Here is a 115343-nt window from a genome sequence, read left to right on the forward strand (position 1 = left end):
CCGTCCGCCGAGTGGGGCCTGATGGTCGCCCAGGGGCAGTCCGCCCTGCTGAACGGGGCGCCCTGGCAGTCCCTGGCCGCGGGCCTGCTCATCGTTCTCGTGGTCGTGGGGGTCAACACCTTGGGGGAGAGGGCCACTTCGGCTTCGGCTTCGGCTTCGGCTTCGGGGAAGGGCGTTTGATGAACACCCTGGACGTCAACGGCCTGCACGTCACCCTGCCTGGCCCCGGGCAGCGCCGGCAGCGCACCGTTCTGCGCGACGTGTCGTTCTCCGTCGCCCCCGGCGAGGCCCTCGGCCTGGTCGGCGAGTCGGGCTCCGGCAAATCCATGACTCTCAAGGCCGTCCTGCGCATGCTGCCCACCGGATCCCGTACCGAAGGCGCTGTCCGCTTCGAAGACGACGACGTGTACGGGATGGACGCCCGCGCCCTGCGCACGTATCGCTCCCACCGCATCGCGATGATCCACCAGGACCCGCGCACCGCCGTGAACCCGGTCCGCAGGGTCGGCGACTTCCTCACCGAAGGACTCGTCCTGACCCATGGTTTGCGCCGCCGCGAGGCCGCCGCCCGCATGGTCAGGGCCCTCGCCGATGTGGGCATCGCGGACGGGGAACGGCGCATGGCCCAGTACCCGCACGAGCTCTCCGGCGGTCTGCTGCAGCGCGTGATGATCGCCGCCGCACTCGCCACCGGACCCCGCCTCCTGCTCGCCGACGAACCCACCACGGCGCTCGATGTCACCACCCAGCAGGAGGTGATGGGGATCCTCGACGCGCTGCGTCGCGAACGCGGCCTCGCCATGGTCTTCGTCACCCACGACCTCGACCTCGCGGCCGCCGTCACCGACCGCGTCGCCGTCATGTACGCGGGCACGATCGTGGAGACCGGCCCCTCCGCCGACCTGCACCACCACGCCGCTCACCCCTACACAGCAGGCCTGCTGCGCGCCCGCCCCGTCATCGGCTCCCGCACACGGCCAGCGCCGCTGCCCGGCCGCCCGGTCTCTGCGTTCGAGGCGGGGGACGGCTGCGGCTTCGCCGACCGCTGTACGTACGCGCAGGACGCATGCCGCGCCATCCGCCCCGCCCTCGCCCCGCTCGGCACCCACACCACCGCCTGCCACCGCGCACAGGAACTCGCCGACACACACGCCCTGGAGCCCGCCTCGTGACGACTACAGGCCCCGATACGACCACCGGCCCCCTGCCGCCGCCCGCCGTCGAGGCCCGCCACCTGCGCAAGGTCTTCCCGGGCCGGCACGGGACGATCGCCGTGGAGGACGTGTCCTTCACCCTGCGGCCCGGTGCCTCCCTGGGCGTGGTCGGCGAATCCGGCTCGGGCAAGACCACCGTGTCCCGCATGCTCACCGGCCTCGAACGCCCCACCTCCGGCGAGGTGTTCCTGTCCTGCGCCCCTGCCCCCGCCGACCGGATCCACCGCGCCCGCGCCATCCAGATGGTCTTCCAGGACCCCTACGCATCCCTCGACCCCCGCCAGACCGTCGGCGCCGGCCTGCTCGAACTGCTGCGCCTGCACGAACCCGACCGCACCCGCCACCACGGGCGCGCCGCCGAACTCCTCGACCAGGTCGGCCTCGACGACCGCATCGCCGCCTCACGCCCCGGACAGCTGTCGGGCGGCCAGCGCCAGCGCGTCGCCATCGCCCGCGCCCTCGTGCCGGGGCCCGCCGTCCTCGTCCTCGACGAGGCCGTGTCCGCGCTCGACGTCTCGGTACAGGCCCAGGTCCTCGGCCTCTTGGCCGACCTGCGCGAACAGCTCGCCGTCTCCTACGTGTTCGTCACCCACGACCTGGCCGTCGTCCAGCAGATCACCGACGAGGTCCTGGTCATGCACCGCGGCCGCGTCGTCGAGCACGGCCCGACCGACCGGGTGCTGTCCGCACCCGAACACCCGTACACGTGCGGGCTGCTGGACGCGGTACCGCGGGAGGGGTGGCGGCCGGGCATGGCCGGGCCGGTGACGGCTCCGTGAAAGGGACCAGGCGGGGCCCAGGCTGTCGGTCCGCGTTCGGCCAAGCCGCGCGGCGTGCCGCACGGTGGCTGCTGGGCAACACGACCGGCGGCAAACGTCTTCGAGCCGGCCTCCCGGGGGAATGGACCGTCGCCGAGAAGACCGGCACCGGTGACTACGGCACCACGAACGACGTGGGCGTCGCCTGGCCGCCCGGCGCGGCACCCGTCGTGGTGGCCGTGCTCTCCACGAAGGCCGACTCGGACGCGCCGGCAGATGAACCCCTGGTCGCCCGGGCCGCCGCAGTCGTGGCAGACGCCCTCACCTGACGAGGACAGCCTCGCCCGCGCCGCCGCATACACTCCCCCCGACGAACCGGGAGCAGGGTGGGAAGTTGAGGGGCGGGACCATGGGTGACTTCTTCGAGCGCATCGTCGACGTCGAGGCAACCGGCGAGGAGGCCGGGCCGCTCGCGGAGCGGATGGTCGACTGGATGGTCTCCGAGGGACTGATCACACGCGAGATGTCCGGCGAAGGTGTGTACAGCACGACCGTGGACGAGGGCTACGAGCCGGGTCCCGACTGGGCGCGTGCAGTGCAGGGTTCCGCCGAGACGGGGTGGCAGCCGGGGCCGGTCGCAGTCCTCGTCGGACGCGAGTACCACGTCGGGGGTCAGGGGCAGGACGAGGCCGACTCCGCGACGTGCCCGCGGTGCGATGCCAAGACGGTGATCATCGACTATCCGGAGGAGTTCGAGGCGGACGAGGAGGCCTGGCGGCCGTTCAGGCACGGCATAGCCGCCTGGAAGGAGACGGGCGAGGGAAGCGTGGTCTGCCCCGCCTGCGGAGCCTCCGTCCCCGTCACCGAGTGGCAGTTCGGCTGGGGCTTCGCCCTCGGCGCGCTCGCGTTCGACTTCTGGGGCTGGCCACCGCTCAGCGACGCTTTCTTCGCCGAGTTCAGGAGGCAGCTGGGACACCGTACGGAGGAACAGTCGGGCAAGTTCTGAGAGTCCTCGGCACCGGCAGAGTCCTCGGCACCGGCAGTGGGGACCCGCCCCGTCACAACGCAACGACGGCGACGGCCGTGATTCCCGCGAGGCGAGGACCCGGGCAGCTCCGCCCGGCCGCATGTCGCGGCCTGCGACGCACAAGCCACCCGGGCCCTCGGGTTCAGCGCCCCCCGGCGACCAGCAGCGGCGCCCCGCCCGGTGCCGGGCCCGGGCGGCCGTTCGCCGCCGGGACCGCGGACAGCGGCGCGGCCGGGATGCGCGGCAGCAGCCCGCGCGCAGCCAGGTCGGGGAGCACGCCCTCACCGAACCAGTACGCCTCCTCCAGGTGCGGATAGCCGGAGAGGACGAAGTGCTCGATGCCGAGCGCGTGGTACTCCTCGATCCGGTCGGCGACCTCGGCGTGGCTGCCGACGAGGGCGGTGCCGGCGCCGCCTCGTACGAGACCGACGCCCGCCCACAGGTTCGGCGAGATCTCCAGCTTGTCGCGGGAGCCGCCGTGCAGCGCGAGCATGCGCTGCTGGCCGACCGACTCGCTGCGGCCCAGGGCCTGTTGGGCGGCCGCGATGGTGTCCGGGTCGAGGTCGTCGAGCAGACGGTTCGCGGTCGCCCAGGCCTCCGCCGAGGAGTCGCGGGAGATCGTGTGCAGCCGGATGCCGAACCGGACGGTGCGGCCCTCCCGCTCCGCGAGGCCGCGGATCCAGTCGATCTTCTGCTTCACCTGCTCCGGCGGCTCGCCCCAGGTCAGGTACACATCGCTGTGGCGTGCGGCGACCGGTCCGGCCGCCGGGGACGAACCGCCGAAGAAGATCTCCGGCAGCGGATCGGGTGGCAGGGCCGTCAACCCGCCCTCGATCGTGTAGTGCTCGCCGTCGAAGTCGTACGGCTGGCCGCTCCACACCCCGCGTACGACCGACAGGAACTCGTCGGTGCGGGCGTACCGGCGGTCGTGGTCGAGGTGGTCGCCGAAGCGCCGCTGCTCGGTCGAGTCGCCGCCGGTGACGACGTTCAGCAGGAGGCGTCCGCGGGTGATGCGCTGGTACGTCGCCGCCATCTGGGCAGCAAGCACCGGGGAGATGACGCCCGGGCGGAACGCGACCAGGAACTTCAGCCGCTCGGTGTGCTGGGACAGCGCCGCCGTCGTCAGCCACGCGTCCTCACACCAGGTGCCGGTCGGGGTAAGCACCGCCTCGAAGCCCAACTGCTCGGCGGCCTTGGCGATCTGCGTCAGATAGTCGATGTCGGGCGGGCGCACTCCGCTCACCGGCCTGGGGAGGCCTGTGCTGTTGGAGGCGTAGGCGTGCCGGTCCACGAGGGTGCGGCCGTCACCGCCCGTCGGCAGGAACCAGTGGAGATGAACGGTCATCGGTCACGACTCCTTGTAGGTGCGCGGCGCGGTGGTGGACGGCGGCAGGTCGCCGTTGTAGCGGGTGTCGACGAAGTCCTCGAACGTGACCTTGCGCGGAATCAGCTTGAGCTTGGTGAAGGTGTCGGCGATCTGCTGCTCGGAGGCGATCGCCGCTTTGTCGACGGCGACGTAGACCCGCGTACCGTTGGTGCGCTTCACCGCGGCGAGCGCCACCTCGTACGGCAGGCCTGTGTCCTTCGCCCAGACCTTCGCCCATGCCTCGGGGTGCTTGTAGACCCAGTCCTGGGCGCGCCGCAGCCGCTCCAGGTAGTCGCCTATAGCCGCGGCCTTCTTCTTGTCCGCGAGTGCGGTGGGCGACGCCACCTGGAAGCCGAGGCCGTTGACGACGCCCTCACCGGTCGTGAGGATGCGGCCCTGCTTGGCCTGCAGCACCTGCGAGGTGTACGGGTCCCAGACCGCCCAGGCGTCCACCCTGCCGCCGGTGAACGCGGCCAGCGCGTCGGCCGGCTGCAGATACTTGACCTTGACGTCGCTCAGGCTCAGCCCGGCCTCCTCGAGGGAGGCGACGAGCTGGAAGTGCGCGGACGAACCCTGCGCCACGGCGATCGACTTGCCCTTGAGGTCCTGCGTCTTCTTCAGCGGAGAGTCGTTGGCCACGAGGATGGCCTCGCCCTTGGACGTGCCGTGCGTGGCCGCCACGATCTTGATCTTCGAGCCCGCTCCTGCCGCGAAGACCGGCGGCGTGTTGCCCACGCCCCCGATGTCGACGGCCTTGGCGTTCACGGCCTCGAGGAGCGGCGGGCCGGAGGTGAACGTCGACCACTTGATCTTGTAGTCGAGGTTGTCGAGTTCGCCCGCGGCACGCAGGACGGCCTCGGAACCACCCTTCTGATCACCGACGTTGAGCGTGAGAGACCCCTTGCCGTCGGTGCCCTCACCGGTGCCACCCGTGGAGGTGTCGGCGGACGACGAGCCGGAGCAGGCGGCGAGGAGCAGGGCGAGCGGCAGCAGCAGGGCGGGAGCGAGTCGGCGTCGCATGGGGTTTCCGTTCGGTTCGGTACGTGGGTCAGTACGGGGACGGGGTTGAGGTGCGGGGAAGGTCAGGCAGCGGACGTGTGCGCTTCGACGCCGAGGCGTTCGAGGAGCTGTCCGCGTATCTCGGCGAAGCGGGGATCGGTGATGTCGCGCGGCCGCGGCAGATCGATCCGCGTCTCGTGGGCGATGGCGCCGTCGTCCATCACGAGGACGCGGTCGGCGAGCAGCACCGCCTCCTCGACGTCGTGGGTGACCAGCAGCACGGCGCAGCCGCGGCGCTGCCACAGTTCGTCGACGAGCCGCTGGGCCTTGATACGGGTGAGGGCGTCCAGGGCGCCGAAGGGCTCGTCGAGCAGCAGCAGATCGGGCTCGCGTACCAGCGCGCGGGCCAGTGAGGCGCGCTGGGCCTCGCCTCCGGAGAGCGTCTTGGGCCAGGCGTCGGCGCGGTGCGAGAGACCGACCTCCTCCAACGCCCGCTCGGCGACGGCGCGTTCGGGCTTCCCGGGCAGCCCGAGGAGCACATTGCGCCAGACCTTCTTCCAGGGCATCAGGCGCGGCGCCTGGAAGGCAACGGCCTTACGCCGCGGCACGAGAACTGTCCCGGCGATGTCCCGGTCGAGCCCGGCGAGAATCTTCAGGAGGGTGGACTTGCCGCAGCCGCTGCGCCCGAGGAGCGCCACGAACTCGCCCGGCTGTATCTCCAGGTCCAGGAAGTCGAGGACGGCGCGCCCGCCGAAGGTGCGGGTCAGCTCCTCCACGCGTACGACAGCGCCGGAGACGTCGCGTACGGGCTGGTCGGCGGAGGTCGTCTTCGAAGGGGTCGGCCTGTCGGTGGCCGCCTTGGGCGGGGTCACCGGCCGGTGAACGTCGGTCGCCATTGCAGCAGCAGCCTTTCGAGAGTGCGGACGACGAAGTCGGCGAAGAGGCCGAGGAAGGCGTAGACGATCAGGCAGACCACGATGACGTCGGTCCGCAGGAAGTCGCGGGCCTGGACCATGAGGAAGCCGATTCCGGCGTCGGCGTTGATCTGCTCGGCGAAGACGAGGGCCAGCCAGGCGATGCCGAGCGAGTAGCGCAGTCCGGTCATCGCTCCGGGGAGCGCACCGGGCAGGATCACGTGGCGGACGAGGCCCCAGCGGGACAGTCCGAGCGACTCGCCGGCCTCGATCAGCTGGGAGTCGACGCCGCGGATGCCCGCGTACACGTTCAGATAGAGCGGGAAGGACACGCCCAGCGTGATGATGGCGACCTTGGGCGCCTCACCGATGCCGAACCAGATGATGAACAGCGGGATGAGTCCGACGAACGGCACGGTACGGAGCATCTGGACGCTCGCGTCCACCAGGTCCTCGCCGATGCGGAACAGCCCCGACACCAGCGCCAGGGCCGTGCCCACCACGGTGCCGAGCAGCAGTCCGACCGCGACCCGCTGCAGCGAGACGCCCATCGCGGACGGCAGCGAACCGTCGGCGATCAGATCCCACGCGACGCGGGCGATGGTCCCAGGCGAGGCGAGTATGCCGGAGGTCAACACTCCTGTGCTGCTGAGGAGTTGCCACAAGACCAGCAGGAGGACCGGGCCGGCCGGGCGGCGCAGCCAGCGCGGGACACGGACGCGGCGAGCGGAGGAGGGGACGATCGGCTCCAACTCGGGCGGCTCGAAGTCCGATACAGGGGATATATCCGCCAAAAGTTTCTTGGGCGGGGCATGACTGACACTCATGGGAGCTCCAGGGGAAGGCAGACGGGGATGCCCAGAGGGTGGTGCAAGGTGGCCGCTCAGGAGCCCTCAAGGCCCCCTTGACGCGTCATCGCCGCGCCGCCAATGCGTCATCGGATAGGCGTGAGGGGCACCGCGGGCGCGTTACGGCGACGGGGCGCGGGAGATGCGAGGGCGGAAAGAGCCGGAGAGTGAAAAGGCGTCAGCAGCCGCGACAACAGGCGGCGGAGGCCACCCGCAGCAGGTCGATGTGACCGCGCGTGGTGAGCATGACTGGACGCAACATGCGACCGAAAGTAGCCAGCCCGTCTGGGCACGGTCAATGACGTCTCGCGTACTGGACTCGCTGTATCGATCAACGAGACCAGGGAGCCCGCGCGGTCGGTACGGAATGCAGTCCGTGGGAACTGGTGATGGGCTGGTGACAGGGCTGACGGAGGAGGTGCGCCACATGACCGGCAACACCGGCCGCGACCTGCCCGAGGCGCGGTCCCTCGACGACCTGCCGACGGTGCGCTCCCTGGACGAACTCTGCGATCTGGTGAGCTCACGGCATGTGTACGTGCGGTGGTCCACCGGTCCCGCGCAGGACCTCCAACGGGAGAAAGCGTCGACGAGCTGACCGGGGTGCCCATGCCGGGCCTGTCCGCGAACTGCCTGATCGCAGAGGACTGGTGGGCAAGCCGGCCGCTGCGCCTGTGGGTGGCCAGGCGTCTGTACGACTACTCCCATCTGCGCTGGGACAAGGAGGGCGAGGTCCGGCCGTGGGTGCTGACCGGCGAGGAGGTGGCTCGCGGCCCCGACAACGAACCGCTCGTCTGCAACGCCCGGCCTGTGGGCTGGATCGGCCTGCAGGTGATCGACGAGGCGGAGGACGAGGTGGCGAAGGCGGCCGGGCACGACGGGCAGTGGGGGCCCATGCGGCGGTAGCCGCCCGGAGGGCCGCGTTCAACGGCTATTCCGGGCGGCTGAGGGCCTGGGCCGAAGCCGGCCGCTACGGCCGTACCGCCCGCCAGGACTACAGCGACAGCGCCACCACCATGCCGATCAGCCCGATGGCGATCAGCACGGCGACGGCGATGATCAGTACGAGGGGAACGGCTTCCCAGACCTTGCGCACCTCGACCGGTTCGGGGTAAGCGATGCCGTGGATCCCGTCCTCGGCCGGCGGGGTCTCCTCGGGCGGCACACCGCCGCCGCCTCGCTGTCCGGGCGTGAGCCGCGGCTCATGGTTCGACGTCGTCATCTCCGGTGCTCCTTTCACAGCGTGTTCCACACCGTGTGTGCGCCTCGCGGGGCGTCACAGTTCACGGAGCGCGGGCAGTAGTTCCTTCTGCGCCCAGTCCAGATACGGCATCTGGGACGCGCCGCCGATCTGCACCAGGGCGACATCGGTGAAGCCCGCCTCCGTGTAGGGCCGTACGGCCTCGACGAACGCGTCCACCTCGTCCCCGCACGGGATGGATTCCGCGACGTCCTCGGGCCGGACGTACGCCGTCGCGGAGTCGAAGGACTCGGGTCCCGGAAGTTCCGCGTTCACCTTCCAGCCGCCGCCGAACCAGCGGAACTGCTGGTGCTCCCCCAAGCTCTCGGCTTCGCTCGAGCAGGGGGGACCCCCAGTCGACGGCCGCGTCGCGGTCCTGGTCGTAGCAGACCGGCAGCTGGCCGATGCGCGGCTTGCCGGCGCCGCCGTAGCCGTCGAAGGCGGCCAGCAGCTCGGCCTTCGGTTCGACGGCGATCACCAGGTCGGCGAGGGCTCCGGCCAGCCGGCAGGACTGCTCGCCGGACACCGCGATGCCGATCTCGAGGGGCTCTTCGGGAAGATCCCAGAGCTTGGCGGACTCGACGTCGAAGTGCTCGCCGTGGTGGTTGACGTAGCCGCCCGAGAAGAGGTCCCGGATGATCCCGACGGCCTCTGCGAGCATCTCCTGCCGGACGTCGGCGGCGGGCCAGCCCCCGCCGACGATGTGCTCGTTGAGGTTCTCGCCGGAGCCGAGGCCCAGCCGGAAACGGCCGCCGGACAGCAGTTGCACCGTCGCGGCCTTCTGCGCGACCACGGCCGGGTGGTAGCGCATCGTGGGGCAGGTCACGTAGGTCATCAGCGGAATGCGCGAGGTCGCCTGAGCAGCCGCCCCGAGCACGCTCCAGGCGTACGGGGAGTGCCCCTGGGCGTCGAGCCACGGAAAGTAGTGGTCCGAGGTGACGGAGAAGTCGAAACCCGCCTCCTCGGCCCTCACCACGTGCTCGACGAGCTCACGGGGACCTGCCTGCTCGGTCATCATCGTGTATCCGAAATGCACCATGTCGGGCGGGTTCCCGGTAGGGGTCCCGGGAAACGGCCCGGGCGGCGCGCCTGCCTGGCCATGCCCCGCGGGCCTATGCCTCTGCGCGCCGCGCCCGGTCGGCCAGGAGTCTGCGTGCGTGGCTCAGGGCCTGCTTCGGGTCGCGGACGCCGGTGTACACGCAGACCGTGTACTGCAGGTCCTCCAGCCGGCGGTGCCCCTCCGGTGTCCCGGAGGCCAGCAACAGTCCGTGGGTGAGCCTGTCGTGTTCGGCGACGAGTTCACGCAGGACGTGGAAGTCGATGAGAGGCATGAGACGCCCCTTTCTCGCCGGTGCCGGTTGGGATCGGCACCCGCTCCCAAGATGGTGCAGCCTGTCACTGAAGTGCGCCAGCCGACTCCCGACTGGCGCTTCGAGGCATCGTTGACCTGGGCTTTTGACCTGGGCTTTTACTAACTCGCGGAATGCCGTGCCGCCCGGGGCAGCATGCCTCCGGGGGGTACCGGTGGATCCCGGCCTCGTCTTGGAAACAAGTGCCCACGGCGATCGAAGCGCAATCTCCTCGCGCGGGCCAGGCGCCACGGCACGGGCCGCCACGGCCTACGCGGCGGGCCGCTCCCTGACGACCTCGGCGGGCGACTTGTCGGTGCGCAGGCCGAGGAAGCGCGGGTGTCGCAGCATGCCGTCGCGGGTCCACTCCGTGAACGCGATCTGCGCGACCAGCCTCGGCTCGACCCAGTGCACGGCGCGCTCGCGCACCGGATCACTGAACGGCGAACGGGACGTGGCGAGTTCGTCGAGACGCGCGCGTATGTCGAGCAGGGTTCTGCGGTCGTAGCCGGTGCCGACCTTGCCCGCGTAGCGCAGACGCCGCTGCTCGTCGTAGTAGCCGATCAGCAGCGCGCCGAATCCGACGCGGCTGCCCGCCGGCTCGGTGAAGCCGCCGATGACGAACTCCTGGCCCTGGGAGCACTTGAGCTTGAGCCAGTCCGTGGACCGGCTCGGCACATAGCGGCGGTCCGCACGTTTGGCGATCAGGCCCTCCCAGCCGTGGCGGCAGGCGTCGGCCAGCAGCTCGGCGCCATCCACACCGTTCTGGTTGCGATGGGGGGTGAACCGCAGCGGGGGCCGGAAGGTCAGGGCCCGCCGGAGCAGCGACTTGCGGGTGCGCAGGGGCAGGCGCCGGGTGTCGGTTCCGTCGAGCCGCAGCAGGTCGAACACGAAGTAGGTCACGGAGACGCCGGTGGCCTCGATCTGGCGGCGGTTGGTGAGCTGCATCCGTTTCTGGAGGCGCGCGAAGTCCGTGCGGCCGTGGGAGAACGCCACGACCTCGCCGTCGACGGTGAAGTCCGCACACTCCTGCTCGGCGAGCGCCTCGGCGATCTCGGGGTAGGTGGCGTTGAGGCGCCTGCCGGTCCGGGAGAGCAGAGTGACACGGCCCTCCTCGCGTACGGCGAGGAGGCGCACGCCGTCCAGCTTCCGCTCGAAGATCCAGTCGCCGCCCGAGAAGTCCCTCCGGTCGCTGAGCGTGGCCAGCATGGGACTGGCGGCCAGTTCCGCACCGGGGCGCGCCTCGGCCAGCAGCCGGCGCTGGCCGGGGGGCACCGAGTCCAGGAGGCTGCTCGTGGTCGTCATGTGCGGCTCGTCATGTGCGGCGGCTTCGGCGGGGGTTGGCCAGGGTGGTGCGCGTGCCGGAGCGGGTGCGGGTACGTACGGTGCCGGGCTCGTCAGCCTCCCCCCGCACGTCGCCCACACGGGACCCGTCCGGCTCCTCCGACTCTGCGACCTGGCGCAGCGTACGGCCGCTGAGGACCGAACGGGCGCGGCGCGGCGCCGAGGGGCCGTGGTCTCCGTTGTGGGCCCGCGCGTCGTCGGTCTTCACCAGCAGCCACGCCTCGTCCTCCGGGTCACCCTCGCCGCCGCGGAAGCGGGTGAGCGCGTAGCCGCCGCGGAGTTTCTCGCCGTTCAGCCAGAAACGGACGTGGCCGCGCCGCAGAGCCTCGTCCATCTGCACGGGCCGCCCGCGGCGGTCGTGGTTGAGCGGCCGGTACGTGCCCCGGTCCCAGACGATGACCGTGCCGCCTCCGTACTCGCCCTTGGGGATCACACCCTCGAAGTCGAGGTACTCCAGCGGGTGGTCCTCGGTGGGGACGGCGAGCCGCTTGTCCTGCGGGTCGTTGGAGGGCCCCTTCGGCACGGACCACGACTTGAGCACACCGTCCACCTCGAGCCGGAAGTCGAAGTGCATGCGCCTGGCGTCGTGGATCTGGACCACGAAGCGGGGCTCGTCGCCGGGCGCCTCACCGGACGGGCGGTCCTGCCCGTGCGGCTCCCGGGTCCGTTCGCCGCCCGGCTGCTGAGCGCCGTCCCCGCTCGGCTCCTTCGTCCTGTCGAAGTGGCGCTTGGCGCGGTAGGTCTTCAGCGCCTCGTTGTCGCCCACGCCTGGCTCCTTTCCGGCGCCCGCGCTGTCCGTGCGGCACGCGGCACGTGCTGCCCGTCGCCGGACGCCGGTCCCGCCACGCGGTCATTGAGGCCGCGACGACTCGTCCGGGTTCGAGGGGTGGCCCTCGGCCGTGTTCCTGTTCGCCTGAGGGCTCGGGGTGATCGGATCGCCGGATCCGCCGCCCGGCGCGGCGGTGTCGGTGTCCTCCTCGTGACCGGTCTGCTCGACCTCGTCGAGGTACTCCTCCGTGGCGGTCGTGGCGGTTCGGGTCGCTGCCTTCTTGCGCCTCACCGGGCGCTGGAGAATCTCGCGCATGTCCGTCGGGTACCCCGGGTGGGGCCGGGCAGGCCTGAGTACCCCCGGGCCCGGTGCGCCTGGCCATGCGTGCCTGCGGTCCGTAGGGCATGCCTGTAGTCAGCGCGGCATGCCTGCGGTCAGTCGGGCGGTTCGGGCAACGGTTCCTCTTCCGGTCCCGTGTGCGGTCCCGGGCCCGGATCGGGCGAAGGGTGCTCCTCCGGGGGCTCGCGGCCGGGGAGTTCCGGGCCGGGCGGTTCCGGGTCGTGCGGGACCGGTTCCGGATTGGTGGGGACGGGGCCGGGACCCTCGCGGCGGGGACGTCCCATGGCTGGTGCTCCTTCCTGTCCCCCGTGTCGGAACGGCACGCCTGCCCCCGTGTCGCAACGGCTGCGGGCGTGCCGGGGCGTTTCGGCGGTCAGCCGCCGAACTCCTGGATGAACGTCGTGCAGAACGCCTTGAGATCGTCCGGCTTGCGGCTCGTGATCAGCTTGGCGGGCCCGGCGTCGCAGACCTTGACCTCTTCGTCGACCCAGGTGGCACCGGCGTTGCGGAGATCGGTCCGCAGACTGGGCCAGGACGTCACCGTCCTGCCGCGCACGACGTCGGCCTCGATCAGGGTCCAGGGCGCATGGCAGATGGCCGCGACGGGCTTGCCCGCCTCCACGAAGCCCTTCACGAACGCCACGGCCTTGGCGTCCATCCGCAGGAAGTCGGGGTTGGCGACGCCGCCCGGCAGTACGAGCCCGTCGAAGTCCTCCACCTCGCTGTCGGCGACCGTCTGGTCCACCGGGAACGTGTCGCCCTTGTCCAGGTGGTGGAAGGCCCTGATCTTTCCGGACCTGGTCGAGATCAGCTTCGGCGTGCCTCCGGCATCGATGACGGCCTGCCACGGCTCGGTCAGCTCGATCTGCTCGACCCCGTCGGGGGCCACGAGAAATGCGACCTTCACGGTCATCCCACCTTCGCGTACCTGTTGTGTGTCTGTTTGCGCACCTGTAGGGACCTGTACGTCTGCTACGTCTGCGTACCTGTGGGACCTGTACGTCCGGGTGTACGGACCGGCTTCCCCTGGGCGCGCAATTCACACAGGTCACCCGGGCGTTTGCGGGCGGGGCGCGGGGGCAGCCGCCCACTGACCGCACCACGTCGAAGGACCCCCCATGAACGGCCAGTCAGAATCCGCACGCGTCCGCGCAGAGCATCTGCGCGACAAGGCCGAGCAGCTGCTGCAGCGGGCGCAGCGCTCGACCGACCCCGCGGAGGCCGAGCGCCTGCGCCACGAGGCGAAGAAGCTGCAGGACCAGACCGAACCCGCCCTGCGCCGCGAGCCGGGGCCGGAAGTCGGTGACCTCCGCGAGGAGTATCCGGAGTAGCCGCACCGGGTCCCGGACCTGCGGGGTCACGCGTCCGGCGGCCGCGGCGGCCCCGGGCGGGGGCGGGGCTCGGGACCCGGATCGGGCCGTGGTTCGGGGCGAGGGCCCGGACCCGGCCTCGGTCCCGGCTCGTCGGGGCGCGGGCCCGGCCGCGGGACGGGCGAGATGTCAGGATCCGGCGAGACTGGGCCGGTCATGGCGTGACGCCTCCCTCCGCACCGGGCACGTCGGCAGTACGTACGCGGCTGCGCGCCCACGAACGCGTACGGGCGTGCCCGTTCCGGGTCGCAGGCGAGCGGCGGCACGTGTACCGGGCAACGTGTACCGGGCTGCTGCGCCCCTTTCGCCCTGCCGCTGCCCCGGCAGATGCCGCTCAATCATCGGGCACTGCCGTGCGAGCGGCCGAGCACTGGTGCGCGTAGCCATCGGGCCCTGCCCTGCAAAGCCTTCGGGCACTGCCGTGCGAGTCGGCCCCGAGTAGAATCCGAGGCGTCCGGCTGTAGCTACCGAGGTGCCCACGCCCTCCTGAAAAGCCGGAGACGTCATGATCCCTCCCGTTCGCGAGCAGGGGCCGTCCCGAGGGCCTGATGCGGGACGGGACGATCTGGCCGCGGCCGTCACCGCCCTCACCGCCGAGGTGGCCGCCCTCCGTGCCGAACTCGCCCGCCGTCATCTCCTCGACCTGGCGGCCGGGGTCCTCGTGGCCCAGCTGTCCCTGTCCCCGTCGGACGCCACCGACCACCTGGCCCGGCTCGCCGGATCCGCCGGTCTGAGCCTGGAGGATCTGGCGGCCGACGTCGTCAACGCGGCGGCAGGCGCGGTCGTCGCGGGGCAGCCGGGCGCCGCGGCAGCTTGGGCGGCAGACGACCACAGGGGCGAGCCGACGGGCGGCGGTACGGCGCGCGAACGCGCGGACGTACCGTCCGGTGGCGGGGCCGAAAGGGGCAGCGCGGCAGCGCCGGTGGTAGGCGGTGCGGGCATCACGAAGGCCGGTCGCGGACCGTCCACGACGGCCGATATCCGCGGACCGGGCACGCCGCCGGGCGTCGGCGGGGCGGGATCCGCAGAAGGTGTTCGCGAGGCCGTCACCGCGAGGGCCGGTGGCAGCCGGGGCGAAGCCGCCGCGCGTGGAGCGCGGCAGGCGGCTGCCGTGGCGGAGACGCAGGGCCGCATCGCCGCCGTGGCGACGTCCCTGCTGGACGGCGGGCTGCGGCCGCTCGGCGTGCAGGCCGTGTGGCTGTGGCGCCGTACCGTGAGCGACTGTCTGCAGCTCGTGGGGCATGCGGGGGTCAGCCCGCTGGAGGCCTCGCACTGGCGGTGGCTGACGCCGGAGGCGGCCGGTCCGCTGCACCGGGCGCTGATCGCGGCCGCGCCGGCCTGGTTTCCGGCAGGCCCGCCGGACGGCGAGCGCCTCCCGGGGCCCGAGCGGAACGCGGCCCGGGCCGTCGTACCGCTGCGCCGTGCGGGGCTGATCGCCGGGCTGGCGCTGGCGGTCTGGCCCGGGCCCGCCGAGCTGGACGAGACGGTGCGCCGGGCGCTGCCGGGTCTGCTGGAGCCGGCGGCACGGCTGCTCGATCTGGCCGGCCACGACCCCGACGAGCCGCCGGTGCTCGCCGGACTCCTCGATCTGCTGACCCATCCGGCGATGGTGCTGCGCACCGGGCCCGACACATCGGAACCGGTCGTCGAGCATCTCAACGAGGCGGCGCTGTGCAGCGGCGACATGGTGCCGGACCCGGCCGGGCGGCCGCTGGCCCAGGTCTTCCCGTCCGTCCACGCCGATCTGGTGCGGCTGGTCGCGGACGCCCGCGAGCAGGCGGCCCCGCAGCGCGCGGTCCAGCTGCCGCCCGGGCACCGGCCCGGCCGTCCGGCGCCCCTGCTCGACGTACGGGTCCTGCCGCTGTCCGCCGACCGCGCGCTCGTCCTCTGGCACGTCAGCACGGACCCGGGCCACGCGGTCGTACGGGTCGCGCGGCGGCTGGAGAACGTCGCGACGTTCGAGGACGACCTCACCACCGACGAGTCCCGGTGGAGCGACCAGGCGTACACGATCTTCGGCGTGCCACGGGGCGGTCCCCCGCTCCCGCTGCGGCATCTGGGCGGACGGCTGCACGCCGAGGACGTGGTGCGTCTCGAGGAGCTGCGGGGGGTGCTGAGGGAGCGCCTGGAGGGGGCGTACACGGTCGTACGGGTGATACGCGACGACGGCGCGCTCAGGCATGTGCGGATCGCCGCCGAGCCCCTACTGACGTGCGGCGTCCTCACCGGCATCACCGGCATCTACCAGGACGTGTCCGCCCAGCACCACACCGAGGTCGCGCTGAACGCCACCTTCGACCAGCTGACGACCGTGCAGGCGCAGGCCGCGATACGCCGCCGGCTGGTGCTGGAGCTGCAGCAGGCCATCGTCCCGGAGGTCCCGACCTTCGAGAAGCTGCCGGGGCTGCAGGTCGCCGCGCGGTACCGGCCGGCGGCGGAGGAGTACCAGGTGGGCGGTGACTGGTACGACGTGATGCCGCTGGAGAGCGGCGGGGTCCTGATGGCGGTCGGCGACATCGCCGGGCACGGCATCGACGCCGCGACCGGCATGGTCGCGCTGCGCAACGCACTGCGCGGGCTGGCCGTCACCGGGCACTCCCCCGGCCGGCTCATGGCCTGGCTGAACGAGGTCACGCTGCACGCCGACGGGCAGCCCACCGCCACGGCGGTGTGCGCGCTGTACGACCCGGACACGCGTGCGCTGCGGTGGGCGAGCGCGGGCCATCTGCCGCTGCTCCTGCTGCGCGAGGGGCATGCGGAGCTGCTGGATCCGCCGCGGAACATCCTGCTGGGCGCCGTGCCCGGCGCCGAGTACCAGGAGACGGTGACGGGGCTGCTCCCCGGGGACACGTTGGTCCTCTACACGGACGGGTTCATCGAGTCGCACCACATGGGGCTCGACCAGAGCCTCGCGCTGCTGCGCCACGAGGCCGAGCGGCTGGGCTCGGGCGAGATCGACGAGCAGGCCGACCGTCTGCTCGGCGCGGTGACCGGCGACACGGACGACGACACCAGCCTTGTGGTGGTACGGGTGCTGTGACCCCAGCCCACCCCCCATCGGCTCACCGGCTCAGCCGGTTCCTGATCCTCGTCAGCAGGTCCCCCGCGTCCACGGGCTTCGTCACATGGTCGTCGGCGCCCGCGGCCAGCGTCTTGGCCCGGTCGCCCGGCATGGCCTTGGCCGTGACCGCGATGACCGGCACGTCGGCGAGCCCCGGCATCTGCCGGATCGCGGCCGTCGCCGAGTAGCCGTCCATGCCGGGCATCATCACGTCCATGATGATCAGGTCGACGTCGTCGTGCTCGGTCAGCAGCTCGATGCCGCGCCGGCCGTCCTCGGCCCGCAGCACGCGCATGCCGGCGCCTTCGAGGATCTCGGTGAGCGCGAACACGTTGCGCGGATCGTCGTCCACGACGAGGACCAGGCGTCCGGCCAGCACGTCGTGGCCGGGGTGACGGCCATGTGCGAGCGCCAGTCCCTCGGCACCGCTCTCGGGTACGGCGACGGGGCCGCTGCCTACCGGCAGGAAGAGCGTGAAGCAGCTGCCCTCGCCGAGCGCGCTGCGCGCGGTGATCGCGCCGCCGAGGAGCTGGGCTACCTCGCGGCTGATGGACAGGCCGAGCCCGGTGCCGCCGTAGCGGCGGGCCGTCGGCCCCTCGCCCTGCTGGAAAGCACCGAAGATGATCTCCAGATGCTCGTCGGCGATGCCGATGCCGGTGTCCCTGACCCGGAACGCGATCGAGAGGCGGCCGCGCAGGGCATGCGGCAGCTCGTCGTCCGCAGCGTTGTCGACGCGTACCTCGACCCAGCCCTGCTCGGTGAACTTGAGCGCGTTGGAGATCAGATTGCGCAGCACCTGGCGCAACCGCGACTCGTCGGTGGTGAGCTCGTCGGGCAGGTCGCGGGCCGTGATCACCCGGAGTTCCAGGCCGCGTTCGCTCGCGACGGGCTGGAAGGCGGCGTCGACGTAGTCGAGCAGCTGGTGCAGCGGGAAGGTCGACGGGTGGACGGCCATCTTCCCGGCCTCGACCTTCGACAGATCGAGGATGTCGTTGATCAGCTGCAGCAGGTCGGAGCCCGCGGAGTGGATCACTTCGGCGTAGTCGACCTGCTTCTCCGTGAGGTTGCCCTCGGGGTTCTGGGCAAGCAACTGGGCGAGGATCAGCAGGCTGTTGAGCGGTGTGCGCAGCTCGTGGCTCATGTTGGCCAGGAACTCCGACTTGTACATCGAGGTGCGGGAGAGCTGCTGGGCGCGGGTCTCGAGTTCCTGGCGTGCGCGTTCTATCTCGAGGTTCTTGGCCTCGATGTCGCGGTTGCGTTCGGCGAGCAGCGCCGCCTTCTCCTCGAGTTCGGCGTTGGAGCGCTGCAGCTCCTCCTGCCGGACGCTCAGTTCGGCGGTGAGCCGCTGGGACCGCTCGAGGAGTTCGTCGGTACGGGCATGGGCGGTGAGCGAGCTGATGTTGACGCCGAGGGTCTCGATGAACTGGTCGAGGAAATCCCGGTGGATGGCGGTGAAGGGGTGCAGCGATGCCAGCTCCAGGGCGCCGATGGCCTGCTCCTCGACGACGACGGGCAACACGAGCAGCGCTGTCGGGTCGGCGTCGCCCACGCCGGAGGAGATGGAGGCGTACCCGGGCGGTACGTCCTCGATGGCGATCGTGCGGCGGCTCAGCGTGGCCTGGCCGACGAGGGACTGGCCGAGGCGGAAGCTGCGCGGTCCGGTGTCGGGCGCCCCGTACGAGGCGATCATGTCGAGCCGGGTGCCCTCCGCGTCCGTACGGGCGAGGAAGAAGGCGCCGTACTGGGCGGAGACCAGCGGCGGCACCTCGTCCATGATCAGCCGGGCGGCGGCGGTGACGTCGCGGGTGCCCTGGAGGAGTCCGGAGGTCCGGGCGAGGTTGGTCTTGAGCCAGTCCTGTTCCTCGTTGGCGCGGGTCGTGGCGCGCAGGGACCCGACCATGGAGTTGATGTTGTCCTTGAGGTCGCCGACCTCGCCGGGTGCCTCGACCGTGATGGAGCGCGTCAGATCGCCCTGGGCGACCGCGCTGGTGACCTCGGCGATGGCGCGCACCTGGCGCGTGAGGTTGCCGGCGAGTTCGTTGACGTTCTGGGTGAGCCGCCGCCAGGTGCCGGAGACGCCCTCCACCTCGGCCTGTCCGCCGAGCCGGCCTTCGCGGCCGACCTCGCGGGCGACCCGCGTGACCTCGGCGGCGAACGACGACAGCTGGTCGACCATCGTGTTGATGGTGGTCTTGAGCTCCAGGATCTCCCCGCGCGCGTCGACGTCGATCTTGCGGGTCAGATCGCCCCGGGCGACGGCGGTGGTCACCTGGGCGATGTTGCGGACCTGGTTGGTGAGGTTGTCCGCCATGGAGTTGACGTTGTCGGTGAGGTCCTGCCAGGTGCCCGACACGCCCCGTACGGTGGCCTGTCCGCCGAGGTTGCCCTCGGTGCCGACCTCGCGGGCGACGCGCGTGACCTCCTCCGCGAACGAGGACAGCTGGTCGACCATCGTGTTGATGGTCTCCTTCAGTTCCAGGATCTCGCCGCGGGCGTCCACGCGGATCTTCTGGGTGAGGTCGCCGCGGGCGACGGCGGTGGCGACCTTGGCGATCGAGCGCACCTGGGACGTCAGGTTGTCGGCCATCGTGTTGACGCCGGTGGTGAGCTCCTGCCAGACGCCGCCGGCTCTCGGCACGCGCGCGTGACCGCCGAGCAGCCCCTGTCCGCCGACCTCGTTGGCCACCCGGGTGACCTCCGATGTGACCTGGGCCAGCTGGTCGATCATGCCGTTGTAGACACCCGCGATCTCCCCGAGGAGCCCTTCGGCGTCGTCGGGGAGGCGCGTGGAGAAGTCGCCGTCCCGTACTGCGGTGAGCCCGGCGAGCAGTTTCCGGAGCCCCTCTTCGCTGAGCTGCACCGGCGGGCGCCCGGTGCCTTCGAGGGTGCGGACCGAAGGTGACTCTTTCATCGCTGACCTCGCGCTCTACTGGCGTCCGGGCCAGGGGGCCCTCTCGCCGGGCGGGCGAGGGGCGGCCATGTCCCCACTGTCGCACGTGACCGTCGCACGTGGCGTGGCGCCCGGGTGCCCTGCCGGAAGGCGCCACGGTACGCGCCTCCCGCTCAGGCCCGCCGGACGGCGCACGCGCCGTCCACGACGAGCGGTGGCGGCAGTGAGCCGTCAGACTTGAAATATCCCTAAATGGAACAAATGCACCAAACCGCACCAAGCGGTAAAGTGCCGTGCGGGGAACCCGACGGTCCGCCTCAGCGGGCAGCGCCCGCCATCCGTCGAAGGAGCGCCCATGTCCCCGCTCACTCGCCCCGTCCGCACTCGCCATACAGACCCCCCTGCCGAGGCCCCGCCCGCGGCGCCTTCGGCGGCCGCGCGCGCGGCCCTGTCCGGTCTGCCGGAGATACCGGACCTGAGGACCATCGGCGTGATGGACGCGAGGGCCCTTTCGTCCTCGCTCTTCAAGCGGCTCCGGACGTTGGAGGAGGGCACACCCGAGTACTCGTACGTGCGCAACACCCTCGTCGAACTGAACCTCAGCCTGGTGAAGTACGCGGCGACCCGGTTCCGCAACCGCCGGGAGTCCATGGAGGACATCGTCCAGGTCGGGACGATCGGCCTGATCAAGGCCATAGACCGCTTCGACGTACAGCGCGAGGTCGAGTTCCGGTCCTTCGCGCTGCCCACGATCGTCGGCGAGATCAAGCGTTTCTTCCGCGACACCAGCTGGGCGGTCCGGGTGCCGCGCCGCCTGCAGGAGCTCAGGATCGACATCGCCAAGGCGGTCGACACGCTGGAGCAGCAGCTGGGGCGCGCACCCACGGCGGCGGAGCTGGCCGAGGGCCTGGGCATCAGCGAGGACGAACTCGAGGAGGGCCGCCAGGCCGCGAACGTCTATGCGGCGCGCTCGCTCGACGCCCCGGTGGAGAACGACGAACCCCGCAGCAGGGCCACCCACCAACTGGGCGAGGAGGACCCGGCGCTCGACGTCGTCGAATGCCTCGAATCGCTGAAGCCGCTGATAGCCACACTCCCCGAGCGCGACCGCCTCATCCTGTCCCTGCGGTTCTGCGACGAGCTCACGCAGTCGGAGATCGGCGCCCGCCTGGGCATCTCCCAGATGCACGTCTCGCGGCTGCTGGCCCGCACCCTGGACGTACTGCGGACGGGCCTGCTGGAGGACCCGGAACCCGCCCCCGAGCCGAGTCCCGAACCGGCCGCCGAAGGCGATGAGCCCGGCTCCGGCGGAGACCACCGCGAGGCAGCGGCCGCTACCGCGCCCCCGGCACCCGCGACGGAGTCCGCGAAACGCTGAGCGGCGGCGCCACCTCGATCCACACGGCCTTGCCGGCTCCCCGCCGCGTGGACCCCCAGGTGCGCGCCAGCCGCTCCACCACCACGAGTCCGTTGCCGCCGGGCTGCCCCGCGGGCCCCCGGGGGCGCGGTCGCGGCGGGACGGGGCTGGCGTCGGTGACCTCGATGCGCAGCCGTTCCGGGGTGCAGTTCAGCATCAGCTCCTGGGGCCCTCCGGCGTGCAGGCAGGCGTTGGTGACCAGCTCGGACACGAGGAGCAGGACGTCGTCGACCACGGCCTGGCCGTCCTCGTCCCCGGCAGGGAGCCACCGCCAGTCCAGGAGGCACTCGCGGCAGAAGTCCCGGCACCGGCCGACCACGCCCCTGGTCCCGTACAGGGCGAGCCGCCGGGTCTGCCCCTGCGTGGGGAGTCCGTCGATCATGGCGCGCTCCGTCATAGCTGCGCTCCGTCACTCCTGCCTGCGCTCGTCACTCGCCGAGGTCCTTCGCTCGCCGGGCTCCGTCGCCCGCCAGGCCCCGTCACTCCTGCGGTCGGCCGATCAGTGCCTCGTCGACGCTGCCGTACAGCCGGAAGACAGTCTCGGCTCCGGTGATGTGGAACATGCGGGCCACCGGCGGCCGAAGGGCTGCGAGCTCCAGTCCGACACCGACGACCTGTGCATCGAGCCGCCCGTGCAGCAGGACGTTCAACCCTGTGGAGTCGCAGAACGTCAGGTCCTTGCAGTCCACCACGATGCGCGTGGCGGCCGTGCTCAGGCCCTCCGTCAGAGCGTCGCGCAGTGCGGCGGCCGAGTCGTGGTCGAGCTCACCACCCAGCACCAGGACCAGTACGCGTCGCCCTTGACCCTGACATCGACGGTGAAGCGTGCGCCGCCGGTCACTCCACCCTCCGGCTTCCCGTCAACTCCGGCATCATGCAGACTCTCCTCGTTTTGTCGGAGATCCAGTGAATGACCCTGCCCAGCGGCTTATGCCGCCCTCCGGTCAGGGCGGAAACCCGGACCAGAACGCCAGTATGGGCATCGCGGCCCGTCAAAGACCCGATCAAGAATGCAACGCCAGCAGTAAAGCGGGATTTTTCGGGCAACCGGACTGTCAGGAGGTGCTGACATGATCCCGCTGCTCTTGGTGCTCCTGGTGATCCTGATCCTCTTCGGAGCCGGCTTCGCCCTGGACGTCCTCTGGTGGATCGCACTGGTCCTGCTGATCGTGTGGATCATCGGATTCTTCACGACCCGTGCGGGCCCGGGAGGCGGACGGACGCGCTGGTACCGGTGGTAGGCGGGCACCCATGGCCACGACTGCTGCCCTCCCCGGCGTCTACGAGTCGTACTGGATGGCCTCGGCCGCCTTCCCCACCCGTCCTCCGCTCACCGAGGACACGGAGGCGGACGTGGCCGTGGTCGGGGCCGGCATCGCCGGACTCTGCACGGCCTGGGAACTCGCCCGCAAGGGGCGGAGCGTGGTGGTCCTGGAGGCGTCCCGCGTCGCCGCGGGGGTCACCGGCCATACGACGGCGAAACTGACGGCGCTGCACACCCTGATGTACGACCGCCTGCGCCATTCCCGCGGCCAGGACGCCGCGCGTCTGTACGCGCGTTCGCAGTCCGACGCGATCGAGCACGCCGTTGCGGTCGCCGACGAACTCGGCGCGGACTGCGACATCGAGCGGGTCCCCGCGTTCACGTACTGCCAGGACCCCGAGCGGCTGGACGGGATACGGGCCGAGGCGGACGCCGCCCGCAAGGCGGGCCTCGAGGCCTCCTTCGTCACCGAGACGGGCCTGCCGTACCCGGTCGCGGGCGCGGTCAGGGTCGAGGACCAGGCGCAGTTCCATCCCCGCAAGTACCTGCTCGCGCTGGAGAGGGATCTCGAGGCACACGGCGGGAGGATCTACGAAGGCACCCGCGTCCTGGGCCTCGACGAGGGCGCGCCGTGCGTGCTCGGGACCGAGTCGGGGGCCAAGGTCACCGCCTGGGACGTCGTCGTCGCCACGCACTACCCCGTCTTCGACCGGGCGTTGCTCTTCGGCCGCCTCTCGGTCCATCGGGACCTCGTCGTCGCCGGGCCGCTGGCGCCCGAGCGGGACCCCGGCGGCATGTACATCACGCAGGAGGAGAACACGCGTTCAGTACGCACCGCACCGCACGGGGACGGGCAGCGGCTGCTGATCGTCACGGGCGAGCTCGCCCGGCCCGGGACGGGCGACACGGACCTGCGGTTCCGGAGCCTGGCCGACTGGACGCAGGAGCGTTTCCCCGGTGTGGAGATCACCCACCGCTGGGCAGCGCAGGACACCGATCCCACGGACACCGTGGCGCTGGTCGGCCCCCTGCATCCCGGCGCCGCGCACGTGTACGTGGCGACGGGGTTCGGCGGGTGGGGCATGAGCGGCGGCATCATGGCCAGCCGGCTCCTTGCGGACCTCATCACCGGCGAACGGCCCCCGTGGGCGGGCCTGTACGACCCGCGCCGCATGCTGAGCCTGCTGCGCGAGGCGCCGGCCTTCGTCCGGCACCAGCTGGAGACCGGCCGCCACTTCATCGGCGACCGGCTGCAGGCGGTGTCCATCGAGTCCGTCGACGACATCGCCCCGGGCAGCGGCGCCGTGGTGCAGCACGGCGGGCGGCGCAGCGCGGTGTACCGCGACGAGGACGGCGCCCTGCACGCCGTGTCCGCGCGGTGCACGCACCTCGGTTGCCTCGTCGGCTTCAACTCCGCGGAACGGTCCTGGGACTGCCCCTGCCACGGTTCCCGTTTCGGTGTCGACGGCGAGGTGCTCCAGGGACCCGCGAACCGCCCGCTCGACAGACGCGACGTATGAGGAGGAGGGACATGCGCATACGCACAGCGGCATGGGGCGCAGCGGCTGCCGGAGCGGTCGTCGGCACCGCCGCCGTCCTACGCAACCTGGGCGACGGGACCGGCAACGAGGACCAGGAACACGGCCGGTGGCACGTCATCACGGTCGGCGTGCCCCGCCCCGAGCTGATGCCCGAGGGCGTTCTCCCGCCGCCCCTCGACCGCCTCGGCGACGGCGTGGAGGTCCGGACCGCCGACGCACCGGGCGGGCGCGGGACGGAGATCGCGGCCCGCGGCCTGGCCCTGCCGGGAGCGGGCCAGAGTCTGCGGCGCATCCTGGGCACCTCCACGGACCAGCGCATTCGCCGGGCCCTGCGGGAGTTCAAGCAGTTCACCGAGACGGGCGAGGTGCTGCGCGTGGCGGGCCAGCCGGAGGGACACCACAAGCCGGGCGGGCTGCTGGTGGCCGTGGGCGACCGGCGCGCCACGAAGGAGGGGTTGCTGTGAAGGCGCTCTGCTGGACCGGCGTCGGCGAACTGGCGGTGGAGACCGTGCCCGACCCGGCCCTCCTCAACGACCAGGACGCGATCGTGCGCGTCACCGCGAGCTCGGTGTGCGGGTCCGATCTGCACCTGCTCAATGGTTATGTGCCGGCGATGCGTGCCGGCGACATCATCGGGCACGAGTTCGTCGGCGAGATCGCCGAGGTCGGGGCCGCGGTGCGCAGGCACAAGCCCGGGGACCGGGTCGTCGTCTGCTCCATCCTCGGCTGCGGCCGCTGCTGGCAGTGCCGCCGCGACAACTGGTCGCTGTGCGAGAACTCCAACCCCAACCCGGCGTACACGGAGACGCTGTACGGCCAGCCGACCGCCGGGATCCTCGGCTACTCGCACGCCATGGGCGGCTTTGCGGGCAGCCACGCCGAGTACGTCCGCGTGCCGTTCGCCGACTACGGTGCCTTCCCGGTGCCGAACCGGCTCTCCGACGAGGAGGCGGTGTTCGCCTCGGACGCGGTGCCCACCGGCTGGATGGGCGCGGACCAGGGCGGCGTCAAGGAGGGCGACGTCGTGGCGGTGTGGGGCGCGGGCGGCGTGGGGCAGATGGCGGCGCGCTCCTCGTATCTCCTGGGTGCCGAACGCGTGGCGGTCATCGACCGGGTGCCCGAGCGGCTGAAGCTGGCGGCGAGCCACTGCGGCGCGGCGACGATCGACTACTCCGAGACCGACGTGGACGCCGCACTGCGCGAGTTCACGGGCGGCCGCGGTCCCGACGTCTGCATCGAGGCCGTGGGGATGGAGGCGCACGGCACCGGCCCGCACTACGCGTACGACCGTGCCAAGCAGGCGCTGCGGGCGCAGACGGACCGCTCGGTCGCCCTGCGCGAGGCCATCCATGCCTGCCGCAAGGGCGGAACCGTCTCGATCCTCGGCGTCTTCGGCGGCGTGCTCGACAAGTTCCCGCTCGGAGCCGCGATGAACAAGGGCCTGACCCTGCGCATGGGCCAGCAGCACGGCCAGCGCTACATCCCGATGCTCCTTGAACGCATGGCCGCCAACGAGATCGAGACCGGCTACCTGGCCACGCACCCGATGCCGCTCACGGAGGGGCCGCGCGGCTACCAGATGTTCGAGGAGAAGACGGACGGCTGCCTGCGGGCGGTGTTCCTTCCGCAGCGGTGAACTCGAGGTCGTTCCGGGCGGCTTGGCGGTCGTGTCCGCTCCCACCGTCGCGTCCGTCCCGGCCGTCGGCCCTCCCGCGCACCGGAAGCCAGACCAGCAGCCCCAGCGTGATCCACACATACGTGTTGCTGCCGAGGAAGCCGTCGACGCCGGACGCGTCGTCGTACCAGAGCCATACGACGCTGCTGCACAGCACCACGTACACCGTGCCCGCCGTGGCGAGGAGCCGTCGGCGGGCACGGGTGCCGGGCGCGTGCCGCAGTCCCGCGTCGGCGAGGACCGCGAGGGACGGAAGCAGCCAGACGAGGTGGTGCACCCAGGTGATCGGGCTGATCAGGCAGGCGGCGAGGCCGGTGAGAGCGAAGGCGGCCATGGTGTCGCCGCCCGCGACCGCGCGGTACGCGCGCCGGGCCCATACGCACAGGACCGCCACCGCGGCCAACGCCCAGACGACGCGGTCCGGTTCGGCGGGTGCGGCGAACCGGGCGAGGACGCCCTGCAGCGACTGGTTGGACACGTAGGCGAGCTGCCCGATGCGGTCGGTGTCGCGCACGGCCTCGGTCCAGTAGAAGCGGGAGGCGTCGGGCGCGACCCACGCGGCGAGCGCCGTCGCACCGGCGGCGACGGCCGTCGCGACGGCGGCGGCACGGGGCCGCCGCGCAACCACCAGCAGGCCGATGAACAGCGCGGGCGTGAGCTTGACGGCCGCCGCGAGACCGATGCCGACCCCCGCCCACCGCGCCCATCGCGCGCGCCCGCCGGACCCGCGCGACCCGCTGGTCAACAGCCAGGCGTCACCCAGCACGAGAGCCAGCAGCAGCAGATTGACCTGCCCGAAGCTGAACGTGTCCCGCACCGGCTCGAGCAGCGCCACCAGGCACGCCAGAACCGCGAACCCGAACCACCCGTAGCCCCCGTGCCGCCGCAGGACGGGCCCCGCCAGAACGTAGAGCACGGCCAGGGCCGCGGCGATGTTGAGCAGCAGCCCGACGGCGATGGCGGTACGCAGGCCGAGCAGCGCCATGGGCAGCATGGTGACGGCCGCAAACGGCGGATAGGTGAAGCCGTACGTGCTGCCGGGGAGCCGGTAGTCGTAGATATCTCCGCCGTGGTGGACCCACTCGCCGACCGTGCCGTAGTAGACGCGCAGATCGAACCAGTCGCGGTGCAGGGGCACAGTGGCGAGGAAGACGCCGGCGGCGGCGGCGAGCACGAGCACCAGCAGGCGGCGCCCGGCCGCCGTACGCGGCGCACGCAGGATGAGACCGCCCTGTCCGCGCACCCGCCCATGGGTGTCCTGTCCGCGCGTGCTCATACCGACGGTTCCGGTTCACGATGCCCGGGCAGTCCGGTCGGCTGCCGTGCGGACTGGTGGACCTGCCAGAGGACGACCACCGCGAGCGCGCCCCCGGACACGGCAAGCGCCAACTGCTGTGTGTCGATGGGTCCGCCGCTCGGCAGCGCCACCAGTGCCAGCACGCCGCTGACGGCGGCCACCCGGCGCCGTACCGAACTGCTCGGCGCGGCCGCGGCGATGAGGAACAGCCCCCACAGGACGTACCAGGGCCGGATCGCCGGTCCGAGGACGGCGATGGCGGCCAGACTGAGCCCGACGGCATAGACGGGGGCGATCCGCGGTCGGCGCAGCCATATGACGAGCAGGGCCACCAGCGTCGCAGCGATGCCGATCCCGTGCCAGGCCGGCGCGGCGAGGGGTGCGAGGTCGCTGCCGGCGTGGTGCAGGAGATCGCCGGTGAGGCGGCCGAGGACGCTGGTGAGGGCCCAGTTCTGCGGCGAGACGGGGGTTTTCAGCGCCCCGATCCAGCCGTATCCCGTACCGGCGACGGCCGTTGCGGCGACCGTGGTCGCGAGCGCGGCCGCCGCGGTCGTCAGCGCGGCCCGCAGCACCCGGTGCCGCCCGGTGCGGCCGCGCACGCGCAGGGCGACGACGGCGAGCAGGCCGAGCGCCGCGGGCGCCTTGACCAGGGCGGCGAGCGTCACGAGTACGGCGCCCAGGATGGGCCACCGCCCGCTCGCGGCGACGAGCCCGACGCCGAGCAGTCCCAGCATGACCGCGTCGTTGTGGGCCCCGGCCACCAGATGCAGCAGTACGAGAGGGTTGAGCGCGCCGAGCCACAGTGCGGCGGCCGGGTCGGTGCCGCAGTGCCGGGCCAGCCTGGGCAGCGCGGCCGCCATCAGCGCCACCCCCAGCAGAGCGACGAACCGCATGCCCATCACCCCGGCGGGCACCTCGGCGCGGGTGAGGGCGGCCGTGACCTTGGCCAGGCCGAGGAAGACCGGGCCGTAGGGCGCCCCGGTGTGCCGCCAGATGGGCGCCACCTCGGACACCAGCGGCCCGCCGAGCCGGGCGGGCCCGTACGCGTACACATCGATGTGCGCGTCCACCATCGCGCCCTGCGCGAGATAGCTGTACACGTCCCGGCTGAACAGGGGCGGCGCAAGCACGAGCGGAGCGGCCCACAGGGCGAGCACCAGCAGCAGCGAGCGGGGGCCCGGCGGCTCGGCGCCGCGTATCTCACGCCCCATCAGCGCCCATGCGGCGATCAGCAGGACGACGCCGAAGTACACGCCGACCAGCCCCAGCGCCGCGCCGGCCGCCGACAGCGACAGCTCATCACGGACCGGCAGCGCCCCGGCCGTCTTGCCGCCGGCCGCGAGGGCCGTGGAACCGATCAGTCCCAGCAACCGGCAACGGCGGAAGTCGACGGAGGAGGGCAGGAGCGGCACCCGGGCAGCCTGGCAACGGCGGGTGACCAAGAGGCGGCGGGCACCTCTCGGGTCGGAGGCCGCGAGGTGTCCGGCGCCTTAAGGAGACGGGAACCGTCCGCGGGGATCGCCGGACCACCCGCGAGGAGCATCACCAGACCAGGTGCAGGGCTTCCGGGGAGCGGTGGATCATCGTCGGCCGCATGGTGACCGGCCGCTCCTCGGCGAGCCTCAGGTCCGGGAAACGGCGGGTGAACTGCTCCAGCGTGATCCGCACCTGCTCCTGGGCGAGTTGGGATCCCGGGCAGGCGTGCGCGCCGAGACCGAACGCGAGATGGCGGCCGGGTGTGCGGGTGATGTCGAAGACATCGGGGCGTGCGTGCCGCAGCACGTCGCGGTTGGCGGAGCCGAAGGCGACGAACAGGGAGGTACCGGCGGGCAGTTTCGTCCCCGCGAGAGTGAGCGGCCGCGTCGTGACCCGGCGGAAGCCCTGCAGCGCGGTGTCGTACCTGGCGGCCTCCTCGACGGCGGCCGGTATGCGCTCGGGCTCCGCACACAGCAGCCGCCACTGGTCCGGGTGCCGCATCAGGTGCAGTAACGCGGTGCCGATGAGGGCGGTGGTGGTGAGATGCCCGGCGAGAAGGAAGTTCTGCAGATGGGCCACGAGCGCGTGGCGCTGGTCGAGGGAGAGCTCGCCGGGACGCGCGTCGGGTGCCACGGACACTACGAGCTCGGAGGCCACGTCCTGCCGCAGGTGGGCGTGGCGGTCACGCAGAAAGGCGTCCAGCTTGTGCTGCATGGCGACCACGTCGCGAGCGGCGGCGACCTGTTCGCCCTCCGGAAGTGGCCGGAAGAGCAGCTCCTCCGCGCGGTACCCGCCGTGCACCACCGCCGGTACGTCGTCGGGGTCCAGGCCGACGATCCGGCCGATCACATCCCCGGGCAGCCGCTGCGCGTACGCCGTCATCAGCTCGACGTGCCCGTCCTTGGCGAAGCCGTCGACGAGGGCGGCGGCGCGCTCGGCGGCGTACGGCAGCACGGCCTCGACCCGAGCGGGCGACAGGCCCCGCACGATGGGCGCCCGCAACTGCCGGTGCAGGTCCCCGTCCGCGGTGACGACGACGGGGCGGCCGCCGAAACCCCCGCCCAGCACGGCGAGCGCGGCGGGGGACGGCATGATGTCGGGGCGCAGCGCGTTGGCCGACGAGAAGTCGTCCGGCCGTCGCAGCACCTCGCGCACGTCCTCGTCCCGCGAGACGAGCCAGGAGTCGAGCTCGGCGACGTACGTGAGCCCCTCCGCCCGCCTCGCCCGCTCGTATCCCGGATAGGGATCGCGCTGCAACACGTCGAGGCTCTCGTGCAGTTGACGGTCCACGGCTGTCCCTCCGGGTGCGAATACCAGTACGGGTGCGACCGGACCGGGCCATCCTGCCGGGGTGGCGTCGCGGCCGGAAGGCGGTATCCGGCCGCCGACGGGCACGCCGGGCGGCGCCCCGAGCCGCCCGGCGCCCCCAGCGCCGCCGCCTACGATCACGCAATGGCCCTCATCCGCATCGAACGGGTTACGCCCCATTCCCCCGCCGAGGCATGGCACCGCCTCACCGACTGGAAACGCCATGCGGACGTGGTGCCGATGACCCGCGTCACCGTCACCACACCACCGCCCACCCGCGAGGGCACCCTCTTCGTGGCCCGCACCGGCATCGGACCGGCCGCGTTCGACGACCCGATGGAGGTGACGCTCTGGCAGCCTCCGGACCCCGCGGCCCCCGACCGGCCCGCCCGCTGCCGCCTGGAGAAGCGCGGCACGTTCGTCACCGGCTGGGCCGAGTTCGAGGTCCACCCGAGCGGGGCGGGTTCCCGGGTCGTATGGCTCGAGGAACTACGGGTGCGATGGCTGCCACCGTTCTTCGACCCGCCGCTGACCGCGTCCGCGCGCCTGCTGTTCGGCCGGGCGGCGGACGGCTTGCTGCGGCGCCCCTGATCACCGAGGGCGGACAAAGGGGCCGTAGGGCCGAAATCACTCCTCCGTCAGCAGCGGCGGATTAGCGAACCGCACCAGTTCCAGGGCCTGTTCGGGGAACCAGTCCCCCGCGTGCGGGTCGACCATCCCGCGCTCCGGGTCCTCCGGGCCCACCGTCCCGCGCAGGCACAGGCCGTCCGACTCGCCGGGGATCTTGATCCACAGCCGGGCGTCCTGGAGTGGGTCGCCGGTGCGCAGCGTCGGGCGGGCGCCGAGGCCCCGGTCGGGCGGGTTGCACCAGTCCTGCGGGTCGGTGTACTTGCCGGCGGGCGGGGTCCAGGGGCCCTGGCCGTTGCGGCTGGAGTCGGTGACGAAGTGCTTCATACGGGCGGCGGGCGTGTCCACGTTCTCGTCGAACCACGCCTCGGCGTCCGCGCGCGACCACCACTGGTTGGGGCACTCGGCGCTGTCGCCACCCTCCGCGACATGGGCGAGGCAGGACGAGATCAGCTTGCCGTACCAGGAGTTGACGTCGTCGGTGTTGTAGTTGGAGGCGTTGGTGAAGAACCCGGTGGCACGCGTGACCCCGCCCTTGACCAGGCGCGGCACGATGGAGTTCACCGAGTGCCAGCCCGGATGTCCCGTGTCCAGGTACACCCGGGTGCCGGACAGCGGCTCCAGCTTGTCGACCGCGTAGTTGACCTCCGCGTACCGGGCGGCGGTCAGGGTGCCCTCCGCGTCGTCCTGGCCGCAGTCGGCGGGCAGCAGGGCCAGCGAGTCCGGTTCGAGGACCACGATGGCGTCGCGGTGGCCGATGCCGCGTGCGACCGCGTCGATCCACGCCTTGTACTCGGCGGTGTTCGCGGCTCCGCCCGCCGAGTAGTTGGAGCAGTCACGTCCGGGGACGTTGTAGAGCGCGAACACGGGGGTGGCGTCGTCGCGGTCGGCGTCGCGCACGATGTCGCGGGCGAGCCCCTCCACCTCGGCCGGGCTCTGGTCTCCGTACCAGACCGCCTGCGGCGTGGTGGCCATCGCCACGATGCCCGCCGCCTCGCGGTCCCGGCCGGCCCGGACGAGGTCGAGGGCCTGGCTGTAGGCGTCGGGGTTGGCGTCCGGTACGTAGAGGCGGGGGCCGCGGGATTCGGTTGCGGACGCCGATTCCGCCACCGTGGAGGCCGGTTCGGCGGCTGCGGCCGGTGCGGCGGCGACCGGTCCGGTCAACAAGGAGGCCAGGACTACCGACAGGGCGGCAAGGCCGGCCGGGACGCATCTCGTACGTCTGATGGGTCTCATGGGCTTCACTCCTGGTTCGCAACGGGTCACGAGGGACTTATGGGAGCGCTCCCACTTGAGGGTCGATGAGGGTCATGCGCACGTCAATAGGCGTGCATCAACAGACGTGCGCCAGCACGGCGCGTGTGCACCGAAACACCTGTGGGAGAAGGGGGTTCGCCGCCCTCCGCGAGGGACCCTACCGACGGCTCAGGCGACCGAACCGATCCTCCCCCAGTGCCTTAAGGGCCTGGGCGGTACCCCCAGCCGCCACCTGTGGCCCGTCGTGGTGAATCGGCGTGTGCGCCCCGGTCAGCGAAACCCCGCTGCCGCCGCGCCTGTTGGCGACGATCTCCGAGGCGATGGACAGGGCGGTCTCCTCGGGCGTACGCGCGCCGAGATCCAGCCCGATGGGCGAGCGCAGACGGGCGAGCTCGATCTCGGTGACGCCGACCTCGCGCAGACGTTCGTTGCGGTCGAGGTGCGTACGCCGCGAGCCCATCGCCCCGACGTACGCGACCGGGAGGCGCAGGGCCAGTTGCAGCAGCGGGACGTCGAACTTCGCGTCATGGGTCAGTACGCACAGCACCGTACGGCCGTCGACCTGCGTCGAATCCAGGTACGTGTGGGGCCATTCGACGACGACCTCGTCGGCCTCTGGGAAACGGGCCGGAGTGGCGAAGACGGGCCGGGCGTCGCACACGGTCACCCGATAGCCCAGGAACTTGCCGATACGGACCAGCGCCGACGCGAAGTCGATGGCGCCGAACACGATCATCCGGGGCGGCGGCACGGATGACTCGACGAGCAGGGTGAGCGGTGCTCCGCAGCGAGAGCCCTGCTCTCCGATCTCCAGCGTGCCGGTACGGCCTGCGTCGAGGAAGGCGCGCGCCTCTTCGGCCGCGGTGCGGTTCAGCTCGGGGTGCCCGCCGAGCCCTCCCTCGTACGAGCCGTCTGCCCGTACGAGCAGGGCGCGGCCGAGGAGTTCGGCGGGTCCGGATGCGATCCGCGCGAGCGCCGCAGCCTCCCCTCCCGCAGCTGCGGACAGCGCGGCCGCGAACACCTCCCGGGCGGGAGAGTCCGCGCGTACCGGGGTGACGAGGATGTCGATGACGCCGCCGCAGGTCAGGCCTACGGCGAAGGCGTCGTCGTCGCTGTATCCGAAGCGCTCGAGGACGGTCTCGCCGTCCTCGAGCGCCTGTCGGCACAGCTCGTACACCGCGCCCTCCACACAGCCGCCGGAGACCGAGCCGATCGCCGTGCCGTCGGCGTCCACGGCGAGCGCGGCGCCCGGGTGGCGGGGGGCGCTGCCGCCGACGGCCACCACGGTGGCTACGGCGAAGTCGCGCCCCTGCGCGACCCAGCGGCTCAGCTCGTCGGCGATGTCCAGCAACTCGGCCTCCTTGGCAGCGGCGTTGCGTTGTGGGCAGGCTGCGTGACCCGCCGTCGGGGTGCCGCTGCGCCCACCCTCCCCCATTGCCTTAAGGGCATGGGAGGTACCCCCATCGCCCCAGCGGCACGATTGCCCGCAGCGGGAGCGGCGCGGCCGCCCACAGGCGTTGCACCGCCGCCCCGCGGCGGCGCGCCTACGCCATCCCCGTCAGATGCTCCGGCCGCACCGGCGTCCGGTCGAGCGCCAGCCCCGTCGCGGCGCGGATCGCCGCGAGAACCGCCGGCGTCGAGGACAGCGTCGGCGCCTCGCCAACGCCCCGCAGCCCGTAAGGCGCGTGGTCGTCGGCGAGTTCGAGCACGTCGACGGGGATGGTCGGCGTGTCGAGGATCGTGGGGATCAGGTAGTCCGTGAAGGAGGGGTTCCTGACCTTCGCGGTCCTCGGGTCGACCAGGATCTCCTCCATGACCGCCATGCCCAGGCCCTGGGTGGTGCCGCCCTGGATCTGGCCGACGACGGACAGCGGGTTGAGGGCCTTGCCCACGTCCTGGGCGCAGGCCAGCTCGATGACCTTGACCAGCCCCAGCTCCGTATCGACCTCGACAACGGCCCGGTGCGCGGCGAACGAGTACTGGACGTGCCCGTTGCCCTGCCCGGTACGCAGGTCGAACGGCTCGGTCGGCCGGTGTCGCCAGACCTCCTCGACCTCGACGGCCTCGTCCTCCAGCACGTCCGCCAGGTCGGCCAGCGCCTCGCCCCCGTCGGTGACGACCTTGCCGCCCTCCAGCAGGAGTTCGGCGGTGGCCCAGGCCGGGTGGTACGACCCGAACTTGCGGCGGCCGATCTCCAGGACCTTCTCACGGACGAGCTCGCAGGCGTTCTTGACGGCGCCTCCGGTGACGTACGTCTGACGGGACGCGGACGTCGAACCGGCGCTGCCCACCTGCGTGTCCGCCGGTTGGATCGTCACCTGGGTGACACCCAGCTCGGTGCGGGCGATCTGCGCGTGGACGGTGACACCGCCCTGCCCGACCTCGGCCATCGCCGTGTGGACGACCGCCACGGCCTCGCCGCCCACCACCTCCATGCGCACCCGAGCGGTGGAGTAGTCGTCGAAGCCCTCGGAGAAGCCGATGTTCTTGATGCCGACCGCGTAGCCGACGCCCCGTACGACGCCTTCGCCGTGTGTCGTGTTGGACAGGCCGCCGGGCAGCTGACGCACGTCGGCGCCCTCGGTGGTCTCCCACTGGCGCTCGGGCGGGAGAGGCATCGCCTTGACGCGGCGCAGGAGTTCGGCGACCGGGGCCGGCGAGTCGACGCGCTGCCCAGTCGGCATGACGGACCCCTGCTCCATGGCGTTCAGCTGCCGGAACTCCACCGGGTCCATGCCCAGCTTCGCGGCCAGCTTGTCCATCTGCGCCTCGTAGGCGAAGCACGCCTGGACCGCGCCGAAGCCGCGCATGGCGCCACAGGGCGGGTTGTTGGTGTAGAGGGCGATGGTCTCGATGTCGACGTTGTCGATGACGTACGGGCCGGCTCCCAGCGAGGCCGCGTTGCCGACGACGGCCGGGGACGAGGAGGCGTAGGCGCCGCCGTCCAGGACGATGCGCGCCTTGATGTGGGTCAGCTTGCCGTCGCGTGTGGCCCCGTGCTCGTAGTAGAGCCTGGCCGGGTGGCGGTGGACGTGCCCGAAGAAGGACTCGAACCGGTTGTAGACGATCTTCACCGGCTTGCCCGTGCGCAGCGCCAGCAGGCACGCGTGGATCTGCATCGACAGGTCCTCGCGGCCGCCGAACGCGCCGCCGACTCCGGCCAGCGTCATGCGGACCTTGTCCTCGGGCAGGCCGAGGACGGGTGCGATCTGGCGGAGGTCGGCGTGCAGCCACTGGGTGGCGATGTAGAGGTCGACGCCGCCGTCCTCGGCGGGGACGGCAAGGCCCGACTCGGGGCCGAGGAACGCCTGGTCCTGCATCCCGAAGACGTACTCGCCCTCCACGATCACATCGGCTCGCCCGCGGGCCGCCTCCACGTCGCCGCGCACGATCGGCTGGCGGTGGACGATGTTGGGGTGCGGGGCGTGGGGGGGGATGGGGGTCCCCCCTGCACCGGAGCTTGTCGGAGGTGCTTGGGGGAGGTCGTCGCGCTCCGGATGGAGCAACGGCGCGTCCGGGGCGGTCGCGGAGGCTTCGTCGGTGACGACGGGCAGCTCGCGATACTCGACCTTGATCTTGGCCGCGGCGCGACGTGCCGTCTCCGGATGGTCGGCGGCGACGATCGCGACCGGCTCGCCATGGTGGCGTACGCGGCCGTTGGCGAGTACAGGGGTGTCCTGGATCTCCAGGCCGTAGTTCCGCACGTCCGTGGGCAGGTCGTCGTACGTCATGACGGCGTACACGCCGGGCTGGGCGAGCGCCTCGCTCGTGTCGATCGACACGATCTCGGCGTGCGCGACGGTGGAGCGCAGGATGTGGCCCCACAACATGTCCTCGTGCCACATGTCGGACGAGTACGCGAACTCGCCGGTGACCTTGAGGGTGCCGTCCGGGCGGAGCGTGGACTCGCCGATGCCGCCGCTGGTCCGGGAGCCCTGCGTGATGTTGGTGGGCGTACCGGTGGTTCCCATGGTCAGGCCCCCTCGGACTGCCGGGCGGCCGCGAGGCGGACCGCGTCCAGGATCTTCTCGTAGCCGGTGCAGCGGCAGAGGTTGCCGGACAGCGCCTCGCGGATGTCCGCGTCGGACGGGTTCGGGTTGCGCTCCAGCATCTCGTCGGCCGCGACGAGCAGCCCGGGCGTGCAGAAGCCGCACTGCACGGCACCGGCGTCGATGAACGCCTGCTGGATGGGCGAGAGCGTCACACGCGGGGAGGTGGCCGTACCCTCGCCGGTCGCGGAGTCCGTCGGCCGGGCCTCCCATCGCCTGGCCGTGTCGAGCGAGGTACCGCAGGCGCCCGTCCCGCATCCCTCCGCGCGCTGCTCGGCGAAGTGCGCGAGACCTTCGACCGTGACGACATCCCGGCCCTCCACCTGCCCGGCCGCGACCAGGCATGCGCACACCGGCACCCCGTCCAGGCGGACCGTGCACGAACCGCACTCGCCCTGCTCGCAGGCGTTCTTGGAGCCGGGCAGGCCGAGGCGCTCACGCAGCACGTAGAGCAGGCTCTCGCCCTCCCACACGTCGTCGGCCTCCTGCCGCCGGCCGTTCACGCGAAACGTCACACGCATTACGCAGCTCCCTCGGTGGTGCGGGCGGTGCCGCGGTACGACTCCCAGGTCCAGGTCAGCGTGCGGCGGGCCATGACGCCGACCGCGTGGCGGCGGTAGCTCGCCGTGCCGCGGACGTCGTCGATCGGGTTGCAGGCGGCCGCGCACAGGTCGGCGAACTGCTTGGCGACCGATGGGGTGATGATCTTGCCGTTGACCCAGAAGCCGCCCTCGTCGAGCGCCGCGTTCAGGAACTCCTCGGCGGCCTTGGCGCGGATCGGGGTGGGCGCGGCGGAGCCGATGCCCGTGCGGACGGTCCGTGTCTCTGGGTGCAGCGCGAGGCCGAACGCGCACACGGCGATGACCATGGCGTTGCGCGTGCCGACCTTGGAGAACTGCTGCGGCCCGTCGGCCTTCCTGATGTGGATCGCCCGGATGAGCTCGTCGGGGGCGAGCGCGTTGCGCTTCACGCCGGTGTAGAACTCGTCGATCGGGATGCGCCGGGAGCCGCGTACCGACTCGACCTCGACCTCGGCGCCCGCGGCCAGCAGCGCCGGGTGCGCGTCCCCGGCGGGCGATGCGGTGCCGAGGTTGCCGCCGACGCCGCCGCGGTTGCGGATCTGCGGGGACGCCACCGTGTGCGAGGCCAGGGCCAGGCCCGGCAGCTCGGCCCGCAGATGCTCCATGATCCGCGTGTACGGGACGGAGGCACCGAGGCGGACGGTGTCCTCTCCGACCTCCCACTCGCCCAGCTCGCCGATGCGGTTCAGGTCCAGGAGGTACTCGGGCCGCCGGTGGTCGAAGTTGATCTCGACCATCACATCGGTGCCACCCGCGATCGGCACGGCCGTGGGGTGCTCCGCCTTCGCGGCGAGCGCCTCCTCCCAGCGTGCGGGGCGAAGGAAGTCCATGGTGGCTCTCTTCTTCGAATTCAGCTCGTTCATGGGATGTTCACGCGGATCAAGGTCAGTACACAGCTCTGTACTCCGCCGGGGTCAGTCACGGAAACCATGAAGGAGTTGGCTGACCAGAGCACCACTCTTGTAGATTCGTATGAAAGACGATCCCCGGTAACGCCGTCGTCTTCGTCAGGAAACGACGACCCACCGGAACCGAACCACACGCACCATCGAGAAAGAACGGCGGCGACGAGAGACATGCGCCTGCGCGCACTGCTGGACACCGACGCGCTGGGGCTGCGGCTGCTCGGCGGCGAGAGCGAGCTGGGCCGCACCGTACGCGGTGTGATGACGACGGACCTGCGGGACCCCAGCCGCTATCTGTCCGGCGGTGAGCTGGTGCTCACCGGCCTGGCCTGGCGGCGCGGCGCCGAGGACTCCGAGCCGTTCGTTCGGATCCTCACCACCGCCGGGGTGGCGGCGCTTGCGGCCGGTGAGGCCGAGCTCGGCGCCGTCCCCGACGACCTCGTCGAGGCCTGCGCACGCCACCGTCTGCCGCTGTTCTCGGTGAACGAGTCCGTGGCCTTCGCCACGATCACCGAGCACGTCGTACGCCAGGTCTCCGGCGAGCGCGCGGGCGACCTGGCGGCCGTGGTGGACCGGCACCGCCGTCTGATGACGCCGGGCCCCGGCGGCGGCGGCCCGGACGCGGTGCTCGACCTGCTCCGCTCCGACCTGGACCTGCGCGCCTGGGTGCTCTCCCCCACCGGGCGGGCCATCGCAGGCTCGAACAACGGCGGGCCCGCGTTCGCGCCGGACGTGCGTGCCAGGCTCGCCGCCGAGCATCTGGCGGCGGTCCGCACCGGGCGGCGCGGCCCGTACCGGGTGACGCTGGGCACCACGACGTACTCGCTGTTCCCCGTCCGCAGCTCGGGGCACCGTCCGACGATGGCCGCGGGCGCGGCGGGCTCGCGTGACGTGCGCGAGACCGTGCTGTCCGACTGGCTGCTCGTCGTCGAGGCCGACGCCGGGGACTGGCCCGATGAGCGCCTCGACCTGCTGCACGGCGTGACGCAGCTGATCGCGGTGGAGCGGGACCGGCGGGACGCGGCGCGCACGGTGCGGCGCCGGCTCGCCCAGGAGGTCCTCGAGCTGGTGCAGGCCGGGGCGGCCCCGGCCGAGATCGCGGCGCGGCTGCGGGTGGCCGCGCCCGTGCTGCTGCCCGGGCTCGGCGTGGCCCCGCACTGGCAGGTGGTCGTGGCGGGTGTCGAGTGGGAGGGCGGCGACGTCGAGGGCGGACCTGTCGCCCAGGCGCTGCTGGAGGAGGTCCTCGTCGATCCCCTGTCGGCCGGGCCCGAACCGTCCGACCGTATCGCCGTCGCGCACACGGGCACGGAGGCGATCGCGCTGGTGCCGCTGCCCTCGGTGGCCACCGAGCACGACGGGACGGAGTCGGGGCTGGCCGCGGAGACCTTGCTGGAGGCCGTGCGGGAGCCGCTGTCGGCGGGCCTCGGCGACGACGGGCGGCTCACGCTCGGCGTCAGCGCGGCCGTGCACTCGGCGGAGGGGCTGCGCGGCGCCCTCGAGGAGGCCCGGCACGCCCGCCGTGTCGCGGCCGCCCGGCCCGGACGGGTGTGCGCCGCCGGGCACCAGGAGCTGGCGTCCCACGTTCTGCTGCTGCCGTTCGTGCCGGACGACGTGCGCCGCGCGTTCACGGCCCGCCTGCTCGACCCGCTGCGCGACTACGACCGGCGCCACCGCGCGGAGCTCATCCCCACGCTGGAGGCGTTCCTCGACTGCGACGGCTCCTGGACCCGTTGCGCCACGCGCCTGCACCTGCACGTCAACACGCTGCGTTATCGGATAGGGCGAATCGAGCAGTTGACGGGCCGTGACCTGTCGCGCCTCGAGGACAAGTTGGACTTCTTCCTGGCGCTGCGCATGAGTTGAGGCGCCCGGGCCGTGGCCGAGAAGATGCCCGGCCGTCCACGGCCACCCCCCTACTTTGTGAAATCCTTCACCCACCCCCTTGGCCGGGCGCTCGGATTCATGCTGAGATTCCGCCACGACTCAACAGCTCAATGGTGTGCTCGGGGAGGGCAAGTGGCGTATACCGCCATGTCTGGTATCGGAACGGCTGCAGGGGACGATCCACTCCAGACCGCGGTATGGCGGCTGCGCTCGCGCGCCTGCTGGACCGATGCGGCCGCCCTGCTCGAACCGCGCGCCGGCGACGACGCCGATGTCGCTTTGCAGCGGGTCGCGCTCCTGGTGGAGCAGTGCCTCTACACCGAGCAGGGGTGGGCCGAGGCCGAGGACGCACTGCGTACGGCGGAGGCGCTGGCCCGCGACGACGACGAGCGGGGGGCGGCCGCCTGCGAGCGCGGGCATCTCGCGTACGCCGCGACGCTGCTCGGGGTGCGGGACCGGGCCGACGAGGCGCGGGCCGCGCTGGGGCGCGCCGCGGCGCTCATCGCCCCCGGCGCGCCGGCCCGGGCGCTGCTCGACTTCCGGCGCGGCCTGATCGCCGAGAACCTCGCGGCCTCTCCGCAGGCCGCCCGCGCCGCCTACCGCCGCGCCCACGCGGGGGCCACCGCGCACGGCGACACGCTGCTGCTCTCCTTCACCTGGCGCCATCTGGCCGGGCTGGCCCTGCGCGAAGGCGAACTGGCCGAGGCCCGCCACGGCTTCGCCGAGTCCCTCCGCATCCGCGAGGAGCTCGGCTACCTGGTCGGCACGGCTCCCGCGCTCGCGTCCCTGGCCGACGCCGAGACGGAACCGGAGGCCTCACGGCTGCGCGCGGAGGCGAAGCGCCTCTTCCGGCTGCTCGGCGGCGTCCCGACCTGGCTGGCCGGGCGCCTGACGCCGCCCGCTACGGCGGTTTGAGGTCGCCTCCCCGTGGCTGGGGAGTTCGAGGACGCCAGCCACGGGAGAGGCGCTCAGGGCGCGCCCGCGAAATGCTCCCGTACCAGCGACTGGACCACGGCCAGGTCCTGGGCGATCAGTGCGTCCAGCAGGGCCGTGTGCTCCGCCGCGTCGGCGACGAGTTCGGCGCGGCGGCGCGGCGACGGGCCGTCGGCCGACGGCCACTGGGCGCGGCGGTGCAGGTCGTCGGCGATCTGCACCAGTTGGCGGTTGCCGGACAGCGCGAGGACGGCACGGTGGAAGGCGCGGTCCGACTCCGCGTAGCCCGCGAAGTTGCCGCCGACCGCCGCCGCGACCGTCGCCTCGGCCAGCGGACGCAGCTCCGCCCAGCGGGCCGCGGGCACGGTCCGGGCGAGCCGCAACATCACCGGCACCTCGATCAGCGCCCGGATCTCCGCGAGTTCGGCCAGTTCCTCGGCGCTGCGCCGGGTGACGCGGAACCCCCGGTTCGGTACGACCTCGACGGCGCCCTCGAGGGCCAGCTGCTGCATCGCCTCGCGCACCGGCGTCGCGGAGACCCCAAGGCGCTCCCCGAGTACCGGCGCCGAGTAGACCTCGCCCGGGGCGAGCTCGCCCTCGACGAGGGCGGTGCGCAACGCATCGAGAACCTGTCCCCGCACGGACGACCGCTGCACCAGCCGCCGCCCGGGCGCACCCACCGCGGTTGACTCTTCCGGCGCCGTACGGGGCATGGGCAGCGGCGGTTCGCTGTGCGTGTGCTCACCGCGAGCCGCTTCACCGTGCCCGGACGGGCCGGACTGCGCCGGAACACGTGGTGTCGTCGCCTCATCGTTGCGGGGTCCGCGCCCTGGCCCCCGGGAGGACGGGACACCGTGACGGCCCGATGAAACGCCGGGACCGGACGGCGGCGTCTCAGAGCCGAACGACGCGACGGCTGGGCGGCCGGGCGACGACGCCTCAGAGCCGAACGACGGGGCGTCGGAGCGGCCGGGCGACGGGGCGCCCGACTGGACCGGCCGCGCGCCGGAACCGGGCGGCGGGACGCCGGGGCCGGTCGCCTGTACGGCCGACGGGACCGCGGGCGCGGCCGACCCGACGGCAGGCCCGGCCTGCGCAGCAGACGGCACGGCAGAGCCGGTCGCCGACAGGCTGCGCCCGGACACCGGCGCCGACGGTACGGCGTTGCCGGGCGGCACGACGCCGGGACCGGAAATGTGCGCCGCCGATGGGACCGCGGTCCAGGCCGGCCCGACGGCAGGCCCGGCCTGCGCAGCCGACGGCACGACGGACCCTGTCGCCGGCACGCCACGTCCGGGCGGTACGGCGGAGCCGGTCGCCGGCACCGGCGCACCCGACAGGCCCGGCCACCCGCCCGCCGTGACCGAGGACTCCGTCGGCGCGGCCGGCCGGGCCCTGGGCACGTCGACCGTCCCGGGCGCATGCTCGGCGGAGTCACCGGGCAGCCCGGGGGCGCCATGCCGGTCGCGCGCGCTGGCCTGCTCCACCACGAGGGTCCTCCTGTTCCTCTTCCTCCTGGCTCCGCTGATCCGGCCGGCCCTTGGCCGGTCGATCCGGTCCCGCCGGGCCCGCTGGTACTTCTCCTGACAGAGCGAACGGAACGGGGTAACACCCACGCACCTTAGGACGAGCGGGCTCTAGTTCAAACTGCGATCACATCGGGTAAGGTAAGGCTTACCTGCTAACGATCGCGATGTGGTGGTGCCCCGCATGTCCCTTGTCGCCCCGCCCGCACAGGCCGGAAGCACCTCTCACCACGGCTCCGTACGCCCGGCCCGTTCGGCCGTCACAGATGCGTATGCCCGGCTGACCGAGGTCTTCCCGGGACTGGAGATCAGGGAGCTGCGGCCGGACGAGCCGACCCCGCGGGACGGCGGCTGGGTGACCGCCGCCCGGCTCGCGGAGGGCGGCGCCGCCCTCGACGCCTTCGTCGCGTGGGACAACGCCCAGGTCCTGCGGGACTACGGACAGCAGGCCCGCCCGGACGTCGTCGCCAGCTTCGGCCTGCACCGTTACGCCTGGCCCGCCTGCCTGCTCGTCACCGTGCCGTGGTTCCTGCAGCGACGCGTGCCCCGCTACCCCGTCGAGCACGTCGCCTTCCAGCGCACCCTCGGCCGGATGGCCGTCCGGCCCGGCGCCTTCGCATGCCTGCCGGGCGACCCGGCGGCCGCGCTGCCCGGCGCCCGCGTCGTCCCGGACGAGGAGGCCCTGCGCGCCGAGGTGCGTGCGGCGGTCGCCGAGCACCTGGAACCGGTGCTTGCGAGCTTCGGGCCGCGCATGCGCCGCCGGGGCCGCGCGCTGTGGGGCATGGCCACGGACGAGGTCGTCGAAGGCCTCTGGTACATCGCGCATCTGCTCGGCGAGGAGCAGCGCGCGATGACGGAGCTGGAGCAGCTGCTGCCGGGTACCACCAAGCCGTACGTCGGGTCGGCCGCGTTCCGGGAGCTGACCGGGCCGAACGGCGAGGCGCTGCCGACCCGCGACCGCGCCAGCTGCTGCCTCTTCTACACGCTGCGCCCGGAGGACACCTGCGTCACGTGCCCGCGCACCTGCGACGCGGACCGCATCAGCAGGCTGAGCGCCACCGCGACCGCCTGACGCCACCCACACCGGCCACCGGCCGCACCACACCGGCCACCGCGCGCCCGTACCCGCACCGGCACCGGCACCGGCACCGGCACAAGTCCACCCCCTACCGCAACCCGTTCCCAGCGAACCACTCTTTCCGGTGCAGCTGATTCGAACGCAACTCCCTTGTCTCAAGCGGTAGTTCGAGGAGAACGTGGATCTTCGCGGCCCCTTGCCCACCAATGGCGTTCTCTTGCTCCGAAACCCTCTGAGGGCCATCGGGATTGAGCCACTATGGCGCCCGAAATGCCGTACCGCGATGCAAGGGACCCCAGATGAGACTGACCGACATATCGCTCGACTGGCTGCTTCCGGGCGCCGTACTGACCCTGGGCATGCTGGCGGCGGTGGCGGTGCTCGCGCGCAACAGGCGCGCCGGGGCGAACGCGTCCGCCGACGACTCGTGGGAACGCAGCGAGGAGCGCCGCAGGCGCAAGGAGGCCATCTACGGCACCGCCTCCTACGTGCTGCTGTTCTGCTGCGCCGCAGTCGCCGCCGCCCTCTCCTTCCACGGCCTGGTCGGCTTCGGCCGGCAGAACCTGAACCTCACCGGAGGCTGGGAGTACCTGGTCCCGTTCGGTCTCGACGGTGCGGCGATGTTCTGCTCCGTTCTCGCGGTGCGCGAGGCAAGCCACGGCGACGCCGCGCTCGGTTCGCGTCTGCTCGTGTGGACGTTCGCGGGCGCGGCCGCCTGGTTCAACTGGGTGCACGCCCCGCGCGGCCTGGACCACGCGGGCGCCCCGCACTTCTTCGCCGGAATGTCGCTGTCGGCGGCGGTCCTGTTCGACCGTGCCCTCAAGCAGACCCGCCGCGCGGCGCTGCGCGAGCAGGGCCTGGTGCCGCGTCCGCTGCCGCAGATCCGCGTCGTACGGTGGCTGCGGGCACCCCGTGAGACCTTCGCCGCATGGTCGTTGATGCTGCTGGAAGGCGTACGCACCCTGGACGAGGCCGTCGACGAGGTGCGCGATGACCGGCGGCAGAAGCAGCAGGAGCGGGCGCGACGGCGCGATCAGGAGAAGCTGGACCGGGCGAGGTTCAGGGCGCTCAGCCGAGGTCCCCTGGGCTGGAGCGCGCGTGCCGGCCGCCAGGTCGAGCTGCAAGCCGGGTCCGGGGGCGCGGCGCCGGCCCAGGTCGGCGCGGAACCTGCCATATCGCCGCCGGAGCAACGGCCTTTGCCCGCCCCCTCGCGTCCCTCCCTGCAGCCCGTCAGGAGCGGTACTGAACCGGTCACCGTCGACCTCACCGCCGAGGACGACACCATGACCCTCCCGCGGCTCGACTCCCTCGAGCAGAAACTCAAGGATCTCGAGCAGCAGTTCGGCTGAGGGGCCCTAGCGAGTGAGCCGAAGGAGCGCGTCGGTGTCGAGAGTCCATGGGGGTCCCCCCTGCTCGAGCGAAGCCGAGAGCTTGGGGGAGCGCGGAGGCCCCGACGAAGGAGGGGCTGAGCACGGTCGGACTCTCGACACCGACTTTGGCGCTCCGGAGGCGAACCGAGCTCAAGACAAGGGCGCGCCACCGCCGTCCAGCTCGAACCACACCGCCTTCCCCACGCCATGTCTGCGCACGCCCCACGCGTCCGCGAGGGACTGCACCAGTAAGAGCCCTCTACCGTGCGTACCGTCACCGGCCTCCGGCGCCCGCATCTGCGGTATGCGCCCCACGAAGTCCCTGACCTCCACCCGGAGCCGGCGGCCGACGGTGGCGGTGAGCACCGCCTCATGATCGGTGTGCACCAGGGCGTTGGTGACGAGTTCCGTGGTGAGCAGTTCCGCGGTCTCCGAACTCCCCGGTCTCCCCCAGTGCCGCAGCAGCTCCCGGAGTGCGTGCCGCGCCTCGGGTACCGCTCTCAGGTCGGACCGTCCGATTCTGCGTCGGAGGAGTGTCTGCTCGTGCGGTCGCGTCGGATCTCCCGTCTCCCCGTCGGTCGGCATCTCGGCTGTGCTCGTCGGGGAAGCCCCTGTCGTGCCGGGACCGCCCTCTCGTACCTGCCTCGTCATGACCCCCGCCCGTACGACAGCTGTCGGTTCCCTCCTGGTCGAACGCGTACACGGGAATGCATGCCCCACGGGACGGACGGCACGCATGCGCGTCAGGGCCGCGGCACGTTCCGCAGATTGGAGCGGGCCATCTGCACCATGCGGCCCACGCCTCCCTCCAGCACGATTTTTGAGGCGGAGAGCGCGAAGCCGGTGACCATCTCGGCGCTGATCTTGGGCGGGATGGAGAGCGCGTTGGGGTCGGTGACGATGTCGACGAGCGCGGGCCCCTTGTGGTTGAAGGCGTCCTTCAGCGCGCCCTCGAGTTGCTTGGGCTTCTCCACGCGCGTGCCGTGCACACCGCAGGCGCGTGCCACGGCCGCGAAGTCCGGGTTGCGGTTCACCGTCCCGTACGACGGCAGCCCGGCGACGAGCATCTCCAGCTCGACCATGCTCAGCGAGGAGTTGTTGAACAGGACGATCTTCACCGGCAGGTCGTGCTGGACGAGGGTCAGGATGTCGCCCATGAGCATGGAGAAGCCGCCGTCGCCCGACATGGAGACGACCTGGCGGCTGCGGTCGGTGAACTGGGCGCCGATCGCCTGCGGCAGCGCGTTCGCCATGGAGCCGTGCGAGAAGGAGCCGATGATGCGGCGCCTGCCGTTCGGCGTGAGGTAGCGGGCCGCCCAGACGTTGCACATGCCCGTGTCGACGGTGAACACGGCGTCGTCGGCGGCGAGTTCGTCCAGGACGGACGCCACGTACTCGGGGTGGATCGGGACGTGCTTCTCGACCTTTCGGGTGTAGGCCTTGACCACGCCTTCCAGGGCGTCGGCGTGCTTCTTCAGCATCTTGTCGAGGAATCGGCGGTCCGTCTTGAGCGCCACCCGCGGCGTCAGACACCGCAGCGTCTCCTTCACGTCGCCCCACACGGCCAGGTCCAGCTTGGAGCGGCGCCCGAGATGCTCGGGGCGGACGTCGATCTGCGCGATCTTGACGTCGTCGGGCAGGAAGGCGTTGTACGGGAAGTCGGTGCCGAGCAGGATCAGCAGGTCGCACCCGTTGGTGGCCTCGTAGGCGGCGCCGTAGCCGAGGAGGCCGCTCATGCCGACGTCGTACGGGTTGTCGAACTGGATCCATTCCTTGCCGCGCAGCGCGTGCCCGACCGGGGACTTGATCTTCTCGGCGAACTCCATGACCTCGGCGTGTGCGCCCCGCGTGCCGCTTCCGCAGAAGAGTGTGACCCGCTCGGACTCGTCGATCATCTCGGCGAGCTTGTCGATCTCGGCGTCGCCGGGGCGCACGGAGGGCCGGGACGTGACGATCGCGTGCTCGATCGGCTTGTCGGGGGCGGGGTCGTCGGCGATGTCGCCCGGGAGCGAGACGACGCTGACGCCGGAGCGGCCGATGGCGTTCTGGATGGCGGTCTGCAGCAGCCGGGGCATCTGCTTGGGGCTGGAGATCAGCTCGCTGTAGTGGCTGCACTCGCGGAACAGCTGGTCGGGGTGGGTCTCCTGGAAGTAGCCGAGTCCGATCTCGCTGGACGGGATGTGCGAGGCGAGGGCCAGCACCGGGGCCATGGAGCGGTGGGCGTCGTACAGGCCGTTGATGAGGTGGAGGTTGCCGGGGCCGCAGGAACCGGCGCACGCCGTGAGCTTGCCGGTGATCTGGGCTTCCGCACCGGCCGCGAAGGCGGCGGTCTCCTCGTGCCGGACGTGGATCCAGTCGATGGCGGAGTTGCGGCGGATCGCGTCGACGATCGGGTTGAGGCTGTCGCCGACTACGCCGTACAGGCGCTTGACGCCGGCGCGGACGAGGATGTCGACGAACTGTTCGGCGACGTTCTGCTTGGCCATGGTGCACGCACCTTGAGGAGTGGCTTCACGGACGGACTGGCGGACCCGTCGTCACCCCGGCGCGGGCTCCACACCGGGACCGGGCGCTTCCGGTCCCCTGCCTTCCATGAATCCACAGCGTGCGCGGTTACGCCTCCCACACGGCGGCGGCCGTACGGTCATCGGCGTAGCCCTTCACCCTGACCTGGGTGTCGGCGAGGAATGCGGCAAGGCCCGGCGGTTCGCCGTCCGCCCAGCGCGCCCTGAGGTGTTCGGCGAGGCGGGGCTCGCCGCGCAGGGGTTCGGCGAGGCCTCCGGTGCACAGCAGCAGCGTGTCACCCGGGCGGGCTACGGAGGCGCGGAACCGGAAGGGTTCGTGGGGCGGCTCGGGCGGGGTGTCGTAAGGGCTCGGCGGAGTCGTGATGCCGAGGTCCATGGTGAGCCGGTCGCCGTCCGGGGTCTCGTGCGGTGCGTCGGCGGGCGTCTGCGAGGGCGGCGAACCGTAGCCGACGACGGCGGCGCCCGTCGTCTCGGTCTCCCCTACGTGCGGCTCGATATCCTGCCACTCGCCGCCGCGCAGCCGGAACAGGCCACCGCCGCCGACGCCGAAGAAGACGCGGGTACGGCATTCGGGGTCGGCTGGGAGCAGCAGGCAGCGCAGTGTCGCCGCGTACTCGTCGGGCTGGAGGCCCAGTTCGACGGCGCTGGCGCGGAGCTTGCCGAGGCTGCGGTCGGTGAGCCTGTGCAGTCCCGACTTGAGGTCGCCGCGGCGGGCGGCGCGGATGTCCTCGGCAAGCCGGAGGTGGCTGCGTCCGACGGCCCGCCCGATCCAGTGGCAGGCCTCGGCGGCCGCCCGGTGCGCATCCGGCGTGGCGCGGGCGCCGGTGGCCATCGCGACCAGCACGAGTGCGTTGCCACCCGTGCCGAAGCGGGCGGTGAGCAGGCAGTCGCGGCGCGGCTCGCCCCGGAAGCGCGCGGAGTCGCCGCGCACGGAGGCGGCGCGCAGGGTGCAGGAGCCGTACCGGGCGCCGTCCAGGACGGTGTCGGCGACGAGGTCGTCGAGATCGTCCGGGTCGGCGGGCGGAAGGGCGGTGGGTTCGGCCTCGTAGGTGGGCGGGCCGTCGCCTACGTGGACGACGGTGGGGGGCGGCTCGGCGGGGGCGACGCCGGAGGGCTGGGCGGCCGCGGAGGTCGTTCCCGTATCCGGGGAGCCGGGCGGCACGGAGACTGTGGGAGGTGCCGCGGAGACTTCGCGAGGCGGAGACTGATGCGGCACCCGCGGGAGACGGACATCCATGGAGGGCGGCTGTACGCGTCCCGGCTCGGGGTCCTCGTCGGGCACCCTGGCGGCAGGAACGGCGGCCGGGCCACCCGTCGACGCCGGCTTCGGCTCCGCCGGGAACGTCCTGGGTCCCGGGCCGCCCTCAGGCGCCTCCCAGGGGGCCCGCCATCGCCGTCGACCAGCGACACGTCCCCCGGGACCGTCCTCCGGCCACCCGGCACCGTCCTCCGGTGGCCAGACCTCGTCGGCCGGTTCGCGTGGGTCGCGTAGGTCGGGCGTCTCGCCCGGCGCGGCGGAGGGCCGGGACGGGGCCGACCCCACCGTGCCCGCCGCGGAGGCGAAGCGGTCCTCGATGGTGTCGGCCGCGGCGGTCGGGCCCGTGTCCTCGGTGGAGTCGTCGTACAACTGCCCCCACCAGTCGTCCTCGTGACCGGTGTGCCTCTCCCCCTGATGGCTCATGCCCTTATTGTCCACAGCGCGGGCTGTACGAAAACGGGGCATCCGGAAAATCCCGTACGCCCCGGCGTAAGAAAGCCGCCGGGCGGCCCCACCCCCCACGGGAGAACCGCCCGGCGGCGCCGGTGTGACCTGGGGCTACCGCACGTCGTAGGCCCTGGTCACGGTCTGGGTGACGGAATTGCCGTTGGCGTCCGTCAGTTCGGCCTTCAGAGTGACCGGCTTCCCCGATGCGCCCGCGTGATGCACGGTCGCGGTCCAGGTGCCGTCCTCTTCGGCGGTCTTCGCCTCGGTCCAGGTCTGGCCGCCGTCGTAGGAGTACGACAGCTTCGCCGACTCGATGGCCGCCGGGGTGTAGCCCGCGTGGCCCGTGACGCCGAGGGTGATCTGCTGGCCGTCCTCGGCCGGCAGCGTCTTCATGCCGTCCTCCGGCAGCTCGTACCGGGGGAAGAGGATCGGCAGCCCCTGCGAGTAGGCGCTCTCGTCGATCTTCGAGTGGAACTCCCACGTCGTCTGCGTCATGGTGGAGCGCTTCCAGACGCGGGCCGGGATGCCGAACTTCATGGTGGTGAGGGTCAGTTCGTACGCGGCCTCCTCGGCGGGGACCTCCCAGACACCGAACGGGTAGGGGCTGTCTCCGGCCTCCTCGCCGTTGATCCGCAGCTTCATCGAGCCGATGTCGCCGAAGCTGCCCTGTATGCCGGTGTGCTCGCTGTCGCCCCAGAAGGCGGGCGCGATGCCGATCAGGTTGCCCTGGCGCTCGGCGGCGAGCTGCTGCTCACCCGCGTCGTCGAGCGGCGCGGTGGGCACGACGACCCCGCCGTACCAGCTCTCCGTGCGGTGCTCCCCCGCCTCGTAGGCGTGCTGCGCGCTCAGCATGGACTCGCCGTACGGGAAGCTGCTGCTCACCCACTGGGAGAACGAGGTGTCCCCGGCCGTGTAGTACTCGGTGCGCTTGCCGGGCGCGGCGACCAGGTCGAAGAGTCCGGCCAGGTAGACGTCGGCGTTCGGCCGGTAGGCGGTGACCGCGTCGAGGTAGTCCGCGGCGACGCCCATCGCGTGGTACGTCGTCTCGGTGCGGCCCAGCTTGCTGTCGCGCACCCGGTAGGTGCGGTCGGAGGCGAGCGGCGCATCCTCGGGGAACGCGAGGTTGTAGACGTACGGACTTGCCGCAGTGGCCTGCCACTTCACGGTGACCGGGCCGGAGGAGAGCCGCTCGAGGACCTCACCGGCCTCGTCCGCGGGGAGCGCGAGGACGGGCAGGGGGCCGTTGGTCCAGCCGACGGACGGGTACCAGCGGTCCGTGGACGCGTGGTGGGCGACGACGGCGACGGCTCCGGCGTTCTTGGCGAGCTGCGCGTGCTGGTACAGGTAGGTGTCGTCGTCCGCCACCTTGATCAGCGCGATCTTGCCCTTGACGTTCGCGGCCGCGAGCTCCGCCGCCGTGCCGCTGCCCGCGTCGACGACCTCGGCCGAGCCGCTGCCGTCGAGGTTGTCCGATCCGGTGCTCGCGGTCACCGGGTGCAGCTGCGGGCCGCCCTCGATGGCGAAGGACTCGATCTGCGGGGCGTAGCGGCGCCAGTAGCTGCCGAACTCGAAGTCGCCGTCGTGGGCGCGGCCTTCGACGGCGGCGTAGTAGCCCTTGACCTGCCGGTTGCCGCTCATCGAGCCGGCGTGCAGCCAGCTGTCGTCCCAGGAGCGGGCGAAGGCGAGGGTGGCGTTGCGGTCCTCCGTCGGCCGGTCGGTCTCCACGGTCAGCCGGTGCGCCTCGCGGGCGTCGAGGACGACGGTGGTGTCCTTGGTGAGCTCGAACTCCGGACGGGCGAGGTACGCAAGGGAGTTCACGAGGTCGCCGCCGTTGTCCGGGGTCGCGACGAAAGCGGAGAGGAAGTAGCGGCCGGGCCGCAGTTCGTACGTCTGGTCGGCGGCGCCCTCGTTGTAGCGGCGCTCGCCGGTGGCGTCGTCCGTGCCGATCACGTCGAGGGACGAGACGCCGGATGCGGGTTCGCCGAGCCGGTCGACGAGCTTGACGCGGAGGGTGACGGTCTCCGGCTGGACGTAGAGCGAGAAGGGCGTGGAGACCGTGACGCCGTCGGCCTCGGCGATCACACGGCCGGTGACGTCCCCGTACTGGCTGCGCGCCAGGTGCGCGGACGGGTCCAGCGTCAGCGGGACCTTGACGGTCTCGCCGGCCGGGACGGTGACGGAGCGCTGGCCGAGCTTGGCGACGGACGAGCCGGCCTTCGTCCCGTCGTTGCCGGTCACGCCCGACACGGAGAGGTCCAGCGTGACGGGCTTGTCCGAGGTGTTGGTGTAGGGGAGGTCGACGATGGTGCTGTCGCTGCTGGTCTGCGGCCAGTCGAACGTGCCGCCCTGGACGGCCGGCGCGCCGAGGACCGTCTGGTCGATGGCGGCCTTGACGTCGAGGCGTCCGCCGCCGGTCTCGCGTACGTCGCCGGGGATGCCGCTGTCGGCGGAGGAGACCAGCGCGGCCTTGAGCTGCTGCGGGCTCCAGTCGGGGTGGCGCTGCTTGAGGATCGCTGCGGCGCCTGCGACGTGCGGGGTCGCCATCGACGTACCGGACATCGACTGGTACGCGTAGACACCGCGTCCGCCGGCGGCCGCCGCGGAGATGGCGACGCCCGGAGCGGCGATCTCGGGCTTGAGGGTGTGCGTGTACGGCGCCGGGCCGGGGCTGGAGAAGGACGCCGTGGAGTCGTCGCGGTCGACGGCGCCGACGGTCAGCACGCTCGGGGTGCAGCCGGGCGACGAGACCATGTTGAGGGCGGGACCGGAGTTACCGGCGGCCACCACGAACAACGTGTCCGAGCTGCTGGCGAGTTCCTCGGCCGCGATGCTCATCGGGTCCGTGCAGTCGGTGGGCTCGGTGCTGCCGAGGCTCATCGAGACGACGTCGGCCTTCTGGTCGACGGCCCACTGCATGCCGGCGATGATCCAGGAGGTCGCGCCGCTGCCGTAGTCGTTGAGGACCTTCCCGGCGAGCAGCCGGGTGCCGGGCGCGACGCCCTTCTTCTTGCCGTCGCTCGCCGCGCCGGAGCCGCCCACCGTGGAGATGGTGTGGGTGCCGTGGCCCTGTAGGTCGTCGGCGGTGTCGGAGTCGGTGAAGTTCTTCGACTCGGCGATACGGTTCTTCAGATCCGGGTGATCCGCGTCGACTCCGGTGTCGAGGACGGCGACCGTCGTGCCGGTGCCGTCGTAGCCTGCGGCCCACGCCTCGGGGGCGTTGACCTGCTTCGTCGAGCGGTCGAGGGTCGCCTCCACCTTGGCGTCCAGCCACAGCTTCTTCAGATCGCCGGCCGCGCGGGAGCGGGAGTTCGTGACATCGGCCCAGAAGTCGGCGGTCTTCTTCTTGTCGGTCTTCAGGGCGACACCGTCGACGGCGTCCAGGACCCGCTTGCGCTCGGAGCCGCGCGGGGCGGCGGGTGCGGTCCGGGCGACGTCGACGGACGTGTCGTACGTCGCGATGAGCGGCAACTCGTCGGTGTGCGCGTCGTCGTAGCCCTGGCGCACCAGCCCTGTGACGTTGAAGAGCTGCTCGTCGGCCTTGCCGGAGGCGATCGCGGGGATGGCGGACTCGGGGTAGACGTACAGGTCGTCGCCCGACTGACGGGTCTGTACGAGGGGTTGGGTGCCGTCCTCGCGCGGCAGCACCGTGGCGGTGCTGCGGCCTTCCTTGTCGGTGCTGACGACCACCCGGTCGCCGGTGACCAGGGTGACGGTGGCCTGTCGGGTCCCGTCGGACTGTCCGGCCGCGGCTGGGCTTCCGACCAGGGGCTTCTTCTCGTCGGCGGCGCCGTCCCGGGGTTGTGCTGCCCCTGACGGTGCGATCGCCGTGGCGGCCAGCACGGCGGTGATCGCCGCCGTCACGGCCGTACGCGGTGTCGAGCGCATCGCTCTCCCAAATCTTCCGAATCCGCCCAGGTCAGGCAGGCCAAGCGCGCAATGTGCGGCGGCCGTTGGTACTGCGGTGGCGCCACCTTGGCAGAGAGACGGGTGGTGCGGCGATGATGTTCGCGGGCGGGTTTGCGCCGTGGCTGTTTCCCGCCACGGCGCCCGCCGGAGTCGATACCTGGGGAGGGCATCGCCGCATGCTGGCTGCGATAGGTCTGGACGAGATGCACGAATCGGCGTACCGAGCGCTCGTGTCGGTGGGGGCCGCCGAAGTTCCCGATCTCGCACGGCGGTTGACGCTGGGCGAGTACGACACGGAGCGCGCGCTGCGCCGCCTGGAGCGCCACGGTCTGGCCGCACAGTCGTCGGCCCGGCCGGGACGCTGGGTGGCGGCGCCGCCCGGAGTCGCGCTCGGTGCGCTCCTCGCCCAGCAGCGGCACGAACTGGAGAAGGCGGAGCTGGCGGCGGCGCTGCTCGCCGAGGAGTACCGCGCCCAGGCCGCCGAGCCGGCGGTGCACGACCTGGTGGAGGTGGTCACCGGCGCGGCCGCCGTCTCGCAGCGCTTCCTGCAGCTGCAGCTCGGCGCGAGCGACGAGGTCTGCGCGCTCGTGACCGGCAAGCCGATCGCGGTCTCCGGCATGGACAACGACGCGGAGGAGCAGGCCGCTAACCGGGGTGTCGCGTTCCGGGTGGTGATCGAGCGGGAGGTGCTGTCGCTGCCCAGCGGGCTCACCGAACTGTCGGCCGCGCTCGGCCGCGACGAGCAGGTACGGGTCGTGGACCAGGTGCCGACGAAGCTGGTCATCGCCGACCGGTCGACCGCGATGGTGCCGCTCACGTCGCGCACCGCCGAACCCGCCGCGGTCGTGGTCCACGCGAGCGGGCTGCTGGAGTCGCTGACCGGACTGTTCGAGGCGGTGTGGCGCGAGGCGCTGCCGCTGCGCCTGGGCGAGGGCGGCCAGGTCACCGAGGAGGAGCCGGACGCGCCCGACGGCACCGACCTGGAGATCCTCTCGCTGCTGCTGGCCGGACTGACCGATGCCAGCGTCGCCAAACAGCTCGACCTTGGCCTGCGTACGGTGCAGCGCCGGGTGAAGCGGCTGATGGAGCTGGCGGGCGTGACCACCCGGCTGCAGCTGGGCTGGCACGCGTACGAACGGGGATGGGTGGCGCGGCATGCGCGGGTGACGCAGGACTGACCGGCACTGGACTCAGGTGTGACCGGCGCTGACCGAAACTGACCGACTTGGCGTGGCTGCGGGGGCACGTGGGCGCGACACGACGAGCTTGACCTGCAGGTCCGTCCGGTCTCCGGCACGCTGGGCAGATGGGAGTCTGGGAACTCCTGCTGGTCGGCGTGGTGATGCTGTTCGGCCTGTGGGGAGTGCTGGTGCCCGGGGTGCCGGGTTCCTGGCTGGTGTGGGCAGCGGTGCTTTGGTGGGCGCTGCTGGATCCCACGGGCCTCGCCTGGGCCGTGCTCGCGGGCGCGACCCTGGTGCTGCTGGTGTCCCAGGCCGTCCGCTGGCAGCTGCCGCCCCGCCGGCTGATCCGCGGGGGCGGCACACTCCGCATCGCGGTGTGGGCGGGGGCGGGAGCACTCGTCGGGTTCGTCGTGGTGCCGGTGATCGGTGCGATCCCCGGCTTCGTCTCCGGGATCTATCTGTCGGAGCGGCTGCGGCTGGGCCGGCACGGCGACGCCCTGTCCGCCACGCGCACGGCGATGCGGTCGGGCGGCTGGAGCGTGCTGACGGAACTCTTCGCGTGCCTGCTGATCGTGGGCGCCTGGATCGGGGCGGTCATCTGGGGCTAAGGCTCACGGCGTAGGTCCATGAGCCGATGCGGGCCGCGTACGCGCGTGTTTGGCTGACGCCATGACCGAATTCAGCCAGGCCGAGCGGGCGTATCTGCGGTCCCAGCGGCTCGGCCGTATGGCCACGGTCGACCCCGAGGGGCAGCCGCAGGCGAACCCGGTCGGGTTCTTCCCGCAGGACGACGGGACGATCCTGATCGGCGGATACGCCATGGGTACGACCAAGAAATGGCGGAACCTGCAGGCGAACCCCAAGGTGGCCCTGGTCGTCGACGACATCGCGAGCCTCAAACCGTGGCGGGTGCGGGGCGTGGAGATCCGGGGCGAGGCGGAGCTGCTGACGGGTCCGCACGACCTGGGACCGCATTTCAGCGAGGAGGTCATCCGCATCCACCCGAAGCGCGTCCACAGCTGGGGGCTGGACGAGCCGGCGGGCTGAGAGACCTGACCGGAGGGCCGCTGCCCAAAGGTCAGCTCCTGCCTCCCCCCAAGTCCCTTTCGGTCCAGAGGTGTTGACAGGCGTACGTGCGCCACGGCCGCCATGCGTCCGGTACCGGCTCATCGGCCAGGGCCACGTCCGGGTCGCCGAGGGCACGCATGCGGATGAAGGCGACGGTGCGGGCGTCCATACCGGGCAGCGCGAGCAGCGCCTGAGCGGCGTCGTCCCGGTCGGCGCCCGCGTCGAGACGGACGGTGCCGTCGGCGAGGGCGGAGGCCAGCGCACCGAGGGTGCCGCCCTCCGCCTCGGCGAGTACGCCCGGTTCCGGGAACACATGGCCGAGCGTGCCCGAGGGTGTGTCGAGCGCCTTGCCGTACTCCTGCACGAGCCGCTCGGACTCCTCCCGCCCGACCAGCGCACGCACGGCGAACTCCGCAGGGTCTGCCGCACCGGGCGAGCGCAGCCCCGGCCGCTCGGCGACCAGGGGGCCGAGCCGGGCGTCGGCGCCGAGCCGCTCGTCGACGGCGTACGGGTCGGCGTCCAGGTCGAAGAGGCGCCGCAGCCGCTGCACGGCGGTGGTCAGATCCCGTAGGTCGGTCAGATGCAGTCGCGCCGGGAGCCAGCGGCCGCGGGCGGCGACGGCCCTCGGGCCGGGGATCCTCTCGTCGACCGCCACTACGCCCGTGCCGTACGGCAGCCGCAGGGTGCGCCGGTAGACCCGCGCGCCGCGGTCCCCGGTGACCTCCTCCATGCCGGGGACGGCCTCGCGTGCGAGCGTGTCGAACACGGCTCCCGCCTGGTACGGGCCGCGGTAGGCGAGCCGCAGCGGGACACCGGCCGAGGGTGTGGCCGCCCGCCGTACGGCTGTGCCGCGTCGGCCGCCCTGGGCACGCAGCTCGGTCGGCGTGGCGGCGTACACAGCGCGGATCGTGTCGTTGAACTGCCGGACGCTGGCGAAGCCCGCCGCGAAGGCGATCTCGGTGACCTGCAGACCGGTGGTCTGCAGCAGGACCCGCGCGGTGTGCGCCCGCTGCGCGCGGGCGAGCGCGACGGGGCCCGCACCGACCTCGGCGGTGAGCTGCCGCTGCACCTGGCGGGCGCTGTACCCGAGCCGCTCGGCGAGCCCGCCGACGCCCTCGCGGTCGACCACGCCGTCGGCGATCAGCCGCATGGCGCGGCCGACCACGTCGGCGCGCACGTTCCACTCGGCGGAGCCGGGCACCGTGTCGGGGCGGCAGCGCCGGCAGGCCCGGAATCCGGCGCTCTGGGCGGCGGCCGCGGTGGCGTAGAAGCGGACGTTCTGCCGCTTCGGGGTCACCGCGGGGCAGCTCGGGCGGCAGTAGATTCCGGTCGTCTCGACGGCGAAGAAGAACTCCCCGTCGAAGCGGGCGTCGCGGCTGCGGACCGCCTCGTACCTGGTCTCTTCGTCGGTCACGTCTTCCAGTGTGCGGGCCGCTTGCCGCGGGGGCTGGCGGGAATCGGACGTCGGGGTCCGACGCCTCGCCGCGGGGCCGCCCTTCGCGTGAAGGGGGCGGGAGCAGCGTCCCGCCCCCCGCTGCGCTCAGTGCCAGCGCCCCCGCTTCGCCTCCATCGCCGCGCGACCCTCCGCGCCCTTCCGTTTCCAGTCGCGGCGGATTTCGGCGCGCAGCCGTGCATCCGTCCTGGCGGCGATGCGCTGGTTCTCGCGGAGCAGCTTGCGGTAGCTGTCGAGGCGGCGCTCGGACAGGGTGCCGTCCTCGAGGGCCGCGAGCACCGCGCAGCCAGGTTCGGCGGTGTGCGCGCAGTCCTGGAATCGGCAGTTCCCGGCGAGTTCCTCGATCTCCGTGAACACCTGTCCGACTCCGGTCGCGGCGTCCCAGAGGCCCACGCCGCGCAGCCCCGGCGTATCGATGAGGACGCCGCCGCCCGGCAGTACGAGCAGATTGCGGGTGGTCGTGGTGTGCCGGCCCTTGCCGTCCATGTCGCGGATGGCCTGCACCTCCATCACGTCGTCGCCGAGCAGCGCGTTGGCGAGCGTCGACTTGCCCGCACCGGACTGCCCGAGCAGCACACTCGTGCCGCCCGCGACCAGTGCGGCGAGCACGTCGACGCCCTCGCCATTGGTGGAGCTCACCGGCAGCACCTGCACACCCGGCGCGGTGGTCTCCACGTCCTGGACGAGATACGCGAGCGTCACCGGGTCCGGCACGAGGTCGGCCTTGCTGAGGACGACGAGGGGCTGGGCTCCCGACTCCCAGGCCAGAGCCAGGAACCGTTCGACGCGGCCCAGGTCGAGCTCGGACGCGAGCGACACCGCGATGACCGCGTGGTCGACGTTGGCCGCGAGGATCTGCCCTTCGGAGCGCTCGGACGCGGTCGACCGCACGAAGGCGGTGCGGCGCGGCAGATACGCCTGTACGAAGCGGGGGTCTCCGGCCGCGTCCACGGCCGCCCAGTCCCCCGTGCAGAGGACCCGCATCGGGTCGCGCGGCGTGACGAACGCCGTGTCGGCCCGGACGACTCCCTCGGCCGTGGCGACGTCGCACTGCCCGCGGTCCACGCGCACTACGCGGCCGGGCAGGAGGCCCTGCGCGGCGTACGGGGCGAACTCGGCCGCCCAGTCGTCGTCCCAGCCGTAGGGAGCGAGAGCTGAAGAGATGGTGTTGTTCAAGGGGGAACCCTTCGAAGGGTGGCCCCGGCACACGCGCACAGGCGTGGGAGAGGAAAGAGGTCAGCCGGAGACCACGGGGGTGGAATGGATGAACTTCCGGATGCGGGCAGCGCCCATCTCAACGACAGCCATCGGTCACACCTCCCGTTCTTCGCTCAGCCGACAGCGGCAGCCGTCGGCCACCGCAGGAACCGGACTCACCATAGGGGCGGGCGCACTCGCGCGCCACCGAATAACCCTGGGCGTGTCGGCGACGCCCCTAGCCGTCCAACGTCACCGTGAAGCTCCGCCCGTACGCCTGTCGGGTGTCGAACTCCAGCCGGGTGCCACCGGGGACCGGGCTGACGCGTACCCCGTCGTCCGATGCGACCTCCCGCAGCGACCGGCCGCGGAGAAGGACAGTCACCGCGTCGCGATCCATGGTCGGGTCGGACACGGCGACGGTGGTGAGACCGCGGCGTTCGCGCTGCACGATGACCGAGGCAGGCCCGTCGATGCGTATCCCAGCGGCCTCGTGGCGGCCGGTCGTGAAGCTGTTGACGGCCGTCAGGCCGAGGCCGGTGTGGGTGACGGCCTGCAGGCGCGGGGTGTTCGACACGACCTTCAGCGGCCCGTTCGCGTAGGACCTCAGTCGGGCCTCGCCCGCGTTCGGCACCAACGCGTAGGCGAGATGGGCGGGTTCGGCTCCGGCGGGCTGGTCCACCGCCACGCCGAAGACGCTGCGGGTCACAGCGGTGTCCGGGTTCGAGGTGCGGACCACCCGGCGGCTGCGGGTGACCTTGTCGAGGGCGATCCTCACCTGCGGGGCGTCGAGGAAGACGTAGCCGACGGCGGTGCCCTGGGTGGCGTTGGCATAGCGCAGCCAGTGCAGGTCACCGGTGCCAGTGCCGGAGCCTGGGCCGGTCCAGGGGCGGCCGTCGCGGAGCATCCCCGTGACGGAGGTCCGGTCGTCCGGTGCGGCCGTACGGGCGTCGACCGTCGTGGTCACGGCCCTCCCGGCCGGATCTCCGACGTCCGCCGCGAGCACCACGATCTCCTCGTCGAGCAGGAACCACGACTTCGTCGCCGTCGCGTTGCGGTACACCACGAAGTCGTCCGGCAGCAGGCCCGCCCCCTTGTCGCGGTAGGGCACATCGTCGGACTGCACCCACCCGGCCGTGCCGTACACCCCGAGGACGGCGCCGCCGGAGTGCCGGTTGGTGCCGCGCGGGAAGTAGACGTACGTGTTCTGCGACTCGGACGACGAGGTGAAGTTCAGTGGGTGGCCCGGGTTGTCGTAGTACGGCTTCCCGTACAGCTCGGGGATCGTGCGCCGTTGCTCGACCGGCGCGGTGACACCGGCGAGGCCGTACGGCGAGACGGTGGTGAAGTAGTCGACGCCGTACGCCTGGGTCTGGTCCTGTCCGGAGAGGTAGAGGTAGTACGCGCCGTCGCCCTGGAACCACGGCATGAGGTTCTCGCCGCTCATGTACTCGTATTTGCTGATGCGGTCGGAGCTGCGTGCGAGCGCGAAGGCGTAGCCCGGTCTGCGGTGGACCGTTCTGTCCATGGCGTTGAAGGCGACGCTGCGCGAGGCGGGGTTGAGGTCCGCGGGCTCGACGGTGACGTCGCCGATGATGTCGGCGTAGCGCACGATGCTGAGCGGCGATACGAAGCCGGCCGGATCGAGGGCGGCGCGCGAGGTCGTCCGGATGTGCTTGACGTAGCTCTTCAGAGCTGTGGCGTCGGCGCCGCTCGCTAGGGAGGAGAGGTCGACGACGGCCTCCACGACCGCCGCGACGTCGGTGTAGCCGGTGTCCGTCCGCGACACCGCCCTCCCCTTGACGATCTCCATCATCCAGCCCTCGAAGATCAACGGCGCGAAGCCGTTCTTCACCCAGCCCTGCACGGTGGGCACCAGTTCCTCGCCGTGCGCGAAGCCCGTACCGTCGAGGATCTTGAGGGTCTGCACGACACGGGTCAGCAGTCCCTTGCCGTAGGAGCCGGTGTAGGCGACGGAGGAGTGCTGGATGAAGGAGCCGTCGGCGTAATAACCGTCCGTGACACCGTGGTTGAGTTGGTACGGATCGATAGTGGCGAACACCGTGAGCTGGTCGGTGAGGGCCTTGCGGATGCGCGCGTCGTCGCCGAGGAGCGCGCCCTGCAGGATCCGGTTGGTGGTGATGTCGGCGAGGTTGGCGCCGGTGTGGAAGCGCGAGTCGAGGTTCACGTCCCCGTCGGTGCCGTTGCGGAGGTAGGCGTCCATCGAGGCCGCGTAGGTGCGTACGAGGTCCGGGCGGTACGCCTGCACCTGGTCGGCGAGGAGCGCCAGGGTCTTGCTGATGTACTGGGAGAGACCGATCTCCCAGTAGAACCAGTTGCCGTAGTAGCCCTTGGACTGGTCGCCGTAGTAGCGCTCGTGCAGCCAGACGAGACCGTCGATCACTCGGCGCTGCACGGCGGTGTTCTCGTACAGGTCCGATAGGGCGCCGCCCGGTGTGCGGGTCGCGAGGGCGATCTCGTACAGCCGCCGGAAAGCGGTGTTGAGGTTGGCCTCGTTGGTGCCGAGCACCAGACCTGCGAACAGTTCGCCCGGGCCGGCGGCATCCATGGACTGCAGGTTCGTCCGTGCGGTCCTGTCGACGGCGGCGAGTTTGGCGGCCGTCTCCGGACGGGCGTTGGACTCGGCGGTCCCGGCGAAGACCGCCACGGTGTTGGCCAGAAGACGTGCGCTGCCCGCCGCGGTGTCGGCGGCGCTCGCCGGCTGCGCGGGGATCACCGTCAGCAGGCCGGCGGCCGACAGGGCGGACAACAGGCTTCTGCGGGTGATCTCCATGGCGTCCTCCGTCGGCCTCCGGCGGCCCCGATCGGCCTCCGTCGGTGAAGTGGCGTTCTGGCGGGCGGAGTCAAGCAGATGCTCCGATCACCGACAAGGGTGCGCGGCACGTCGGGGCGATGCGGCGGCGGCCGATGCGCGGGCGGAGTCGGCGCGGCACGTCGGAGCGATGCGGCCGGGCGATGGACGGGCGGAGTGGCGCGGCACGCCCGAGCGCCGGAACGGCGAAGCTCCGCGGGCTGCCGACCTCCGGCGGTTAGCATCACGGCATGATCACGACCCGGCCGCCGTTCGGCGCACGACGCACCTGCCGCAGTGCGGGTGTGCTGCGCCTCTGCCGGCTGGGCGTGCTCCTCCTCGGCGTGCTCTATGCCCACGGCATCGGTGTGGAGGGCGGGTCGGGACACATCTCCCCCGGAACGGTGACCTCCTCGGTCGCCGCCGACCGGACCGTCGACCGGATCCCCGGCCCGATCCCCGTGCCGGGTGGCGCATCGGCCCACGGCGCCGATGCGGCCGGTGACCCCGACGGCACGGGTCACCATCACGGCGAGGACTCGCCGCATCCCGGAGGCGAGTGCCTCTCGGCGCAGCCGCAGGACGGTCCGTCCCTCGCCGCTCCCGACACCGCCTGCACCCTGGACCACGCCGCGGCACACATCGGGCAGTCCAGCGGCACAGCGTTGCCCGACTGTACCTGGCAGGGCTCCCACGGTCCGCCGCGTCCGGATCGGACGGCGGTCCTGCGGATCTAGATCCGACGGCTTCCCGGACCCGTACGGCCATCCGCGACCCGTACGGCCGTCGACGAACCCGTACGGCCATCGACATCCGTGCCTTCCCTCTTCCCGCGCCTCCCGCGGACCGGCGTCCTGCACGCCTCCCTTGCGTGCGAACCGGTCCACGAGCCGCAGTACGAGCCGGAGTCCGGCGAAGAGACGGCTTGGCTTGCCCTGCCCTCAGCCGCAATCTTCCCGCAGTGCCCCCGCGCCTGCCGACGAGAGCGAAACCATGCACTCTCTGATCACCACCGCAGTAGAACCGACAGCCGTAGACCCCGACGCCGCAGCCCCCGACTCCGTGGAACCCGCATCCGTAGCACCCCCCACCCACACCACCCTGTCCGCCCTCGTCGGCAACACTCCGGTCCTGCGCATCGCCCGGCCGTTCGTCCCGGACGGCCGCGGTTTCTGGGCGAAGCTCGAAGGCTTCAACCCGGGCGGAATGAAGGATCGTGCCGCGCTGCACATGGTGGAACGCGCCCGTGCCCGCGGCGACCTGCGGCCGGACTGCCGGATCATCGAGTCGACCAGCGGCACGCTGGGGCTCGGACTGGCCCTGGCCGGCATGGTCCACGGACATCCCGTCACCCTCGTCACCGATCCCGGCCTCGAACCGCCCATGACTCGGCTGCTCAACGCCTACGGTGCCGAGGTCGACGCGGTCGCCGAGCCCCACCCGCAGGGCGGCTGGCAGCGAGCCCGCCTCGACCGGGTGGCCGAACTCCTCGCCGAGCACCCCGGTTCCTGGTGCCCCAACCAGTACAACAACCCCGACAACACGACCGCGTACGCCTCGCTGGCCCTCGAACTCGCCGCCCAGCTCGGCCGTCTCGACGTCCTGGTGTGCAGCGTCGGCACCGGAGGCCACTCGGCCGGGCTCTCCCGGGTGCTGCGGCAGCTCCACCCCGGCCTGCGCGTCATCGGCGTCGACACCGTCGGCTCGACGATCTTCGGCCAGCCCGCGCGGCCACGCCTGATGCGCGGCCTGGGATCGAGCATCCATCCCCGCAACGTCGCCTACGGGATCTTCAGCGAGGTGCACTGGGTCGCGCCCGCCGAGGCGGTGTGGGCGTGCCGCCGACTGGCCGCCGCCCACTACGCCACCGGCGGCTGGAGCGTCGGCGCGGTCGCCCTCGTGGCCGGCTGGGCGGCCAGCACCCTGCCCGCCGACGCCCGGATCGCGGCCGTCTTCCCCGACGGGCCGGAGCGTTATCTCTCGACGGTGTACGACGACGAGTACTGCGCGGCGCACGGGCTGCTCGGCGCCCCGCCCGCCCGGGAACCGGACGAGATCCCCCGCGCCGACGGCCGCGAGGTCACCCGCTGGACCCGGTGCACGACGGTCGTCGACCCGCTGGCGGTCTCCGCCTCGGATGCCGAGGGGGCCAGGTGAAGGGGATGCTTCAGCAGTTCGGTACGTATGAGCGCAGTGTGCGGCTGCTGATGGTGAACCAGTTCACGATCAATCTGGGCTTCTACATGCTGATGCCCTATCTGGCCGCGCATCTGTCGGGCTCGCTCGGTCTCGCCGGATGGGCCGTCGGACTGGTCCTCGGCGTACGGAACTTCACGCAGCAGGGCATGTTCCTGGTGGGCGGGGCTCTCGCCGACCGGATCGGGTACAAGCCCATGATCGTCGCCGGGTGCGTGCTGCGTACGGCCGGGTTCGCGGCACTGGGACTCGTCGACTCGCTGCCCGCGTTGGTGGCCGCCTGTGCGGCCACCGGGCTGGCCGGGGCGCTGTTCAACCCTGCCGTCAGGGCGTATCTGGCGGCGGATGCCGGCGACCGGCGTGTTGAGGCCTTCGCGCTCTTCAACGTCTTCTACCAGGCCGGGATCCTCGTCGGCCCGCTGGTCGGCATGGCGCTGACGGCGGTGGACTTCCGCGCCACCTGCCTTGTGGCCTCGGGCGTCTTCGCGGTGCTGAGCATCGTTCAGATCAGGGAACTTCCGGCGCGCCGGGCGACGGGCGGGACGGAGAGCGGCAGGGCGGCAAGCGGGAGCGCGGAGGGCGACGCACCGTCAGTGGTCGGCATGGCGGCTCAGGTGCGGACCGTGGTCTCCAACCGGCCCTTCCTGCTCTTCTCCGCCGCCATGATCGGCTCGTATGTCCTCTCCTTCCAGGTGTATCTCGCGCTGCCCCTGGAGGCGCGCCGACTCGGTGGTGACGGCGGGGCCGGTACGGCGGCCACGGCGCTGCTGTTCGCGGTGTCGGGCCTCGGCACGGTCCTGTTCCAGACCCGGGTGACGGCGTGGTGCAAGGCGCGGACGGATCCGGGGCGGGCCCTCGCTTGGGGGGTCGCGACGATGGGCGCGGCGTTCCTGCCTCTGCTGGCGGTGGCGCCGCTGCCCGTGCCGGACTCCGATCCGGGGCGGTGGTTGATGGCGAGCGTGCCGCCGTCACTGTCGGCCCTGCTGCTGGCGGTCGGCACGATGATCGCGTACCCCTTCGAGATGGACACCATCGTCCGTCTCTCCGGCGACAGACTCGTCGCCACCCACTACGGGCTCTACAACACCATCTGCGGAATCGGCATCACGCTCGGCAACCTGCTGACCGGCGCCGCACTGGACGCGTCCCGCGCGGCGGGGCTTCCGGCACTGCCCTGGCTCGTGCTTCTCGCGCTCGGCGTCGCGTGTGCCGGGTGTCTGCGCGGCCTGCACCGCAGCGGCCGGCTCCCCACGCACGCCCGTCCGGAAGCCGTCGCCGTGTAGGCCGGTGCACGCCCGCTGCCGGTGCACGCCCTCCTGCCGGTGCACGCCTCCCGGCCTTCCGGTGAAGGCCCCTGCCCGCTGCTAGGCCGAGATGCTGTCCATGAAGGAGCTCACCGAGAACACCGCGCGCCCCGGCCCGGCAGGACCGTAGCCGGGCGGGGACGTCAGGCCGTACTCCTCCAGCGTGTTGCGGTACGCCTCCAGCAGGCGGATGTGGTACTCGAGCGGGGCGCCCTGCGGGTTGGCCTTGCCCAGCGGGGTCGTCGGCTCGGGGCACCACGTGGTGAAGCGGGGCGTGATGCCGTGCGACATGAAGAAGCGCAGGCCCTCGGTGGTGGAGGCGATGGCCTCGTCGACCGTGGTGAAGCCGAACGGCTCGGCCATCTCCACGCCCGCGACGAAGTTGGGGATGACGTTGCGGGGGCCGAAGACCTCGGCGGAGTCGAGGATGCGGCGGTGCCACTCGTCGCGGCCGACGTAGCGCTCCTTGCCCGGGCAGTACAACTCGAACAGGCGGCGGTCCCACACCTCGAAGTTGGGGTGGTAGATCTGCACGCCGTAGTCCTTGAAGCGCTGGACGTCTGCCTTCGGCAGGGCCTGGGCGACGACCTTGCCGATCCAGCGGCCGGGGAAGCGCTCCTCGATGGCCTTGGCGTATTGCCCGTAGAAGTCGGCCTCGTCACGCCCGCCGATGTGGGAGGTGATGGCGCCTCCGGTGAGGGTGTAGGCGGTGGAGGCCTTGGCCGTGTCGTACTTGTCGATGATGGCCAGGGCCTCCAGGACCTCCTCCACCGGCTTCACACCGGTGTAGGGGCGGCCGGCCGCCTTGTGCTGGCGCCAGTTGTGGTTGATGTCGCAGTACTGGCACTCCTCCTTGGCGCCGAAGTACTGGCAGACGCGGAAGACCGTCAGATAGACGAGGTAGCCCCACTGGATGGTGGGTGCCACCTCCATGACGGACTTACCGTTCTCCAGGGTGTGCCGGTAGTAGTCCGGCATCGGCGGCAGGCCGACGTCGGCGATCCGGACGCCGTCCAGGTACAGCCCGAGCACCCCGCCGTCGTCCGCCGCGACGCGGTACGGCGACGCCGGGTTCACGCGTACGGACACGACGGTGCGGCGCAGCTCGTACGGCCCGCCGGTGAGCACGATCTCCTCGGGCGGGCGGCGCAGGGCGGCGGCGCCCAGCTCGGGCAGGGTGCCGTGGTCGAACGAGAAGATGAAGTACGACTTCGGCTTGACGTCGCCGGACGCCTCGTTGGCCGTGTCGCTGAGCGCGGACTCGTCGAAGGCGACGCCGCCGCGGAGCAGGTCCTCCTTGAACACGGCCTCCCGCGGCACGTGCGGGAACCGGTCCAGCAGATCCTCGACCAGCGCGGTGCGGCTGTCGGCGGTACGGCTGCCCATGGCTCTCCTTCTCCTCGTGAGTCCCCGTCTGCTCGGCTCCTCACGTTACGCGGGTGGACCCGGCGCACGGCGTCAGGGGTTGTCGCCCGACGACTGGAGGGGAGCAGGCCCAGGCGGCGCGACGAAGATCACGGCTTTTATCACACGCACGGCAGGAAAAGCGGAACCGGCCGAAAATCAGGCGTGTCACCGAACAAAAGAAGAAAAAGACTGACCCCCTGCCACTGTCGCCCTCCATCCGGGCCGCATTCTCAAAATATGCCGGAGCCTGCCGACAGGGTGACGGGGCATCGGACACTCGCCCGGCCAGCCCAAACCGCCGCCGGATAACCCTTATTTTACTTACCTTTTGACGGAACGTCAGAAAATCTGGACCCGCTTGAGACGAACTCAGCGTGCGGCCGGTCGGCCCTCGGTGATCACACCTTCGATATTCCCGAGATGACAGCCTGAAAAGCCGTCAGTACGTTCATTCTCGGGTCGGCTGCCAAGCCGACATCTCTGACAGCAAGGAGAAAGTGAAATGAAGACGCGTACTGTCGCCGTGACCACCGCCGCCGTCGGCGTGGCGGCCCTGACTCTCACCGGGATCACCTACGCCTCCGACAGCGACTACGCCGAGTCCGGCCGGCAGGCCGTCCCCGCGTCCGCTCCCTTCGGCGGCGACAACGGCGAGAAGAAGGACGACAAGGAGAACAAGGAGGACAAGGGCTACGACAAGGAGGACAAGGGTTACGACTACGAGAAGAAGGGGAACAAGGGCCACGGCAAGAAGGACAAGGGCCACGACAAGGGCAAGATCATCGTCAACGGGCAGAAGTACCCGGCTCACAAGTACCAGTGCTTCCCCGTCACCAGCGTCCAGGTCCACGGCCACAAGCACGACGGCGCCGTCGCCGATGACACCTTCAACGTCGAGAACCTCAGCAACAAGATCGTCGAGTTCTTCGACACCGTCAACTGCAGCGACACTCCGGAGGCCATTCTCTCGCCCAAGTCCTCCCAGTTCGTGGTCGATGGAAACGTTGAAGGCGATGTGATCGTGGGCAGCTTCAAGGTGATCGACGGCCACGGCAACAAGGGCTACGACGACGACTACGACGACGACGACTACGACTACTGAAACCAGCCGAAAAGGCAGACCACGAAGAAGCAGTGACACAGAAGAGCAACACGGCCGCCCACGCGGCACTGGAAACCCCGGCCCGCCGGAATCGGGCCGGGGTTTCCGGCATGGGTCATCCCGTCGAGGGCGCCCAGTTCGGATGGGCTCCATCACTGTGCGGCCGATAACCCATACGCCTCACCACTTCACTATGCGCTCAGCCACACATGATCGCAAAGACACGCCGGGGGAAATCCACGCCACCCGGACGCCACAGCATGCCCTGTATCAGTTCCGAAGCCGTAAAACTCGCGACTGCCGCATCAGCTGACACAACCTCGGTTGTGCCATGCGGGTTAATTATCCGGTAATAGAAGCGCCAATATCGGGAAGCCCGCCGCCCAGCAGTCACTGTTTCAGGAACCGTCCTCCTTTCGTGAGAGTGCCATGAGGCTTCTGTCCAAGATTTTTCGAAGGTCGAAGAACTCGCCTGACGCGGTACTGTCACGGCGACTCGAACAATGCATCGGAGGAGCTGGCTACTGGGCGACGAGAATGCCCAGGGAAGCTGTTCGCCTGCTGCAACTGGTCCAGCTGCACAATGTTGTGGCGGCGGCGATCATTTTCACCACAGGACTCCTCGCGTGGCCCCTCATCTCCCATGCCTCGCCACTCACCGCGCAGGTGATCCTCTCCGTACTCGCAGGGATCTCCGCCCTCGCGATCGCTGTCCCATACGTCACCGGGCTGAGTGACCGGACCGAAGAGAAAATCAAACTGTGCGGCTCCTACGCGACAATCTACGGCGAACTGTTGCGAGCACAACAAGGCCTCGACAATGGGTCCGCAGCACACAGAACACACACGGCTGAGCTCATCCGCCAGTACGAAAACGTCATGGCACGCAACGACGCCCTCCCTCTTTCCGGCCGCAGAGGTGCGGTACGGCTCCGGGTGACCGAAGGTCAGGGGTCCCGCGGCATCGCACCTCGCCGCCCCGCGCCCGGCCGGCTTGAGCCGCCCCGGTTCGATGGGGGCTGACTCCCCCAGCAAGATCCGTACGCCAGGCACGGGAGATAACCTGCACAGCGACGGCTCATCGTGAACAGGGGAGGGACTACAGCCCGTGACCGACACAGCGGCATACGGCGCCGGCACCGTGACCAACTGGGCAGGCAACATCACCTTCACGCCGAGCGAGGTGCACCGCCCCGGCTCGCTGGACCAACTGCGGGCGCTGGTGGCCGACAGCCGCAAGGTGCGAGTGCTGGGCAGCGGCCACTCGTTCAACCGGATAGCGGACAGCGAGGACGTGCTGCTGTCCCTCGCCGCGCTGCCGCCGTCAGTCGAGGTCGACACGGCGGCGCGCACGGTGCGTGTGGCGGGCGGTGTGCGGTACGCGGAGCTGGCCCGGCGCGTCCACGAGCACGGGCTGGCCCTGCACAACATGGCCTCGCTGCCGCATATCTCCGTCGCGGGGTCCGTCGCGACGGGCACCCACGGCTCCGGGAACGCGAACGGCAGCCTGGCGTCGGCGGTGCGCGAGGTGGAGCTGGTCACGGCGGACGGTTCGACGGTGACGGTCCGCCGGGGCGAGGACCGGTTCGGCGGAGCCGTGGTGTCCCTCGGTGCGCTGGGCGTGGTGACGGCGCTGACGCTGGACCTCGAACCAGGCTTCGAGGTGAGCCAGCAGGTGTTCACGGACCTGCCGCTCGACGGGCTCGACTACGAGGCGGTGTCGTCCACCGCGTACAGCGTGAGTCTGTTCACGGACTGGCGGGGCCCGCGCTTCACGCAGGTGTGGCTGAAGCAGCGCGCCGACGCGCCGGCCGTCGACTTCCCGTGGGCTGCGCCCGCCACCGAACCCATGCATCCCGTGCCAGGCATGCCCGCCGCCAACTGCACGCAGCAGCTCGGCGTTCCCGGCCCGTGGCACGAGCGGCTGCCCCACTTCCGCGCCGATTTCATGCCGAGCAGCGGCGCCGAGCTCCAGTCCGAGTACCTCCTCGATCGCTCCGACGCGCTCGCCGCCCTGCACGCACTGGACGCCGTCCGGGAGAAGATCGCGCCGGTCCTGCAGATCTGCGAGGTGCGCTCGGTGGCCGCGGACGACCAGTGGCTCAGTCCGGCGTACGGGCGCGACACGGTCGCCCTGCACTTCACCTGGGTGAAGGACACCGCATCCGTGCTGCCCGTGGTGTCGCTGGTCGAGGACCGGCTGGCGCCGTCCGCGCCGCGGCCGCACTGGGGCAAGGTGTTCACGACCTCACCCGCCGTACTGCGGCAGCGCTATCCGCGTATGTCAGAATTCGTCGCGCTCGCCGAGACGCTGGACCCGGCGGGCAAGTTCCGCAATCCCTTCGTGCGCCAGGTGCTGGCGGGCCGTGTGGAGCGGCCGGAGCAGATCTGAGAGGCACCCGGCCACACCTGGAGAATCCCCGGTCGGCCCGGCCGCCGCGCCTCGCATCGCCCGCCGGGCCGACCGGACCGCGCTACTTTCTCCAGCCCCTTTCCTAACCCCTTGTCGAAAGTCGGCGCAGGCCATAGCCTTGCGCCTCGCCAGGGATCAGAGGGACGGAGGGGGCAGGCCGGTGAAGCGCACGTCCCGGGACATACGTACGGCGAACCGCTATGAGGTGCTGCGCCAGATCATCGCCGAGTCGCCCACGTCGCGGCAGGAGTTGGCCGCCGCGACGGGGCTGAGTCTGGCGACGGTGGCCACGCTCGTCGGGGAGCTGCTGGAGCTCGGGATGCTCACCGAGGTCGGGTTCGAGGACTCGGCGGGCGGGCGCCCGCGCGGGCTCGTCGCCGTCAACGCGTCGGGGGGCGCGTTGATCGGCGTCGACATCGCCGAGACGTACGTCCGCGTCGAGCTGTTCGATCTGGCACTGAACGTGCTGGGGCGCGCCGACGAGGACGTACGTCCCGGTGAGAACCGTCCCGAGCAGGTGGTCGCCCACGTCGCGGCGGCCGTCGGCTCGGTGGTCGCGCAGGCGGGCGTGGCGGGCGCGCGGGTCCTCGGCGTCGGGGTCAGCGTGCCCGGCCAGGTGGACCGCGAGGGCGGTGTCTCCGTCTACGCACCGAACTGGGACTGGCACGACGTGCCGCTCCTGGACCTGCTGGCCGCCCATATCGCGTATCCGCTGCATCTGGACAATCCGCTGCACGCGTGCACCGTGGCCGAGCTGTGGTTCGGTGCGGCACGCGGGCGTGGCGACGCCGTGGTGGTCAATCTCGGTACGGGTGTGGGCGCCGGGCTCGCGCTGGGCGGCGAGCTGCACCGGGGCACCACCAACAGCGCGGGCGAGTGGGGTCACACCACGCTGGTGCTGGACGGCCGGCTGTGCCACTGCGGCAACAGCGGCTGCGTGGAGACGTATGTCGGGGCGCCCGGCATCATGCTCAATCTGCGGGAGCTGAGCCCCGGCAGTGCGCTGCTGCATCCCGAGGACCAGACGGCGACGATCGACGCCCTGGCGCGCGGGGTCGCCGAGCAGGACCCGGTCGCGGTCAAGGCCGTGCAGAACACCGGCCGCTACCTCGGCGCCGGCATCTCCGACCTGGTGAACCTGCTCAACCCGGAAGTGATCGTCCTCAGCAGCTGGGTCGCGTCCGCGCTCGGCGAGCCGCTGCTCGCCGAGGTGCGCGAGGCCGTCGCCCGGCACGCGCTGAAGCGGCCGCTGGCCGCCACCGAGATCGTCCTCTCCCCGATTCCCACCGACCCGGTGTGCCTCGGCGCGGCGACCTTCGCGCTGGAAGGGGCGCTGTCCTCCGTGGGCCAGAAGCCCGGGAGCCAGTCCCAGAAGAAGACCACGGGCGGCAGGACCGCCCGTCGCACTACCCCTGCAAGGAGCCGTACAGCACCGCCTTCGTGACGACGGAAGGGATGCACATGTCGCGCACCACCCCCCGAACCGAGAGCCGCATACGCCCGGGCAGTAGACGCCCGGTCCTGGCGGCGGCCCTCGCCGCCACACTCACCGCCGCCGGGGCCCTGGCCGCGGCCCCGTCCGCGGGAGCCGCAGACACCGCCCCCGCTGAAGTCTCCCCCCACGCCGCGCAGACCATCGACGACATCGGCGCGTCAGGTGCCTGGTGGGTCAACGACCTTCAGCACTTCTCGCCCTCCGTGCAGGCCCGGGTCGGCAAGCTCCTGTTCTCCGAGGACGGCCTGGACCTGAGTTCCTACCGCTACAACATCGGCGGTGGCGGCACGGCGGTGACCACGCCGTCGCGGGCCCCCGAGGACTTTTTGAACGACGACGGCACGTACGACTGGAGCAAGGACAAGGGCGGCCGTACGTTCCTGACGTACGCGGCGAAGTACGGCGTCGAGGACCTGATCGCCTTCGTGAACTCCGCACCCGCCGAGTGGAAGACCAACGGCAAGAGCTGCGGCGGATACCTGAAGGCGGAGAACACCGAGGACTTCGCCAAGTACATCGCGGACGTCACCGACCACTTCGCCGCCCAGGGCGAGAAGTTCGACTACATCAGCCCCTTCAACGAGCCGACGAACAGCTTCGACTCCTGCGGCCAGGAGGGCATGCTCGTGCCGGTCGACCAGCGCGACGACATCGTGCGCGCGCTGGGCGCCGAGCAGCAGGCCCGCGGCCAGAAGACCGGCATCATCGCCGACGAGTCCACCAGCACGGTCAAGTTCAACGAAGAGGTCCCGCAGTGGATCTCGCAGCCGGGCACGGCCCAGTACGTCGACAAGCTGGCCCACCACACGTACGACAACCCCAGTGACGCCAACCGGGCGAAGGTCTACGAGACCTCCAAGGCGGCGGGCATCGAGTCCTGGTCCACCGAGATCTGCTGCTTCGGCAAGGGCGGCACCGGCTGGGCCCAGGAGTACGATCCGACCATCGACGGCGGTCTGAACCTCTCGCGGATCATGTACAAGGACTTCGCGACCGCACACGACTCGGCGTTCCAGTGGTGGGTCGCGCTCTCGGAGATGGTCGGCAGCGACCCGTACGCGCGCAACGACGACGGCTGGAACGACGGGCTGATCTACTACGACCCGAATTACGCCACCAACGGCAATCAGACGCTGTACTTCACCAAGCGCTACTACGCGCTCGGCCAGTACAGCAAGTTCGTGAAGCCGGGCGCCGTCGCGCACAACGTGACGGGCGCGCCGAGCGGCGTCGAGGTCAGCACGTACAGCCGGAAGGGCAAGTGGGTCGTGGTGGTCAACAACCACAACACGACCGATACGCCGCTGAACCTGCACTTCAACAGCGAGACCCCGCTGAAGGCCACCCAGGCCGTGCGGACCTCGGCCACCGAGAACTGGGCGTCCGTCGCACCGCCTTCGGTGTCCGGCGCGACGGCCTCCACCACGCTCGCCGCCCGGTCGATCACCACGTTCGTCCTCGACCAGCGCGGCGACGCGACCACCGCGGTCACGGGCGCCTTGCAGGGCAAGCAGTCCGGCAAGTGCCTCACGGCGAACGCCTCGGGTGCCGCCATCGCCACGTGCACGGGTGACGCGGCGCAGTCCTGGTCGTACGACTCCACCGGGGCGCTGAAGGGCGCGGGCGGCTGCCTGACGGCCGCGAGCTCGGGTCTTGCCGCCGCCGACTGCGCGGACAGCGCCCAGCAGCAGTGGCTGCTCAACAGCAACGGGCAGATCGTGAGCGAGGCTTCCGGCAAGTGCCTGGACGTCAGCGGTCAGGCGACCGCCGACGGCAGCAAAGTCGTCCTCTACACCTGCAACGGCGGGGCCAACCAGGCCTGGTCGAGGCAGAGCTGACCGACCGGGGCGGGCCTCCCCCACTCTCGGCTTCGCTCGAGCGGGGGGACCCCCAGGTGCGGCGGCCCGCCCCATCCCCGTTCGGTATCCCGAACCCCGCACAACGCTTCGAGCAGACTTCGTCCAACCCCTTGCCGAAGCCTTAGCCGAAGGTTAACGTCCCGCACCGCAACGCCATCTGAGCCGCCTTCGAGACAAGGACGTCAGCCATGTCGGCAATGAGCAGCAGCAACTGGGACCGCCGCTCGGTACTCCGGGCCGCCGCCGGCCTCGCCGCCCTCGGCCCCCTGGCCGCATGCGGGAGCAACAACGGCCGCGGAGGCGGCAGCGGTTCGGGCAAGAACCTCGTGCAGTACTTCCACGCGTACGGCGAGGCGGGCACCGAGCAGGCCATCAAGAAGTACGCGAAGGCGTACACCAAGGCCAACGTGGTCACGCAGTGGATCACCGGTTCCGACTTCGAGAGCAAGCTGTTCGCGACGCTGCTCACCGACAACGCCCCCGACCTGTTCGAGTTCCACCCGCAGATCCAGCTCGTCAAGAGCGGGCAGGTGGCGGACCTGACCGACATCATCGACCCGGTCAAGGACGACTTCAACCAGGCCGACATCCAGTCGCACACGGTCGACGGCAAGATATACGGCGTCCGGATGATCGACGACCCGCAGTTCTTCTTCTACCGCCCCTCGCTCCTCGAGAAGGCCGGCGTCGACGTGCCGACCACGCTCGACGAGCTGATCGAGGCCGCCGCCAAACTCACCACGGGCAAGGTCAAGGGCCTGTTCCTCGGCAACGACCTGCACGCGGTCATCAACCCGATGATCTGGTCCGCCGGTGCCGACACCCTCGACGACAAGAACCAGATCGCCTACCACACCGACGGGGTCGTCGAGGGCATCAAGAAGATGCGCAAGCTGTTCACCAGCGGCGACCTGCTCCTCGGCGCCCCGGCCGACTTCTGGGACCCGTCCGCGCTCAACCAGGGCCTGTGCGCCATCCAGTTCTGCGGTATGTGGGCCATGCCGCAGATGCAGAAGGTGCTCGGCGACGACCTCGGCGTCTTCCCCTTCCCGAAGGTCACCGATGCCGGCAAGCCCTCGGTCTACAACGGCGGCTGGTCGATGTTCGTCAACGCCAAGGGCAAGAACGTCGACGCGGCCAAGGAGTACGTGAAGTGGCTGTGGATCGACCAGAAGAAGTACCAGGAGGACTGGGCCACCTCGTACGGCTTCCACATCCCGCCGCGCACCTCGATCGCCGAGAGCGCCACCAAGCTCAAGTCGGGCCTGCCGGCTGAGGGCGTCAAGCTCTTCAACGAGTTCGGGCACTTCGACAACATCGGCTGGACCCAGGCCATGATCACCTCGCTGGAGAACGTCTTCGCCGACAGCGTCCGCAAGGGCGGGGACCCGGAGGCCGCCCTCGACAAGGCGGACAAGACGGTCGACCGCGAGCTCAAGAAGCTCTTCGGATAGGCCGCCGGACGGGTTACGACATGTCGACCACGACGCGCGACCTCGCGCGCCCCGCCCCGGCCAAGACCTCCCAGGTCAGGCCGCGGCGGGGGCTGCGGGGCAGCAGCACCTTCAACTTCTGGCTCTTCACCGGGCCGTTCCTCATCGGCCTGGTGATCTTCGTCTACGTCCCGATCGGCTGGAGCATCTGGCTCAGCTTCTTCGAGGCGCGCTTCACCGTCACGCCGAGCCACTTCATCGGGTTCGACAACTACCGGTTCATGCTGGAGAACAACAACTTCATAGGCGCCCTCGTCACCTTCACCGTCTTCGCCGCGTTCATCGTGCCCACCACCTGGGCGCTGTCGCTGGGCCTGGCGCTGCTGGTGAACCGTCTGCGTTTCATGCGGGCGTTCTTCCGGTCCGTCTTCTTCCTGCCGACCGCGTGCAGCTACGTCGCCGCCTCGCTGATCTGGAAGATGTCCATCTTCAACGGCGTCCGCTTCGGCCTGGCGAACACCGTCCTCGGCTGGTTCGGCGTCGAGAACATCGCCTGGCTGGCCGACCCCAATCCACCGTGGTACTGGATGGTCATCGTCAGCGCGCGCCTGTGGCTGCAGTCCGGCTTCTACATGATCCTCTTCCTGGCGGCGCTGCAGAACATCCCCGGCGAGCTGTACGAGGCCGCCGCCATCGACGGCGCGAAGCCGGGCTGGCAGACGTTCCGACACATCACCCTGCCCCAGCTGCGTGCGACGACGACCGCCGTGATCCTGCTGCTGCTCGTGGCCGCGTACCAGGCCTTCGACGAGTTCTACAACCTGCTGTCGAAGACCACGTGGGGCCGGCCGCCGCTCGTCGAGCTGTACTACACCGCCCTCGGCCAGAACCAGGACTACGGCGCGGGCAGCGCGGGCGCGGTGATCCTGACGCTGCTGATCTGCGTCGTGACCCTGCTCCAGGGCAAGATCCTGGGCTTCGGAAGGGGTGACGAATCCAAGTGACCACCACCGTCCCCGAGATCGGGAAGCCGCGCCGCGTCAGGCGTGGCGGCGTCATGAGCTCCACCGGCCTGTACATCGCCACCGGCATCGCCGCCCTGCTCTTCTTGATCCCGTTCTATCTGCTGGTCCGCAACGCCTTCTCCACCGATGCCGAGATCACCGGCGAGAACTGGCAGTTCTTCCCCACGGACCTCCAGTGGGGCAACATCAGCGAGCTGTTCAACGACACGACGGTCCCCTTCGCCCGTTCCCTGTGGAACTCGGCGGTCGTCGGCGTCCTGCACACCGTGGGCACCCTGCTGGTGTGCTCGCTCGCCGGCTACGGCCTGGCCCGTATCCCGTACAAGCACGCAAACAAGATCTTCTACGCGGTCCTGGTCACCCTGATGGTCCCGTCGGCCGTCACCTTCGTGCCGAGCTTCGTGCTGGTCTCGTCGCTCGGCTGGGTGGACAGCTACCGCGGCCTCATCATCCCGGGCCTCTTCAGCGGTTTCACCTGCTTCCTCTTCCGGCAGTACTTCCTGGGCTTCCCGAAGGAGCTGGAGGAGGCGGCGCGCGTGGACGGGCTCGGTTACTGGGGTGCGTACTGGCGCATCGTCGTGCCGAACTCGCTGAACTTCTTCGCGGCGATCGCAACCATCACCTTCATCAACGGCTGGAACTCCTTCCTCTGGCCGCTGGTCATCGGGCAGGACCCGAGCGCGTGGACCGTCCAGATCGCGCTGTCCTCGTACATGACCAACCAGACCGTCAACTACCACCTGATCTTCCTGGCCACTGCCATTTCCATCCTGCCCCTGGTGTTCGTCTTCCTCTTCCTGCAGCGCTGGCTGGTGCAGGGGATCGCGCAGACCGGCATCAAGGGCTGACCGAGCGACCTACTACGGAGAGCGATGTCCATCCGCACCACCGATTCCACCGCCTATGTAGAAGACGTGTCGCCGGGCCGCGGCGGGCTGCCGCCGCGCGCCTGGTACGCCGCGTCGGACGCCGCCCGCCTCTCGCTGAACGGCAGATGGCGTTTCCGGCTGTCCGCCACGGCCGGCACGGAGGACGAGTCGTTCGCCGAGCCCGGCTTCGACGCCTCGGGCTGGGACGAGGTCGCCGTGCCGGGCCACTGGGTGCTCCAGGGCCACGGCGCGCCGATCTACACCAACCACCTGTACCCGTTCCCTGTCGACCCGCCGTACGTGCCGACCGAGAACCCGACCGGTGACCATGTGCACACCTTCGACCTGCCCGCCGACTGGCCGGCGGACGGCGACGCCGTGCTGCGCTTCGACGGTGTGGAGTCGTGTGCGCGGGTGTGGCTGAACGGCGAGGACATCGGCGAGTTCAAGGGCAGCCGGCTGCCGCACGAGTTCTCGGTGGGCCGGCTGCTGCGGCCCACGGGGAACGTGCTGGCGGTCCGCGTCCACCAGTGGTCGTCCGGCTCGTACCTGGAGGACCAGGACCAGTGGTGGCTGCCCGGCATCTTCCGGGACGTGACCCTGCTGCACCGCCCCGAGGGCGCGGCCGTGGACTTCTTCGTCCACGCGTCGTACGACCACCGCAGCGGGGAGGGGACGCTGCGCGTGGACTCCCTCGTGGAGGGCAGGGTCACGGTCCCGGAGCTCGGCATCGACGTGGCGACCGGTGAGCCGCTGACCGTGCCCGTCGAGCCGTGGACGGCCGAGACGCCGCGGCTTTACGACGGTGTGCTGGCCACGGCCGGTGAGCGGATCCCGCTGCGCATCGGGTTCCGTACGGTCGTCGTCGAGGACGGCGTCATCAAGGTCAACGGCAAGCGGATCCTGTTCCGGGGCGTGAACCGGCACGAGTTCCACCCGGAGACCGGCCGGACCCTCGACCTGGACACCATGCGCCGGGACCTGGTCCTGATGAAGCAGCACAACATCAACGCCGTCCGCACCAGCCACTACCCGCCCCACCCGGCCTTCCTCGACCTCTGCGACGAGCTGGGCCTGTGGGTCATCGACGAGTGCGACCTCGAGACGCACGGCTTCGTCGAGCAGGCCTGGCGCGACAACCCGGTGGACGACGACCGCTGGACCCCGGCGCTCCTCGACCGCGCCGCGCGCATGGTCGAGCGCGACAAGAACCACCCGTCGGTCGTCATCTGGTCGCTGGGCAACGAGGCCGGCACGGGCCGCGGCCTGACCGCGATGGCCGAGTGGATCCACGACCGCGACGCGAGCCGCCTGGTCCACTACGAGGGCGACCAGACCTGCCGTGACACGGACATGTTGTCGCAGATGTACACGTCCCACGCCGATGTCGAGAAGATCGGCCGCCACCTGGACGGCGGCACCGAGAAGCGCCGCACCCTGCCCTTCATCCTCTGCGAGTACGCGCACGCGATGGGCAACGGCCCGGGCGGACTCAGCGACTACCAGCGGCTGTTCGAGAAGTACGAGCGCAACCAGGGCGGCTTCGTCTGGGAGTGGATCGACCACGGCATCAAGGACGACCGATTCGGCTACGCGTACGGCGGCGACTTCGGCGAGGAGCTGCACGACGGCAACTTCGTCTGCGACGGGCTGATCTTCCCGGACCGGACGCCGTCGCCGGGGCTCGTCGAGTACAAAAAGGTGATCGAGCCGGTCCGTATCGAGGGCGACGGCCCCGCGGGCACGGTGCGGATCACCAACGGGCACGACTTCGCGGACCTGTCGCATCTCTCGTTCGAGTGGTCGTACCAGGTGGACGGCGAGACGGTCGAGGCCGGGTCGCTGGCCGTGCCGGGCCTGGCCGCGGGCGAGTCGGCCGAGGTCAAGCTGCCGGAGCAGCCTGCCGACAGCCGGGGCGGCGAGACCCAGTGGACGGTACGGGCGCTGCTGGCCGACGACAACGCGTGGGGCACGAAGGGTCACGAGGTCGCCTGGGCGCAACTGCCCGTCACCGAGCGGGCGCCGGTGCCGGTCGCAACCGGTGGCCGTCCGACGTCGAGTGACCGGCTGATCCACCTCGGCCCTGCGTCCTTCGACGCCCGCACCGGCGAGCTGCGCACCATCGGCGCGGTCGACGTCACCGGTCTGCGCCTGGACGTGTGGCGGGCGACCACGGACAACGACAACGGCGCGAGCTGGCAGGACGACATCCGCTACGGGCTGCTGTGGAGGAAGCTGGGCCTGCACCGGATGCGGCACCGCCTGGACGCCGTGGAGACGGCCGACGACGCGCTGACCGTACGCACCCGGGTGGCGCCCGCCGCCTGGGAGCTGGGCCTGCGCACGGTGTACCGCTGGACCTCCGACGGCACCCGGCTGCGGCTGACCGTCTCGGTCACGCCCGAGGGCGAGTGGAAGGTCCCGCTGCCCCGGCTCGGCATCCGCTTCGGGCTGTCCTCCGCGGACAACGTGAAGTGGTTCGGCGGCGGGCCCGGCGAGGCGTACCCGGACACGCGCGCCGCGTCGAAGCTGGGCCGCTGGCAGTCGTCCGTCGACGACCTGCAGACCCCGTACGTCCGCCCGCAGGAGAACGGCGCTCGTGCCGACATCCGCTGGGCGGAGATCGGCGGCCTGCGGATCGAGGGCGACCCGGAGTTCTGGTTCATGGCCCGCCGCTGGACCACCGAGCAGCTCGACGCCGCAGATCACCGCACGGACCTGGTGCCGGGCGACAAGGTGTGGGTCAACCTCGACAACGGCCAGGGCGGCATCGGCTCCCAGTCGTGCGGTCCTGGCCCCCTGCCGCAGTACCTGCTGCGGGCCGAGCCCGCCGAGTTCTCGTTCACCTTCCTGGAGATCGATGACTAGCACTGTCACGCAGTCCGCGGCCGGACGGCTCTTCAGCCGTCCGGCCGCGGCCGCGTCCTGCGTCGGATTCGTCCTCATCGGCATGCTTCAGGCGCTCTACGGTCCGGCGGTGCCGGGCCTGCGCGAGGAGTACGCCCTGTCCCCCTCGGGAGCCGGACTCGGCCTCAGCCTGCACTTCACGGGCGGGGTCGCCGGCGTCCTGGCGTTCAACGCGATCCACTCCCGGATCAGCAACCGGTCGCTGCTTGCAGCCAGTTACACCCTGATGGCGGTGGGCGGCGCGGGCTTCGCGCTCGCCCCGAGCTGGCCGCTCGCACTCGCCGCGGCGTTCCTCGGCGGCCTCGGCTTCGGCGGCATCGACTATGGCCTCAACCAGCTGTTCGCGGTCGGCTTCGGCGACCGCTCGACGGCCATGCTCAACGTCCTCAACGCCCACTTCGGCATCGGCGCGGTGCTCGGCCCGGCGCTGATCGCGTGGACCGGCACGGACGGCTATGCGTACGCCTTCGGGGTGTGCGCCGCGCTGTCGGCGGTGCTGATCCTGTGCACCGGGGGTGTGCGCACCCAGCCCCAGACTCCTGACGTGTCGTCAGCCCAGCCGAAGAACTCGCTCGGCCTCTCCCGGATCCTCGTCGGCTTCCTCGCCCTCTACATCCTCAACGTCGCCGTCGAGGCGGGCGTCGGCGGCTGGGAGCCCACCCACCTGGAGACCGTCGGCTTCTCGTCCGCTGTCGCGGCCTCGGCCACTTCCGTGTACTGGCTGATGATGACCGTCGGCCGCTTCCTTGTCGTACCGATCACGCTGCGGTACTCGCCGGAGCGCATCCTCACCGTGTGCGCGGCCGGCATGACCGCGTGCCTGCTGCTGGCGCTGATACCGGGCGCCGCCCCGGTGGCGTACGCGGGTGTGGGGCTCTTCATCGCACCGGTGTTCCCGACCGGTCTGCCCTGGCTCAACCGGGCGCTGCCTGAGGCGAAAAGGGCAGGCGCCTGGGTGATAGCCGCCTCTATGATCGGCGGCGTTGCGGCTCCGCCGCTGCTGGGCGTCGGCATCGAGGCGTCCGGCATCCATGCTGTGCCATGGCTGCTTACGGTCCTGTCGGCCGCCTCGCTGCTTGCGACGGTCTGGCTGATCAGGCTCACGAGGAGGTCAGCCGCATGAGCGGCAGTATCGAGGTCCGCGGCCTGTCCCGGACCTTCCACACCACCGTGCGCCGCCCCGGATTCGGCGGCGCACTCAGATCCCTGATCAGCCCGGAGCGGGTCGCGAAGCAAGCTGTCGTGGACGTCAGCTTCGACGTGGCACCGGGCGAACTGCTGGCCCTGCTCGGCCCGAACGGCGCGGGCAAGTCCACCACCATCAAGATGCTCACCGGCATCCTCACCCCCACGTCGGGCGAGGCCCGCGTCGCGGGCGTGGTCCCGTACGAGGAGCGCGAGCGCAACGCCCGCAACATCGGGGCCGTGTTCGGGCAGCGCACCCAGCTGTGGTGGGACCTGCCCGTCCGCGAGTCCTTCGCGATCCTGCGGGACATCTACGAGGTGCCGAACGACGAACACCGTGCGCGACTGGCCGAGTTCGACGATCTGCTCGACCTGTCCTCCTTCTGGGACACGCGGGTCCGGCACCTCTCACTCGGCCAACGCGTGCGCTGCGACCTGGCCGCCGCGCTGCTGCACGACCCGCAGGTGGTCTTCCTCGACGAGCCCACCATCGGCATGGACGTGGTGGTCAAGGAGCAGGTGCGCGAGTTCCTCCGGCACCAGGTGGAGGAGCGCGGCCGGACGGTGCTGCTGACCACGCACGACATGACGGAGGTCGAGCGGCTCGCCGAGCGCGTCGTGCTGATCAACCACGGGCGGCTCGTGCTGGACGGCACCCTGGACGAGATCCGCCGGAAGTTCGGCTCGACCTGGCAGGTGCGGGTCACGCTCGCCGATCCGCACGCGCGCGTGGAGCCCCTGCCGGGGATCTCGCTGCTGCGGCGCGAGGGCCCGCAGGTGGTCTTCGGACCGGACGGGCCGGCGGCTCCGACCGTCCATCAGGCGCTGAAGCAGGTCATCGAGCGGTACGAGGTGACGGACATCGCGATCGACGAGGCCGACCTCGAGGACGTGATGCGGACGGCGTACGTCCAGGCGGAAGCCGCCTCCAGCGCCGAGGCCGAGGTCCCGTCGGGGGCCCGAGCGGGAGGGGACTGACCATGGCCTCCGTCCACGCCTGGCGGACCGCTCGCGTCACCCCGCTCGGCGAGCTGCACTCCCCGCCCCGTATCACCGCCGAACTGCTCCGGATGACCGTGCAGGTGGTGCTGGTGGCGTCCCTGTGGCGCGGCCTGTACGCGGCGAGCGGCACGACCGCCGGACTCGACCGCGAGCAGGCCGTCACGTACGCCGTGCTGGCCACACTGGCTCTGCGGGTACGAACCCTTGACCAGTACGCGGGCCGCGACACCGTCCTGCAGCACATGCACTTCGGGACGATCGTCTACTGGTACCTGCGCCCGCTGGCGCCCCAGCGGTACTACGCGCTCAGGGCCCTCGGCGAGCAGCTCTACGGACTCGCCTGGGCACTGGTGGGATACGTGATCTGCCTGGCCGCCGGAGTCGTCGAGCCGCCGAAGTCGGCCGCCGTGGCGGGCGTGTTCGCGCTCAGCGCGGTGCTCGGCCAGTGGGTCATGTACTACGTGATGCTGGTGATCGACCAGCTGTGCTTCTGGACGCTCCGCAACGGCGCGGCGATGCTGATCCTGATCTTCGCGCAGAACCTTCTGTCGGGCGTGTACGCGCCCCTGTGGTTCTTCCCGGACTGGTTCATCACGCTGAGCGGCTTCCTCCCGTTCCAGGCGACGCTGAGCGTGCCGCTGTCGCTGTACGTGGGCCGGATCCCGCTGTCGGACGCGGGCGGCCAACTCGCCGTACAGGCGGCCTGGGTGGTGGCGCTCGCCCTGTTCACCCGGCTGCTGTGGCGGCGGGCCGCCCGCCGTGTGATCTCGCAGGGAGGCTGAGCGTGTCGTCGAACGCCCTTCGCATCATGTGGCGCATCACGCGCCTCAACTTCCGCGCGCAGCTGGAGTACCGCTCCGAGTTCCTGATGATGATCGCGATCGGCGCGGTCTGGCAGGTGTCGGTGATCGTCTTCGCGACGGTGCTGCTCACCCGGTTCACCGGGATGGGCGGCTGGGACAGCTCGGACGTCCTGCTGATCCCGGCGACGCGGATGCTGGCGCACGGCTTTTTCGTGCTGTTCCTGGGGCGGGTGCACGGCCTGGGCCGGCACATCCAGGAAGGAGTGATCGACACCTACCTCGTCCGCCCGATGCCGGTCTACCGCCAGCTGCAGCTGTCCTTCTTCCCGACCAACGCGATCGGTGACCTGACCGTGGCGGCGGGCCTGATGGCGGGTGCGCTGGCCCGCAGCGACCTGGACTGGACGGCGGGCCGGATCACGTACCTCGTCGTGTGCGTACTCGGCGGCATGCTGCTCGAGGCAGCCCTGTTCACCGTGGTGGCCTGCGCGTCGCTGCGCTTCCCGGCCGCCGACTACTGGGGCCGCTGGCTGGAGGAGCTGCTCGGCACCTTCGGCAGCTATCCGCTGAACGTGCTGCCGAAGGCGGTCGGCGGCTTCCTGACGTTCGGTCTGCCGCTCGCCTTCGTCGCGTACTTCCCCGCGGCCGTGCTGACCGGCCACGGATCGGGCACCGGCGTGCCGTACTGGCTGGCGGCGGCATCCCCGCTGCTGGGAGCTGCCGCCTACCTGGCGTCCCGGCTGCTGTGGAAGTGGAGTCTGCGGCACTACACCGGGGTGAACGGATGAGGCAGGCTCACCCCTCGCGAGACAACTCCCTGTGCCATTTGACGATCTGGTGCTCCGGGTCGCCGGTGTACGACCAGGGGGTCCGTGTGGCGCGGGTGCCGAGGAGCCGCATGAGCGGGGCGGCGACGTCCGTCAGGCCCGCCTGACACGCGGCGTGCGTCAGGCAGTTGAGGGCGGGTATCTCGGCGGGCGGTACGGGGCCGTCCGCGCGGCCCGCGATCCAGCGCTGCCAGGTGCGGCGTACGTCGCCGACGGCGCCGTCGTGGTTCCAGTGCTGGCTGACGCCGACGAGGGTGCCGTGCTGTCCCTTCACCCCGTCCAGCATGTAGCGGTACTCCTCCACGCGGGCGAACTGCACCAGGACCGGCAGCGGCGAGCCGGGCGGCGCCACGCCGGCCGAGTCTCGAGCGAAGTCGTACATGAGGCCGTGCGTGCCGTGCCAGCGTGACGAGTAGTAGTGCAGGACCTGAAGGTGGCCCTCCAGGCTGTACGGATCGCGCTGGTGCAGCTCGTCCCACCACTGACCGAGTTCCTGGCGGCGCACCCCGGTGGGGTAGAGCCGGGCCACGGAGATCAGGGAGATCCAGGGCGTCGGGTCGTCGGGGTAGGCGTCGGCGGCCTGGTAGCAGGCCATCACCGCGGCGTCGATCCGGTTCTGGTCGATCGGGGCTCCGCGGCCCGCGGCGATGGCCAGGTTGAAGGCCCTGGCCGTCTCGGTCGCGGCCCGCAGCACCAGGGCGTCGGCGCCGCGGGGCTCGGCGGCCAGCCAGGACTCCACCGTCGAACTGCTCGCGCAGGCCTGCGCGAGCAGCCGAACCCGGTGGCCCCGCGGGACCCACGAGGCACCGGTGGCCCGGAGCAGGTCCCGTACGCCCTGCCAGCGGCCGATGACGATGTCCTGGCGGGCGGAGGTGAGCAGCGTGTCCCCGCAGTCGGGGTCGAAATCGGGCGTGAAGCGTCTTCGCGCGGCCATCGCGGGAGGGTCCCTCTCAGAAGTCGGTGGGCAGGCCCTCGTGCAGGCGGGACTGCTCGGCTGCCGACGCGGCATACCCGTCGGGGACGTAGTCGGTCTCGATGGTGCGGCTGGCGTCGAGTTTCGCGGGCCGGTAGTACTCGCTGCCCTGCCGCCAGTACCAGAGCATCGGGATCAGGCCGACGGCGAGACCGCCGATGCCGATCGCGATCGAGGCGGTGTCCAGCTCGCCGAGCGACTCGACGAGGATCCAGAACATGAACAGGGCGCCGAAGAGCGGCCACAGCCCGCCGAAGAAGAAGTTGCCGGGGGACTTCAGGAGCATCTTTCGGTAGGCGACGACCACCGCGAGTCCGGCCAGTCCGTAGTAGACGGCGATCTGCAGGCCGATCGCGGCGATGGCGTCGGCGAGGATGTCGCCCACCGTGCCGAGGGCGTTGGAGGCCACGAACATCAGCAGGGCCACGGCGCCGACCACGACGATGGCCACCCACGGGGTGTTCCACTTGCGGTGCACCTGGCCCAGCGCGGTCGGCATGGTGCGGTCGCGGCCCATGGCGAACAGCGAGCGGGTGACCTGGATGAGCGTGGTCTCCAGCGTGGCGATGGTGGACAGCATCACGGAGACGATGAGCAGCTTGCCGCCCCAGCCGGGCCAGATCTCCTCACCGAGCGCGGCCAGTACGTTGGCGTCGTTGGCCTGGATCTGCTTGTCGGTGAGGATGACGTTCACCGCGATGGTGAACACCTCGAAGAGCAGGAAGACGATGCCGATGCCGATCAGGCCCGCGAGTCCGGTGGTGCGGCGGCTGTCGCGGGTCTCCTCGCTGAGGTTGCTGGTGACGTCCCAGCCCCAGTAGTAGAAGGCGGCGATCAGCGCGCCGGAGGCGAATCCGCCGACGCCGTCGAAGTGGCTGAAGCCGAGCCAGGACCAGTCGAAGGGCCGGGCGTTGTCGGTGTGCAGCAGTGCGCCGATCGCGAAGACGGCCAGGATGGCGAGTTCCACGCCGGACATGACGAGCTGGGCGCGGACGGTGAGCCGGGCCCCACCGAGCACGACGAGCAGCATGATCACGAACCAGGCCGCGCCGACGGCGGTGGCCAGAGCGGTGTTGTCCGCGAGGGCTTCATCGAAGAGGGAGAGCGTCATCGAACCGGCGGGCAGCGAACCGGCCACCATGAAGATGGTCGCTGAGATCACCAGGGCCCAGCCGCTGATGAAGCCGAGGAAGGGGTGGAGCGTACGGCCGACCCAGGAGTAGCTGGCGCCCGCGTTGACGTCGATCCGGCCGAGGTAGCTGAACGCCAGCGCGATGCCCAGCATGGGTATCGCGCAGTACAGCAGCGCCGCGGGGCTGGCGAGGCCCACCGTGCCGACGAGGACCGCGGTGGTCGCGGCCAGGGAGTATGCGGGGGCGCTGCCCGCGACCGCCATCACGACCGTGTCGAACATCCCGAGGACGTTGGCCTGGAGCCCTCTGCCCCTGAAGTTGCTCATCGTTGTGCTGCTTTCCGTCGTACACACTGCGCCGGCGGTGCGGGTGCCGACAGCGTGGTGCGTTGAGGGTGGGGACGGGAACCAACCACGGGTCCGGAGGGTGGGGCACTTCGGGCACGAGGCAGGTGGCTTGGGGGACGCCGTTCAGCCACGTTGCCGGGCGGACGATCGCACCACAGGTGGCTGAGATCATAGCCCTGTTGTTTGAGCATTCAAGATGAATCGGAATGTGTGCTGCCGCCCCATCACGCATTCACAGGTTTCCCAACTGGCCTTGCTCGGCACGTAGTGCCCGCGGCGGCACGCGCGCGGGCACCACGGCCTCGCCACCCTGGGCCGATCCGGCGGCAACCGATGCGGGGCGGGCGGCAACCAACGGCTGAACTGCGGAATTCCGGAGACTCAGCCGAAGGGCCATTCCATGTCAACCTCACCACCCGCAGCAGACCGCCGCCTGCGTCGGCGCTTCGCACGTCCGCTTCCGATGGCGCTCGCGGGCGTACTCGTGGCGGCGACCGGGGCGCTCGTGCCGGTGCTGGCCAGTGGCGCCGAGCCCGCCTGCTCGGTGGACTACACCGTCACCGGCCAGTGGGACGGCGGCTTCCAGGGTGCCGTCGCGGTCACCAACCTGGTTGAGTCGGTGACGAGTTGGACGCTCACTTTCGAGCTGGGTGACGGCCAGAAGGTAACCCAGGGCTGGAACGCCGACTGGTCGCAGTCCGGCACCACCGTGACGGTGAAGGCGCCGGGCTGGAGCCAGTCGCTGGCCACCGGCGCCACGGCCACCGCCGGTTTCCTGGGTTCCCGCTCCTCCACCGAGGCCCCGGCGTCACCGACGTCCTTCCAACTCAACGGAAAGCCCTGCGTCTCCGGCGTCGACACGACGCCGAGCCCGAGTGCGACCGCCGAGCCCACCTTCAGCGAGTCGGCGAGCCCCACAGCCACCCCGACAACGACGGCGACAGCCACACCATCGCCGACGCCGACCTCGACCGACGCCGCCGACGAATGGAACCCGCCCGCCGACCTCGTCAAGCCCCTCGACGAGGTCTGGAACCACATGGCGTCGACGTACCCCGACATATACGGCTTCAAGAACTACGGCTTCGACCAGGTGATGGCCAACGGCGGCAGCATCAACTACTGCGTCCGCTGGGAGTCCGACAACCCCGTGTCCGCGAGTCTGCGCGACAGGATCGAGTCGCAGCTGCAGAAGCAGTTCGGTAAGTGGATGGCCGCTCTCACCGAGAACGGCAGGGGCTACAACGACTGGCCCTACGCCACCGTCCCGGTCAAGGTCGTCGGCTGGGCCGTCAAGGACCGCTCGCTGCTTCAGTGGAACGACGACTCCGTCGACATCTACGTGAACAACCTCGACGACGGAGGCGCACCGCAGTGCGCCCCGCCCTGCGGCCGCTTCTTCCACCAGGACGGCGACTACTCGCAGTGCCCCGGCGGAGCGGCCCGCCACTACGACCAGTCGCTGTGGCTCACCAAGGGCATGGGCTTCGGCGGCGCGGGCGGCGACTGGGGCCAGCGCGTCGACCAGGAGTACTTCACAGGCGCCCTGGACGCCGAGAACGTGCACATCTACCTGCACGAAGTCGGCCACACCTTCGGCCTCGACGACTTCTACGACTGGACGCCGACGGGCGTGGGCGGGTTCATCATGAACGCGGGCAGCGCGACCGAGATCACCACGTTCGACAAGTGGATGCTGCGCGACTTCTGGCGCCACATCAAGGACCGCTACGGCTACTGAGCTTCGGCATACGGCATCGGCCGCCTGCGACCTCATCGATCGCAGGCGGCCGATGCCGCGCGTACAGCTGAGCCGGCCTACCGCACCAGACAGGGACGCTTGTTGTCGAACTCCCAGCCGGGAACGAGGAAACGCATCCCGACCGCGTCGTCGCGCGCCCCCAGCGCCTTCTCCTGGTACAGCTCGTGCGCGGCGAGGAGCCGGTCCATGTCGAGCTGGATTCCCAGACCGGGGGCGCTGGAGATGGCGATCTCACCGTCCACGATGCGCGGCGGTGCGGCGGTGAGCCGCTCCAGGCCCTCCTGCCAGATCCAGTGCGTGTCCAGGGCGTTGTACTCGCCGGGAGCCGCGGCACCGCAGTGCGCCACCATGGCCAGGGAGATGTCGAAGTGGTTGTTCGAGTGGCATCCCCAGGTCAGGCCCATGGCATTGCAGAGCTGGGCGACACGCACGGAACCCTGCATGGTCCAGAAGTGCGGGTCGGCCAGCGGGATGGACACCGACTGCAGGGCCAGGGCGTGGGTCATCTGCCGCCAGTCGGTGGCGATCATGTTGGTCGCCGTGGGCAGTCCGGTCGCGCGCCGGAACTCGGCGAGGACCTCGCGGCCCGAGTAGCCGTCCTCGGCTCCGCACGGGTCCTCGGCGTAGGCGAGGGTGCCCACCAGCGGCGCGCACAGTTCGATCGCCTCGCGCAGCGACCACGCGCCGTTGGGGTCGAGGGTGATGCGCGCCTCGGGGAAGCGCTCCTTGAGCTTCCGTATCGCCTTGACCTCCTCGCTGCCGTCGAGCACCCCGCCCTTCAGCTTGAAGTCGCGGAAGCCGTAGAGGTCGTACGTGGCCTCGGCCTGGCGGACGATCGCCTCGGGGGTCAGCGCCTCCTCGTGCCGGATGCGGTACCACTCCACGTCCGAGTCGCCCTCGCGCACGTACTCCAGGTCGGTGCGGTCGGGGTCGCCCACGTAGAAGAGGTAGCCGAGGACGCGTACGGAGTCGCGCTGCTGTCCGTCACCGAGCAGGGCCGCCACGGGCACGTCGAGGTGCTGTCCCAGGAGGTCGAGGAGGGCCGACTCGACGGCGGTCACGGCGTGGACGGTGGTGCGCAGGTCGAAGGTCTGCAGGCCGCGGCCGCCGGAGTCGCGGTCGCCGAACCTCTCGCCGATCTCGCGCAGGACGCGCTTGTAGTCGCCCACCTTCGCGCCGACGACGAGGGACTCGGCGTCGCGCAGCGTCTGCGTGATCTTCTCCCCGCCCGGCACCTCACCGAGTCCCGTACGGCCCTCCGAGTCCTTCAGGACGACCACGTTGCGGGTGAAGTAGGGACCGTGCGCACCGGAGAGGTTCAGCTCCATCGAGTCCCGTCCGGCGACGGGGTAGACGGAGAATTCGGTGACGGTCGGCTGGCTTCCGCTTGTCATCAGGGTTCCTTGCGTTCGGAAGTGGGTCGACGGTGGTATCGGCGGTGGTCGGATGAGGCGCTGGTCAGATGCTGAGAGTGTCGAGAGCCCACTCGACGGCGAGGACACCGCCCAGTCCGAGTATCGCGAGCACGGTGGTGTACGTGGTCCGCGCCTTGATCGCGTCGAGGACCGACAGGTTGAAGTACTCCTTGAACATCCAGAAGCCGGGGTCGTTGACGTGGCTGAAGGCGATCGAGCCGCAGGAGACGGCGAGGACCATGAGTTCGGGGTGGACGCCGCTGCCGGCGACGAGCGGCGCCACGATACCGGCGGCCGTGACGACGGCGACGGTCGCGGATCCGAGGGCCACGCGGAGGATGGCGGCGATGAGCCACGCGAGGATGATCGGCGAGATGTTCCAGCCGTCCGTGAAGTCCTTGATGTAGTCGGCGATGCCGCCCTCGACGAGGACGCCCTTGTACGCACCGCCGGCGCCGATGACCATGAGGATCATGGCCATGGACTTGGCCGCCGAGACGCACGACGCGCTCACCTCGTCCAGTCCGCGGCCGATCCGCGGGCCGAACGCCCAGATGGCGAGGCACAGCGTCAGCAGGAGGGCGATCGGTGCCGAGCCGATGAAGTTGACGACGTGCAGGGCCGGGTTGTCGTCGGACATGGCCATGTCGGTCACGGCGGCGCCCGCGATCAGGACGACCGGGACGAGGGCGACGAAGAGGGACCAGGCCATGCTCGGCATCTCGTCGTCTTCGAAGACGCGCTCGGTGACGAGGCCCTGGGGGATGGAGGGGTTCATCTTCTTGATGAACGGGAGCCGCGGCCACACGAGGGCGATGAGCGCGCCGAACGGAACGGCGAAGAAGAGGCCGTAGAACAGCGTGTGGCCGACCGAGGCGTTGAAGGTGGCGGCGACCGCGGTGGGGCCGGGGTGGGGCGGCAGGAAGCTGTGCATCGTGGACAGGGCGATCGACATCGGGAGGCCGACCCACAGCAGGTTCTTGCGGGTGACCCGGACGATGGTGAACGCGACGGGCACGATGATGACGAAGGCGACCTCGTAGAACATGGTCACGCCGATGAGCATGGCCGTCACGACCATGGCGACCTGCACGTAGCGCTCACCGAAGGCGTCGATGAGTTTGTTCGCTATTCGCTGGGCGGCGCCCGAGTCTCCCATGACGCGGCCCAGCATGGCGCCGAGTCCGACGACGAGCATGGTGTCGCCGATCTGGCCGCCGACGCCCTCCCCGAGGACGTCCGCGATCTCCGCGGACGGAATCCCCTGGACCAGCGCGACCCCGACGGCCACCAGGAGGAGGGAGATGAAGCCGTTGAGTTTCAGCCTGGTCATGAGGAACAGCAGGATCAGCACGCTGATTCCGACGACGACAAGAGGCATGGATCAGTTCCCCTTTGAACTGTGCGCAGATGGTGGCCGCTGGTACGACGGGCGTCCGTCAGGCGTCGTACGGGCCAGGGCGGTGGGGTTTGGGGGGCGTGGCGGCCGGGCGTGGCGCCCGGCTGGGCCGGTGCGGGTCGGTGCTCCCGAGGCATGGGGGTGCGGGCGCACGGCGTGACCGAGGCCGGGTGCCGGGTGCGGCGGGCCGGTCTGTGTGGTGACGCGGGAGCGGCGGTGCGGGGGCCGCTGCCGCTCGGTCGGTGACGAGCTGGGGTACTGCTGGGTTACTGCTGGGGTCTTCCAGCCGGGGCGTGCCCCGCGGTGTGCCGGGGCGCGCCCGTTCCCGCGGGGCGTCGGTACGGGTTGTCACGCCGCGTACCGGCGGTGGGCCGTCAGGCCGCGTGCCGACGGTGGGTCAGGCGCGGCTCAGCGCGTGGCTCCCACCAGCGCCAGACCCGTGTCCAGCAGCTTCTCCAGTTCGGCCAGGTCCTCCGGACCGGGGTCGGTGAGCGGGGCGCGCACCGGGCCGACCGGCCTGCCGCGCAGCCGCGCCGCGGCCTTGACCAGGGAGACCGCGTAGCCCGGCACCCGGTCGCGCAGCTCGACCAGCGGGACGTAGAAGCTGCGCAGCAGTTCGTCGGTCGTGGCGTGGTCGCCGTTCTGGAAGGCGGTGAAGAAGGCGTTCGCGATCTCGGGTGCGAAGGCGTGGACCGCCGACGAGTACGCGGGCACGCCGACCGTCGCGTAGGCGCGGGCCTGGATCTCGGCGGTGGCGGCCCCGTTGAAGAAGAGCAGGTGGTCGGGGGCGGCAAGGGTGAGGCGCTGCAGGCGGTCCAGGTCGCTGTGGCCGTCCTTGAGGCCGATCACGGTGGGAATCTCCGCGATGCGGCGCAGGCTCTCGGCGGTGAAGGCCACCTGGTCGCGCTGGTAGACGATGAGGGGCAGCTCGGTACCCGCGGCGATCTGGCGTACCTGCTCGACGAGGCCGTCCTGCGGGGCCTTCAGCAGGTAGTGGGGAAGCACCAGCGCGGCGTCCGCTCCGGCCTCCTCCGCGATCCGCGCGAAGCGCAGGGCCTGCGCCCAGCCGTAGCCGATGCCGGCGACGACCGGCGTCCGCCCGTCGGCCACCTCGACCGCCGCGGTGATGACCTGGCGGTACTCGTCCTCGTCGAGCGCGGTGAACTCGCCCGTGCCGCAGGCGGGGAAGACGGCGCCGGGGGCGGTGGCCAGCTGGTCGGCCAGGTAGGCGCGGTAGGCGTCCAGGTCGAGGCTGCCGTCGTCCGCGAAGCTGGTGAGCGGGAAGGACAGCACGCCGCGCGCCATGCCGTCACGCAGGCGTCGCGCGACATCCTGGGCCGCCGTGTTCAGTGACATGAACTTGTCTCCATGTATATGGACTCGATTTACATATGGGAATGGAGGTTAGGGTGATGCACGCGGCTGGTCAATGGATGACCGGCCGCGGGCCGCCCGGTGCGGCACCTCAGGGCCGCACGCCCTCCTCGTGCACCGCCTGCGTCCAGGCGCGGGCCTGCTCGCTGAGGGTGATGCCGAGGCCGGGCCGCGACGACAGGTGCATCCGTCCGTCGCTGATGCGGAGCCGCTCGTTGAACAAGGGCTCCAGCCAGTCGAAGTGCTCCACCCACGGCTCGTGCGGATAGGCCGCGGCGAGGTGGAGGTGGATCTCCATGGCGAAGTGGGGCGCGAGCTGCACGTGCTGGTGCTCGGCGAGGGTGGCCAGCTTGAGGAACTGGGTGATGCCGCCGATGCGGGGCGCGTCCGGCTGGATGATGTCAGCCGCGTTGTGGCGCAGCAGTTCGTAGTGCTCGGCCACGCTCGCGAGCATCTCGCCCGTCGCCACGGGCGTGTCCAGCGAGGCGGCGAGGGCGGCGTGGCCCTGGGCGTCGTATGCGTCGAGGGGTTCCTCGATCCAGGTCAGGCCGAACTCCTCGAGGGCGCGGCCCATGCGCTGCGCGGTGGGCCGGTCCCACTGCTGGTTGGCGTCGACCATGAGCGGCACGTCGTCGCCGAGGTGCTCGCGCACGGCGGTCAGACGGCGCAGGTCCGCCTTGCCGTCGGGCTGACCCACCTTGATCTTGATGCCGCCGATGCCGCCGGCGAGGGAAGCCGTGGCGTTCTCCAGGACCTGCTCGGTCGGGGTGTGCAGGAAGCCGCCGGAGGTGTTGTAGCACCGGACGGAGTCGCGGTGCGCGCCCAGCAGCTTGGCGAGCGGCAGACCCGCCCGCTTGGCCTTGAGGTCCCACAGGGCGATGTCGAAGGCCGCGATGGCCTGGGTGGAAAGGCCGCTGCGGCCGACCGAGGCACCCGCCCACACCAGCTTCGTCCAGATTTTGGCGATATCGCTGGGGTCCTCGCCGATCAGGGCGGGCGCGATCTCCTTGGCGTGCGCGAACTGGCCCGGGCCGCCCGCGCGCTTGGAGTAGCTGAAGCCGATGCCCTCGTGCCCCTGCTCGGTACCGACCTCGACGAAGAGGAAGGCGACTTCGGTCATCGGCCGCTGGCGGCCCGTGAGGACCTTGGCGTCGCTGACGGGAGTGGACAGCGGGAGGGTGACCGAGGAGAGCTTGAGCCAGGAGATCCTGTCCAGCGTCGCCTCGCCCTGGTTCGCTACATGCGGCGTCATGTTCGTTGTACTCACCACTGGAGCTCCGGTGCCTTGGATGGGTGGGGAGCGACGGGCTCCGTCCCGGGGGGCCCGCCGCGGTGCCGGCCGGAGCGTCCCGCTCAGCCGTTGCCCTTGAAGCTAAGGCGCCGGAAGATTCACGTCTAACTCAAATTTTGCATGCGTTGATACCTGGAGAGCATCGTTGTTCACACTCGCGCAACTGACGAGTTTCGTGGCCGTCGCAGAAGAGCTGCACTTCACGCGGGCGGCGGAGCGGCTCCGGATGACGCAGCCCCCGCTGAGCCGGCAGATCCGGCAGCTGGAGAACGACCTCGGGGTCCAGCTCCTCAACCGGACGAACAAGTCGGTCCAGCTGACGCCCGCGGGCCGCGCCTTCCTGGTCGAGGCGCGCGGCATCCTGCGCCAGTCCGAGCACGCCGCCCTCGCCGTCCGGCAGGTCTCGACGGGCGAGGCGGGCAGCATCACCATCGGCTTCACCGCCGCCAGCGCCTACTCCACGCTCGGCACGCTGCTGCGCACGGCCCGCGAGGCCGTGCCCCGGGCGGAGATCGTCCTGCGCGAGATGGTCACCCGCGACCAGCTGGCGGCACTCGCGAACAACAGCCTGGACCTGGGCCTGATCCGGCCCTCGGTGACGGGCCCGGACCTGCTGTCCAGACCCGCCGTACGGGAACAGCTCCTCGCCGCGCTGCCGACAGGCCACGCACTCACGTCACGCGAGGGGCCGCTCCAGATCGCGGACTTCGAAGGCCAGGAGCTGCTGATGTACTCGCCCACGGAAGCCCGCTACTTCCACGAGCTGCTCATCAGCATCTTCCGGACCGCCCGCGTGACGCCCGTCTACTCCCAGTACCTGAGCCAGGTCCACAGCATCCTGGCCCTCGTCAACTGCGGCCTCGGAGCGGCCCTGGTCCCGGAGGCGGCCGCACAACTGAGGTACGCCGATATCGTCTTCAAACCGGTCGAACTACCCACGCCCGAGCCCGTGGAACTCGACCTGGTGTGGCGCAGGAACAACGACAACCCGGCACTGCACGCGCTGCTCCGGCAGCTGTGAGGACGGACGCCACGGTGCCGGAGCGGGTCGTCTCGGTCACTTCAGGCGTACGGACAGCCCGCTGCCGGAGTACGTGGGGACGGCCTCGTACGTACGTCCCTCGGCGCGGACCGTGATGGTGCCGAACCGCCCGCGCAGGCCGCCGCCGGCACGCAGGACCCGGACGATGGTGCCCTCCGCGGGAGACCCCTCGACCCGGAGCTCGAGGGCGCTGCCCCGCCCGAGGACGGCCGAGCCGGAGACGGTCAGGGCAGGAGCGCCGCAGTCGCCGACCGCCACGTCGAGCGTCGTGCCGGAGGCCTGGCCGTAGCTGCCGCGCACCCGGACGCCGTCGTCGGCCGTCAGCCGGAGGGAGCCGCCGCGGACCTGGACGTCACCGGTGCCGAGTGCGTCCGGGGATCCGGCGACGAGGGTGCCGGCCTCCACGGACGTACCGCCGGTGTAGCGGTTGGCGCCGGTCAGGGTCAGGGAGCCGGTGCCGAGCTTGGTGAGGGAGCCGGGTCCTTCGATGTCGTTGTGCCAGGCGTCGGCCGCGTGGAAGCCGCCCGCGGCGGCGTCCATGTCGACGCGCACGTCGCCGTCGAAGGAGCCGTAACCGTCAGCCGCAGCGAAGAGGTTGAGCCGCCCCCACTGCTCGGGCCCGTCCAGCAGGACGTACCCGGAGGGCAGGGCCGTGGTGCGCAGCACCTCGCGGCGCTGCTCGGCGGTGAGGTAGGGCAGCCGGGTCTCGATGAGCACCTCGGCACCCTTGGGCACGGTCATCGGGACGCGGCCGTTGCCGCGCTTGGGCAGGATGTACGTGAGCCGCGGGGTGACCGCTCGCTCGTTGGCGGCACGGTCGGCGTACGGGTCGGTGTCCGTGCCCGCCGAGTGCGCGTAGGCATACAGGGTGTCGGCCGTGGTGCCGGTCTGCGCCCGCAGGTACGAGGCGGCCTGCTGCCGTGCGGCGGCCTTGAGGTCGGCGTTGGCCGGGTCGTACAGCGCCGCGGCGGCGAGTGCGGTGGCCAGGATGCGGCCACCCATGACGTCGATGGCAGAGTGCATGCCGGAGAGGATGCGGGTGTGGCTGGCCGCGGAGGCGTGGGCCACCAGCTCCTGGAACCGCTCGGGTATCGCGTACGCGAGTGCCAGGGAGGCCAGGTAGAGGGCGTTGGTGTGCCCGCTGGGGTAACCGCCGTCCTCGGCAGGGGCGGTGCCGCGCTGGCGCAGCAGTTGCGGGGCGACGACGACCTCGGAATTGTAGACGGGGAAGCCGAAGGCGTCCGTGGCGCCGGTGTCGACGACCTCGTTGTCCTCCGTCATCCGCCAGGGCCGCGGGTACTGGTACGCGAACTTGCCCGGGTTACTCGAGGCGTACGGGCCGCGCAGGGTCTGGACGAGCTGGACCACCTTGCCCAGCTCCGAGTCGGCGGCGCCGGCGCCGATGGCGGAACCGGCGGGCGCACCGGCCGGCACGGCGTCGCTGATTTTCCCGGCCGGGGTGCCGTCGGGCGCGCTGGTGATGCTGGTGACCGCCTTGGCCCCGGTCCGGTACACCTCGGTGAGCGGGCCGAGGCCGGCGGTGGCCGCGTAACTCTGGTCCTGGCGGTCGTAGATGAAGGACTGCCGGGCCTGGTCGTCGGTACGGCGTGTGGTGAGCGCGATCGAGTAGCGCATGTTGGCCCGCAGCACGTCGGCGGCGAGCGGGGTGCCGTTGTTCCAGGCCGCTCCGGTCTCCCAGAGGCGCTGCATTCCGGAGAGGATGCGGACCGCGGCGTTGGTCTCGGGGGTGAGGCGGTCGGCGGTGTTGGTGAGGTAGTCGTCGACGAAGGCACGTACTGCCGTCGCTTCCTCGGCTGCGTACGCCTGCTGGCCGGGCAGCCAGGCGAGCGCCGCGGGGCCGGCGACCAGCCCTGCCGAGAGACCGGCGGAACGCTTGAGGAAGTTCCGCCGGTCCATGCGGACCATGGGGGCACGTGCCGTCATGCTGTCTGCTCTCCGCTCCAACAAGCGCTTACCGCCGACTGACTGTGCGGTGGAGTGTATGGGGCGAACGAGGCTGGTGAGACTGCATTATCCGAACATGAAGCACTTGAGGAATGAACGCCGGATGACGGCCTGGGAACGGCGGTCGGCGACGGGCCCCGAGCGATCAGCCCGAACGATCGGCCCGAGCGATCAGCCCGCCTGCGCGTCCAGAAGGGGGATCAGTTGCTCCTCCTCGTACGTCAGATGGGCCTCGAGTTCGTCAGTGAGCCGCTCCACCTCGCGGAGCACCAGCTGAGGGTCCGCGCCTTCGGCGGAGACGACCTGGCGCAGGTCGGCGAGGAGCTCCGCGACCTTCTGGTGTTCCGCACGCAGCCGGTCCATCGTCGGAGCGAGTTCGGGATGGCGCTGGGCGAGGAACGGGAACATCGCGGTGTCCTCGCCGGTGTGGTGGTTGTGCAGCCCTTGACAGAGGGTCAGGCAGTTCACGCGGAGCTGGGCGCCCAGTCCTCCGGGACCAGACTCGCTGATCTCCTTCCTGATCAGGGCGAGTTCACGCCGGAACGCGTCGTGGATCAGCTTGAGGGCCGCGCCCACCGAGGACGCGTTCGGGTTGGGTGGGCCGGGGAGCGCCTGCAGGGCCACGACGGGGATGACGCGGGTGGTCTTCGCCTGGTAGTCGGCCCACCCGGGTTCCGCGTCGACCGCGCGGGCGAAGACCCGGTCGCGTTCGGCGCCCTCCAGGACGACGGCTTCCGCCTCGTACGTGAAGATGCCGTCCTCGACCGTGACGCGCGGGTTCGCCAGGATGTTGTGGAACCAGTCCGGGTGCTTCGGCGCCCCGGCGGCAGAGGCGATGACCAGGACACGTTCGCCGTCGGGAAGGTAGCCGAGCGGGGTCGTGTGCCGGGCGCCGGACCGCGCTCCGGTGGTGGTCAGGAGGAGCAGCCGGGCTCCCTCGAAATACCCACCGACGCGCCCCTGGTTGGCGCGGAACTCATCGATGATCTGCTGGTTGAAATCGTTCGGCATTCTCTGCTTTCTTCTCCGGGTCGGGGTCGGCTCAGTTCACGGGCAGGGCGAATTCACCGCCGTACGGAACGATCGCGAAGGCGGTATGGAGGTGCGGGAAAACAGGGGTCCGGGGCGAGCACGAAATGCTCGCTATTGCCGCGTGAGCCTCACGGCGGCACTCACGGCCACCCGGAATCCGCTGGTCAGCGACGTGGAAAAAGGGACAGGCGGGCCTCTCGCCCGCCTCGCGCTCACGTCGAGGCCGGGTGCCCTACTCGTTTGTGGCCCATGGCCGACCCGGCAGTCACGGGCTCAACCTATTCCAACCAACGCGCCCTGGCAACGCGTATTTTCCGGCCAATTCCTTGTCCTGCGCGCCCGCTCGGGCGCGGGTCGTGAAGCACCTGGAACCGATCGGGCACGCTCTTGCACCCGGTGGGGAGATCCGGCGAACATGTCATAGCCATACGTCGATCGGTGGATCGATCGGGCAAGCGGCGACGTACGTTCGACCGCATGACTGATCCACTTGAGTCCGCTTCTCACCCCGGCCACCCCGGCCGCCCCTCCAGGCGAGGGGTGTTGCGAGCGGCGACCGTCGCCGGCGGAGCCCTCGGTATCCCCGTGGGAACCTTGTCGGCCGGTGCTCATCCGGCGGCGGCGGTACCGGCGACCGCCTCGGCAACTCCTCCAGAGCTGCCCGCCGGCCTGTCGGCGTACCGCACTCGCTACATCAACTGGGCCGGAGAGATCACCCACGACGGGTTATGGGCCTGCGCCCCCCGAACCGGCCAGGACATCGCCGACCTCGCCAACTGGGCGCACGCCAACGGCTGGCGGCTGCGCGCACGGGGCAAGGCGCACAACTGGTCCCCGCTCACCATCACCGGGTCCGCCGAGTCCGGCGCGCGCGTCCTGCTCATGGACACCACCGAGCACCTGACCCGCATGGAACTCACCACCCCGCCCGCCGGCGCTCCCGGCGCGGTCCGAGCGCAGACCGGGGTGACGCTTGAAACGCTGATGGCGTTCCTGGCCGACCACGGCCTTGGCGTCACCAACACCCCGGCGCCCGGCGAGCTGACGCTCGGCGGCACACTGGCCATCGACGCCCACGGCACCAGCGTGCCCGCCGTCGGCGAGGACGCGCGTCCCGGTCACACCTACGGGACCCTCAGCAACCTCGTCCTCTCCGTCACCGCCGTCGTCTGGGACAGCGCCCGGGCCGAGTACGTGGTGCGGACCTTCCACCGGGGCGCCGACGAGGAATGCGAGGCGCTGGCCACCCACATCGGCCGCGGCCTCCTCGTGGAGGCGGTGCTCCAGGCCGGCGATGAGGTCCCGCTGCGTTGCCGGAGCCGGATCGATCTCACCGCTGACGAACTGTTCGCCGCTCCGGGCAGCGCCCTGGCGGCCCGGGGCAACACGTTCGCCGACTTCCTGGATCGCACGGGACGCGTGGAGGCGATCTGGTTCGCCCACACCGACAAGCCCTGGCTGAAGGTGTGGAGCCTCAGCCCCCAGCGCCCGGCCTCCGCCCGGGAGGTGCACCACCCGTACAACTACCCGTTCAGCGACTCGCTGCCGACGCCCGTCGCCCGCCTGGCGGGGCGTATGTTGGCGGAGGGCGCCTGGTACCTCGCACCCGAGTTCGGCGCCGCGCAGTACGCGGTGGCGGCGACCGGCCTGACCACCACCTTCGCCTCGGATCTGTGGGGCGCCTCTCACAACCTGCTGTTCTATCTGCGCCCCACTACGCTCCGCGAGACCGCCAACGGCTACGCCATTCTGACCCGGCGTGTCGACGTGCAGCGCGTCGTCTCGGAGTTCGCCACTTACTACCGCGAGCGGCTCGAGGAGTGGGCTGCGGCGGGCAGGTTCCCGGTCAACGGGCAGGTCGAGATCCGTGTGGGCGGACTCGACCGGCCCGAGGAGTCCGCCGCCCGGGGTGCCCGCCCGCCGCTGCTCTCCGTCGTGCGACCGCACCCCGACCACCCGGAGTTCGACTGCGCGGTGTGGGTCGATGTGCTGACCCAGTCGACGACTCCCGACGCCCACGAGTTCTACCGGGATCTGGAACGGTTCCTGCTGCGCACCTTCGACGGCGGCTACGCCCTCACCCGCGTCGAGTGGTCCAAGGGCTGGGCCTACACCGACACGGCGGCCTGGGCCGACAAGGAGGTCATCGGAACCGTGGTGCCTGCCACCTACGGCCATGGACAGTGGTCGGAGGCGATCGGCATCCTGGACCGCCTCGACCCGCATGGCGTGTTCGGTAACGCGTTCACCGATCAGTTGGTCCGTGTGTGACCGGGCATCCGTAGCAGCCGGCAGCTGCCGGATACGCTGCCCGGACAATCGACGCGGCTCGGCGTGTTCCTGGGGGGATCATGGCGCGGGATCTGAAGCCATCGCGGTCAGACGAACCGGCAGATGAAGCGCCAGACGAACCGGCTGACGAGGCGCTGCGGGCGCGGACCGAAGACGAGGATCGCGCTCAGCGCGCTGCGCTGCCGGTCACAGTCACCGCGCTCGTCGCCGTCCTCCTTGCGGGAGCCCTCCTGTGCTGGGCGGTGATGTACGGCCTGCTGGGCATGAAGCTGATGATCTTCGACATGCCCAGCAGGGAGTGCAGCGGTTCGGACTGTCCTCGGGGCATGCTGCCCGTGTGGCTGCTTGCCGTCGCCTTCGGGTTCGCCTTTGCGCCCATGGCTCGCTTTGCCTGGAAGTGGGCCGAGAAGACCCTGTCCTCCCGGGGGATGGCGGTCGTCGCCGCGTTGGGTGTGCTGGCCGCGGTCTGGCCCGGATGGCTCGGCTACGCGTGGCTGCGCGGACCGCACATGGACGTGGCGTGGGAGGTCGGACGCGACCGCCCCTCGTCGGTACGCGTGCTCGGCTACTGGGCCCCCGACTCCTCCACGGTGGTACGGGCGCGCAGCGACGGCCTCCGCGCCTACGACACCGCGCAAGGCAAGGTGCGCTGGAGCTTTTCCGCACCAGCCCGGTTCTCGGTGTGCGCCCTGAGCCGCACCACGCCGTCGGGGGTCGGCCTCGTCGGTTTCGGGCGCCACAACGAGTCGTGCGGCACGTCCGTCGCGGCCGTGGACCTGGCCTCCGGACGAACCCTGTGGACGAAGACCATGGCCCCCTCCGAGGAGGCCGCCCGCAGCGAGACCGCAGTCCTGACCTCGGCCGGTTCCACCGCCGTTGCCCGGCGTGGCGACGCCATTGTGGGCCTTGCACTACGCGACGGCTCCGAGCGGTGGCGCCTCGACGTGCCGCGTAACTGCGAGGCACGGAACGTCGAGGCTGCCGAGGACTGGGTCCTGGTCGTCGAGGAGTGCGCCGACGAGTCCTTCTCCGCTGTGACGATGCAACTGTCGGCCGTGGACGCGCAGTCGGGCCGACGCCTGTGGCGGAGCGAGCTGCCTACGGGCAGCCCCGCGCAGACCGTCCAGGTACTGTCCGCCGATCCGATCGCTCTGTACGTCGCCGAGACGGACGAGCGCGGAACCAACGGCGTGGTCACCTTTGACGACACCGGTCATCAGAGAGCCGTCATCCCCGTGTCCGGCCCCGACGAGGACCTTGCGTTCATGCCGTACGGGACGACCTTCGCGACACCCACGGGGGTACCGCTCTTCCAAGCCGTGGTGAGCCGCGGCTTGTTCATCACTGTCGCCAAGGACGCCCAGGACAGACCGCAGGGCCTGTCCGCGTACTCACTGACGGACGGCCGACGCGTCTGGCACACGTCGTTCGAAGACCGGATCGTCGCGCTGTCCCCAGGGCGCAGTGGGGAGGTCGATGTCGTGACGTCCATGACGTGGAACCGGCTCTGGAGCGTGGACGCTCGCAGCGGCGACCAGGAAGGCGAAGCCGTCGTGCTTCGGGACGCGCCCCTGAGCGACCTGTTCGACGTGCGGCTCCGCCCTCACAGCGGCTACGTCTTCGTCAACCTGGACGAGGACAGCGACAAACCCGCCCTGTTCGCCGTGGACTAGCAGCGCTTCGTCGTCGACGAGTAGTGCTTAGTCGGGTCTGCCGATCGGGCGTGCCGCGTTCCGCTGATCGACAATTGGGCAACAGTCCTCCCGTCCCCTTGGAGTAGGCACGCTGCGGGATGTGAGAGTGAGGCGCATGAAGTCTCGTACCGCCTTCGCCGTCTGCGCCGTCTGCGTCGTGCTCGCAGCGCTCACCGGATGCGGCGGTGGGGGAACGGCTCACGAGTCCCCGGTGGCCGGCGCGTCCGGCGAGAGCCGGGGGTCCGGTGGCGGGACGGGCGACAAGTCCCCCGTGCCCAGCGCCCCCGCCGAGAGCCGGGCGCCGACTCCGGGGAAGGGGTCGAAGGACCCCGACGACATCAACGGCGACGGGTACCGCGACCTCGTCGTGCCCGTCCCCGGCGGCGAACGGATCGCTGTGCTCTACGGCTCGGCGAAGGGGCTCGACCCCTCGACCTGCACGGTCTACGGCCGCCGCGACCTGGGCCTGCCGGATCCGCCGGAGGACGTGGCCGGGAGCAACCCGCTCGCCCCGGACACGGTCGCCGACCTGGACGGCGACGGTTTCCCGGACTTCGTCACGACCGTCATGGGCGAGATCGTCGAGGACCGGAGGATATCCGGCGCACGCACCGCCCCGTACGTGACGTGGGGAGGACCCGGCGGCCCCACAGCAGGGGCCGGGGCGACCCCGGTGCGACTGCCGCAGAGCGCAACAAAGCTGGGCCTTCAGACCGTCGTGCGCGGCGACTTCGACGGGGACGGGCACCACGACCTCGCGGGCCTCGCGAAGAACGAGTCGTCCCTGGTGGTGCTGTACGGCCCGTTCACGCGGTCCGGTGTACCGGCGCGCACCGATACCGGCCTGCCGCTGCAGGATGGCCAACTCGTCGTGGACGCCATCGACCCGTCCGGCAAGCCGCGCGCGACGTCCCTGCTGTTCCACGAAACGAGCGACGGTGAGCAGTCCGGCAACGTCCTCTACCCGGCCCGCCGCGGCATCGGCCTGTCCGCGAGCGGCAGGCGGCTGCGCCTCGGCAACGCCCACGCGTTCGGCGACTTCGACGGCGATGGGCTGCGCGATGTGGCCGTCGGGGACGATGGCGGCCGCAACGACGAGCCCGGCTACGAGACGGAGGCGCCCGAGGTCGACGGATCGCTCGCCGTGTACCCCGGCAGAGGCGGCGCGCCGGTCACCTACCGGCTGCCCGAGGTGCCCGAGGGCGCAGGCACCGACTACGGGCCCGGCGGTTTCACGGCCGCCGATCCGGACGGCGACGGCCGCGACGGCATCCTCCTTGCCACGTACGAAGGTGCCACGCTCATCGACGGCGACAAGCGCACCTCTGTCCTGCGCGAAGTGCGGAAGGGGCCCGCGAAATGGCGGCACGCCCGGCCCGCCGGGGCCGCCGACTTCGACGGTGCCGGCAAGGACGAGCTGATCCTCAACTGGGCGTCCGGCACCCTCTTCGGCCTGTACGGCGAGGACCCCACGCACTGGTGGATCACCGACGGCACGACGTCCCGGGATCAGGCGTCCTTCACGACGACGGGGTTCGCTCCCCGCGCCTCCTAAGCCAGCCGGGCTGCTGTGACGAGGCGCCCGCCGGACATGGCGACCGAAAATCAGTGGACATGAAGATCCCAGCGGCCCTATGTTCGGCCGGTCCCAGCGAAGCGTCCACGCGTCCGAAGAGGTGCATTTGATGACGGTCCAGGCAACCGCGGCCAGCTTCCACCGGCCGCCCTCCCCGACCGTTCTGACCTCTTCGAACCAAAGGACTCCCAGAAGTGGATCTGCCACGTAGCTTCACCATCCGCGAGAGCAGCCATCTCCTCTGCAACCCGTTCACCAGCGAGAAGCTGGCCCTCCTCGGTCAGGCCATCAGCCCGTCGCCGGGCACGCGCGTGCTCGACCTCGCCTGCGGCAAGGGCGAGTTGCTGTGCACCTGGGCGCGCGACCACGGCGTGACCGGCACCGGCGTCGACATCAGCACCGTCTTCCTCGGCGCCGCCCGCGCGCGGGCCGTCGAGCTGGGCGTGGCCGACCGGGTCGGCTTCGTGCACGGGGACGCGTCGGGCCATGTCTCCGACGATCCGGTCGGCATCGCCTCGTGCGTGGGCGCCACCTGGATCGGTGGCGGCGTGCGGGGCACGGTCGAACTCCTCCGGCGCAGCCTCGCCCCCGGCGGCATGATGCTGATCGGCGAACCGTACTGGCGCCGCGAGCCCCTCGACCAGGCCACCGTCGAGGCCTGCCATATGTCCCGCAAGGAGGAGCTTTTCCCGCTGCCGGAACTGCTCCAGCACTTCGGCGACTTGGGCTGCGACGTCGTCGAAATGGTCCTGGCCGACCAGGACAGCTGGGACCGGTACGTCGCTGCGCAGTGGCTCAACATCCGCCGCTGGCTCGACGCCAACCCCGACGACGAACTGGCCGACGAGCTGCGCGCGGAACTCACCACGTCTCCCGTCCAGCACGCCAGGTACCGGCGTGAATATCTCGGGTGGGGCGTGTTCGTACTGATGAACCGCTGAGGCACCACCCCAAGTGAGCCCCGGCGCAACCCGCCGGGGCTCACCCTTTCGGTCCGTCGTCATGCCGTACGCGGTGAGCCCGCACCTCCGCCCAGACGGTCTTGCCCACGCCGTCCGTACGCGGGTCCGCTCCCCACCGGTCCGCCAGCGCGTCGACGAGCACCAGCCCCAGGCCGCCCTCGGCAGCGCCGCCCGCTGGGCGGATCGCGGGCAGCCGCTCCCCCTTCGCGTCCTCGACCTCGATCCGTACGGTCCCTTCCGTCGCCGTCAGCCGGATGCGGAAGTCCCGGCCCGGCAGACGCCCGTGCCGGACCGCGTTCGCGGCGAGTTCGGCGGTGATCAGCGTGACGGCTTCGTTCAGCTCGGACGCGTACGGCCGGCCCCACGCGTCGAGCCGCTCGGCGACCAGGCGGCGGGCGAGACGGGCGCCACGCGGCATGGAGCTGAGTTGCTGACTGAACACACGTACGGTAACGGGGCTTTGTGGTTTGGTCTGGGGTGGCATGGGTCAACGGTCGGGCTCGGCACCCCCGTTCACCAGGCGCTCAACTCGTACGCTGCGTCAGCGTACGAGTACGAGGGGTGGACGGTACGCGTAACTCGCTGTAACGATGGGTGCTTTGCGGGGCGGACACCACTGCACTCGGGGGTACCCGGACATGGCCGGTAGCAACAGCGACTACTGCGGCACCAGCGAACCTGAACCGTCGGACAGCCTCAAGACCTTCGGCGCCGTCCTCCAGGGCTTTCGCGAGAACGCCCGCATCACGCAGGAGGCACTGGCCGGGGACATGGGGTACTCGCCCCACTTCGTTGCCTCCGTCGAACAGGGCAGACGGCTTCCGTCCAAGGAGTTCGTCGAGCGGGCGGAGCAGGCGCTCGACGGTCTGGGGGTGCTCCGGAAGGCGGCGAAGTATCTGACGCGGAAGCAGGGGCTGGCGTCCTGGTTCCGCCAGTGGGCGGATCTGGAGCAGCAGGCGATCAGCCTGTACACGTACGAATGCCGGTTGGTGCCCGGGTTGTTGCAGACGGAGGCGTATGCGCGGACACTCTTCGAGAACCGCATCCCCCTGCTCTCCGATGAGCAGGTCGAAACGCAGGTAGCCGCCCGCCTGGAACGGCAGCAGTTGCTTCGGAACAGGCCCAACACGGCGTACAGCTTCATCGTCGACGAGCACGTCTTTCTACGCCGGACCGGCGGTGAAGCGGACACCCAGGCACTGATCGACCACGTGCTGGAGTTCACAGCTCTTCGAAACGTGGAGTTGCAAGTCATGCCGCTGGAGCGCCATGTTCACGTTGGCCTGGACGGACCGTTACAGCTGCTCGAAACTCCTGACAACCAGTGGTTCGGCTACTGCGAAGGGCAGGAGAGCGCACAGTTCATCGCCGATCCAAAGACGATCAGCACGCTCCACATGCGCTATGCAAAACTGCGGTCGCAGGCTCTCAGACCAGAAGACTCCCGGAGCCTGCTGAAGCGGATGCGAGGAGCGCTATGAGCGGCACCGAACTGGCCTGGTTCAAGAGCAGCTACAGCAGCGGCGATTCCGGCGACTGCATCGAAGTCGCCCTCTCCTGGCGCAAGTCCAGCTACAGCAGCGGCAGCTCCGGCGACTGCGTGGAGATCGCCCCCTGCCCCACCACCATCCACGTCCGCGACTCCAAGGACAAGCAGGGCCCCCAGCTCGCCCTCTCTCCCACCGCCTGGGCGGACTTCGTAAGCTTCGCCGCGGACGCGTACGCCGCCCCCGACCCGGCCCGGTAAGGGCGGGCGCGGCAGCCCTTCCTCCTCCGGCGGGCTGCGCGATCCGCTGTGGGTACGAGGCTGATGATGGGAGAGGCGTGGCACCAGTGGCTGAGCAGGGAGTACAAGGCACTCTGCCTGAGGGGCTTGGTGACGCGATACGCGACACCTCCGAGGAGATCGCCGCGCTGCTGCGCGGGGTTGCAGACACGGGCGTTCCGGTACCCGGATCGGAGTGGAGCGTCGGGGCGGCGGCAGCGCATCTGGCGCAGGCCAATGAGCTGATGGCCGACGTCGCGGCAGGGCACGAGCGCAGGTACGGGGACGGCACCCCGCAGAGCCTGGCCGCGGCCAACGAGCGCGCGCTCGCCGAGTTCGACGAGCGCGAGGCCGATCCGCTGGCCGGGATGATCGTGGCGCAGGCTGCCGCATTCCTCAAGGTGGTGGACCAGCGGGCGGTGGAGGGGCCTTTGGTCACCCCGATGGGTCCGATGGGCCCGGCCGTACTGGGCTCGTACCTGCTGACGCACATGCTCGGCCACGGCTACGACCTCGCCCGCGCGCTGGGCCGTCCGCATATGATCGACCGCGCCCGGGTCGAGCTGACCCTGCCCTTCCTGATCACGGCCATGCCACGGGTAGTCGACACCGCCACCACCGCTGAGCTGACCGCTCGCTACACGATCCGTCTATGGGGCGGCACCCGCTTCGGCGTGACCTTCACCAACGGCGCGGTAGCCGTGAGCTCGCAGCCGCCGAGCCGCCCGGACTGCACCATCCTCACCGAGCCGGTGACCTTCCTGCTCATGGCGCTCGGCCGCTGCGAGCCTTGGGGCGCAATCGCCCGGGGCCGCGTCCTCGCCTGGGGCCGCAAGCCCTGGCTCGCTCCCCGCTTCCCGACACTGTTCACGGCGCCCTGAACACCTGCTCCGTCGGACGCGTCGTACTCCTCGGCGGCCGGCCCGGCGGAGGGCTCCGGCCCGACGTGGACGATCTCGCCGCCGGTCACCTCCACCCAGCCCTTGAACGGTGCCGCTGTGACCGGCACGACGAGTGCCGGGCCCAGCCTGAGATCAACCGCCGCCTTGTCCCCCGTCGTTCCCATGATGTCCATGGTCAGCCACCCGGGCGCGTGTCAGGCGCGAACCGCGCAAGGGCCAGCGTCTCCACCGCCGCGATCGCGTTGTAGCACGCCGCCGACACGGCCGTGAGCACCGCGACGGAGGCCCACAGGTGGTCGTAGTCGAAGGTCGAGGAGTCCTGCAGCATGGCGTAGCCGAGGCCCTTGCCGGTGGAGAGCCACTCGGCGAGCATCGCGCCGATGAGAGCCCCCGGTACGCCGACCCGCGCGCTGGCGAAGAACGCCGGTACTGCGCTGGGCAGCATCACCTTGCGGGCCACCGTCCAGTCGCCGCCGCCGTACGCGCGGCACAGGTCGGCCGCCTGACGGGACGCGGATCTGAGGCCGAAGGTCATGGTGACCAGCGCGGGGAAGAAGACGACGAGTCCGCTGATGACGGTGGTGCCCAGCAGGTCCCGGCCGAAGACGAGCGTGATCAGCGGGGTCATGGCCACCAGCGGCACGGATCGCACGACGACGGCGATGGGCAGGAGCGCCTGTTCGACGCTCCGGGACAGTACGAAGACGAGGGCCACCGCCACCGCCGCCGCGAGGCCCGCGGCGAAACCGAGGCCCGCGTCGAGCAGCGTGCGGCCGAGGCCCGACGCGACGATCGAGCGGTGCTCGGCGGCCTGCGCGCCCTCGAAGAGGTAACGCCACACGTCGGCCGGGGACTTGGCCACCAGCGGGTCGAGTTCGTAGACCTGCAGGAAGACGATCCACAGCACGACGACGGCGGCCAGCGTGGTGACCAGGTTGGCGAGCGGTCGCAGCAGGCGCACCGCGCGCATCACCGTCGCTCGGCCGCCACCGTCGGGTGCCGCCTCGCCGGGGTCCGGTGGCGCGCCCGTCCCCCCGGCGGGCGGCGGTCCCGCGGGGTCGGTCGCGGTCCCCAATGCGGTCGTGCTCATGCGCCCCCGCCCTCCACCGTCGTACTCCGCGACCACGGCACGGCGAACCGGGCCACGAGCCCCACCGCTCCGTATCCGACGCCTGCCACCGCGCCCGACACGAGGGCGATGCCCCAGGTGCGGGACACGTCTAGCTGCTGCTGAGCGATCGTCATGGCGATGCCGAGGCCGTTGTCGACCCGGCCGAGGTACTCCCCGATGATGGCGCCGAGCAGGGCGGCGGGTGCGGCGATCTTGAGTGCGGCGAGCGTGCTGGGCAGCGCGGCGACGATGCGTACGCGGCGCATCTGCTGCCACCGCCCGCCGCCGTACGCGCGTACCAGGTCGAGTGAGGCCCGGTCAGCCGAGCGCAGTCCCATCAGGGCGCCGACGAGCGTGGTGAAGAAGACCGAGATACCGGCCATCGCCGCCATCGGCTTGTCGCCGTCGAGGACCAGGGACAGGATCGGGCCGACCGCCACGATGGGCAGGCAGTACGAGGCGACGGCGAGCTGGATGATCAGCCGCTCCAGTGCGGGCACCAGCAGGACCAGGACCGCGCAGGCCAGCGCCAGGCCGTTGCCGAGGAGGTAGCCGCGTACGGCCTCGTCGGCGGTCTGGCCGATGTGCGGGCCGTAGAAGGTCCAGCCGTCGTCGGCGATCTTGCCGACCACCGCCCAGGGCGTGGGGACGCCGTCGCCGGTGCCGAGGACGGTCGTGGCGAGCACGGACCAGGCTGCGATCAGGACGACGATGCCGGCCGCGCCCCCGGCCCATGCGGACGGCGGTCGCAGTATCCGGCGCGGTCCGGCGGGCGCGTACGCGGATGTCTGCGCGCTCACAGCTCCGCCGTCCCGGACGTCTCGGGCCGGCCGAAGAGCAGCTCGGAGAGCTGGTCGGCGTAGGCGTGGAACTCCGGCGAGCGCAGCATCTCCGGGGTGCGCGGGCGCGGCAGGTCGATGGACACGGTCTCCACTATCCGGCCGGGCCTCGGCGACATGACGGCGACGGTGTCGCTCAGCAGCACCGCTTCGCTGATGGAGTGGGTGACCAGCAGGGTCGTCACCGCTCTGGCCTGCCAGATGCGCTGAAGTTCGAGGTTGAGCCGCTGCCGCGTCATGTCGTCGAGGGCGCCGAACGGCTCGTCGAGCAGCAGTACCTTCGGGTCGACGACGAGCGAGCGGGCGATGGCGACGCGCTGCCGCATGCCGCCGGAGAGCTGGGCCGGGCGGGCCTTCTCGAAGCCTTCGAGTCCGACCAGCTTGATGAGGTCGGAGACGACCGACGGGTCGGCCGACATGCCGCTGATCTCCAGCGGCAGCCGGATGTTGGAGGTGACCGACCGCCAGGGCAGCAGTGCGCTGTCCTGGAAGGCGATGCCGAGGTGGTGCCGCCGCCGGGCGGACTCCGGATCCTCGCCGTGTACGAGCGCCGTGCCCGACGTCGGCGTGTCGAGGCCGGCGAGGATCCGCAGGACCGTGGACTTGCCGCAGCCGGAGGGCCCGAGCAGCGCGAGGAACTGCCCTTCGCGGGTGTCGAGGTCTACGCCGTCAAGCGCTCTCACCCGGCGCCTGCCGAGCCGGAACTCCTTGCTGAGCCCGCGCAGGGACAGCCCGGTACCGTTCTCCGCCGGAGCGGCCTCCCCCGGATCGGGCGCGCCGGTCCCTTCGGACGCGTCCTTTGCTGCGGTGCTCATCAGTTGTCGACCCCTGGTGTGTGTCTGGGAGTTGTCTGGGCGGCGAGTCGTCCGGCTGTCGGATTCAGATGAGGCTCGGGTCCTCCTTGTAGACCTCTTCGAGGAGCGAGAAGTCGAACAGCTTCTCGGCGGTGAGGTCGACGCCGCCGTACTTCAGGGTCTGGATGTTCTCCTCGATCAGCTTCTGCGTGACCGTGAAGAGACCGTTCTTCTTGGTGTCCGCGGTGAGGATCAGCTTGTTCTGGTCCTTCGACTCGAGGGTCTGCTCCTTGGTCGTGAGACCGAGCCCCTTGCCGTACGTCTCGGCCGCGAGCTTCGCGCCGAGTGCCGGGTCGGCGAGGCTGCCCTTCCAGCCGCGTATCTCCGCGCGCAGGAAGGCCTTGAGCAGGTCCCGCTGCTTGTCGATGGTGTCCTGCCGCACCATGTACGTCTCGGACACCAGCGGGTAGCCGGCGTCGGCGAGCAGGAACGTCTCGACGTCGAACCCCTTCAGGCGCAGCGCGTTGGGTTCGTTGGTGACGAAGGAGAACCAGCCGTCGACCGTGCCCTGGGTGAGCGGCAGCGGGTCGAACTGCACCGGGACCTTGGTGATCTTCGAAGCGTCGAGCTTCGCGGCCTTCACGAACGCCGCCCAGACCGACTCGTTGCTGGCCTGGACGCCGATCTTCTTGCCGTACATGTCCTCGGGCTTGGTGATCGGGGTCTTCGCCATCGACATGATGCAGAAGGGGTTCTTCTGGTACTGGGCACCGATGATCTTGAGCGGTGCGCCCTTGGCGATGGCGGCACCGGTGATGTCCGGTGCGCTGATCCCGACGAGCGCCTTCTTGGTGACGACGTCGGTCTCCATCGGCGTTGCGGACGGACCGCCGCCGATCAGCGTGGCCTTGGAGAAGCCCTCGTCCCTGTAGTAGCCCTTGCTGTCCGCGATGTAACTCCCGGCGAACTCCACGTTCTTGATCCAGGACAGACGCAACGTCAGCTCCCCCAGGCTCTTCGAGCCCGAGGCCGACGACCCCGACGACGGCGAGGAGCCCGAATCGGACCCGCAGGCCGCCAGCAGCGGGCCGCCGAGCATGGCGAGTCCGCCGACCTGCAGGCCGCGGAGCAGGAACTGCCGGCGGTCGGTGAGAGAGGCCGCGCGCAGCGCCTGCGCCCCCTCCGCACCGGCACGGTTCGCTCTGTTGTGTCTGTCTTCGCTGGTCATGGCACAGGTTCCTTCCCCGGCGCCAGAGAGCCCGGCGCGTGCGGAGACAGTAGGAACGGGGTGTTGCCGAGAAGGCCCTCCTCCGTAATGGGCATGTTTCCGATTTGCCGCACACAAGGGATTTGGTGACACAGGAAGTGGGCGGACACAGGAGGTTGGCGACGGAGGCGGTTACGGAGAGGAGACGAACGCCTCACGCGGTCGCCCGGCGCTGGGAGGCGGCGGCGAAGATCGCCACGCTGCTCGAGCGCGCACGGGTGCTGGGGCTGACGGGGGTCGGGCTCAGGGACGACGCAACTGAGGCAGACGCGCTCAACTGAAGCCACACTCACCACTACTGCGTTTTGCCTCAATCGGGCCCAGTCTCACACCGGCGCGCCCAGCGCCGAAACGCCGTGTCCGTTCGCCGAAGGCAATGACTGCTCGCACCAGATCGTCTTGCCCGCCGTGGTCTGGCGTGTGCCCCAGCGCTGGGTGAGCTGGGCGACCAGCATCAGGCCCCGGCCGCCCTCGTCGAACACGCGCGCCCGTCTCATATGGGGTGCGGTGCTGCTGCCGTCGGAGACCTCGCAGGTCAGTACGCGGTCGTGGATGAGGCGGAGTTGGATCGGCGACCCGCCGTACCGGATGGCGTTGGTCACCAGCTCGCTGACCACCAGCTCGGTGACGAAGCCGGCCTCGCCGAGCCCCCAGTCGTCGAGCCTGCGTGTGCTCTCCGCACGGATCCGCCCCACGGCGGCCGGGTCCGTCGCGACGTCCCATACGGCGACCCGCTCGGCGTCCAGGATCCGCGGCCGGACCAGCAGCAGTGCGGCGTCGTCGGCGGGGCCGTCGGGCAGGAGCATTCGTACGGCACGGTCGCACAGGGCGTCCAGCGAGTCCGCGCGGTTGTCGATCGGTGTGGTCAGCGCCCGGAGCAGGGTCTCCAGTCCCGTGTCCAGGTCGTGGTGGCGCGACTCGACCAGTCCGTCGGTGTAGAGGGCGAGCAGGCTGCCCTCGGGAAGCGTCACGTCCGCCGACTCGAACGGCAGGCCGCCGAGGCCGAGCGGCGGTCCGGCGGGCAGGTCCAGGAAGCGGGCGGTTCCGTCGGGGGTGACGAGGATCGGCGCCGGGTGGCCGGCGCGGGCCAGGGAGCAGCGCCCGGTCACCGGGTCGTACACGGCGTACAGGCATGTGGCGCCGACGTCGGCGGCCGCCTCACCGCCCGAGCCGGGATCCGGGCCTGCGTCGGTGCCGGACTCCTCGGACAGCCTCAGGACCAGGTCGTCGAGGCGGGTGAGCAGTTCGTCGGGGGTGGGATCGACGTCGGCGAGGGTGCGTACGGCGGTCCGCAGCCGGCCCATGGCGGCGGCCGCGTGGATGCCGTGCCCGACGACGTCGCCGACGACCAGGCCCACGCGGGAGCCGGAGAGCCCGATCACGTCGAACCAGTCGCCGCCCACGCCCGCGCGGGGCGACGCGGGCAGATAGCGGGACGCGACCTGCACCGCCGATTGCTCGGGCAGCCGCTGCGGCAGCAGGCTGCGCTGCAGGGTGAGCGCCGCCTTGCGCTCACGGGCGAACCGCCGGGCGTTGTCCAGGCACACGGCCGCCAGCGCCACCAGGTCCTCGGCGAGGGCGAGGTCCTCGGGTTCGAACGGCTCCGGCGTGGACCGGTTGCGGGCGAACATCACGACACCCAGCGTGGCGCCCCTGGCGCTGATCGGGACGAAGAGCCACGAATGCGTCTCGAACCTGCGGACGATCCCCGCCCGGCGCGGACTCTCGGTCACCCACGCACTGATCACCGGGTCCGTCGTCCGGTACAGCGCGGAACGGCCCGTGGCCAGGCAGAGAGCCGAGGGCGAGTTCGCCGTGTAGACGTCCGCGTCGCCCGTGGCCGGCACGGCGGCCTCCACCACGCCCTCGAACACATTGAGCTCGGCGATCCGGCGCAGGCGTACGGCGTCGACGAGCGGCCCGGGGGCGGGCTCGTCACCCCCGACCAGGGCGTCCAGCAGGTCGACCCGGGCGAAGTCGGCGAGCCGGGGTACGGCCACCTCCGTCAGCTCCCGCCCGGTCTGCGCGATGTCGAGGGTGGTGCCGATCCGCAGACTGGCGTTGGTCAGCAGGGCGAGCCGCTCCCTGACCCTGCGCGCCTCGGTCACATCGGCCACCGCCACGCAGACACCGAGCGGATTCCCCGATCCGTTCCGCAACGGTGTCGCGGAGATGCTGAACACGCGGGTGCGCAGATCCCCGCCACCGGGGAGATCGCTCCGGACCTCGCTGGTCTCCTCCTCGCCGGTCGCGAGTACCCGGCGCACCCGTCCCTCCCACTCAAGGGCTCCCGGGCCGCCGAGGATGTCCGTGAGGGGCCGAGGCCGGCGTCGCGCCTCGTCAGGGGGGCCGGTGAGCCCGGTGAGTCCGGTGAGGCGGCGCATCCCGGTGCTCTGCCATACGCAGTGCAGATCGCTGTCGTAGACCGACAGGGCGATCGGGGAGTCCTCCAGCAGCCAGCGGGTCAGGGCCCGGTCCCCGGCCTGGTCCGGTGGCGGCCCGAACGCCAGGACCGAGCCGACCGCGTCCCCGCCTGCCGTCAGGAGCTGGCGGTATACGGACAGGTCGTGCCGACTGCCGTCCTTGTGGCGGACCGGAAGTACTGCCGCATGCCCGTCTCCGCCGCCCGGGCCGTCAGCGGTCTCGAGGACGGTGATGCCCAGCAGTTCCGCCACGGGCCGGCCCACCGCTTCCGCGACGTTGTGACCGAGAAGGCGTTCCGCCCCTGAGGTCCACCCGGTGACCAGGCCCTGCCGGTCGGTGACGACCACTCCGAGGAGCGGCGGAGAAGCGCCGAAGCTCTCCATGATGCAAGGGTCGTGCGGATTGTGCGGACAATCAACTTCATAAGCGCATATCTGACGGAACCGCCAGGCGGCATCGCCCCCGTCCGCCTCAGCCGATCTCAGTCGAGGAGCGTGACCGTCCCGGCGCTCCCGTCCACGCGGATCCGCTGGCCCGTCCTGATGCGCGTGGACGCCGAGCCGGTGCCGGTGACGGCGGGCAGTGAGTACTCGCGGCAGACGATGGCGGCGTGCGACATCACTCCGCCGATGTCGGTGACCGTGGCGCGGATCCTGCCGAACACCGGGGCCCAGCTCGGTGCGGTGATCTGAGCGACGATGATCTCCCCATCCTGTACTAGGTCCAGCTCACCCGCGCTGCGGATGACCCGTGCCGGGCCGTCGGCGAGCCCCGGCGACGCGGCGACCCCGGTCAGGTCGCCGGTGGTGTCGGCGCCGCCGCTCAGCCAGGCCCGGACCCGTTCGCTGGTGATGCCCCACAGCATGACGCTGAAGGGTTCGGTGACGGCCTCCGGCGGATGGTTCAGTGCGGGTTCGGGTTCCTGGCGGGCCAGGGTGTCGACGATCCGCCGCCGCCGCTCAATCTCAGGCGGCCAGTGGGCGGGGCCGGCCGGTGCGGTGCCGAGGGCCCACCCGGCCGCGTAGTCGAAGAGCGCCCCGCGGACCTCGTCCCGCGTCAGATAGAACATGTCGTCCTCACCAGGCCAGAAGCCGGCCCGGTGGAGGAGTGCCGACAGCTCCCGTGCCTTGCGCCAGAAGACGCACATGGTCCAGTGCTCGATGTAGAAGTTGTGGTTCTCGACGTACGGGTAGGCCTGGCGGGCGAGCCCGAGTTTGGCCTCGAAGGTCGCGCGTTGGCCGGGGTCGAGCAGCTCGGCGTACTCGCCGGTGATCCGGTCTCGTTCGGCGACCAGCTCGGCCAGGTGCCGGTCGATGGTCTTGCCGCGTCGCAGCCGCAGGACGTAGTCGCGGATGTACCCCAGGGGGAGCGAGGGGGTGTCGGTCCAGTACTTGTCGTCGGCGTAGAGCCCGTTGCCGCAGGTGAAGTTGAACCAGGGGTCGCGGGCGGCGTGCCAGGCCTCGAGCCAGGTGCGGCCGCGCTCCGATCCGGCCAGGGCGGTGAGCGTGTGCGGGCCCGGATGGGGGGCGGTGAGGACGGCGTCGAGGCCGAGGTCGACGGCGAGTTTCGCCAGCCGCTTCAGCTCGTCGTCCGGGCGGAAGAGCTCCATGTCGACGCCCTGGACCATCGTGGCGATGCCCTGGTCCGGGATGTCCGGGAACCACTGCTTGCACGCCTGGAAGAAGTCCAGGTAGGCCGCGTAACCGAGGTTGAGGAACTCGAAGTGGTACTGCCAGGCGCGATGGCACAGGGCGATCAGCCGGTCGTACTGGCCGAGCAGGTCGTCGCTCGCGTCCAGTCCCCTGCCCGCCTCGACGTCCTCGTACGGCTGAGCGTCGGGCAGCTCGGCGAACCGGACCTCCTCCAGGTCCCGGATCGTGGAGAGCACCTTCCGTTTCCAGTTGTCGAGGAGCGCGTCCCAGTGTTCGAAGTAGTACCCGGCGCGCTGGAGGAACTCTGGGACTCGCGCGGCGATCTCGTTCTCGGGCACGGCGGCCGGGCTCAGATAGACCCGGCCTTGGTGGATGCGGGCCTCGATGCCGTTGGCGGGCGGGACGAGGAAATACCGGGTGTTGAACTGGCCCAGGCACTTCGACGCGAACTCGGGTCCGATCGTCTCGAACGGCTTGAGCACGGCCGGCCAGTGCTGGCTGTCGCAGAACCAGAACTTCGCCTCCTCCGCCTCGCGCCGGGCCGACTGGAAGACCAAGTGGTACGGATACAGGCGCTCCCAGCCCTCGGCTCCTGCGGGGGCCGGCAGCTCGTAAGGACTGGGGAAGGTCGTGCGCGTCGTCGTCGCCATGGAGCCGCCCTTCGTCGGATACGGACCCCGGGCCCCGGAGATACAGACCTCGGGAGGTACGGGCCCCGGGCCCTGTGTGGGTACGGGTCCCGTGTGAGTACGGCCCCCGGGCGGCCGGGTCGGTGACGGTTGGACTCGGCAGGGTCAGGGGTCACGCCGGAGGGTCGAGGCCGTGCGTCCCCCGGCCGAGCATGGTTTCGGTGATGCTTGCGACGCCCGCACCGTCCGTGACCCGCGCCGGCCTCCTCGGCCTGCGGCTCCAGACGGTCTCTCGCCGGCTCTGGAGCAGCAGTACGGCAGGGGCACCGCCGGGTGCGTGCTGATCGCGTGCGATGGCCCACTCGATGTCCTGCGGGCAGCCGTGCCGGCGCTCGATCGCCTTGGCCAGTCCGGCGACCGCGCTGATCTCGTCGGGTGCCAGGCAGGGCACGAGGCGGCGGCTCTCGTCGACCTCGCCGCGGACCAGTCCGCGCCCGTCCGGGGCGACGACCAGTTCGTAGTGCTTCGGGGACACGGTCGTCCGCACGGCGACGAGCAGCACCTTGTCCACGACGAAGTTGTCCGGGGTCACGTCACCGGAGACCACGAGCTCCCCGAGGCCCCAGCCCGCGTCGATGACGATCTTCGACGGGTCCCCGTCCACGGGGTTCACGGTCATGGCTACTCCCGCGGTGCGGGCGTCGACCATCTTCTGCACGCCGACCGCCATCCTCAGCCCCTTCTCCGGCACGGCGTGCGCGGCCCGATACGTGATCGCACGGGCGGTCCACAGGCTCGACCAGCAGCGCCGCACCGCGTCCAGGACGGCGTCGGCTCCGCGGATCCACAGGTACGTGTCGTGCTGCCCCGCGAAGCTCGCCCCTGGCAGGTCCTCCGTCCTGGCGCTGGAACGGACAGCCACCGCCACATCCCTCTCTCCGACGGCCTCGCAGAGCGAGTCGTACTCGGTGGTGACGGCCGAGGCCACCGCCTGCGGCACCGGCTGCTCGCGGACCAGGCGGCGGATCTCGGCGCTGCACACCTCCGTGCCGGCGGGGTCGGCGGCGTCGATGCCGGCGAGGACCTCGTCGACGTCCGCATACAGCCCGGTGTCCTCGAGCAGAACCTCGAAGGCGTCGGTGGTCACCGCGAATCCCGGCGGCACGGGGGCGCCCTCACGGGTCATCGTGAGCAGACTGGCGCACTTGCCGCCGAGCCGGTCGGCGGAGACATCGGCGTCGGTGTCCAGGGCGACGACAAACCGGCTGGTCATGGCGATCCCTCCGGCGAAACTGCGCTCGCTGAAATTATCTCACCGGCCCCGGAGGCACCGAGAGACAACTAAAAGCACGCACCGGCCGCCACCGGCACCACACCCGTCCGGAGCGGCGACAGGTGAACAACCTTTGCACAAGCCCCACAAAGGCTACGCAAAGCCTTCGGCTGGTGACGTTACCGTTGCTGCGCGTTCGATCCCGCGTGCGAACTGAACAGCTCGCCGGCGCCCTTGGTGGCGCAGACAGCACAGAAAGATCGCGATGGACTACTGCTCCTCATGCCGTCGGACCCTCAACGGGGCACTGGTGTGTCCCGGGTGCGGCGCATACGCACCGGACATCGCCCCGCCGAACTATCGCCACCCCGGCACCGCAGCGAGGCTCTCGCCACTGTTCGAGGCCGGTACCGCCTTCGCTACCGAGAGGGCGGCCTTCCCTGCCGATACGGAGGGCTTCGTAGCGGAGACGGCGGCCTTCCGTGCCGACGCGAGCGTGGAGAGCGCGAGCGCGGAGGACGGGCCGGACGGCCCTGTGACCAGCGGCTCCGAGTACGCGGCCCGCGAGGCCCAGGCCCCCTCGGGCCGTGCGGCCCGGCGGCGCCAGCTGGCGCTGTGGAAGAAGAAGCGGCGCCGTGCCGCCGTCGTGTCGGCTGTCGCGCTCGTCGGCGGCGGGCTGACGATAGCCGCGCTGCCGGACGGTCCTTCCGGCGGTCCCGCACAGGCGGCCTCCGCCCCGGACCCGGAGCCGTCGTCCACCAGCCGGGCGGACAGTCCCGACCCGACGGCGGCGCAGCCCGACGGCCGCGTTTCACGCGGTCACGACACTGAGGCCGACCGCCCGAGGACCAGTACGCCACCGAAGACCGCGACGCCCGCGCCGACTGCCACCCCGACGACGAGCCAGCCCCGGCACACCGTCGCAACCTCACGTCCCGCCGCCACCGCATCCCCGCAGCCGCGCACCACCCCGACGACATCGTCCGACGACACGACCGCCCAGCAGAGCGACAAGGCACCCCAGACGGCCGCGACCACGCCCGCACCGGCTGAGGAGACGTCCACCACTGCCCCCGCGTC

At 71.0% G+C, this 115343-nt stretch carries 91 protein-coding genes and 6 pseudogenes (1 of these 97 running past the window's edge); 48 read left to right on the plus strand and 49 right to left on the minus strand.

Annotation, left to right across the window (positions count from 1 at the left end):
- From ABT009_RS32005 to ABT009_RS32025, 5 genes and pseudogenes are all read left to right on the plus strand, one after another.
- Nucleotides 1-180 (plus strand): annotated as a pseudogene (locus tag ABT009_RS32005) (ABC transporter permease); the annotation flags it as partial.
- Nucleotides 180-1172 carry an ABC transporter ATP-binding protein gene (locus tag ABT009_RS32010; protein ID WP_351302845.1) on the plus strand — a complete coding sequence of 331 codons (993 nt, stop codon included), beginning with the start codon at nt 180-182 and terminating at the stop codon, nt 1170-1172. The pseudogene ABT009_RS32005 and the gene ABT009_RS32010, both read left to right, overlap by 1 nt.
- A complete protein-coding gene (locus ABT009_RS32015; RefSeq protein ID WP_502990005.1) occupies nt 1169-1993 on the plus strand; it encodes an ABC transporter ATP-binding protein in 825 nt (274 codons plus the stop codon). The genes ABT009_RS32010 and ABT009_RS32015 overlap by 4 nt, the downstream gene beginning before the upstream one ends.
- A gap of 98 nt (nt 1994-2091) precedes the next feature.
- A pseudogene (locus tag ABT009_RS32020) lies at nt 2092-2301 on the plus strand (serine hydrolase); the annotation flags it as partial.
- An 80-nt stretch (nt 2302-2381) separates the two neighbouring features.
- Nucleotides 2382-2978: a hypothetical protein gene (locus tag ABT009_RS32025; protein WP_351302851.1), complete on the plus strand. Its 597-nt coding sequence runs from the start codon at nt 2382-2384 to the stop codon at nt 2976-2978.
- A gap of 163 nt (nt 2979-3141) precedes the next feature.
- Here the strand turns inward: ABT009_RS32025 and ABT009_RS32030 are convergent, their stop codons facing one another.
- From ABT009_RS32030 to ABT009_RS32050, 5 genes are all read right to left on the minus strand, one after another.
- Complete coding sequence (locus tag ABT009_RS32030) at nt 3142-4344, minus strand: LLM class flavin-dependent oxidoreductase (RefSeq protein WP_351302854.1); 1203 nt, start codon at nt 4342-4344, stop codon at nt 3142-3144.
- 3 nt (nt 4345-4347) lie between these two features.
- Nucleotides 4348-5385 carry an ABC transporter substrate-binding protein gene (locus ABT009_RS32035; protein WP_351302857.1) on the minus strand — a complete coding sequence of 346 codons (1038 nt, stop codon included), beginning with the start codon at nt 5383-5385 and terminating at the stop codon, nt 4348-4350.
- A gap of 62 nt (nt 5386-5447) precedes the next feature.
- Entirely contained in the window at nt 5448-6260 is an 813-nt protein-coding gene (locus tag ABT009_RS32040; protein ID WP_351302860.1) for an ABC transporter ATP-binding protein, read from the minus strand.
- Nucleotides 6233-7105, minus strand: coding sequence for an ABC transporter permease (locus ABT009_RS32045; RefSeq protein WP_351302863.1), 873 nt, complete (start codon nt 7103-7105; stop codon nt 6233-6235). The genes ABT009_RS32040 and ABT009_RS32045 overlap by 28 nt, the downstream gene beginning before the upstream one ends.
- 199 nt (nt 7106-7304) lie before the next feature.
- Complete coding sequence (locus tag ABT009_RS32050; protein WP_351303160.1) at nt 7305-7388, minus strand: putative leader peptide; 84 nt, start codon at nt 7386-7388, stop codon at nt 7305-7307.
- Between the two features lie 165 nt (nt 7389-7553).
- Between ABT009_RS32050 and ABT009_RS32055 the strand changes: the two are divergent.
- Nucleotides 7554-8032, plus strand: a pseudogene (locus tag ABT009_RS32055) (DUF6098 family protein).
- Nucleotides 8033-8120: 88 nt separating this feature from the next.
- Here the strand turns inward: ABT009_RS32055 and ABT009_RS32060 are convergent.
- The 8 genes and pseudogenes from ABT009_RS32060 to ABT009_RS32095 all read right to left on the minus strand — a co-directional run bounded on the left by ABT009_RS32060 (nt 8121) and on the right by ABT009_RS32095 (nt 13074).
- Entirely contained in the window at nt 8121-8348 is a 228-nt protein-coding gene (locus tag ABT009_RS32060) for a DUF6480 family protein (RefSeq protein WP_351302866.1), read from the minus strand.
- A gap of 54 nt (nt 8349-8402) precedes the next feature.
- Nucleotides 8403-9405, minus strand: a pseudogene (locus tag ABT009_RS32065) (LLM class F420-dependent oxidoreductase).
- Nucleotides 9406-9478: 73 nt separating this feature from the next.
- Complete coding sequence (locus ABT009_RS32070; protein WP_351302869.1) at nt 9479-9697, minus strand: DUF5133 domain-containing protein; 219 nt, start codon at nt 9695-9697, stop codon at nt 9479-9481.
- Nucleotides 9698-9985: 288 nt separating this feature from the next.
- The gene (gene ligD, locus ABT009_RS32075; RefSeq protein WP_351302872.1) at nt 9986-11020 is read right to left on the minus strand and encodes a non-homologous end-joining DNA ligase; all 1035 of its coding nucleotides are present in this window, start codon (nt 11018-11020) and stop codon (nt 9986-9988) included.
- Between the two features lie 10 nt (nt 11021-11030).
- A complete protein-coding gene (locus tag ABT009_RS32080) occupies nt 11031-11825 on the minus strand; it encodes a DNA polymerase ligase N-terminal domain-containing protein (RefSeq protein ID WP_351302875.1) in 795 nt (264 codons plus the stop codon).
- Nucleotides 11826-11909: 84 nt separating this feature from the next.
- Nucleotides 11910-12143: a hypothetical protein gene (locus ABT009_RS32085; protein ID WP_351302878.1), complete on the minus strand. Its 234-nt coding sequence runs from the start codon at nt 12141-12143 to the stop codon at nt 11910-11912.
- A 119-nt stretch (nt 12144-12262) separates the two neighbouring features.
- A complete protein-coding gene (locus ABT009_RS32090; protein ID WP_351302881.1) occupies nt 12263-12451 on the minus strand; it encodes a hypothetical protein in 189 nt (62 codons plus the stop codon).
- Between the two features lie 89 nt (nt 12452-12540).
- The gene (locus ABT009_RS32095) at nt 12541-13074 is read right to left on the minus strand and encodes a type 1 glutamine amidotransferase domain-containing protein (RefSeq protein WP_351302884.1); all 534 of its coding nucleotides are present in this window, start codon (nt 13072-13074) and stop codon (nt 12541-12543) included.
- Nucleotides 13075-13285: 211 nt separating this feature from the next.
- Here ABT009_RS32095 and ABT009_RS32100 point away from each other — a divergent pair, with 211 nt between their 5' ends.
- Together ABT009_RS32100 and ABT009_RS32105 are read left to right on the plus strand one after the other, a co-directional pair.
- A complete protein-coding gene (locus ABT009_RS32100) occupies nt 13286-13498 on the plus strand; it encodes a DUF6381 family protein (RefSeq protein ID WP_351302887.1) in 213 nt (70 codons plus the stop codon).
- 544 nt (nt 13499-14042) lie between these two features.
- Entirely contained in the window at nt 14043-16577 is a 2535-nt protein-coding gene (locus ABT009_RS32105) for a SpoIIE family protein phosphatase (RefSeq protein WP_351302889.1), read from the plus strand.
- Nucleotides 16578-16599: 22 nt separating this feature from the next.
- Here the strand turns inward: ABT009_RS32105 and ABT009_RS32110 are convergent, their stop codons facing one another.
- Nucleotides 16600-19509 (minus strand): HAMP domain-containing protein, encoded by a 2910-nt coding sequence (locus ABT009_RS32110; RefSeq protein WP_351302891.1) that lies wholly within the window; start codon nt 19507-19509, stop codon nt 16600-16602.
- Nucleotides 19510-19843: 334 nt separating this feature from the next.
- Between ABT009_RS32110 and ABT009_RS32115 the strand changes: the two genes are divergently transcribed.
- Entirely contained in the window at nt 19844-20866 is a 1023-nt protein-coding gene (locus tag ABT009_RS32115; RefSeq protein ID WP_351302893.1) for a SigB/SigF/SigG family RNA polymerase sigma factor, read from the plus strand.
- Here the strand turns inward: ABT009_RS32115 and ABT009_RS32120 are convergent.
- Both ABT009_RS32120 and ABT009_RS32125 read right to left on the minus strand, forming a co-directional pair.
- On the minus strand, nt 20823-21302 hold the full coding sequence (locus tag ABT009_RS32120) for an ATP-binding protein (RefSeq protein ID WP_351302896.1): 480 nt from the start codon (nt 21300-21302) through the stop codon (nt 20823-20825). The genes ABT009_RS32115 and ABT009_RS32120 overlap by 44 nt on opposite strands.
- A gap of 82 nt (nt 21303-21384) precedes the next feature.
- Nucleotides 21385-21684, minus strand: coding sequence for an STAS domain-containing protein (locus tag ABT009_RS32125; RefSeq protein WP_351302898.1), 300 nt, complete (start codon nt 21682-21684; stop codon nt 21385-21387).
- Nucleotides 21685-21975: 291 nt separating this feature from the next.
- On the opposite strand from ABT009_RS32125, the gene ABT009_RS32130 reads away from it, so the two are divergent.
- The 4 genes from ABT009_RS32130 to ABT009_RS32145 are packed head-to-tail and all read left to right on the plus strand — an operon-like array spanning nt 21976 to nt 25346.
- The gene (locus tag ABT009_RS32130) at nt 21976-22146 is read left to right on the plus strand and encodes a DUF5670 family protein (RefSeq protein WP_351302901.1); all 171 of its coding nucleotides are present in this window, start codon (nt 21976-21978) and stop codon (nt 22144-22146) included.
- A gap of 10 nt (nt 22147-22156) precedes the next feature.
- Nucleotides 22157-23689: an FAD-dependent oxidoreductase gene (locus ABT009_RS32135; protein WP_351302904.1), complete on the plus strand. Its 1533-nt coding sequence runs from the start codon at nt 22157-22159 to the stop codon at nt 23687-23689.
- An 11-nt stretch (nt 23690-23700) separates the two neighbouring features.
- On the plus strand, nt 23701-24174 hold the full coding sequence (locus tag ABT009_RS32140; RefSeq protein ID WP_351302907.1) for a hypothetical protein: 474 nt from the start codon (nt 23701-23703) through the stop codon (nt 24172-24174).
- Nucleotides 24171-25346: a zinc-dependent alcohol dehydrogenase gene (locus ABT009_RS32145; protein WP_351302910.1), complete on the plus strand. Its 1176-nt coding sequence runs from the start codon at nt 24171-24173 to the stop codon at nt 25344-25346. The genes ABT009_RS32140 and ABT009_RS32145 overlap by 4 nt, the downstream gene beginning before the upstream one ends.
- On the opposite strand, the gene ABT009_RS32150 is transcribed toward ABT009_RS32145, so the two are convergent.
- The 3 genes from ABT009_RS32150 to ABT009_RS32160 form a co-directional block, all read right to left on the minus strand.
- Nucleotides 25264-26604: a glycosyltransferase 87 family protein gene (locus ABT009_RS32150; RefSeq protein WP_351303163.1), complete on the minus strand. Its 1341-nt coding sequence runs from the start codon at nt 26602-26604 to the stop codon at nt 25264-25266. The genes ABT009_RS32145 and ABT009_RS32150 overlap by 83 nt on opposite strands.
- Nucleotides 26605-26657: 53 nt before the next feature.
- On the minus strand, nt 26658-28085 hold the full coding sequence (gene mptB / locus ABT009_RS32155; RefSeq protein ID WP_351303165.1) for a polyprenol phosphomannose-dependent alpha 1,6 mannosyltransferase MptB: 1428 nt from the start codon (nt 28083-28085) through the stop codon (nt 26658-26660).
- Nucleotides 28086-28224: 139 nt separating this feature from the next.
- The gene (locus ABT009_RS32160; RefSeq protein WP_351302913.1) at nt 28225-29448 is read right to left on the minus strand and encodes a cytochrome P450; all 1224 of its coding nucleotides are present in this window, start codon (nt 29446-29448) and stop codon (nt 28225-28227) included.
- A gap of 162 nt (nt 29449-29610) precedes the next feature.
- Between ABT009_RS32160 and ABT009_RS32165 the strand changes: the two genes are divergently transcribed.
- Nucleotides 29611-30057, plus strand: a complete 447-nt coding sequence (locus tag ABT009_RS32165; protein ID WP_351302916.1) for an SRPBCC family protein — start codon at nt 29611-29613, stop codon at nt 30055-30057.
- Between the two features lie 36 nt (nt 30058-30093).
- On the opposite strand, the gene ABT009_RS32170 is transcribed toward ABT009_RS32165, so the two are convergent.
- From ABT009_RS32170 to ABT009_RS32190, 5 genes are all read right to left on the minus strand, one after another.
- Entirely contained in the window at nt 30094-31329 is a 1236-nt protein-coding gene (locus ABT009_RS32170) for a glycoside hydrolase family 6 protein (RefSeq protein ID WP_351302919.1), read from the minus strand.
- Nucleotides 31330-31507: 178 nt separating this feature from the next.
- Nucleotides 31508-32701: an XdhC family protein gene (locus ABT009_RS32175; protein ID WP_351302922.1), complete on the minus strand. Its 1194-nt coding sequence runs from the start codon at nt 32699-32701 to the stop codon at nt 31508-31510.
- A 193-nt stretch (nt 32702-32894) separates the two neighbouring features.
- Entirely contained in the window at nt 32895-35321 is a 2427-nt protein-coding gene (locus ABT009_RS32180) for a xanthine dehydrogenase family protein molybdopterin-binding subunit (RefSeq protein ID WP_351302924.1), read from the minus strand.
- A gap of 2 nt (nt 35322-35323) precedes the next feature.
- Complete coding sequence (locus ABT009_RS32185; RefSeq protein WP_351302927.1) at nt 35324-35920, minus strand: (2Fe-2S)-binding protein; 597 nt, start codon at nt 35918-35920, stop codon at nt 35324-35326.
- Nucleotides 35920-36810, minus strand: a complete 891-nt coding sequence (locus ABT009_RS32190; protein WP_351302930.1) for an FAD binding domain-containing protein — start codon at nt 36808-36810, stop codon at nt 35920-35922. The genes ABT009_RS32185 and ABT009_RS32190 overlap by 1 nt, the downstream gene beginning before the upstream one ends.
- A 246-nt stretch (nt 36811-37056) precedes the next feature.
- On the opposite strand from ABT009_RS32190, the gene ABT009_RS32195 reads away from it, so the two are divergent.
- Together ABT009_RS32195 and ABT009_RS32200 are read left to right on the plus strand one after the other, a co-directional pair.
- The gene (locus ABT009_RS32195; protein WP_351302933.1) at nt 37057-38748 is read left to right on the plus strand and encodes a PucR family transcriptional regulator; all 1692 of its coding nucleotides are present in this window, start codon (nt 37057-37059) and stop codon (nt 38746-38748) included.
- A 153-nt stretch (nt 38749-38901) separates the two neighbouring features.
- Nucleotides 38902-39684 (plus strand): hypothetical protein, encoded by a 783-nt coding sequence (locus ABT009_RS32200; protein WP_351302936.1) that lies wholly within the window; start codon nt 38902-38904, stop codon nt 39682-39684.
- 53 nt (nt 39685-39737) lie between these two features.
- Here ABT009_RS32200 and ABT009_RS32205 read toward each other — a convergent pair whose 3' ends face one another.
- Nucleotides 39738-40811, minus strand: a complete 1074-nt coding sequence (locus ABT009_RS32205; protein WP_502990008.1) for a GntR family transcriptional regulator — start codon at nt 40809-40811, stop codon at nt 39738-39740.
- Nucleotides 40812-41412: 601 nt separating this feature from the next.
- Here ABT009_RS32205 and ABT009_RS32210 point away from each other — a divergent pair.
- Both ABT009_RS32210 and ABT009_RS32215 read left to right on the plus strand, forming a co-directional pair.
- Entirely contained in the window at nt 41413-42300 is an 888-nt protein-coding gene (locus ABT009_RS32210; protein WP_351302939.1) for a (2Fe-2S)-binding protein, read from the plus strand.
- 305 nt (nt 42301-42605) lie between these two features.
- A complete protein-coding gene (locus ABT009_RS32215; protein ID WP_351302942.1) occupies nt 42606-43655 on the plus strand; it encodes a DUF2637 domain-containing protein in 1050 nt (349 codons plus the stop codon).
- A gap of 171 nt (nt 43656-43826) precedes the next feature.
- Here ABT009_RS32215 and ABT009_RS32220 read toward each other — a convergent pair whose 3' ends face one another.
- From ABT009_RS32220 to ABT009_RS32235, 4 genes are all read right to left on the minus strand, one after another.
- Nucleotides 43827-44261 (minus strand): ATP-binding protein, encoded by a 435-nt coding sequence (locus tag ABT009_RS32220; RefSeq protein WP_351302945.1) that lies wholly within the window; start codon nt 44259-44261, stop codon nt 43827-43829.
- Nucleotides 44262-44419: 158 nt separating this feature from the next.
- Nucleotides 44420-46162: a pyruvate dehydrogenase gene (locus ABT009_RS32225; protein ID WP_351302948.1), complete on the minus strand. Its 1743-nt coding sequence runs from the start codon at nt 46160-46162 to the stop codon at nt 44420-44422.
- Nucleotides 46163-46289: 127 nt separating this feature from the next.
- A complete protein-coding gene (locus ABT009_RS32230; RefSeq protein ID WP_351302951.1) occupies nt 46290-47882 on the minus strand; it encodes a protein phosphatase 2C domain-containing protein in 1593 nt (530 codons plus the stop codon).
- A 135-nt stretch (nt 47883-48017) separates the two neighbouring features.
- Nucleotides 48018-51791, minus strand: coding sequence for a S8 family serine peptidase (locus tag ABT009_RS32235; protein ID WP_351302954.1), 3774 nt, complete (start codon nt 51789-51791; stop codon nt 48018-48020).
- A 197-nt stretch (nt 51792-51988) separates the two neighbouring features.
- On the opposite strand from ABT009_RS32235, the gene ABT009_RS32240 reads away from it, so the two are divergent.
- The 3 genes from ABT009_RS32240 (at nt 51989) to ABT009_RS32250 (ending at nt 54040) form a co-directional block, all read left to right on the plus strand.
- The gene (locus ABT009_RS32240; RefSeq protein ID WP_351302957.1) at nt 51989-52990 is read left to right on the plus strand and encodes a helix-turn-helix domain-containing protein; all 1002 of its coding nucleotides are present in this window, start codon (nt 51989-51991) and stop codon (nt 52988-52990) included.
- A gap of 128 nt (nt 52991-53118) precedes the next feature.
- The gene (locus ABT009_RS32245; RefSeq protein ID WP_351302960.1) at nt 53119-53601 is read left to right on the plus strand and encodes a DUF456 domain-containing protein; all 483 of its coding nucleotides are present in this window, start codon (nt 53119-53121) and stop codon (nt 53599-53601) included.
- A 61-nt stretch (nt 53602-53662) separates the two neighbouring features.
- Complete coding sequence (locus tag ABT009_RS32250; protein WP_351302963.1) at nt 53663-54040, plus strand: PPOX class F420-dependent oxidoreductase; 378 nt, start codon at nt 53663-53665, stop codon at nt 54038-54040.
- 31 nt (nt 54041-54071) lie between these two features.
- Here the strand turns inward: ABT009_RS32250 and ABT009_RS32255 are convergent, their stop codons facing one another.
- The 3 genes from ABT009_RS32255 to ABT009_RS32265 form a co-directional block, all read right to left on the minus strand.
- On the minus strand, nt 54072-55475 hold the full coding sequence (locus tag ABT009_RS32255) for a DNA-3-methyladenine glycosylase 2 family protein (protein WP_351302966.1): 1404 nt from the start codon (nt 55473-55475) through the stop codon (nt 54072-54074).
- A gap of 126 nt (nt 55476-55601) precedes the next feature.
- The gene (rsgA, locus tag ABT009_RS32260; protein ID WP_351302969.1) at nt 55602-56690 is read right to left on the minus strand and encodes a ribosome small subunit-dependent GTPase A; all 1089 of its coding nucleotides are present in this window, start codon (nt 56688-56690) and stop codon (nt 55602-55604) included.
- A gap of 259 nt (nt 56691-56949) precedes the next feature.
- Nucleotides 56950-59505 (minus strand): polysaccharide lyase family 8 super-sandwich domain-containing protein, encoded by a 2556-nt coding sequence (locus tag ABT009_RS32265; protein WP_351302972.1) that lies wholly within the window; start codon nt 59503-59505, stop codon nt 56950-56952.
- 269 nt (nt 59506-59774) lie between these two features.
- Between ABT009_RS32265 and ABT009_RS32270 the strand changes: the two genes are divergently transcribed.
- The 3 genes from ABT009_RS32270 to ABT009_RS32280 all read left to right on the plus strand — a co-directional run bounded on the left by ABT009_RS32270 (nt 59775) and on the right by ABT009_RS32280 (nt 63002).
- Complete coding sequence (locus tag ABT009_RS32270) at nt 59775-60260, plus strand: hypothetical protein (RefSeq protein ID WP_351302974.1); 486 nt, start codon at nt 59775-59777, stop codon at nt 60258-60260.
- Between the two features lie 256 nt (nt 60261-60516).
- A complete protein-coding gene (locus ABT009_RS32275) occupies nt 60517-61680 on the plus strand; it encodes a PLP-dependent cysteine synthase family protein (protein WP_351302977.1) in 1164 nt (387 codons plus the stop codon).
- Between the two features lie 5 nt (nt 61681-61685).
- On the plus strand, nt 61686-63002 hold the full coding sequence (locus ABT009_RS32280) for an MFS transporter (protein ID WP_351302980.1): 1317 nt from the start codon (nt 61686-61688) through the stop codon (nt 63000-63002).
- An 81-nt stretch (nt 63003-63083) separates the two neighbouring features.
- On the opposite strand, the gene ABT009_RS32285 is transcribed toward ABT009_RS32280, so the two are convergent.
- Nucleotides 63084-64409, minus strand: a complete 1326-nt coding sequence (locus tag ABT009_RS32285; RefSeq protein ID WP_351302984.1) for a radical SAM protein — start codon at nt 64407-64409, stop codon at nt 63084-63086.
- A 523-nt stretch (nt 64410-64932) separates the two neighbouring features.
- Here ABT009_RS32285 and ABT009_RS32290 point away from each other — a divergent pair.
- The 13 genes from ABT009_RS32290 (at nt 64933) to ABT009_RS32350 (ending at nt 81311) form a co-directional block, all read left to right on the plus strand.
- On the plus strand, nt 64933-65532 hold the full coding sequence (locus ABT009_RS32290; protein ID WP_351302987.1) for a hypothetical protein: 600 nt from the start codon (nt 64933-64935) through the stop codon (nt 65530-65532).
- A gap of 537 nt (nt 65533-66069) precedes the next feature.
- The gene (locus tag ABT009_RS32295) at nt 66070-66555 is read left to right on the plus strand and encodes a hypothetical protein (protein WP_351302989.1); all 486 of its coding nucleotides are present in this window, start codon (nt 66070-66072) and stop codon (nt 66553-66555) included.
- An 85-nt stretch (nt 66556-66640) separates the two neighbouring features.
- On the plus strand, nt 66641-67924 hold the full coding sequence (locus tag ABT009_RS32300; RefSeq protein ID WP_351302992.1) for an FAD-binding protein: 1284 nt from the start codon (nt 66641-66643) through the stop codon (nt 67922-67924).
- Between the two features lie 181 nt (nt 67925-68105).
- Nucleotides 68106-69389: an ROK family transcriptional regulator gene (locus tag ABT009_RS32305; protein WP_351302995.1), complete on the plus strand. Its 1284-nt coding sequence runs from the start codon at nt 68106-68108 to the stop codon at nt 69387-69389.
- Between the two features lie 11 nt (nt 69390-69400).
- A complete protein-coding gene (locus tag ABT009_RS32310; protein ID WP_502990009.1) occupies nt 69401-71278 on the plus strand; it encodes a glycoside hydrolase in 1878 nt (625 codons plus the stop codon).
- A gap of 209 nt (nt 71279-71487) precedes the next feature.
- Nucleotides 71488-72753 (plus strand): ABC transporter substrate-binding protein, encoded by a 1266-nt coding sequence (locus ABT009_RS32315; protein ID WP_351303000.1) that lies wholly within the window; start codon nt 71488-71490, stop codon nt 72751-72753.
- Between the two features lie 20 nt (nt 72754-72773).
- Nucleotides 72774-73736: a carbohydrate ABC transporter permease gene (locus ABT009_RS32320; protein ID WP_351303003.1), complete on the plus strand. Its 963-nt coding sequence runs from the start codon at nt 72774-72776 to the stop codon at nt 73734-73736.
- Entirely contained in the window at nt 73733-74605 is an 873-nt protein-coding gene (locus ABT009_RS32325; protein WP_351303006.1) for a carbohydrate ABC transporter permease, read from the plus strand. Before ABT009_RS32320 ends, ABT009_RS32325 begins: the two co-directional genes overlap by 4 nt.
- Nucleotides 74606-74629: 24 nt before the next feature.
- A complete protein-coding gene (locus tag ABT009_RS32330) occupies nt 74630-77494 on the plus strand; it encodes a glycoside hydrolase family 2 TIM barrel-domain containing protein (RefSeq protein WP_351303009.1) in 2865 nt (954 codons plus the stop codon).
- Nucleotides 77487-78656: an MFS transporter gene (locus ABT009_RS32335; protein ID WP_351303012.1), complete on the plus strand. Its 1170-nt coding sequence runs from the start codon at nt 77487-77489 to the stop codon at nt 78654-78656. The genes ABT009_RS32330 and ABT009_RS32335 overlap by 8 nt, the downstream gene beginning before the upstream one ends.
- A complete protein-coding gene (locus ABT009_RS32340) occupies nt 78653-79696 on the plus strand; it encodes an ABC transporter ATP-binding protein (protein ID WP_351303014.1) in 1044 nt (347 codons plus the stop codon). Before ABT009_RS32335 ends, ABT009_RS32340 begins: the two co-directional genes overlap by 4 nt.
- Before the next feature lie 2 nt (nt 79697-79698).
- Nucleotides 79699-80502, plus strand: coding sequence for an ABC transporter permease (locus tag ABT009_RS32345; RefSeq protein ID WP_351303017.1), 804 nt, complete (start codon nt 79699-79701; stop codon nt 80500-80502).
- A 26-nt stretch (nt 80503-80528) separates the two neighbouring features.
- Nucleotides 80529-81311, plus strand: a complete 783-nt coding sequence (locus ABT009_RS32350; protein ID WP_351303168.1) for an ABC transporter permease — start codon at nt 80529-80531, stop codon at nt 81309-81311.
- Nucleotides 81312-81318: 7 nt separating this feature from the next.
- Here ABT009_RS32350 and ABT009_RS32355 read toward each other — a convergent pair whose 3' ends face one another.
- Nucleotides 81319-82284 carry a hypothetical protein gene (locus ABT009_RS32355; RefSeq protein WP_351303020.1) on the minus strand — a complete coding sequence of 322 codons (966 nt, stop codon included), beginning with the start codon at nt 82282-82284 and terminating at the stop codon, nt 81319-81321.
- A gap of 16 nt (nt 82285-82300) precedes the next feature.
- Entirely contained in the window at nt 82301-83782 is a 1482-nt protein-coding gene (locus tag ABT009_RS32360; protein WP_351303023.1) for an APC family permease, read from the minus strand.
- A 484-nt stretch (nt 83783-84266) separates the two neighbouring features.
- On the opposite strand from ABT009_RS32360, the pseudogene ABT009_RS47520 reads away from it, so the two are divergent.
- A pseudogene (locus tag ABT009_RS47520) lies at nt 84267-84635 on the plus strand (cellulose binding domain-containing protein); the annotation flags it as partial.
- 144 nt (nt 84636-84779) lie between these two features.
- Nucleotides 84780-85544, plus strand: a pseudogene (locus tag ABT009_RS47525) (hypothetical protein); the annotation flags it as partial.
- Between the two features lie 77 nt (nt 85545-85621).
- Here ABT009_RS47525 and ABT009_RS32370 read toward each other — a convergent pair.
- The 4 genes from ABT009_RS32370 to ABT009_RS32385 form a co-directional block, all read right to left on the minus strand.
- Nucleotides 85622-86959 carry an enolase C-terminal domain-like protein gene (locus ABT009_RS32370; RefSeq protein ID WP_351303029.1) on the minus strand — a complete coding sequence of 446 codons (1338 nt, stop codon included), beginning with the start codon at nt 86957-86959 and terminating at the stop codon, nt 85622-85624.
- Between the two features lie 64 nt (nt 86960-87023).
- Nucleotides 87024-88361: a gluconate:H+ symporter gene (locus ABT009_RS32375; RefSeq protein WP_351303032.1), complete on the minus strand. Its 1338-nt coding sequence runs from the start codon at nt 88359-88361 to the stop codon at nt 87024-87026.
- Between the two features lie 426 nt (nt 88362-88787).
- Nucleotides 88788-89735, minus strand: a complete 948-nt coding sequence (locus tag ABT009_RS32380) for a 5-dehydro-4-deoxyglucarate dehydratase (protein ID WP_351303035.1) — start codon at nt 89733-89735, stop codon at nt 88788-88790.
- A gap of 109 nt (nt 89736-89844) precedes the next feature.
- A complete protein-coding gene (locus ABT009_RS32385; protein ID WP_351303038.1) occupies nt 89845-91023 on the minus strand; it encodes an L-talarate/galactarate dehydratase in 1179 nt (392 codons plus the stop codon).
- A 166-nt stretch (nt 91024-91189) separates the two neighbouring features.
- Here ABT009_RS32385 and ABT009_RS32390 point away from each other — a divergent pair, with 166 nt between their 5' ends.
- Nucleotides 91190-92065: a LysR substrate-binding domain-containing protein gene (locus ABT009_RS32390; protein ID WP_351303041.1), complete on the plus strand. Its 876-nt coding sequence runs from the start codon at nt 91190-91192 to the stop codon at nt 92063-92065.
- Between the two features lie 36 nt (nt 92066-92101).
- Here ABT009_RS32390 and ABT009_RS32395 read toward each other — a convergent pair whose 3' ends face one another.
- Nucleotides 92102-94030 (minus strand): phosphatase PAP2 family protein, encoded by a 1929-nt coding sequence (locus ABT009_RS32395; RefSeq protein WP_351303043.1) that lies wholly within the window; start codon nt 94028-94030, stop codon nt 92102-92104.
- A gap of 192 nt (nt 94031-94222) precedes the next feature.
- A complete protein-coding gene (locus ABT009_RS32400) occupies nt 94223-95062 on the minus strand; it encodes a nitroreductase/quinone reductase family protein (protein ID WP_351303046.1) in 840 nt (279 codons plus the stop codon).
- A 498-nt stretch (nt 95063-95560) separates the two neighbouring features.
- Between ABT009_RS32400 and ABT009_RS32405 the strand changes: the two genes are divergently transcribed.
- From ABT009_RS32405 to ABT009_RS32420, 4 genes are all read left to right on the plus strand, one after another.
- Nucleotides 95561-97354, plus strand: coding sequence for a cholesterol oxidase substrate-binding domain-containing protein (locus tag ABT009_RS32405; RefSeq protein ID WP_351303049.1), 1794 nt, complete (start codon nt 95561-95563; stop codon nt 97352-97354).
- Nucleotides 97355-97434: 80 nt separating this feature from the next.
- Nucleotides 97435-99048 (plus strand): outer membrane protein assembly factor BamB family protein, encoded by a 1614-nt coding sequence (locus ABT009_RS32410; RefSeq protein ID WP_351303052.1) that lies wholly within the window; start codon nt 97435-97437, stop codon nt 99046-99048.
- Between the two features lie 136 nt (nt 99049-99184).
- Nucleotides 99185-100624: an FG-GAP repeat domain-containing protein gene (locus ABT009_RS32415; protein WP_351303054.1), complete on the plus strand. Its 1440-nt coding sequence runs from the start codon at nt 99185-99187 to the stop codon at nt 100622-100624.
- Nucleotides 100625-100839: 215 nt separating this feature from the next.
- Nucleotides 100840-101586, plus strand: a complete 747-nt coding sequence (locus ABT009_RS32420; RefSeq protein ID WP_351303057.1) for an SAM-dependent methyltransferase — start codon at nt 100840-100842, stop codon at nt 101584-101586.
- A 40-nt stretch (nt 101587-101626) separates the two neighbouring features.
- On the opposite strand, the gene ABT009_RS32425 is transcribed toward ABT009_RS32420, so the two are convergent.
- Complete coding sequence (locus ABT009_RS32425) at nt 101627-102025, minus strand: ATP-binding protein (RefSeq protein WP_351303060.1); 399 nt, start codon at nt 102023-102025, stop codon at nt 101627-101629.
- Nucleotides 102026-102245: 220 nt separating this feature from the next.
- On the opposite strand from ABT009_RS32425, the gene ABT009_RS32430 reads away from it, so the two are divergent.
- The 3 genes from ABT009_RS32430 (at nt 102246) to ABT009_RS32445 (ending at nt 104253) form a co-directional block, all read left to right on the plus strand.
- Nucleotides 102246-103088 (plus strand): helix-turn-helix domain-containing protein, encoded by an 843-nt coding sequence (locus tag ABT009_RS32430; RefSeq protein WP_351303063.1) that lies wholly within the window; start codon nt 102246-102248, stop codon nt 103086-103088.
- The gene (locus tag ABT009_RS32435; RefSeq protein WP_351303066.1) at nt 103085-103354 is read left to right on the plus strand and encodes a DUF397 domain-containing protein; all 270 of its coding nucleotides are present in this window, start codon (nt 103085-103087) and stop codon (nt 103352-103354) included. Before ABT009_RS32430 ends, ABT009_RS32435 begins: the two co-directional genes overlap by 4 nt.
- A gap of 77 nt (nt 103355-103431) precedes the next feature.
- Nucleotides 103432-104253, plus strand: coding sequence for a maleylpyruvate isomerase family mycothiol-dependent enzyme (locus ABT009_RS32445; RefSeq protein ID WP_502990006.1), 822 nt, complete (start codon nt 103432-103434; stop codon nt 104251-104253).
- Nucleotides 104254-104449: 196 nt separating this feature from the next.
- Here the strand turns inward: ABT009_RS32445 and ABT009_RS32450 are convergent, their stop codons facing one another.
- The 7 genes from ABT009_RS32450 to ABT009_RS32480 all read right to left on the minus strand — a co-directional run bounded on the left by ABT009_RS32450 (nt 104450) and on the right by ABT009_RS32480 (nt 114263).
- Nucleotides 104450-105364 carry an ABC transporter permease gene (locus ABT009_RS32450; protein WP_351303069.1) on the minus strand — a complete coding sequence of 305 codons (915 nt, stop codon included), beginning with the start codon at nt 105362-105364 and terminating at the stop codon, nt 104450-104452.
- Nucleotides 105361-106185 (minus strand): ABC transporter permease, encoded by an 825-nt coding sequence (locus tag ABT009_RS32455; protein WP_351303072.1) that lies wholly within the window; start codon nt 106183-106185, stop codon nt 105361-105363. The genes ABT009_RS32450 and ABT009_RS32455 overlap by 4 nt, the downstream gene beginning before the upstream one ends.
- Nucleotides 106182-107039 carry an ABC transporter ATP-binding protein gene (locus ABT009_RS32460; protein WP_351303074.1) on the minus strand — a complete coding sequence of 286 codons (858 nt, stop codon included), beginning with the start codon at nt 107037-107039 and terminating at the stop codon, nt 106182-106184. The genes ABT009_RS32455 and ABT009_RS32460 overlap by 4 nt, the downstream gene beginning before the upstream one ends.
- A 64-nt stretch (nt 107040-107103) precedes the next feature.
- Nucleotides 107104-108246 (minus strand): ABC transporter substrate-binding protein, encoded by a 1143-nt coding sequence (locus tag ABT009_RS32465; RefSeq protein ID WP_351303077.1) that lies wholly within the window; start codon nt 108244-108246, stop codon nt 107104-107106.
- A 365-nt stretch (nt 108247-108611) separates the two neighbouring features.
- Entirely contained in the window at nt 108612-111092 is a 2481-nt protein-coding gene (locus ABT009_RS32470; RefSeq protein WP_351303080.1) for an ATP-binding SpoIIE family protein phosphatase, read from the minus strand.
- A 98-nt stretch (nt 111093-111190) separates the two neighbouring features.
- Nucleotides 111191-113011 (minus strand): PEP-utilizing enzyme, encoded by a 1821-nt coding sequence (locus ABT009_RS32475; RefSeq protein WP_351303083.1) that lies wholly within the window; start codon nt 113009-113011, stop codon nt 111191-111193.
- A 151-nt stretch (nt 113012-113162) separates the two neighbouring features.
- On the minus strand, nt 113163-114263 hold the full coding sequence (locus ABT009_RS32480; RefSeq protein WP_351303085.1) for a PEP/pyruvate-binding domain-containing protein: 1101 nt from the start codon (nt 114261-114263) through the stop codon (nt 113163-113165).
- A 265-nt stretch (nt 114264-114528) separates the two neighbouring features.
- Here ABT009_RS32480 and ABT009_RS32485 point away from each other — a divergent pair, with 265 nt between their 5' ends.
- A protein-coding gene (locus tag ABT009_RS32485; protein ID WP_351303088.1) for an SCO2400 family protein crosses the window boundary here: on the plus strand, nt 114529-115343 show its 5' portion. Its footprint extends 55 nt past the window's final position; only the first 815 of its 870 coding nucleotides appear in the window; its start codon is at nt 114529-114531; the stop codon falls past the right edge of the window.

It is taken from the genome of Streptomyces sp. NPDC002896, from assembly GCF_040295225.1.
In the GTDB taxonomy this organism is placed as follows: Bacteria; Actinomycetota; Actinomycetes; order Streptomycetales; family Streptomycetaceae; genus Streptomyces.

Excerpts from the sequence above, each read along its gene's own strand:
- ABT009_RS32035 (WP_351302857.1), bottom strand. The coding sequence starts at position 5,385 with ATGCGACGCCGACTCGCTCCCGCCCTGCTGCTGCCGCTCGCCCTGCTC.
- ABT009_RS32450 (WP_351303069.1), bottom strand. The coding sequence starts at position 105,364 with ATGAGCACGACCGCATTGGGGACCGCGACCGACCCCGCGGGACCGCCG.
- ABT009_RS32465 (WP_351303077.1), bottom strand. The coding sequence starts at position 108,246 with ATGACCAGCGAAGACAGACACAACAGAGCGAACCGTGCCGGTGCGGAG.
- ABT009_RS32405 (WP_351303049.1), top strand. The coding sequence starts at position 95,561 with ATGACTGATCCACTTGAGTCCGCTTCTCACCCCGGCCACCCCGGCCGC.
- ABT009_RS32100 (WP_351302887.1), top strand. The coding sequence starts at position 13,286 with ATGAACGGCCAGTCAGAATCCGCACGCGTCCGCGCAGAGCATCTGCGC.
- ABT009_RS32335 (WP_351303012.1), top strand. The coding sequence starts at position 77,487 with ATGACTAGCACTGTCACGCAGTCCGCGGCCGGACGGCTCTTCAGCCGT.
- ABT009_RS32215 (WP_351302942.1), top strand. The coding sequence starts at position 42,606 with ATGAGACTGACCGACATATCGCTCGACTGGCTGCTTCCGGGCGCCGTA.
- ABT009_RS32320 (WP_351303003.1), top strand. The coding sequence starts at position 72,774 with ATGTCGACCACGACGCGCGACCTCGCGCGCCCCGCCCCGGCCAAGACC.
- ABT009_RS32120 (WP_351302896.1), bottom strand. The coding sequence starts at position 21,302 with ATGACGGAGCGCGCCATGATCGACGGACTCCCCACGCAGGGGCAGACC.
- ABT009_RS32010 (WP_351302845.1), top strand. The coding sequence starts at position 180 with ATGAACACCCTGGACGTCAACGGCCTGCACGTCACCCTGCCTGGCCCC.
- ABT009_RS32235 (WP_351302954.1), bottom strand. The coding sequence starts at position 51,791 with ATGCGCTCGACACCGCGTACGGCCGTGACGGCGGCGATCACCGCCGTG.
- ABT009_RS32435 (WP_351303066.1), top strand. The coding sequence starts at position 103,085 with ATGAGCGGCACCGAACTGGCCTGGTTCAAGAGCAGCTACAGCAGCGGC.
- ABT009_RS32105 (WP_351302889.1), top strand. The coding sequence starts at position 14,043 with ATGATCCCTCCCGTTCGCGAGCAGGGGCCGTCCCGAGGGCCTGATGCG.
- ABT009_RS32045 (WP_351302863.1), bottom strand. The coding sequence starts at position 7,105 with ATGAGTGTCAGTCATGCCCCGCCCAAGAAACTTTTGGCGGATATATCC.
- ABT009_RS32135 (WP_351302904.1), top strand. The coding sequence starts at position 22,157 with ATGGCCACGACTGCTGCCCTCCCCGGCGTCTACGAGTCGTACTGGATG.
- ABT009_RS32195 (WP_351302933.1), top strand. The coding sequence starts at position 37,057 with ATGCGCCTGCGCGCACTGCTGGACACCGACGCGCTGGGGCTGCGGCTG.
- ABT009_RS32360 (WP_351303023.1), bottom strand. The coding sequence starts at position 83,782 with ATGAGCAACTTCAGGGGCAGAGGGCTCCAGGCCAACGTCCTCGGGATG.
- ABT009_RS32395 (WP_351303043.1), bottom strand. The coding sequence starts at position 94,030 with ATGACGGCACGTGCCCCCATGGTCCGCATGGACCGGCGGAACTTCCTC.
- ABT009_RS32425 (WP_351303060.1), bottom strand. The coding sequence starts at position 102,025 with ATGCCGCGTGGCGCCCGTCTCGCCCGCCGCCTGGTCGCCGAGCGGCTC.
- ABT009_RS32070 (WP_351302869.1), bottom strand. The coding sequence starts at position 9,697 with ATGCCTCTCATCGACTTCCACGTCCTGCGTGAACTCGTCGCCGAACAC.
- ABT009_RS32240 (WP_351302957.1), top strand. The coding sequence starts at position 51,989 with ATGCTGGCTGCGATAGGTCTGGACGAGATGCACGAATCGGCGTACCGA.
- ABT009_RS32275 (WP_351302977.1), top strand. The coding sequence starts at position 60,517 with ATGCACTCTCTGATCACCACCGCAGTAGAACCGACAGCCGTAGACCCC.
- ABT009_RS32190 (WP_351302930.1), bottom strand. The coding sequence starts at position 36,810 with ATGGACTTCCTTCGCCCCGCACGCTGGGAGGAGGCGCTCGCCGCGAAG.
- ABT009_RS32110 (WP_351302891.1), bottom strand. The coding sequence starts at position 19,509 with ATGAAAGAGTCACCTTCGGTCCGCACCCTCGAAGGCACCGGGCGCCCG.
- ABT009_RS32400 (WP_351303046.1), bottom strand. The coding sequence starts at position 95,062 with ATGCCGAACGATTTCAACCAGCAGATCATCGATGAGTTCCGCGCCAAC.
- ABT009_RS32225 (WP_351302948.1), bottom strand. The coding sequence starts at position 46,162 with ATGGCCAAGCAGAACGTCGCCGAACAGTTCGTCGACATCCTCGTCCGC.
- ABT009_RS32265 (WP_351302972.1), bottom strand. The coding sequence starts at position 59,505 with ATGGAGATCACCCGCAGAAGCCTGTTGTCCGCCCTGTCGGCCGCCGGC.
- ABT009_RS32250 (WP_351302963.1), top strand. The coding sequence starts at position 53,663 with ATGACCGAATTCAGCCAGGCCGAGCGGGCGTATCTGCGGTCCCAGCGG.
- ABT009_RS32330 (WP_351303009.1), top strand. The coding sequence starts at position 74,630 with ATGTCCATCCGCACCACCGATTCCACCGCCTATGTAGAAGACGTGTCG.
- ABT009_RS32180 (WP_351302924.1), bottom strand. The coding sequence starts at position 35,321 with ATGGGAACCACCGGTACGCCCACCAACATCACGCAGGGCTCCCGGACC.
- ABT009_RS32220 (WP_351302945.1), bottom strand. The coding sequence starts at position 44,261 with ATGCCGACCGACGGGGAGACGGGAGATCCGACGCGACCGCACGAGCAG.
- ABT009_RS32140 (WP_351302907.1), top strand. The coding sequence starts at position 23,701 with ATGCGCATACGCACAGCGGCATGGGGCGCAGCGGCTGCCGGAGCGGTC.
- ABT009_RS32415 (WP_351303054.1), top strand. The coding sequence starts at position 99,185 with ATGAAGTCTCGTACCGCCTTCGCCGTCTGCGCCGTCTGCGTCGTGCTC.
- ABT009_RS32040 (WP_351302860.1), bottom strand. The coding sequence starts at position 6,260 with ATGGCGACCGACGTTCACCGGCCGGTGACCCCGCCCAAGGCGGCCACC.
- ABT009_RS32230 (WP_351302951.1), bottom strand. The coding sequence starts at position 47,882 with ATGAGCCATCAGGGGGAGAGGCACACCGGTCACGAGGACGACTGGTGG.
- ABT009_RS32285 (WP_351302984.1), bottom strand. The coding sequence starts at position 64,409 with ATGGGCAGCCGTACCGCCGACAGCCGCACCGCGCTGGTCGAGGATCTG.
- ABT009_RS32030 (WP_351302854.1), bottom strand. The coding sequence starts at position 4,344 with ATGACCGTTCATCTCCACTGGTTCCTGCCGACGGGCGGTGACGGCCGC.
- ABT009_RS32480 (WP_351303085.1), bottom strand. The coding sequence starts at position 114,263 with ATGACCAGCCGGTTTGTCGTCGCCCTGGACACCGACGCCGATGTCTCC.
- ABT009_RS32355 (WP_351303020.1), bottom strand. The coding sequence starts at position 82,284 with ATGGCCGCGCGAAGACGCTTCACGCCCGATTTCGACCCCGACTGCGGG.
- ABT009_RS32185 (WP_351302927.1), bottom strand. The coding sequence starts at position 35,920 with ATGCGTGTGACGTTTCGCGTGAACGGCCGGCGGCAGGAGGCCGACGAC.
- ABT009_RS32470 (WP_351303080.1), bottom strand. The coding sequence starts at position 111,092 with ATGGAGAGCTTCGGCGCTTCTCCGCCGCTCCTCGGAGTGGTCGTCACC.
- ABT009_RS32115 (WP_351302893.1), top strand. The coding sequence starts at position 19,844 with ATGTCCCCGCTCACTCGCCCCGTCCGCACTCGCCATACAGACCCCCCT.
- ABT009_RS32280 (WP_351302980.1), top strand. The coding sequence starts at position 61,686 with ATGCTTCAGCAGTTCGGTACGTATGAGCGCAGTGTGCGGCTGCTGATG.
- ABT009_RS32170 (WP_351302919.1), bottom strand. The coding sequence starts at position 31,329 with ATGAGACCCATCAGACGTACGAGATGCGTCCCGGCCGGCCTTGCCGCC.
- ABT009_RS32430 (WP_351303063.1), top strand. The coding sequence starts at position 102,246 with ATGGCCGGTAGCAACAGCGACTACTGCGGCACCAGCGAACCTGAACCG.
- ABT009_RS32060 (WP_351302866.1), bottom strand. The coding sequence starts at position 8,348 with ATGACGACGTCGAACCATGAGCCGCGGCTCACGCCCGGACAGCGAGGC.
- ABT009_RS32340 (WP_351303014.1), top strand. The coding sequence starts at position 78,653 with ATGAGCGGCAGTATCGAGGTCCGCGGCCTGTCCCGGACCTTCCACACC.
- ABT009_RS32475 (WP_351303083.1), bottom strand. The coding sequence starts at position 113,011 with ATGGCGACGACGACGCGCACGACCTTCCCCAGTCCTTACGAGCTGCCG.
- ABT009_RS32460 (WP_351303074.1), bottom strand. The coding sequence starts at position 107,039 with ATGAGCACCGCAGCAAAGGACGCGTCCGAAGGGACCGGCGCGCCCGAT.
- ABT009_RS32380 (WP_351303035.1), bottom strand. The coding sequence starts at position 89,735 with ATGTCACTGAACACGGCGGCCCAGGATGTCGCGCGACGCCTGCGTGAC.
- ABT009_RS32410 (WP_351303052.1), top strand. The coding sequence starts at position 97,435 with ATGGCGCGGGATCTGAAGCCATCGCGGTCAGACGAACCGGCAGATGAA.
- ABT009_RS32130 (WP_351302901.1), top strand. The coding sequence starts at position 21,976 with ATGATCCCGCTGCTCTTGGTGCTCCTGGTGATCCTGATCCTCTTCGGA.
- ABT009_RS32290 (WP_351302987.1), top strand. The coding sequence starts at position 64,933 with ATGAAGACGCGTACTGTCGCCGTGACCACCGCCGCCGTCGGCGTGGCG.
- ABT009_RS32270 (WP_351302974.1), top strand. The coding sequence starts at position 59,775 with ATGATCACGACCCGGCCGCCGTTCGGCGCACGACGCACCTGCCGCAGT.
- ABT009_RS32165 (WP_351302916.1), top strand. The coding sequence starts at position 29,611 with ATGGCCCTCATCCGCATCGAACGGGTTACGCCCCATTCCCCCGCCGAG.
- ABT009_RS32310 (WP_502990009.1), top strand. The coding sequence starts at position 69,401 with ATGCACATGTCGCGCACCACCCCCCGAACCGAGAGCCGCATACGCCCG.
- ABT009_RS32085 (WP_351302878.1), bottom strand. The coding sequence starts at position 12,143 with ATGCGCGAGATTCTCCAGCGCCCGGTGAGGCGCAAGAAGGCAGCGACC.
- ABT009_RS32345 (WP_351303017.1), top strand. The coding sequence starts at position 79,699 with ATGGCCTCCGTCCACGCCTGGCGGACCGCTCGCGTCACCCCGCTCGGC.
- ABT009_RS32375 (WP_351303032.1), bottom strand. The coding sequence starts at position 88,361 with ATGCCTCTTGTCGTCGTCGGAATCAGCGTGCTGATCCTGCTGTTCCTC.
- ABT009_RS32025 (WP_351302851.1), top strand. The coding sequence starts at position 2,382 with ATGGGTGACTTCTTCGAGCGCATCGTCGACGTCGAGGCAACCGGCGAG.
- ABT009_RS32370 (WP_351303029.1), bottom strand. The coding sequence starts at position 86,959 with ATGACAAGCGGAAGCCAGCCGACCGTCACCGAATTCTCCGTCTACCCC.
- ABT009_RS32315 (WP_351303000.1), top strand. The coding sequence starts at position 71,488 with ATGTCGGCAATGAGCAGCAGCAACTGGGACCGCCGCTCGGTACTCCGG.
- ABT009_RS32245 (WP_351302960.1), top strand. The coding sequence starts at position 53,119 with ATGGGAGTCTGGGAACTCCTGCTGGTCGGCGTGGTGATGCTGTTCGGC.
- ABT009_RS32090 (WP_351302881.1), bottom strand. The coding sequence starts at position 12,451 with ATGGGACGTCCCCGCCGCGAGGGTCCCGGCCCCGTCCCCACCAATCCG.
- ABT009_RS32210 (WP_351302939.1), top strand. The coding sequence starts at position 41,413 with ATGTCCCTTGTCGCCCCGCCCGCACAGGCCGGAAGCACCTCTCACCAC.
- ABT009_RS32295 (WP_351302989.1), top strand. The coding sequence starts at position 66,070 with ATGCCCAGGGAAGCTGTTCGCCTGCTGCAACTGGTCCAGCTGCACAAT.
- ligD (WP_351302872.1), bottom strand. The coding sequence starts at position 11,020 with ATGACGACCACGAGCAGCCTCCTGGACTCGGTGCCCCCCGGCCAGCGC.
- ABT009_RS32050 (WP_351303160.1), bottom strand. The coding sequence starts at position 7,388 with ATGTTGCGTCCAGTCATGCTCACCACGCGCGGTCACATCGACCTGCTG.
- ABT009_RS32350 (WP_351303168.1), top strand. The coding sequence starts at position 80,529 with ATGTGGCGCATCACGCGCCTCAACTTCCGCGCGCAGCTGGAGTACCGC.